The organism is Streptomyces sp. NPDC018031 (assembly GCF_044327625.1).
In the GTDB taxonomy this organism is placed as follows: Bacteria; Actinomycetota; Actinomycetes; order Streptomycetales; family Streptomycetaceae; genus Streptomyces.
In genome coordinates, this window is the sequence record NZ_JBIRFT010000004.1 from 57672 (window position 1) to 171844 (window position 114173).

The 114173-nt window shown below is 72.6% G+C and carries 95 protein-coding genes and 8 tRNA genes (2 of these 103 cut by a window edge); 45 read left to right on the forward strand and 58 right to left on the reverse strand.

Translation table 11 applies throughout. The features are described from left to right. On the reverse strand, window positions 1-1752 hold the 5' portion of the coding sequence (locus ACH4B3_RS12570; RefSeq protein ID WP_398462799.1) for a KedN5 family methylcobalamin-dependent radical SAM C-methyltransferase. It extends 150 nt beyond the left edge of the window; only the first 1752 of its 1902 coding nucleotides appear in the window; its start codon is at window positions 1750-1752; the stop codon falls past the left edge of the window. Window positions 1753-2319: 567 nt separating this feature from the next. Between ACH4B3_RS12570 and ACH4B3_RS12575 the strand changes: the two genes are divergently transcribed. The 3 genes from ACH4B3_RS12575 to ACH4B3_RS12585 are packed head-to-tail and all read left to right on the forward strand — an operon-like array spanning window position 2320 to window position 4474. After that, entirely contained in the window at window positions 2320-3252 is a 933-nt protein-coding gene (locus tag ACH4B3_RS12575) for a PIG-L deacetylase family protein (protein ID WP_398462800.1), read from the forward strand. Window positions 3253-3311: 59 nt separating this feature from the next. Continuing rightward, window positions 3312-3947, forward strand: coding sequence for a transcriptional regulator (locus ACH4B3_RS12580; protein ID WP_398462801.1), 636 nt, complete (start codon window positions 3312-3314; stop codon window positions 3945-3947). Further along, on the forward strand, window positions 3947-4474 hold the full coding sequence (locus ACH4B3_RS12585; protein ID WP_398462802.1) for a hypothetical protein: 528 nt from the start codon (window positions 3947-3949) through the stop codon (window positions 4472-4474). Before ACH4B3_RS12580 ends, ACH4B3_RS12585 begins: the two co-directional genes overlap by 1 nt. Here ACH4B3_RS12585 and ACH4B3_RS12590 read toward each other — a convergent pair whose 3' ends face one another. Both ACH4B3_RS12590 and ACH4B3_RS12595 read right to left on the reverse strand, forming a co-directional pair. Then, window positions 4475-5551 (reverse strand): methyltransferase, encoded by a 1077-nt coding sequence (locus ACH4B3_RS12590; protein ID WP_398462803.1) that lies wholly within the window; start codon window positions 5549-5551, stop codon window positions 4475-4477. It lies immediately after the preceding gene. A 70-nt stretch (window positions 5552-5621) separates the two neighbouring features. Next, complete coding sequence (locus ACH4B3_RS12595; RefSeq protein ID WP_398462804.1) at window positions 5622-6647, reverse strand: radical SAM protein; 1026 nt, start codon at window positions 6645-6647, stop codon at window positions 5622-5624. A gap of 351 nt (window positions 6648-6998) precedes the next feature. Between ACH4B3_RS12595 and ACH4B3_RS12600 the strand changes: the two genes are divergently transcribed. The 7 genes from ACH4B3_RS12600 to ACH4B3_RS12630 all read left to right on the forward strand — a co-directional run bounded on the left by ACH4B3_RS12600 (window position 6999) and on the right by ACH4B3_RS12630 (window position 14178). Further along, window positions 6999-8708, forward strand: coding sequence for a carbamoyltransferase (locus ACH4B3_RS12600; protein ID WP_398462805.1), 1710 nt, complete (start codon window positions 6999-7001; stop codon window positions 8706-8708). Further along, entirely contained in the window at window positions 8705-9907 is a 1203-nt protein-coding gene (locus ACH4B3_RS12605) for a DegT/DnrJ/EryC1/StrS family aminotransferase (RefSeq protein WP_398462806.1), read from the forward strand. Before ACH4B3_RS12600 ends, ACH4B3_RS12605 begins: the two co-directional genes overlap by 4 nt. A gap of 52 nt (window positions 9908-9959) precedes the next feature. Further along, window positions 9960-10448, forward strand: coding sequence for a glutathione peroxidase (locus ACH4B3_RS12610; protein WP_398462807.1), 489 nt, complete (start codon window positions 9960-9962; stop codon window positions 10446-10448). A gap of 212 nt (window positions 10449-10660) precedes the next feature. Next, window positions 10661-11860: a cytochrome P450 gene (locus ACH4B3_RS12615; RefSeq protein WP_398462808.1), complete on the forward strand. Its 1200-nt coding sequence runs from the start codon at window positions 10661-10663 to the stop codon at window positions 11858-11860. Between the two features lie 171 nt (window positions 11861-12031). Then, window positions 12032-13237, forward strand: a complete 1206-nt coding sequence (locus ACH4B3_RS12620; protein WP_398462809.1) for a helix-turn-helix domain-containing protein — start codon at window positions 12032-12034, stop codon at window positions 13235-13237. A 102-nt stretch (window positions 13238-13339) separates the two neighbouring features. Further along, complete coding sequence (locus ACH4B3_RS12625; protein WP_398462810.1) at window positions 13340-13717, forward strand: hypothetical protein; 378 nt, start codon at window positions 13340-13342, stop codon at window positions 13715-13717. Then, the gene (locus ACH4B3_RS12630) at window positions 13714-14178 is read left to right on the forward strand and encodes a hypothetical protein (RefSeq protein ID WP_398462811.1); all 465 of its coding nucleotides are present in this window, start codon (window positions 13714-13716) and stop codon (window positions 14176-14178) included. The genes ACH4B3_RS12625 and ACH4B3_RS12630 overlap by 4 nt, the downstream gene beginning before the upstream one ends. A gap of 95 nt (window positions 14179-14273) precedes the next feature. Here ACH4B3_RS12630 and ACH4B3_RS12635 read toward each other — a convergent pair. From ACH4B3_RS12635 to ACH4B3_RS12650, 4 genes are all read right to left on the reverse strand, one after another. Beyond that, window positions 14274-14346 (reverse strand) — tRNA-Lys (locus ACH4B3_RS12635). Window positions 14347-14549: 203 nt separating this feature from the next. Continuing rightward, a complete protein-coding gene (locus ACH4B3_RS12640; RefSeq protein WP_398462812.1) occupies window positions 14550-16808 on the reverse strand; it encodes a DEAD/DEAH box helicase in 2259 nt (752 codons plus the stop codon). Between the two features lie 457 nt (window positions 16809-17265). Further along, window positions 17266-17853 (reverse strand): hypothetical protein, encoded by a 588-nt coding sequence (locus ACH4B3_RS12645; protein WP_398462813.1) that lies wholly within the window; start codon window positions 17851-17853, stop codon window positions 17266-17268. A 258-nt stretch (window positions 17854-18111) separates the two neighbouring features. Continuing rightward, a complete protein-coding gene (locus tag ACH4B3_RS12650; protein ID WP_398462814.1) occupies window positions 18112-18462 on the reverse strand; it encodes a metallopeptidase family protein in 351 nt (116 codons plus the stop codon). Between the two features lie 172 nt (window positions 18463-18634). On the opposite strand from ACH4B3_RS12650, the gene ACH4B3_RS12655 reads away from it, so the two are divergent. The 3 genes from ACH4B3_RS12655 to ACH4B3_RS12665 all read left to right on the forward strand — a co-directional run bounded on the left by ACH4B3_RS12655 (window position 18635) and on the right by ACH4B3_RS12665 (window position 18946). Next, window positions 18635-18707, forward strand: a tRNA-Glu gene (locus tag ACH4B3_RS12655). A 38-nt stretch (window positions 18708-18745) separates the two neighbouring features. Further along, window positions 18746-18820 (forward strand) — tRNA-Asp (locus ACH4B3_RS12660). 52 nt (window positions 18821-18872) lie between these two features. After that, window positions 18873-18946, forward strand: a tRNA-Phe gene (locus ACH4B3_RS12665). Window positions 18947-19157: 211 nt separating this feature from the next. On the opposite strand, the gene ACH4B3_RS12670 is transcribed toward ACH4B3_RS12665, so the two are convergent. From ACH4B3_RS12670 to ACH4B3_RS12680, 3 genes are all read right to left on the reverse strand, one after another. Continuing rightward, window positions 19158-19541 carry a hypothetical protein gene (locus ACH4B3_RS12670; protein WP_398462815.1) on the reverse strand — a complete coding sequence of 128 codons (384 nt, stop codon included), beginning with the start codon at window positions 19539-19541 and terminating at the stop codon, window positions 19158-19160. A gap of 380 nt (window positions 19542-19921) precedes the next feature. After that, on the reverse strand, window positions 19922-21277 hold the full coding sequence (locus ACH4B3_RS12675; RefSeq protein ID WP_398462816.1) for a sigma factor-like helix-turn-helix DNA-binding protein: 1356 nt from the start codon (window positions 21275-21277) through the stop codon (window positions 19922-19924). A gap of 265 nt (window positions 21278-21542) precedes the next feature. Continuing rightward, window positions 21543-22529: an ABC transporter permease gene (locus ACH4B3_RS12680; protein WP_398462817.1), complete on the reverse strand. Its 987-nt coding sequence runs from the start codon at window positions 22527-22529 to the stop codon at window positions 21543-21545. A 320-nt stretch (window positions 22530-22849) separates the two neighbouring features. Between ACH4B3_RS12680 and hrpA the strand changes: the two genes are divergently transcribed. The 3 genes from hrpA (at window position 22850) to ACH4B3_RS12695 (ending at window position 27657) form a co-directional block, all read left to right on the forward strand. Beyond that, window positions 22850-26863 carry an ATP-dependent RNA helicase HrpA gene (hrpA, locus tag ACH4B3_RS12685; protein WP_398462818.1) on the forward strand — a complete coding sequence of 1338 codons (4014 nt, stop codon included), beginning with the start codon at window positions 22850-22852 and terminating at the stop codon, window positions 26861-26863. 217 nt (window positions 26864-27080) lie between these two features. After that, window positions 27081-27155: transfer RNA gene (locus ACH4B3_RS12690), tRNA-Asp, on the forward strand. 115 nt (window positions 27156-27270) lie between these two features. Further along, a complete protein-coding gene (locus tag ACH4B3_RS12695) occupies window positions 27271-27657 on the forward strand; it encodes a DUF6274 family protein (protein ID WP_398462819.1) in 387 nt (128 codons plus the stop codon). A gap of 433 nt (window positions 27658-28090) precedes the next feature. Here the strand turns inward: ACH4B3_RS12695 and bldC are convergent, their stop codons facing one another. Both bldC and ACH4B3_RS12705 read right to left on the reverse strand, forming a co-directional pair. Then, a complete protein-coding gene (gene bldC, locus ACH4B3_RS12700; RefSeq protein WP_003949541.1) occupies window positions 28091-28297 on the reverse strand; it encodes a developmental transcriptional regulator BldC in 207 nt (68 codons plus the stop codon). A gap of 514 nt (window positions 28298-28811) precedes the next feature. Next, window positions 28812-29642, reverse strand: a complete 831-nt coding sequence (locus ACH4B3_RS12705; protein ID WP_398462820.1) for a hypothetical protein — start codon at window positions 29640-29642, stop codon at window positions 28812-28814. Window positions 29643-29932: 290 nt separating this feature from the next. On the opposite strand from ACH4B3_RS12705, the gene ACH4B3_RS12710 reads away from it, so the two are divergent. After that, window positions 29933-31042 (forward strand): Leu/Phe/Val dehydrogenase, encoded by a 1110-nt coding sequence (locus tag ACH4B3_RS12710; protein WP_398462821.1) that lies wholly within the window; start codon window positions 29933-29935, stop codon window positions 31040-31042. Window positions 31043-31369: 327 nt separating this feature from the next. After that, complete coding sequence (locus ACH4B3_RS12715) at window positions 31370-31633, forward strand: DUF3073 domain-containing protein (RefSeq protein WP_398462822.1); 264 nt, start codon at window positions 31370-31372, stop codon at window positions 31631-31633. A gap of 294 nt (window positions 31634-31927) precedes the next feature. Here ACH4B3_RS12715 and purM read toward each other — a convergent pair whose 3' ends face one another. Both purM and purF read right to left on the reverse strand, forming a co-directional pair. Next, a complete protein-coding gene (purM, locus tag ACH4B3_RS12720) occupies window positions 31928-33025 on the reverse strand; it encodes a phosphoribosylformylglycinamidine cyclo-ligase (protein WP_398462823.1) in 1098 nt (365 codons plus the stop codon). A 34-nt stretch (window positions 33026-33059) separates the two neighbouring features. Beyond that, entirely contained in the window at window positions 33060-34577 is a 1518-nt protein-coding gene (gene purF, locus ACH4B3_RS12725) for an amidophosphoribosyltransferase (protein WP_398462824.1), read from the reverse strand. 663 nt (window positions 34578-35240) lie between these two features. Between purF and ACH4B3_RS12730 the strand changes: the two genes are divergently transcribed. Continuing rightward, window positions 35241-36737 (forward strand): sulfatase, encoded by a 1497-nt coding sequence (locus tag ACH4B3_RS12730; RefSeq protein WP_398462825.1) that lies wholly within the window; start codon window positions 35241-35243, stop codon window positions 36735-36737. Here ACH4B3_RS12730 and ACH4B3_RS12735 read toward each other — a convergent pair whose 3' ends face one another. After that, a complete protein-coding gene (locus ACH4B3_RS12735) occupies window positions 36738-37538 on the reverse strand; it encodes a sterol carrier family protein (RefSeq protein ID WP_398462826.1) in 801 nt (266 codons plus the stop codon). It abuts the gene before it with no gap. 453 nt (window positions 37539-37991) lie between these two features. Here ACH4B3_RS12735 and ACH4B3_RS12740 point away from each other — a divergent pair, with 453 nt between their 5' ends. After that, window positions 37992-38390, forward strand: a complete 399-nt coding sequence (locus tag ACH4B3_RS12740) for a nuclear transport factor 2 family protein (protein WP_398462827.1) — start codon at window positions 37992-37994, stop codon at window positions 38388-38390. Window positions 38391-38513: 123 nt separating this feature from the next. Here ACH4B3_RS12740 and purL read toward each other — a convergent pair whose 3' ends face one another. From purL to purS, 3 genes are read right to left on the reverse strand one after another with little or no spacing between them, the layout of a single operon-like run. Then, window positions 38514-40763, reverse strand: coding sequence for a phosphoribosylformylglycinamidine synthase subunit PurL (gene purL / locus ACH4B3_RS12745; RefSeq protein ID WP_398462828.1), 2250 nt, complete (start codon window positions 40761-40763; stop codon window positions 38514-38516). Continuing rightward, window positions 40760-41440: a phosphoribosylformylglycinamidine synthase subunit PurQ gene (purQ, locus tag ACH4B3_RS12750; protein WP_398462829.1), complete on the reverse strand. Its 681-nt coding sequence runs from the start codon at window positions 41438-41440 to the stop codon at window positions 40760-40762. The genes purL and purQ overlap by 4 nt, the downstream gene beginning before the upstream one ends. After that, window positions 41437-41703: a phosphoribosylformylglycinamidine synthase subunit PurS gene (gene purS, locus ACH4B3_RS12755; RefSeq protein ID WP_398462830.1), complete on the reverse strand. Its 267-nt coding sequence runs from the start codon at window positions 41701-41703 to the stop codon at window positions 41437-41439. The genes purQ and purS overlap by 4 nt, the downstream gene beginning before the upstream one ends. A gap of 302 nt (window positions 41704-42005) precedes the next feature. Here purS and ACH4B3_RS12760 point away from each other — a divergent pair, with 302 nt between their 5' ends. The 8 genes from ACH4B3_RS12760 to ACH4B3_RS12795 all read left to right on the forward strand — a co-directional run bounded on the left by ACH4B3_RS12760 (window position 42006) and on the right by ACH4B3_RS12795 (window position 47590). Next, window positions 42006-42323, forward strand: coding sequence for an Lsr2 family protein (locus tag ACH4B3_RS12760; RefSeq protein ID WP_197989645.1), 318 nt, complete (start codon window positions 42006-42008; stop codon window positions 42321-42323). 1010 nt (window positions 42324-43333) lie between these two features. Next, window positions 43334-43405, forward strand: a tRNA-Gly gene (locus tag ACH4B3_RS12765). Window positions 43406-43482: 77 nt separating this feature from the next. Then, window positions 43483-43555: transfer RNA gene (locus tag ACH4B3_RS12770), tRNA-Gly, on the forward strand. A 126-nt stretch (window positions 43556-43681) separates the two neighbouring features. Beyond that, a complete protein-coding gene (locus tag ACH4B3_RS12775; RefSeq protein WP_398462831.1) occupies window positions 43682-44683 on the forward strand; it encodes an ABC transporter ATP-binding protein in 1002 nt (333 codons plus the stop codon). Next, window positions 44680-45492, forward strand: coding sequence for an ABC transporter permease (locus tag ACH4B3_RS12780; RefSeq protein ID WP_398462832.1), 813 nt, complete (start codon window positions 44680-44682; stop codon window positions 45490-45492). The genes ACH4B3_RS12775 and ACH4B3_RS12780 overlap by 4 nt, the downstream gene beginning before the upstream one ends. Window positions 45493-45510: 18 nt before the next feature. Further along, the gene (locus tag ACH4B3_RS12785) at window positions 45511-46845 is read left to right on the forward strand and encodes a sensor histidine kinase (RefSeq protein WP_398462833.1); all 1335 of its coding nucleotides are present in this window, start codon (window positions 45511-45513) and stop codon (window positions 46843-46845) included. After that, entirely contained in the window at window positions 46842-47483 is a 642-nt protein-coding gene (locus ACH4B3_RS12790; RefSeq protein WP_398462834.1) for a response regulator, read from the forward strand. Before ACH4B3_RS12785 ends, ACH4B3_RS12790 begins: the two co-directional genes overlap by 4 nt. A gap of 34 nt (window positions 47484-47517) precedes the next feature. Next, window positions 47518-47590: transfer RNA gene (locus tag ACH4B3_RS12795), tRNA-Gly, on the forward strand. A 214-nt stretch (window positions 47591-47804) separates the two neighbouring features. Here the strand turns inward: ACH4B3_RS12795 and ACH4B3_RS12800 are convergent. From ACH4B3_RS12800 to purD, 4 genes are all read right to left on the reverse strand, one after another. Continuing rightward, window positions 47805-48704 (reverse strand): phosphoribosylaminoimidazolesuccinocarboxamide synthase, encoded by a 900-nt coding sequence (locus tag ACH4B3_RS12800; RefSeq protein ID WP_398462835.1) that lies wholly within the window; start codon window positions 48702-48704, stop codon window positions 47805-47807. Window positions 48705-48795: 91 nt separating this feature from the next. Continuing rightward, complete coding sequence (locus ACH4B3_RS12805; RefSeq protein ID WP_398462836.1) at window positions 48796-50271, reverse strand: N,N-dimethylformamidase beta subunit family domain-containing protein; 1476 nt, start codon at window positions 50269-50271, stop codon at window positions 48796-48798. Window positions 50272-50721: 450 nt separating this feature from the next. Then, window positions 50722-52656, reverse strand: coding sequence for a hypothetical protein (locus tag ACH4B3_RS12810; protein WP_398462837.1), 1935 nt, complete (start codon window positions 52654-52656; stop codon window positions 50722-50724). Between the two features lie 419 nt (window positions 52657-53075). Then, window positions 53076-54332 (reverse strand): phosphoribosylamine--glycine ligase, encoded by a 1257-nt coding sequence (gene purD, locus ACH4B3_RS12815; RefSeq protein ID WP_398462838.1) that lies wholly within the window; start codon window positions 54330-54332, stop codon window positions 53076-53078. A 275-nt stretch (window positions 54333-54607) separates the two neighbouring features. On the opposite strand from purD, the gene ACH4B3_RS12820 reads away from it, so the two are divergent. After that, entirely contained in the window at window positions 54608-55330 is a 723-nt protein-coding gene (locus ACH4B3_RS12820) for an SLATT domain-containing protein (protein ID WP_398463161.1), read from the forward strand. A gap of 135 nt (window positions 55331-55465) precedes the next feature. Here the strand turns inward: ACH4B3_RS12820 and ACH4B3_RS12825 are convergent, their stop codons facing one another. From ACH4B3_RS12825 to ACH4B3_RS12835, 3 genes are all read right to left on the reverse strand, one after another. Then, on the reverse strand, window positions 55466-56116 hold the full coding sequence (locus tag ACH4B3_RS12825; RefSeq protein ID WP_398462839.1) for a hypothetical protein: 651 nt from the start codon (window positions 56114-56116) through the stop codon (window positions 55466-55468). Window positions 56117-56556: 440 nt separating this feature from the next. Then, window positions 56557-57285: a GntR family transcriptional regulator gene (locus tag ACH4B3_RS12830; RefSeq protein ID WP_398462840.1), complete on the reverse strand. Its 729-nt coding sequence runs from the start codon at window positions 57283-57285 to the stop codon at window positions 56557-56559. 224 nt (window positions 57286-57509) lie between these two features. After that, on the reverse strand, window positions 57510-58874 hold the full coding sequence (locus tag ACH4B3_RS12835; protein WP_398462841.1) for an aspartate aminotransferase family protein: 1365 nt from the start codon (window positions 58872-58874) through the stop codon (window positions 57510-57512). A 209-nt stretch (window positions 58875-59083) separates the two neighbouring features. On the opposite strand from ACH4B3_RS12835, the gene ACH4B3_RS12840 reads away from it, so the two are divergent. The 3 genes from ACH4B3_RS12840 (at window position 59084) to ACH4B3_RS12850 (ending at window position 63296) form a co-directional block, all read left to right on the forward strand. After that, on the forward strand, window positions 59084-59719 hold the full coding sequence (locus ACH4B3_RS12840; RefSeq protein WP_398463162.1) for a DJ-1/PfpI family protein: 636 nt from the start codon (window positions 59084-59086) through the stop codon (window positions 59717-59719). Next, window positions 59716-60201 carry a MarR family winged helix-turn-helix transcriptional regulator gene (locus tag ACH4B3_RS12845; RefSeq protein ID WP_398462842.1) on the forward strand — a complete coding sequence of 162 codons (486 nt, stop codon included), beginning with the start codon at window positions 59716-59718 and terminating at the stop codon, window positions 60199-60201. The genes ACH4B3_RS12840 and ACH4B3_RS12845 overlap by 4 nt, the downstream gene beginning before the upstream one ends. Before the next feature lie 332 nt (window positions 60202-60533). Beyond that, window positions 60534-63296 (forward strand): serine/threonine-protein kinase, encoded by a 2763-nt coding sequence (locus ACH4B3_RS12850; RefSeq protein ID WP_398462843.1) that lies wholly within the window; start codon window positions 60534-60536, stop codon window positions 63294-63296. Between the two features lie 79 nt (window positions 63297-63375). Here the strand turns inward: ACH4B3_RS12850 and ACH4B3_RS12855 are convergent, their stop codons facing one another. The 4 genes from ACH4B3_RS12855 to ACH4B3_RS12870 form a co-directional block, all read right to left on the reverse strand. Beyond that, window positions 63376-64311, reverse strand: a complete 936-nt coding sequence (locus ACH4B3_RS12855; protein WP_398462844.1) for an AraC family transcriptional regulator — start codon at window positions 64309-64311, stop codon at window positions 63376-63378. 212 nt (window positions 64312-64523) lie between these two features. Beyond that, a complete protein-coding gene (locus tag ACH4B3_RS12860; protein WP_398462845.1) occupies window positions 64524-65450 on the reverse strand; it encodes an NADP-dependent oxidoreductase in 927 nt (308 codons plus the stop codon). A gap of 157 nt (window positions 65451-65607) precedes the next feature. After that, window positions 65608-66450 carry a helix-turn-helix domain-containing protein gene (locus ACH4B3_RS12865; RefSeq protein WP_398462846.1) on the reverse strand — a complete coding sequence of 281 codons (843 nt, stop codon included), beginning with the start codon at window positions 66448-66450 and terminating at the stop codon, window positions 65608-65610. Window positions 66451-66468: 18 nt separating this feature from the next. Further along, a complete protein-coding gene (locus ACH4B3_RS12870; protein ID WP_398462847.1) occupies window positions 66469-67221 on the reverse strand; it encodes a DUF6879 family protein in 753 nt (250 codons plus the stop codon). A gap of 142 nt (window positions 67222-67363) precedes the next feature. On the opposite strand from ACH4B3_RS12870, the gene ACH4B3_RS12875 reads away from it, so the two are divergent. After that, a complete protein-coding gene (locus ACH4B3_RS12875) occupies window positions 67364-67576 on the forward strand; it encodes a hypothetical protein (RefSeq protein WP_398462848.1) in 213 nt (70 codons plus the stop codon). Window positions 67577-67798: 222 nt separating this feature from the next. Here the strand turns inward: ACH4B3_RS12875 and ACH4B3_RS12880 are convergent, their stop codons facing one another. Then, the gene (locus tag ACH4B3_RS12880) at window positions 67799-69082 is read right to left on the reverse strand and encodes an adenylosuccinate synthase (RefSeq protein ID WP_398462849.1); all 1284 of its coding nucleotides are present in this window, start codon (window positions 69080-69082) and stop codon (window positions 67799-67801) included. Between the two features lie 154 nt (window positions 69083-69236). Here ACH4B3_RS12880 and ACH4B3_RS12885 point away from each other — a divergent pair, with 154 nt between their 5' ends. Beyond that, window positions 69237-70604 carry a diacylglycerol kinase family protein gene (locus ACH4B3_RS12885; RefSeq protein ID WP_398462850.1) on the forward strand — a complete coding sequence of 456 codons (1368 nt, stop codon included), beginning with the start codon at window positions 69237-69239 and terminating at the stop codon, window positions 70602-70604. 212 nt (window positions 70605-70816) lie between these two features. Here the strand turns inward: ACH4B3_RS12885 and ACH4B3_RS12890 are convergent, their stop codons facing one another. Continuing rightward, entirely contained in the window at window positions 70817-71365 is a 549-nt protein-coding gene (locus ACH4B3_RS12890) for a GbsR/MarR family transcriptional regulator (RefSeq protein ID WP_398462851.1), read from the reverse strand. Window positions 71366-71454: 89 nt separating this feature from the next. Between ACH4B3_RS12890 and ACH4B3_RS12895 the strand changes: the two genes are divergently transcribed. Together ACH4B3_RS12895 and ACH4B3_RS12900 are read left to right on the forward strand one after the other, a co-directional pair. Next, entirely contained in the window at window positions 71455-72471 is a 1017-nt protein-coding gene (locus tag ACH4B3_RS12895; protein ID WP_398462852.1) for an ATP-binding cassette domain-containing protein, read from the forward strand. Further along, on the forward strand, window positions 72468-74123 hold the full coding sequence (locus ACH4B3_RS12900; RefSeq protein WP_398462853.1) for an ABC transporter permease: 1656 nt from the start codon (window positions 72468-72470) through the stop codon (window positions 74121-74123). Before ACH4B3_RS12895 ends, ACH4B3_RS12900 begins: the two co-directional genes overlap by 4 nt. Before the next feature lie 192 nt (window positions 74124-74315). On the opposite strand, the gene ACH4B3_RS12905 is transcribed toward ACH4B3_RS12900, so the two are convergent. Continuing rightward, window positions 74316-74783, reverse strand: a complete 468-nt coding sequence (locus tag ACH4B3_RS12905) for a winged helix-turn-helix transcriptional regulator (protein WP_398462854.1) — start codon at window positions 74781-74783, stop codon at window positions 74316-74318. 97 nt (window positions 74784-74880) lie between these two features. Between ACH4B3_RS12905 and ACH4B3_RS12910 the strand changes: the two genes are divergently transcribed. Beyond that, the gene (locus ACH4B3_RS12910; protein WP_398462855.1) at window positions 74881-75540 is read left to right on the forward strand and encodes an NADPH-dependent F420 reductase; all 660 of its coding nucleotides are present in this window, start codon (window positions 74881-74883) and stop codon (window positions 75538-75540) included. Between the two features lie 402 nt (window positions 75541-75942). Here the strand turns inward: ACH4B3_RS12910 and ACH4B3_RS12915 are convergent, their stop codons facing one another. Next, a complete protein-coding gene (locus tag ACH4B3_RS12915) occupies window positions 75943-76809 on the reverse strand; it encodes a LysR family transcriptional regulator (protein WP_398462856.1) in 867 nt (288 codons plus the stop codon). Window positions 76810-76931: 122 nt separating this feature from the next. Here ACH4B3_RS12915 and ACH4B3_RS12920 point away from each other — a divergent pair, with 122 nt between their 5' ends. Continuing rightward, entirely contained in the window at window positions 76932-77531 is a 600-nt protein-coding gene (locus ACH4B3_RS12920; protein ID WP_398462857.1) for a short chain dehydrogenase, read from the forward strand. A gap of 601 nt (window positions 77532-78132) precedes the next feature. Here ACH4B3_RS12920 and ACH4B3_RS12925 read toward each other — a convergent pair. The 12 genes from ACH4B3_RS12925 to ACH4B3_RS12980 form a co-directional block, all read right to left on the reverse strand. Then, entirely contained in the window at window positions 78133-79347 is a 1215-nt protein-coding gene (locus ACH4B3_RS12925; protein ID WP_398462858.1) for a cytochrome P450, read from the reverse strand. Further along, the gene (locus tag ACH4B3_RS12930; protein WP_398463163.1) at window positions 79344-80279 is read right to left on the reverse strand and encodes an alpha/beta hydrolase family protein; all 936 of its coding nucleotides are present in this window, start codon (window positions 80277-80279) and stop codon (window positions 79344-79346) included. Before ACH4B3_RS12930 ends, ACH4B3_RS12925 begins: the two co-directional genes overlap by 4 nt. Before the next feature lie 119 nt (window positions 80280-80398). Next, window positions 80399-81799: a kynureninase gene (kynU, locus tag ACH4B3_RS12935; RefSeq protein WP_398462859.1), complete on the reverse strand. Its 1401-nt coding sequence runs from the start codon at window positions 81797-81799 to the stop codon at window positions 80399-80401. Continuing rightward, complete coding sequence (locus ACH4B3_RS12940) at window positions 81792-82652, reverse strand: tryptophan 2,3-dioxygenase family protein (protein WP_398462860.1); 861 nt, start codon at window positions 82650-82652, stop codon at window positions 81792-81794. Before ACH4B3_RS12940 ends, kynU begins: the two co-directional genes overlap by 8 nt. Before the next feature lie 205 nt (window positions 82653-82857). Next, window positions 82858-83271: a DUF3151 domain-containing protein gene (locus ACH4B3_RS12945; protein ID WP_398462861.1), complete on the reverse strand. Its 414-nt coding sequence runs from the start codon at window positions 83269-83271 to the stop codon at window positions 82858-82860. Window positions 83272-83417: 146 nt separating this feature from the next. Continuing rightward, window positions 83418-85034 carry a DHA2 family efflux MFS transporter permease subunit gene (locus ACH4B3_RS12950; protein WP_398462862.1) on the reverse strand — a complete coding sequence of 539 codons (1617 nt, stop codon included), beginning with the start codon at window positions 85032-85034 and terminating at the stop codon, window positions 83418-83420. A gap of 273 nt (window positions 85035-85307) precedes the next feature. Further along, the gene (gene fbaA, locus ACH4B3_RS12955; protein ID WP_398462863.1) at window positions 85308-86330 is read right to left on the reverse strand and encodes a class II fructose-bisphosphate aldolase; all 1023 of its coding nucleotides are present in this window, start codon (window positions 86328-86330) and stop codon (window positions 85308-85310) included. A 218-nt stretch (window positions 86331-86548) separates the two neighbouring features. After that, window positions 86549-87088: an orotate phosphoribosyltransferase gene (gene pyrE, locus ACH4B3_RS12960; RefSeq protein WP_398462864.1), complete on the reverse strand. Its 540-nt coding sequence runs from the start codon at window positions 87086-87088 to the stop codon at window positions 86549-86551. Window positions 87089-87098: 10 nt separating this feature from the next. After that, window positions 87099-87935 (reverse strand): aldose 1-epimerase, encoded by an 837-nt coding sequence (locus ACH4B3_RS12965; RefSeq protein ID WP_398462865.1) that lies wholly within the window; start codon window positions 87933-87935, stop codon window positions 87099-87101. A 275-nt stretch (window positions 87936-88210) separates the two neighbouring features. Then, a complete protein-coding gene (locus ACH4B3_RS12970; RefSeq protein WP_398462866.1) occupies window positions 88211-89428 on the reverse strand; it encodes an SRPBCC family protein in 1218 nt (405 codons plus the stop codon). Window positions 89429-89816: 388 nt separating this feature from the next. Further along, the gene (locus ACH4B3_RS12975; RefSeq protein WP_398462867.1) at window positions 89817-90338 is read right to left on the reverse strand and encodes a DUF2617 family protein; all 522 of its coding nucleotides are present in this window, start codon (window positions 90336-90338) and stop codon (window positions 89817-89819) included. A 285-nt stretch (window positions 90339-90623) separates the two neighbouring features. Further along, the gene (locus ACH4B3_RS12980) at window positions 90624-90848 is read right to left on the reverse strand and encodes a hypothetical protein (RefSeq protein ID WP_398462868.1); all 225 of its coding nucleotides are present in this window, start codon (window positions 90846-90848) and stop codon (window positions 90624-90626) included. Window positions 90849-91043: 195 nt separating this feature from the next. Here ACH4B3_RS12980 and ACH4B3_RS12985 point away from each other — a divergent pair, with 195 nt between their 5' ends. Further along, a complete protein-coding gene (locus ACH4B3_RS12985) occupies window positions 91044-92240 on the forward strand; it encodes a pyridoxal phosphate-dependent aminotransferase (protein WP_398462869.1) in 1197 nt (398 codons plus the stop codon). Between the two features lie 1176 nt (window positions 92241-93416). Here ACH4B3_RS12985 and ACH4B3_RS12990 read toward each other — a convergent pair. The 4 genes from ACH4B3_RS12990 to ACH4B3_RS13005 are packed head-to-tail and all read right to left on the reverse strand — an operon-like array spanning window position 93417 to window position 99469. Then, window positions 93417-94751 carry an RNA polymerase subunit sigma-70 gene (locus tag ACH4B3_RS12990; protein ID WP_398462870.1) on the reverse strand — a complete coding sequence of 445 codons (1335 nt, stop codon included), beginning with the start codon at window positions 94749-94751 and terminating at the stop codon, window positions 93417-93419. Between the two features lie 5 nt (window positions 94752-94756). Beyond that, window positions 94757-95341, reverse strand: a complete 585-nt coding sequence (locus ACH4B3_RS12995) for a hypothetical protein (RefSeq protein ID WP_398462871.1) — start codon at window positions 95339-95341, stop codon at window positions 94757-94759. Between the two features lies 1 nt (window position 95342). Continuing rightward, entirely contained in the window at window positions 95343-97016 is a 1674-nt protein-coding gene (locus ACH4B3_RS13000; protein WP_398462872.1) for a DEAD/DEAH box helicase family protein, read from the reverse strand. Further along, window positions 97013-99469 (reverse strand): ATP-binding protein, encoded by a 2457-nt coding sequence (locus ACH4B3_RS13005; RefSeq protein WP_398462873.1) that lies wholly within the window; start codon window positions 99467-99469, stop codon window positions 97013-97015. The genes ACH4B3_RS13000 and ACH4B3_RS13005 overlap by 4 nt, the downstream gene beginning before the upstream one ends. A 91-nt stretch (window positions 99470-99560) precedes the next feature. On the opposite strand from ACH4B3_RS13005, the gene ACH4B3_RS13010 reads away from it, so the two are divergent. Beyond that, window positions 99561-99749, forward strand: a complete 189-nt coding sequence (locus ACH4B3_RS13010) for a hypothetical protein (RefSeq protein WP_398462874.1) — start codon at window positions 99561-99563, stop codon at window positions 99747-99749. A gap of 6 nt (window positions 99750-99755) precedes the next feature. On the opposite strand, the gene ACH4B3_RS13015 is transcribed toward ACH4B3_RS13010, so the two are convergent. Both ACH4B3_RS13015 and ACH4B3_RS13020 read right to left on the reverse strand, forming a co-directional pair. After that, a complete protein-coding gene (locus tag ACH4B3_RS13015) occupies window positions 99756-100529 on the reverse strand; it encodes a very short patch repair endonuclease (RefSeq protein ID WP_398462875.1) in 774 nt (257 codons plus the stop codon). Beyond that, window positions 100526-101818: a DNA cytosine methyltransferase gene (locus ACH4B3_RS13020; RefSeq protein WP_398462876.1), complete on the reverse strand. Its 1293-nt coding sequence runs from the start codon at window positions 101816-101818 to the stop codon at window positions 100526-100528. The genes ACH4B3_RS13015 and ACH4B3_RS13020 overlap by 4 nt, the downstream gene beginning before the upstream one ends. Before the next feature lie 180 nt (window positions 101819-101998). On the opposite strand from ACH4B3_RS13020, the gene ACH4B3_RS13025 reads away from it, so the two are divergent. Beyond that, entirely contained in the window at window positions 101999-102709 is a 711-nt protein-coding gene (locus ACH4B3_RS13025; protein WP_398462877.1) for an Eco29kI family restriction endonuclease, read from the forward strand. Between the two features lie 47 nt (window positions 102710-102756). Here the strand turns inward: ACH4B3_RS13025 and ACH4B3_RS13030 are convergent, their stop codons facing one another. The 4 genes from ACH4B3_RS13030 to speD form a co-directional block, all read right to left on the reverse strand. Beyond that, window positions 102757-103371 (reverse strand): hypothetical protein, encoded by a 615-nt coding sequence (locus ACH4B3_RS13030; protein WP_398462878.1) that lies wholly within the window; start codon window positions 103369-103371, stop codon window positions 102757-102759. A gap of 202 nt (window positions 103372-103573) precedes the next feature. Continuing rightward, window positions 103574-104431, reverse strand: a complete 858-nt coding sequence (locus tag ACH4B3_RS13035) for a 4'-phosphopantetheinyl transferase family protein (RefSeq protein ID WP_398462879.1) — start codon at window positions 104429-104431, stop codon at window positions 103574-103576. Between the two features lie 100 nt (window positions 104432-104531). Then, window positions 104532-104768 carry a DUF3073 family protein gene (locus ACH4B3_RS13040; protein ID WP_398462880.1) on the reverse strand — a complete coding sequence of 79 codons (237 nt, stop codon included), beginning with the start codon at window positions 104766-104768 and terminating at the stop codon, window positions 104532-104534. Window positions 104769-104968: 200 nt separating this feature from the next. Continuing rightward, window positions 104969-105349 (reverse strand): adenosylmethionine decarboxylase, encoded by a 381-nt coding sequence (speD, locus tag ACH4B3_RS13045; RefSeq protein WP_398462881.1) that lies wholly within the window; start codon window positions 105347-105349, stop codon window positions 104969-104971. 753 nt (window positions 105350-106102) lie between these two features. Between speD and ACH4B3_RS13050 the strand changes: the two genes are divergently transcribed. Genes ACH4B3_RS13050 through ACH4B3_RS13060 form a run of 3 tightly spaced genes read left to right on the forward strand, consistent with a single transcriptional unit; the run spans window position 106103 to window position 109453 of the window. Then, window positions 106103-107977, forward strand: coding sequence for a GNAT family N-acetyltransferase (locus ACH4B3_RS13050; protein WP_398462882.1), 1875 nt, complete (start codon window positions 106103-106105; stop codon window positions 107975-107977). After that, window positions 107974-109122 carry an HAD-IIIC family phosphatase gene (locus tag ACH4B3_RS13055; RefSeq protein WP_398462883.1) on the forward strand — a complete coding sequence of 383 codons (1149 nt, stop codon included), beginning with the start codon at window positions 107974-107976 and terminating at the stop codon, window positions 109120-109122. The genes ACH4B3_RS13050 and ACH4B3_RS13055 overlap by 4 nt, the downstream gene beginning before the upstream one ends. Window positions 109123-109180: 58 nt before the next feature. Beyond that, entirely contained in the window at window positions 109181-109453 is a 273-nt protein-coding gene (locus tag ACH4B3_RS13060; RefSeq protein WP_398462884.1) for an acyl carrier protein, read from the forward strand. 35 nt (window positions 109454-109488) lie between these two features. Here the strand turns inward: ACH4B3_RS13060 and rsgA are convergent, their stop codons facing one another. Then, window positions 109489-110697, reverse strand: a complete 1209-nt coding sequence (gene rsgA, locus ACH4B3_RS13065) for a ribosome small subunit-dependent GTPase A (RefSeq protein ID WP_398462885.1) — start codon at window positions 110695-110697, stop codon at window positions 109489-109491. A 371-nt stretch (window positions 110698-111068) separates the two neighbouring features. On the opposite strand from rsgA, the gene ACH4B3_RS13070 reads away from it, so the two are divergent. Then, a complete protein-coding gene (locus tag ACH4B3_RS13070) occupies window positions 111069-112457 on the forward strand; it encodes a hypothetical protein (RefSeq protein WP_398462886.1) in 1389 nt (462 codons plus the stop codon). 58 nt (window positions 112458-112515) lie between these two features. On the opposite strand, the gene ACH4B3_RS13075 is transcribed toward ACH4B3_RS13070, so the two are convergent. Together ACH4B3_RS13075 and clpB are read right to left on the reverse strand one after the other, a co-directional pair. Next, window positions 112516-113049 carry a YbjN domain-containing protein gene (locus ACH4B3_RS13075; RefSeq protein ID WP_398462887.1) on the reverse strand — a complete coding sequence of 178 codons (534 nt, stop codon included), beginning with the start codon at window positions 113047-113049 and terminating at the stop codon, window positions 112516-112518. A 303-nt stretch (window positions 113050-113352) separates the two neighbouring features. Then, window positions 113353-114173: the final stretch of an ATP-dependent chaperone ClpB gene (clpB, locus tag ACH4B3_RS13080; protein WP_398462888.1), read on the reverse strand. It continues 1783 nt past the right edge of the window; 821 of the gene's 2604 nt are visible here — the last part of the coding sequence; the start codon falls outside the window, past its right edge; its stop codon occupies window positions 113353-113355.

Below are 114173 nucleotides of genomic sequence, written 5' to 3' on the forward strand. Positions count from 1 at the left end.
GCGCCGCAGCGCCGCGATCAGCTCGGGGACGGGATGGGTGAAGGTCACCCCGTCGCGCATGTGCCACTGTTCGCCGTACTTCTCGACCACCGGCAGGTCCTCCTCGGGGCCCGAACCGTCGGGCAGCGGGCGGACCGGCTGGCACATCAGGTCGTAGCGGAACACCTCGTCCAGCAACTGCACCAGGTGCTCGGGCAGGCCGGGGCGCATGGCCTCCTCCCACCACTTCTTCAGCAGGCGCTTGGTGAGTAGCCGCCAGACGTTCGCGTCGACCTGTTCGCTGGCGGAACTGGTCGGCTTGGCGACCGCGTGCAGCTCCATCGCCTCGGAGTCGTCGCTGCTCTCCACCCAGTCCGAGAAGCTGAGGATGACGCGGGACTGGGGGACGTCGGCCAGTTCGCGCAGCGCGACCCAGATGTTGTGCAGCCACAGGCTCCGGGCGAGCACCCGGTTCCAGCAGATGAAGCGGAGCATCCGCTCGTTGTCGGCGAGCGTCATGGTCCGGTGCGACAGCACGTAGTCGAAGTCGTCGTTCTCGCCGCGCACGGTCACCAGACCGTGCACGTCCCGCTTGTCGTGGTATTCGGTGTTCGGCAGCAGCATCAGCGGATGGACGGCGATGAACGGCGTGTGCCGCGCCGCCCGGTCGTAACCGTCCAGGAAGGACGCCACGGTCTCGCCCGGGGCTCCCCAGATCAGCTCCAGGTACGGGGTGATGCCGTGGTCCGTCAGCCATCCCACCAGGCTTTCCCAGTCGTTCAGCTTCATATTCCGCCGGCGCATGAGGTCCAGGACGTTCTCGTCCATGGTCTGCAGCGCGAGGATGAAAGCGCTGTGCATCCCGGACTGCTTCATCTTTTCCATGATGCGGTAGAAGCCGGCCGACTTGTTCTTGGCCCAGGATGTTTCGAGCCGCCGCGGGAACCCGTACTTACTGCGGACCCGGAGCATGTCGTCGAGGAACTCCTCGTCCTCGCGCAGCAGCCCGAAGTTGGAATCGGCGAGCATGAGGATGTCCGCGCCGTTCCGGCCCAGGACTTCGAGTTCCTCGCGCAGCCGCTCCCGCGAGAATGCCCGCATCTTCTGCCCGGTCGCGCCTCCCCAGTAGCAGAAGGCGCACTTGTAAGGACATCCGCGGTTGGTCTCCATCAGGGCGTAGTCGTAGAGAAAACGCCCCTGTTTGTCCACCAGCGGTATCGCTCCGCTGAGAATGGGGGACGGCAGGATCTCGAGATCCTGAATGCGTTCCCGCTCCGGCGTGGTGACGAGGTTGCCGTCCGCCTCACGGAAGGAGACGCCGGCGATCCCGTGCAGTTCGGTGGGGCGGGCGCCGTCCAGGTAGCCGTTCATGAGGTCCCGGAAGACCAGCTCCCCCTCGCCGTTCACTACCACGTCGACCTGCGGGAACATACGGAAGACGCGCTCCGCCTGGTGGGCGACGTGGTTGCCGCCGAAGATCACCCAGCCGTCCGGGTTCAGCTGCTTGAACGTCTCCGCCAGGGTTCCGAACGAGCGGTAGTTCCAGCCCAGGACGGAGAAACACAGGATGTCCGGACAACCGTCCCGCACCAGGTCCCGGGCCATCGCGTTCAGACCGGCGTCGCCGGGATAGTTCCTGATGGAGATGTCCATGCGTCGCCGAATGCGCTCATCAGCGTCGGCATAGGACTTCAGGTAACCGATCGCCAGCGGCATGGAAGCTGCGGAATTGCCCCAGACTCCTTGCTGTACAAGTAGTACCCGAGTCTCCATTCCCTGCTTCGCCCCCTAATCGCGCTCCGCCAGGCCATGTCGCTCTTTGAGGCTACAGGAGAAGATCTCCCACGCAATGGGGCCACCACAAGGGTGCCTACCGCGTGGCCGATTCCCGGCGTCCGCACATGTTCGGCCATGGAGTGCGCGGCCGGCGGAACCGGCCGGAGCCACGCCTTGACGATCTTCCGCGGGTTCCCGCACAAGCGGGCTGAGGTGCCGGTTCACTTACGATCTTCACCCGTAACGCACCCGTCGCGCCCGGGGTGGCGGCGGCCTGCGGAACGGGCGTCCGCACCGGATGATTGGCCGGAATCGCCTCCGTTGGCCGTCTCGGCAGGGGGCTGACCCGACACTCTCCGGAGGCAGCTTTTCGGCCACCCGTCCCCGTGTTTCTGCCTTTCTGGTTCGGCCTCTGTGGGAACCTGTCGGCGATCGGTACAGTGCCGCCCGTATTGCGTCTGTTATTCGTCACTTCGGGCTCGGAGTTACATGACGGAGATTCCTGACACATGGTGCCCGATCGCGCTGCCACATGTGGAAACGGCAGACGGACTGATCCAATTCATGGGGCGCGAGGTGTCCGGCGGGGACCGGCCCCCGGACGGTGACGCGGACCTGCTGGCACGCTGCGACGGCAGCCGCCCGCTGGGCGGGTTCCCCGCTGCGGAGCGGGAGACCGTCGAGCGGTGGCGGCGGGAGGGCCTGGTGGTGCTGGCGCCCGCGGCCGGGGCCGGCCCCGCCGCCCCGGACGCCCCGGACGCCCCGGTCATCGTGTCTCCGCACCCGGACGACGCGGCGCTCGCCCTCGGCGGGACGGTGGCGCGCCAAGGGGCCCGGTTCCTCGACGTCTTCAGCGTCGAGACCTGGACCAAGGAGCCGTACTACGCCGACCGGCCGGAGCTGACCCGGCGTCTGCTGCTGGACGAGGAGGCGGTCGCCGCCCGCGTGCTGGGCGCCCGGGTGGAACTGCTGGGCTTCGTCGACGCCGCCGACCGGGATCTCCGACGGGACGCGTTCTTCGCGGCCACGGCCTGGTCGGGCGGGTTCGCGCAGGAGGAGCCGGAGCTCTTCGGTGCCGTCACCGACCGGCTCGCCGCCCTGCTGGACGGCGCCGCCGAGGTGTACGCGCCGCTGGGCGTCGGCGGGCACGTCGACCACCTCGCCTGCCGGGAGGCGGTGCTGGCGCTGGCGCGGGACGGCCGGCTCGACGGCGCCCGGGTGGCCTTCTACGAGGACCAGCCGTACTCCCTGTTCTCCTCCGCCGAGGAGACCGCGCGGCGGCTCGCCCCCCGCCTCGCCGCGGCCGGACTCGGCGAACCGTCCCCGGAACTGCGGCCGGTGGACGACCTGGCGGCCCTCACCAAGCGCGAGGCGCTGCGGGCCTACCGCATCCAGGTGCGCCAGGGCATCATCCGCCGCATCGGACGGCACGGCACCCACCTGGCAGAGAAGTCGGACCACCCGGCGGCCGAGCGGATCTGGCGGATCCCCGGCTGACCACCTCTCCCACCCACGACCAGCGACCGCGGCCCCGCCGCCCCTGTGGAGGGTTACCTATGTACGTTCTGGCCCAGTCCCTTGCCCCGGCGGACCTCGAGGTCCTGGCCGAGGCGTGCGCCGAAGTCGGGCTCACCCTGCACGACGCCGACCCGGAGGCCGGCCACGAGACTCCCCCGGACGCCCTGCTGGTGTCCTTCCACCGCAGCGCGGCCCCCGCGCCGGAGGACCTGACCGTCGCGGACGTCAAGGGCCGGGGCGGCTACCCGGTCGCCGTGCTGGACGGCATATCCGCGACCGACGTGCTCGCCGCGGTCTCCGGCGGCTACAGCTTCACCCTGGCCAGTCCGCTGCGGCGGCCCCGGCTGGTGGAGACCCTCAACTACCTCAGGAACGTCACCCCGCCGGAGAACACCCAGGTGCTCACGCTCGACGGCAAGGGGTCGCTGTGCTCCCCGTCGAAGTCGGTGCCGGTCACCGACGCCGAGGCCGGGCTGCTGCGGCTGCTCGCCGGCCGGTCGGGCCAGATCGTCTCCCGCGAGGACCTCACCGCGGCCACCGGGGGCGAGGACGTGAACCGGGTGACCTCGGTACTGAAGCAGAAGTTCCTCGACATCGACTCGGGCGCCAAGCTCCTGAAGATCCCGCACCTGGGCTTCCGGCTGGTCGGCACCGTGCGCGAGGGCGCCGTCTGATGCGGATCGTGGTGATCACCGGAGCCCCCGGAGTGGGGAAGACCCGGCTGGGCCACCAGTTGGTGGCCCGGTACGGCGTGCCGTCCGCGGCGATGGACTGCGACCCCGTGGTCTACCCGTGGGACGGCGACCAGCCGCTGTACGACCTGATGGCGTCGACCGTGCGGGCCACCCTGCCCGTCTACCGCGACTGGGGAGCCCGGGTCGTGGTCATCAGCGGGGTGGTCCTCGCCAACCGGGCCTACGAGCGCTTCCAGAAGGTGTTCCAGGACCTCGGCGCGGAGGCGGTCTACTACGGGCTGCGCGCCGACCCCGACGCCCTCGCCGCCCGGATCGGCAACGATCCGGGCGGCGAGCACTTCATCGAGGGCCGGCTGGCCGAACGGCACCTGGACGCGGAGGTGCCCGACGTACCCGGCATCCGGCTGGTCGACACCTCGCGCCTGAGCCTGCGGGAGGCGACCGACGCGGTCGCCTCCCGGGAGCTGGCCGAGCTGGGGCCGGAGTGGATCGGGCCGGCCGCCTGATCACTGGAAGCGGCCGACCTCCAGACCGTCACCGGACCGCACGGAGAGGACGAACCCGTAGTAGTGCGTGGCACCGATGCTCGTGACGTACTCCCGGACCTCGTCGCCGAGCACCCCGGTCAGCTGCTGGTTCTCGTCGCGCGGCGCGAAGGCCGGCCAGCGCGGCGGCGTCGAGGGCCGCAGCAGCAGCCGTCCGGAGACCTTCAGGCGGCGCAGTTCGGCCTCCAGCTCCGGCACGAAGAACGGTCCCCGCTCGTCGCCGTACGCGGCGGCCTGGAGCAGCGCCTCCCCGTCCTCGGTGAGCAGGTCGGGCACCCGGCGCAGCAGTTCCCAGAAGAACTCCAGGCCGTCCAGGCCCGCCTCGCCGGCCAGCCAGCCCAGCGATCCGCGGCGCAGCGGCAGGCAGGGCGGGTTGGACACCACGAGGTCGAACCGGGAGTCCAGCGCCAGGGACATGATGTCCCCCTCGACCGCCGTCAGCCGGTCGCCCAGCCCGTTGAGGTGGGCGTTGAACGTGGCGGCCGCCAGGCACTCGGGGTTGACGTCGACCGAGACCACGTCGGCGCCGTTCCTGGCCGCCGAGAGCCCCAGGATGCCGGTGCCGCAGCCCAGGTCCAGCGCCGTCCGGGCCCGGCGGCGCGCCGCCACCAGCCGGGACAGGGTCATCGAGTCGGTGCCGACCCACGGCGCGTAGGACCCGGTGTCGCGGCCCGCCGCCCGCCACGCGGCGAGCAGCGACATGCCGTCCCCGCGGACCAGGCAGTAGTCGGCGGACAGCTTCCCGGACTCCTCGGAGAGCACCCGGGCGCGCAGCAGCAGGTCCAGCAGCGGGCCCGGGACCCCGGCGCGGGCGTCGGCCTCCGCCACCGGCTCGCCGAAGACGAACAGCGAGGCCAGGACGGACTCGGCGGACAGCGAGGTGGAGATCGCCGCCAGGCTCCCGGTGTTCCGCCACGGCGCCAGCTCGCCGAGCCAGTCCCCGGCCAGAGTGAGCAGGTCGTGCTGCGGCAGCGTGCCGAGCCTGCGCAGTCCGGCCCCCGCGAAATCGTCGCCGGAAATCCCGTCCACGGATATCATTACGTCTCCTCGACGCCTTGGGTGCTCTGGTTCTGACATTCCACCGTCCACGGGATCGGATGGGGGGCGTTCACTCGGCCGGCGTGAAAATCGGCTCGAATGCCGCCTTCAGCTCCCGCAGCCGTTCGAGAGCCCGGGGCCCGGCGTACGGTGCACAGCGCGCGATTTCCTCCTCGGAGATCCCGCCGAAGAGGTAGAGATTGACCACGTCGATCGGCCCGGTGCAGCTCTTGCAGTACGAGAAACGCGGCCGGGGCTGCATGAACATATCGTAGTGCTGGTGCTTCCCGAACTGCTCGGAAATCAGCTCCGGCTGCTCGGTGATATTACCCATCGGCTTGAGCCAGGCATACGGGCAGCAGGAGACGTCACCCTGACCGAAAAGCTGCACCATGGTGGACGTCGCATAGCACCGCAGGGTACGCACACCGGTGCTCAGCTGGTTCCCTATGTGCTCGACGAAGGCGCGCGGCGGCAGAACGGGCTGCAACTCGTCGTAGCGCTCCAGCAGGGTCGCGAAATGATCTCCGAGCGGCGGCGCGTGCGAGGTCCGGGTTTCTCCGCGCACCGGGAAGAAGTACAACATCACGCCCTGCCCGTACCGCTGGAGCAGGAACTCGGCGAAGTCCGCCTGGGAGGCGACGTTCAGGTCGGTGAGCACCGCCTGGATCTCGATGGGAATCCCCAGCTCGACCGCGTGGTCCAGGTGCTTCATGATCACGTCGAAGAGCCGGTGCTGCTTCGGCGGCAGCCGGTGGCCGTTCATCTCCAGCGTGTGGCCGTCGAGGGAGAGGCACAACTGGACGTTGCCCAGCGCGGCGAGGGCCTCCAGCCGCGGTGGCGTGAGGAACACACCGTTGGTGATGACCTGGACGACCTCGTACTTCTCGCTGCATTCCTCGACGAACTCGGTGGAGCCCTTCAGCCAGAAGAACTCACCGCCGCTGAGGCGCATGATCGGGCTGTCCACGTGACGGTGATAGGCGTCGAGAATCTCGTGCCAGTCCGCTCGCCGGTCGGTGGTCAGGCGCAGTCTGGCGTCCGGGACGTTCATGAGGAGGTTGAAGTCCTCGGTGAGGCAGTAGGAACACCGCATCTGACATAGCTGTTCCTCGATGACCATGTCGTTCATGAGGAGCTTGAGGCGGTTCTGTCCATCGCGATGCGCGAACATCGCATCGCGGAAATGAGTCTTCAGCGCCACGCCTTCATCACCGCATTCAGGTTGTTTTTGCGCATGACTCTGCCGTTGACCGGGGAGTCTAGGTTTTCCCTGGATACAAGGTCAATGCCTCATGCAGCAGGTCTTTCCGGCCGGCCGCAACGCGACTCGATCCGAGTGGAGGATGGCTCATATTCGCCTGTAGGCCAACACGGCGTGACGTTGTAGCGTTGCGTCCCGTACTCACCAAATCGGTACGCCTGAACTGGGAGTAAGGACGGCTGTATGCTCGCTCTGGGTCTCGGCGGTTCAAATCATGACTTCTCGGCTGCTCTCGTCGAAAACGGCGAGATCGCCGTCGGCATCGAAGAAGAGCGCCTGGCTCGACGCAAGTACGCCGTCAATGTGAACTCGCTGGCGAACCAGTGCTGGCGGTACTGCCTGGAAACGCACGGGGTCCGGCTCGCCGACGTGGAGGCGATCGTCGCGGACGACACGCTCCTGCCGAGCTGCTACTTCCCGTTCCGCAGCCGCACGACGCTGATCAGGCACCACATGGCGCACGCCGCGAGCGCCTTCTACCCCTCGCCCTTCCCCGAGGCCGCGATCCTCGTCGTCGACGGCGCCGGCAGCCTCTACGACGAGGAACAGGGCATCGAGACGATGACCCTGTCGGTCGGCAGCGGCACCGAGATCACCGAGATATCCAAGGTGTACGGGAAGAACTGGAGCACCGACGGGCTCCGCTCGGACCGGGTCTACCAGGCCGGCGACAGCGACCACTCGCTGGGATTCATGTACAAGGCGGTCAGCAAGGCCATCGGCTTCACCCTCTACGAGGCGGGCGACTGGTACCTGACCGAGGACGGCAAGACCATGGGCCTCGCGCCCTACGGCACCGACCGCTACCGGGCCGAGTTCCGCCGCCACCTGGACCTGCTGCCGGAGGGCAGGTTCGAGCTGCACCTGCGGAGCGGCGGACTGCTGAACTTCGTCGAGCACGCGCTGGACGGGCTGGAGGGCGAGGAGCGGTTCACCCGCGGCGCCGACCTCGCCTGGGCCGCCCAGGACCTGCTGGAGACCGCGGTCCTGCACGCCGCCCACTGGCTGCACCGGGAGACCGGGCTGACCCGCCTCTGCCTGGCCGGCGGGGTGGTGCTCAACTCGGTCGCCAACGGCAAGATCCTGCGGGACACCCCGTTCACCGACGTCTTCGCCCAGCCCGCCGCCGGTGACAACGGCTGCGCCGTCGGCTGCGCCTACTACGGCTACCACGTGCTCGGGGAGCAGCCGCGGCCGCGCGGCCCGAAAGCCCCCGCCGGCTCCCCGCGGCCCCAGCGCCACACCTACCTCGGCCGCCGGTACACCACCGAGGAGATCCAGGCCGCGCTGGACGCCTCCGGGCTGCCCTACCGGCGGGTGGCCGAGCCGGCCCGGCTGGCCGCCGAACTCCTCCCGCAGGGCTCGCTCATCGGCTGGTTCACCGGCGGCTCCGAGTTCGGGCCCCGGGCCCTCGGGCACCGCAGCATCCTGGCGGACCCGCGGCGCGCGGAGATGAAGGACATCCTCAACAGCAAGGTCAAGCACCGCGAGTGGTTCCGGCCGTTCGCCCCCGCGGTCCTGGCGGAACGGGCGTCGGAGTACTTCGACCTCGACATCGAGTCCCCGTACATGCTGATCGTCGCGCCGGTGCGGGAGGACAAGCGCCAGGAGGTCCCGGCCATCACCCACGTCGACGGGACGGCGCGGGTGCAGACCCTGACCGCCGAGGCGAACGGCCCCTTCCACGCACTGGTGGAACGGTTCGGCGAGATCACCTCCGTGCCGGTGGTCCTCAACACCTCCTTCAACGACCGCGGCGAACCGATCGTGGAGACCCCCGAGCAGGCACTGGCCTTCTTCGGGCCGAGCCAGCTCGACTACCTCTTCCTGGAGGACTTCCTGGTGGGCCACAGCACGACGGACCTCGACACGGCGACGGGAGCGGCCGAGTGACCGGCGAACCCGGGATGCGCTACGAGACCTGGCGGGCCCTCGCGCTGTGGGGCGAGGAAGAGGCCGCCGCCGCCATGGAGGTCATCCGGTCCCGGTCGCTGTTCCGCTACTACGGGCCGGACCTGGGCCACCGCACCGACACCTTCGAGCGCGAGTTCTCCGAGCTGGCGGGGGTCCCGCACACGGTCGCCGTGTCGTCCGGGACCGCCGCCCTCACCGCCGCGATGGTCGGCCTCGGCATCCCGGCGGGCGCCGAGGTCATCGTGCCCGCCGTGACCTTCGTCGGCAGCGTCAGCGCGGTCGTCGCCGCCCGCGGCATACCGGTGTTCGCGGAGGTCGACGACACCCTCACCCTGGACCCCGGGCAGCTGGCGGGGCTGGTCACCGAACGCACCTGGGGCGTGATGCCGGTCCACCTCGGCAACGTGGCCGCCGACATGGACCCGATCCTGGAGGTGGCGCGCCGGCACGGGCTGCGGGTGGTGGAGGACGCCGCCCAGGCCGCCGGGGTCGGCTACCGCGGCCGGCCGGTCGGCGGCCTCGGTGACGCCGGCGCCTTCAGCTTCCAGCTGGACAAGAACATCACCGCCGGCGAGGGCGGCGCGGTGACCGTGACCGACCCCGACGTGTACGACCGGGTGGCCAGGTACCAGGACCAGGGCGGCCAGTTCACCACCTCCAAGGGCGCGACCCGGGGCAGTGGCGACCAGCCGCCGTTCATCGGCACCAACACCCGGATGACCGAGCTGACCGCGGCCGTGCTGTCCGCGCAGCTCCCCCGGCTGGCGCCGATGTGCCGGCGGCTGCGGGACGTCGCCCGCCAGGTCCGCGCCGAGACCGCGGACCTGTCCGTCCAGTGGCGGAGGCTGCCCGACGAGGAGGGCTCGGGCGGCGACCTCACGCTGTTCCTCGAATCCCGGCTGGCCGCCCGCAGGTTCGTCGCCGGACTGCACGAGGCGGGCATCCCGGCGCACACGATGTACCAGGGGCAGACCGTGACGTCCAACCGCGCGGTACGCGAGGGGCGCACGCCGTGGGGCGTGGAGTGGGACCGGCCCCCGCGGTTCCGGACCAGCGAGGGGCTCCTCGGCCGCTCGGTCACGATCGGGCTGGGTGCCGCGATGACCGACGACGACGTCACCGCCCTCGTCGCCGCCTTCCGGAAGAACTGGGAAGGCGCCACCGGACAGGCCGGCTGACCGCCCCGGAACCAGACCGCCGAAGTACCACCGACAGGAGCGACACACCGGCATGACCCTGTACGACATTCCCGTCCGCACCCTCGCCGGCGAGCCCGGGGACCTCAGCCCCTACCGGGGCAAGGCCCTGCTCGTGGTCAACGTCGCCTCGCAGTGCGGCCGTACCCCCCAGTACGCCGCGCTGGAGGAACTCCACCGGCGCTACGGGCCACGAGGATTCGCCGTGCTGGGCTTCCCCTGCAACCAGTTCGGGGAGCAGGAGCCCGGCACCCCCGCGGAGATCCGGGAGTTCTGCTCCACCACCTACGGCGTCACCTTCCCGCTGTTCGAGAAGGTCGAGGTCAACGGCGCCGCACGGCACGCCGTCTACGAACTGCTCACCGCCACCCCCGACGAGCACGGGGTGGCCGGGGACGTCGAGTGGAACTTCGAGAAGTTCCTCGTCTCCCCCGACGGCCGGGTGGCCCACCGCATCCGCTCACGCGTCAAGCCCGACGCCCCGGACGTCGTCGCCCGGATCGAGGCGCTGCTGCCGGCCTGACCGGCGCCGCCCGCTGACGCGCCACCATCGCGCGCTCCCCCCACTCACCACCGGGTACCCACCCACCCGGGTACACCCCCCACCCCTCTCCTCGACGACGACGTTTCCGGCCCCCTTCCGCGCCCGCGCCGCCACCCGGCCGCGCCACCGCGCCCGTGCGCCGGCCCTCGCGGCCGCGCCCCCGGCCGGCCGCACCACCAGGGAGCACACCCATGCACACCCCCACGCTCGAAGACCTGACACGCCCCGGGACACCGCTCGCCGACGACCCCTACCCGGTCCTCGCCCAGCTCCGCGCACGAGGCCCGGTCCACCGCCTCCGCACCGCCGACGCCGGCGACGTCTGGGTGATCGTCGGCCACGAGGAGGCCAAGGCCGCCCTCTCCGACCCCCGGCTGCGCAACGACGTCCGGCACTCGGGCGGCTGGGAGGACGACGGCGGGCACGCCATCGGGCGGAACATGCTCCAGGTCGACCCGCCGCACCACACCCGGCTGCGCCGCCTGGTCGCCGGCCAGTTCACCGCCCGGCGCATCGAGGCGCTGCGCCCCCGCGTCCAGGGCATCACCGACGAACTGCTGGACGCCATGCTGCCGCAGGGCCGGGCCGACCTCGTGGAGTGCTTCGCGCTGCCCCTGCCGATGGCCGTCATCTGCGAACTGCTCGGCGTCCCGGCCCCCGACCGCAAGGCCTTCAGCGAGTGGTCCGCCGACATCGTCACCCCCGGCAACCCCGACGCGGCCGCCTCCGCCGAGGCCATGACCGGCTACCTCACCGAACTCATCGGCGCCAAACGCCGCACCGGCGGGGACGACCTGCTCAGCGCCCTGGTCCGGGCCACGGACGAGGACGGCGACCGGCTCTCCCTCGACGAGACCATCGGCATGGCCTTCCTGCTGCTCGTCGCCGGGCACGAGACCACCGTCAACCTCATCTCCAGCGGCGCCTTCGCGCTGCTGCTCCAGCCCGGGCAGCTCGCCGCGCTGCGCGCCGACTGGACCCTGCTGGACGGCGCGATCGAGGAGATGCTGCGCCACGAGAGCCCCCTGGGCACCTCCGCCTTCCGCTACACCGCCGAGGCCGTGGAGATCGCCGGCACCGGCATCCCCGCCGGCAAACCGGTACTCGTCGCCCTGGTCGCCGCCAACCGCGACCCGCGGCGCTTCCCCGACCCCGACCGCTTCGACATCGGGCGCGACGCCCGCGGGCACCTGGCGTTCAGCCACGGCGTCCACCACTGCCTGGGCGCCCCGCTCGCCCGGCTGGAGGCCGCGGTTGCGCTGCGCAGCCTGCTGGAGCGCTGCCCCGGTCTCCGCCTCGCCGCCGACCCCGCCACCCTCACCTGGCGCTCCGGCCTGATGCGCGGGCTGCACCGGCTCCCGGTCGCGTTCGGCCCCACCGGCCGTCCGTAACCCCGGGCCCCACCGGCCCCCCACCGGCCCGGCCCCCGGCACCGGGCCCCGGACCCGACGGACGCCTGCCGCGCCGCCTGCCCCCACCGGGTGGTGAGGACCGTTCGTTTCTTACCCCTGAAGCCGGCCGGGAGTAGCGTTCTGAGTGTCGAGGCCAGAACGGAGCCCAGCATGCCACTGAGCATCGGAGAGCACATCGGCGCACGTATCGCCGACTATCGGAAGCTTCGCCAGTTGACCCAATCGGCGCTCGCACAGCGAGCGTTCCTCTCCCGCGGATGCATCGCGAAGGTCGAGCGTGGGCTGGCGCCGGCCACCCCCAGTGTGGTCGCCGCGGTGGCGAGAGTCCTCCAAGTCGACGTAGCCGCACTGACCGGCCAGCCGTACGTCTCCGAGCTGCAGCAGGATCGGCTCGACCGACTCGTCTCCCCGCTTTCGGACGCCCTGGACATGTACGACCTCGGCCCCGACCCGAACGTCACTCCCCGTCCGCTCGAACAGGTTGAGCGAGACGTGCGGGACCTGTGCGCCGGCGCCTGCGCCACCGAGTACAAGGACATCGGAACCGCGCTGCCCGGCCTGCTCGGCGAACTCACCACCGCGATGGGCGAGCTTTCGCCGGGGCCGGACTACCGGCGCGCCGCTACCTCGCTGAGCTGGTGCTACTGGACCGCGTACGAGTTCGCCTACCGTCTCGGCTACCACCACCTGGCCACCATCGCCCTGGAACGCATGGGTTGGATGGCCGAGCAGGCCCAGGACCCGCTGCTGCTCGCCATCCGGCTGAACAAGCGCAGCAGCATGCTGTTGCGCCGAGGCGACAACCAGATGGCCCTGCGCGTGATCGAGCGCGGTCACCGCCTGGTCGAGCAGTACGACGACCCCGGGTCCACCGAGGCCCTGGCCGTGGCGGGCAGCCTCCACCTGGCGGCGGCCATCTCCGCGGCCCAGGCGAAGGACACGGACACCGTGACGGGACGCATCGAACTGGCGCGTAAGGCCGCGACGGAGATCGGCCGGGATGTGCCCGACGTCTACTGGTCCTCGTTCGGCATGACCAACGTCGCCCACTTCGACGTCGCGACGCTGGTCGAGCTGGGAGAGCTGGGCCAGGCGGTGCAGCAGTCCCGCCGGCTGCACTTCCCGGAGTCGCACCCGAAGATGCGGGTGGGCCGGTACTACATCGAGATGGCCCGCGCCTACGCGCAGATGGGCAAGCACGAACCAGCGGAGCGGTACCTGCTGCGCGCCCGGAAGGTGGCGCCGCAGCAGGCCCGGTATCACCCGTTGATGCGGGAGACCATCGGCACACTGGTACGTCGCCAGCGCCGGGCCCCTGAGTCGCTGTCCTCCTTGGCCGCCTGGGTCGGCATGTAAGGAGCGACGGCCATGTCCGTTGTTCCCGATCCGGGAACACCAGCGGATGGCCATCCCGGCACTCTGTGAGGGTAGCCACACAGTCCGTCACCGGAGCCGACCATGACGACCCACGCACCCCATCGCCGCCCGCCCGCCCAGCGGGCAAGCCCGTTACCGATCGGCGGCGGGCCGGTCATCCTCTACGCCAGGACGGCCCGCCCCGGCCGTCCGGACGTCCTGCTCGGCCGCTTGCGCCGGTACGCCGCCCGGCAGCGCTGCGAGGTCACCGCCGAGATCATCGACCACGCGCCGCCCGCCATCCCCATGGCCCACCGCCGGCAGTGGCCCCGCATCGACCGACTGATCACCCACGGATCCGCCCGCGGCATCGTCACCCCCGCGTGGACCGACGTGCGGTACGTCGACCGGTTCCTGACCCTCGACGCGTGGCTGGACGACCGCCGGGCGTTCCTCGCCGTCACGGAGCCCGAGCGGTGACCGGCCGCTGGGTGCCGCCGGAGGAGAGCACGGCGCAGCGCGCCGGCCGCTGGTGGGACGCCGTCCGAGCCCCCACCGACATCGGTGCCCCCGCCCTGGACCAGCTGGGGGAGAAGTCCGGACCGGTCATCATCGACGGATCGGGCAGCCTCATGTACTGGCTGGTGGAACCCGGGACCGCCACCGGGTGGCGCATCCCGGACGTGCAGGTCCTCGGTGCCACCGACCGGGAGGTGGCGTTCGTCGGCGTCCCGTCCCGGCACGCGACCCGCGGCCGCGATCTCCACTGGCACCGCCCCGTACCCCCGGACGGCCGGTACCTCACCGACACCCGGCTGCTCCACGATGCCCTGGCCGAGACCGCGGCCGAGCTGACCGCCGCCGGGACGGAGAGCACGGAGGACGCCCCGCCCGGGCGGCACCTCGTCACGCCGCCGCCGGCCGGCAAGCATGACCGCTGACCTCTCGGGCCCGCAGCGGACCAGCAGGGCGGGGGTCGAGGCACCGGAGTGACATCCGAGGCGCTTCGGCCGCGCACTGACCTTGCCGTTCTGGGTGGGTCATCAGGGGCTCGAACCCTGAACCAATGGATTAAAAGTCCACTGCTCTGCCAATTGAGCTAATGACCCGTACACCGCAGCATAGCCCGGACGGGGACCAAGCCCCGAGCCAATACCCCCAGCGAGCCGTGGAAGCCTTTCGGGGAACCCAACGCGGCGCCGTGGAGCCGGACTTACCTCCGACGCGCGAAGGCCCGTACGACACCCGGGGTCCGGGTCCTGTCGTACGGGCCTTCGTGTCGTGCGGCGGCCGCGGTCAGCCGCCGCCCGGATCAGCCGTTCCGCTTCCAGCGGGGCTTGTCGGCACGGCGGTCGAAGGACCGGCCGCCGGCGCCGCGGTGGTCGTCCCGGCGCGCCGGACGGTCGTCCCGGCGGTCCCGGCCGAACGGGCGGTCCCCGCCACGGTGGTTGTGGTCGCGGTGGTCACGGTGGCCGTGCTCGCGCCGCTCGAAGGGGCGACCCGGACGGTCGTCCCGGCGGTCCCGGTTGAAGCCGCCGCGCTCGCCGCCGTCCCGGTTGAAGCCGCCGCGCTCGCCGTCCCGGCGGTCGCGGTTGAAGCCGCCCCGGTCGTCCCGGCGGTCCCGGTCACGGTCCCGGTTGAAGCCGCCGCGGTCGTTGTCCCGGCGGTCCCGGTCACGGTCGCGGCCGAAGCCGCGGTCGTCCCGGTCCCGGCGCTCGTACGGACGGTTGCCGCCGAAGCCGCCGCGGTCGTTGTCCCGGCGGTCCCGGTTGAAGGACGGGCGCTCCCGGTCACGGTCCCGGTTGAAGCCGCCGCGCTCGCCGTCCCGGCGGTCGCGGTTGAAGCCGCCCCGGTCGTCCCGGCGGTCCCGGTCACGGTCGCGGTTGAAGCCGCCGCGGTCGTTGTCCCGGCGGTCCCGGTTGAAGCCCCGGTCGTCCCGGTCCCGGCGCTCGTAGGAGCCCCGCTCGTGGCCGGCGGCGCGACGCGGCGCCTCGTCCGCGGCGGCGGTGACCTCCGCGGCCGGGGCGGCGGCCTGCTCCGGCACCAGCGGCGTGCTCACCGCGGCGGCGGCGTCGCCCTGGCCGGCCTCGGCCTGCTCCACCGCGGCGGCGGGCGCCTGCGGCTCCTCGCCGCGCTCCCGTGCGACCCGGGCGGCCAGCCGGTCGGCTTCCTCCCGCAGCTCGTTCGCCCGGCGCTGCACCCGCTCCAGCTCACGGGTGAGCTGCTGCACCTCGCGCTCGGCCTGCTTGGCGGAGTTCGCCGCCGACTCGGCCTGCACCTCGGTGAGCGAGCGGGCACCGGTGATCCGGGCCACGTCCTCGTCGAACGCCCCGGCGCCGCCGACGATGTGCCGCGAGGCGTCCACGCCCGCGTCCTCCATCAGCCGGAAGATCTGCCGGCGCTGGTGCGGCAGCGCGAGGGACACCACGGTGCCGCTCTGCCCGGCACGGGCGGTGCGGCCACTGCGGTGCAGGTAGTCCTTGTGGTCGCCGGCCGGGTCCACGTTGAGCACCAGGTCGATGCCGTCGACGTGGATGCCGCGCGCGGCGACGTCGGTGGCGACCAGGACGTTGACGTAGCCGTCCTTGAAGTCGGCCAGGGTCCGGGTCCGGGCACCCTGCGTCATGCCGCCGTGCAGGGCGTCGGCCCGCACCCCCGCGTCACACAGCTGCTCGGCCACCCGGTCCGCGCCCAGCTGGGTGCGGACGAAGATGATGGTGCGGCCCTTGCGCGCCGCGATGGCGGCGGTCACCGGGGCCTTGTCCTTGGGCTTCACCACCAGGACGTGGTGGGTCATGGTGGAGACCGCACCCGCGGACGGGTCGACCTCGTGCGTCACCGGGTCGACCAGGTAGCGCTTGACCAGGGTGTCGATCTCGTTCTCCAGCGTCGCGGAGAACAGCAGCCGCTGGCCGCCCTGCGGCACCAGGTCGAGGATCTCGGTGACCTCGGGCAGGAAGCCCATGTCGGCCATCTGGTCCGCCTCGTCCAGCACCGTCACCTGGATCTTGTCCAGGGACGCGGCACCGCGGTCGATGATGTCGCGCAGCCGGCCCGGAGTGGCGACGAGGATGTCGACACCGCGCTCCAGGGCGTAGATCTGGTTGCCCATCGAAGTACCGCCGCAGACGACCTTCAGCTTCAGGCCCAGCACGTCGCCGTACGGCTGCAGCGCGTCGCTCACCTGCATGGCGAGCTCGCGGGTCGGGGTGAGGATCAGACCGCGCGGGCGCTTCTTCTCGGTGTGCCCCCCGGCCAGGGTGGTGAGCAGCGGCAGGCCGAAGGAGAGGGTCTTGCCGGAGCCGGTACGGCCACGGCCCAGGATGTCCTTGCCGGCCAGCGCGTCCGGGATGGTCGCGGCCTGGATCGGGAAGGGCGTGGTCACCCCGTTCTGCGCCAGCTTGCGGACGATCTGCTCGGGAAGCCCCAGGTCGGCGAAGGTGATCTCGGGCGCCTGCTCGGCAGCCGTCTCCTCGGCCGCCTCGGCCGCCTCGGTCACCGGAGTCGGCTCGGTGGACTCCACGGCCTCGTCGGCGGCGGGCATGACGGAGTGATCAGTGGAAATGGACATGCGAAATGCGAAACCTTCCGGAGTCTCGGCACGCGCCCAAGCTCCGTGTTTCGCAAAAGACCGCCTCAATGCGGTCAGCCACGGCAAGGTAAGGAACGCGCCACGCGGCGCGCTTCGGTTGGGGCGCCGGGCAAATGGGATCAAACGATCTACCACCATACGCACTCCCACCCGTCGAAAGCAAATTCACCCGACCGGGGCCCCCGGACCGCGCCGGAATCCACCCGCCGCCGGCCCCAGGCGGGGCCGCCCCGGGGCGGACGCGTCGCGGTCCGCTCAGCCGGGCTCCACCCCTGCCGCCGGCCCTGTCCCCGTCTCGAACCGCGCCCCTGCCGCCGCCCTGGTCCGCGCCCTCATCCCCGCCCCGGCCCGCGCCGGTGCGGCCCACGACCGGGAGCCCCGGGGCCGCCGGGCCGCCCGGCCGTAGCGGGGCCGCCCCGGGGCCGTCGCGGTCCGGTCAGCCGGGATCCGCCGGACCGCCGCTGCCGCCACCCTCGCCGCCGCCCTGGTCCCCGCCGCCGGGGTCGCCGGACGGCGCGGGCGCGGTGGGCCCGGGGTCGGAGGTCCCGGGGTCCGAGGTCTGCGGCGGCGGGGAGGAGGGCTCCGGCGGCCGCGGCGCGGGCGGGGTGTCCGAGGGGGCCCCGCCGTGCTCGGAGGGCGCGGACGACGGCTCACCGGAGGCCCCGGAACCCGACGAGGACTCCCCCGCCCCCGATCGCGCGGACGGGGACGCGGACGCCGACGGGTCACCCTTCCCGTCCCGCTCGCCCTTCTTCCCCTTGCCGTCCTCGCCGTCCCCGCCGCCCTTGCCGTCCCGGTGCGCCGTGTCCCCACCGGTCCGCGCGGTCCGCCCGGGCGGACCCGCCCCGCCGCCCGGTTCCGCGGCCCGGCCCCGCTGCTCGGTCCGGCCCCGCTTGTCCGGCCGGTCGTCGTCGTCGGAGATGCTCATGCAGCCGCCCAGCGCCACGGCGGCGGCCACGACGGCGGCCACCCGCGTCGCGGCACGCGCGGACGGACGAGCGGGGCGGGCGGGAATTCCAGGCATGGGCGAGCCACCTCCAGGCCGCGGGGAACAGGCCCCCTGCCCAACTGGCACCGCACCGCCCAGGACACGCCGCCGGCGCGCCCGGACCGGCCGCGACCGGTGCGGTACCCGGGCGGCCCTCGTCCTCGGTCTCCGGCTCGCTCTCCGGCCGGTGCCACCGCGCCCGCGGCCGCGTGCCGGCGGCCGGGGCGCGGGTCCGCACGGGCCAGGCGGCGCACCGCGCCCCAGGGCCCGCGTCCGGCGGCCCGCCCGGCGGCCTCAGCCGTAGCCCAGCGCGTGCAGCCGCTCGTCGTCGATACCGAAGTGGTGGGCGATCTCGTGCACCACGGTGATCTCGGTCTCGGCGACCACGTCCTCCCGGGACTCGCACAGCCGCAGGGTGGGCCCCCGGTAGATCGTGATCCGGTCCGGCAGCACGCCCGCGTACCACTCGCCCCGGTCGGTGAGCGGCGTCCCCTCGTACAGCCCGAGCAGCTCGGGGTCCTCCGGGGGCGGCTCGTCCTCCACAAACACCGCCACGTTGTCCATCAGCCGCGTCAGTTCCGGGGGGATCCGGTCCAGCGCCTCGGCGACCAGCTCCTCGAACTCCTCGCGCGTCATCTCCAGCACGCCGCCATTGTCCGCCAGCGAGCCCCGGACGGGGCAGTGCCGCCCGCCGTCCGTCCCACCCGCGCGGCACCCCCGCCGACCTCTCCGTTAACCGTTTTGGCGAACCCAGCCGCCATCCCATATGCTTCTCACGTCCCCGACGGCGCCGGAAGGCGCAACAGGTGGGCCATCAGCCCTCATCGTCTAGTGGCCCAGGACGCCGCCCTTTCAAGGCGGTAGCACGGGTTCGAATCCCGTTGGGGGCACGCAACACCATGTGCGAGACTAGTGCTCGCACAAGCTTGGTCCTGTGGAGCAGTTTGGAGTGCTCGCCACCCTGTCAAGGTGGAGGCCGCGGGTTCAAATCCCGTCAGGACCGCTGCAACCGCGAGGTTGCTGCCCTGAGCTCGTCGAGAGCTGGGGGTGCCCATGGCTGGGTAGCTCAGTTGGTACGAGCGTCCGCCTGAAAAGCGGAAGGTCGCCGGTTCGACCCCGGCCCCAGCCACAGTCCCTGATCAGGGAAGATGCCCGCCCCGAGGGTTCTCGGAGCGGGCATTTCTGTTGTCTCCCGCCGGGTGCCCGCCGGCCCGGCACGACGTCCAGCCACGGGGCCCCTGCGCGGGATGCTGCCACGGGCCCCGGCCCGGGATGCTGCCGCGGACGCCCGGCGCGTGCTCCCTCGGAGCGGCGAGCGCCCGCGGCGGGGCGCCGGCCGGCTAGGCGCCGCCGGACTCGTCGAGCAGCCGCTTGCCGTGGATGGCCGCCGCCCGCGACCACAGGCAGGCGGTGCAGCGGGAGAGCGTCCAGTAGGGCGACGCGTTCCGGGCCGAGCGTTCGTTCATCCGGCGGAAGTTCCGGCGGTCGCGGACCCGTCCGCACGGCGCGTCGCGCGAGTGGTAGATGGTGAGGTCCGGGCCCGGCGTCCAGCGGACCAGGCAGGGGATGGTCTGGCCCTCCCGGGCGGCCCGCACCGCCTTCCGGGTGACCTCCTGGAGCCGGGCCGACGTCTCCTCCTGCAGCCGCCGCGTCTCGGCGTGGTGTTCGCCCAGGATCTTCAGCTTCTGCGCCCGTAACTGGTTGAAGAGTTCGTCTTGATCCATGTCGTCTCCGTAAGAACCTGCCCCGTCGGGAAGAGATTCTCAGCCGAAAAGCTGCCGGTAGGACCTGGTTGATCGGATGACGCCGAAGAGTGACGCGAGGTGATCGAACCCGGGGGTTTCCAGGTCGCGGCGGATCGTTTGTCGACGTACGTGTTCCTCCGCCGGGAGATGTCTTCGCACCCGCGGTTCACGAGCCGAGCGGGCGGGCGGCTCGCCGGGCGGGCCGCCGGGTGCGGCCGGTCCGGTGACCCGTCCGCGGGCTGTGCGACGCCCCGGCCCGGCGCGGCACCGCTCACCCCCGCCCGGGCGGGCTCCCGGATCCCGGCGTCGAGACCGGCGGTCGAAGGCGCGCCGCGCGTCCCCTCCCGCGGTCGCGGAGGTCAGCCGCGCTGCGCGGCCGCGAAGGCGAGCTTGTCGGGGTTCGCGATGGTGCGGACGCCGACGATCCGGCCGGGTACCAGTTCGGGGGCGATGACGCAGGTCAGCACCCCCGACTCGTGGACCAGCACGGCGGGCTCCCCGTTCACCGCGCTGATCTGCGTCGCGGCGCGCGCCACCCCGGACTCGGCCGCCCAGCCGATCAGGTGCCGGGCGACCTTGGCGCTGCCGATGGCCGGGCGCCGCGGCGTACCGACCTTCCCGCCGCCGTCGAACCAGGCCATCACATCGTCGGTGAGCAGCTGTTCCAGCCCCTCCGCGTCGCCGTCGACGACCGCGGCGAGGAACCGGCCGACGATCCGGGCGCCCTCTTCGGGCGGGTTGGCGGGGCGCCGGCGCGGGGCGCCCACCTCGGCCCGGGCCCGGTGGTGCAGGTGGCGGACGTCGGCCTCCTCGATCCGCAGCAGCCGGGCCGTCTCGGCGTCGCTGTGGCCGAACGCCTCCCGGAGCACGAAGGCCAGCCGTTCGGCGGGGGCGAGTCGCTCCAGCAGCACCAGCACCCCCAGGGAGAGGGACTCGCGCTGCCCGGCCGTCTCCAGCGGGCCCAGCCGGGTCTCGGCGTACCGCACGGGCTCGGGGAGCCAGGATCCGACATACTGCTCCCGGCGGGCCCGGGCCGCGGCGAAGCGGCTGACGGAGAGGTCGGCGACGAGCCGGATCAGCCAGGCCCGGGGGACGTCCACGGCCTCCGCCCGCTGCCAGCGGAGGTGGGCCTCGTGGACCACCCGCTCGGCCTCACCGGCCTCCCCCAGCATCCGGTAGGCCAGGCCGAGGAGGTGCGCGCGGAGGGCCTCGAAGTGCTCCGGCCGGTCCACGGGGCGGCCCGCGCGCGGGGTGTCGTCGGTCTCCCCGGACGTCGGCTGCCCGGGCGCCGGCTGCCCGGCCGTCGGCTGCCCGGGCAGCGTGCCGGCGGCGGTGACCGACGGTGCGGCGCCCGCGGGTGCGGCGCCGACCGGCGGAAGGTGCCCGAACGGCGGCAGGTCCCGGGCCGGCAGGTGCCCGGTCGGCGGCAGGTCCCGGGCCGGCAGGTCCTGGGCCGGTATTCCTTGGGCCGGCAGCTCCCGGGTGGTCATGCCCTGGGCCGGCAGCTCCGGCGGTGCGGTCCCGGGCACCGGGTCCGCACCGGTCGCGGCGCCGGGCGGGGCGCCCACCGCGGTCGCGGCGGTGGCCGGCGCCTGCCGCGGGTCCGGGTCGCCGGGCGGCGCGTCCTCCGCGAGCGGGTCCGCGGCGTTTCCGTACTGCACGGTCGTGTGTTCCGGCGTCACACCGGTCACACGGTCCAGGCTCTCAGCGGTCACGGCCTCCAGCCTGGCACGGGCCCGTGGCCTTAGGAACGGATCCGGCGGCAATCGGCGGGCGCGTGACGGAGCCGCCACCGTCCCGGGGCGCTCCCGGGACAACGCCGCGCCCCGGGCGCACGGTTCACCAGGTCCGGCGCGGCGGCTCGGCGCGGCAACCCGGGCGGGACGGAGCGGCAGCCCCGGCCCGGCGACCGGACGGAGGCCCCGGGAGCCCCGGCGGGCGCGGCTCGGCTCGCCGGGCGTCGCCGGTCCGGGGCGCGGCTCAGCTCGCCGGGGCGTCGCCGGTCCGGGGCGCGGCCGCCTCGCCCGGCCCTTCGCGGCCGCCGGGGTGGCGGTGCCGCCAGACCCAGAACACCGTGCCGGACAGGACGGCCCACCCGGTGAGCACCAGGAACGGGAAGAGGTGCTGGTGGTCGCGGAAGTAGACCGCGGTGTGCTGGGCGTTGACCGAGGCGCCCGGCGGCAGCCAGCGGCCGAGGACGACCAGCGGGGACGGGAGCAGCGGCCAGGACACCGCGCCGCCGGACGAGGGGTTGCCGACCAGCACCATCAGTCCCCAGGTGGGGAGCATCGCCCAGCGGCCGATCAGCGCGTTGAACATGGAGAAGACCATGCCGGAGGCGAACAGGGTGAGGGACAGGATCAGCCAGGACTCCGCGAACGGCAGGTCCACCGCGTCCAGCAGCCAGTCCACCACCGCGACGATGGCGAAGGCGCACAGCATCGCGTAGCCGGCGGTGAAGGCGATCCGCTCCCCGGGGTTGAGGGCGCGGGCGTGCACGCTGAGCTGGATGGCGCCGACGAAGCCGACGATCACCGCGGCGAGGGAGATGTAGAACAGGGCGAGTCCGCGCGGATCTCCTTCCTGGAGCGGGTTGACGTCGCGGACCGTCACCGGCACCCCCTGCTCCCGGCCCACCTCGGGGCCGGTCCGGGCGAGTACCTCGGCCACCGAGGAGCCGGACGCGCCGGAGACGTCGAGCCGGACGCGCTCGCCGCCCACCTCGAAGACGGCGAACACCTCCTGTTCCTCCACCGCTTCCCGGGCCTGGCTCCAGGTGTCGTAGGGGTGGAGCCGCAGCGAGGCGCCGAGCGCCCGTTCCATGCCGGTGACGAACGCCTGGCCGGTGGGGCCGCGGTGGTCTCCCACCACGGCGACCGGGAGGCGGTGCGGTGTCGGGTTCGCCATGGCGTAGGTGTAGGAACCGGCGAAGAATCCCGCGGAGGCCGCCAGAATGAGGCTCAGCACCACGGCCGGGAAGAAGGGGGAACGGGTGAACGCCGACCACCGGGTGGACCACCGGCCAGGGCGGTCCGGTCCGCGGACGGCCCGCCGGCCGGGGCGGTCCGGGCGGCGGACGGCTCCTCGGTCCGGCCCGTCCGCGGGTGCCCGCCGCGAGCCGCGCGTCGGCCGGCCCACCGGCCGCCGTCCGGAGCGTTCACCCATGGACCCCGCCATGTCCACCCATGGATTCACGCTAAAACACTCATCTCCGACATACTTCCCGAACTAGTCCGGACAGAAATGGTTCGCCAGCCGTTTCGGCGAAGTGAGATCCTGGATCGCGTATGTCCACCACGCCTGCCCCCACCCTCCCGGCCCTGCTGGAGCGGCTCCCCGAGCTGATGCTGCGCGATCAGCAGCGGCTGGGACGCCGACTCGACGGCGCCCGCCGGATCCGCAAGCCCGAGGCCCGAGCGGCCGTGATCGCCGAGATCGCCGCCGAGGTCGACCAGGCCGAGCTGCGGGTCACCGGCCGCCGGGCCGCCGTGCCCGAGGTCAGTTACCCCGAGTCACTGCCGGTCAGCCAGAAGAAGGACGACATCGCGGAGGCGATCCGCGATCACCAGGTGGTGATCGTCGCCGGTGAGACCGGGTCCGGCAAGACCACCCAGATCCCGAAGATCTGCCTGGAGCTGGGGCGGGGCGTGCGGGGCCTGATCGGGCACACCCAGCCGCGCCGGATCGCCGCCCGCACGGTCGCCGAGCGGGTCGCCGAGGAGCTGCGCACCCCGCTGGGCGAGTCGGTCGGCTGGAAGGTCCGCTTCACCGACCAGGTGAGCCAGGACACGCACGTCAAGCTGATGACGGACGGCATCCTGCTCGCCGAGATCCAGACCGACCGCGAGCTGCGCCAGTACGACACGCTGATCATCGACGAGGCGCACGAGCGCAGCCTCAACATCGACTTCATCCTCGGCTACCTGGCCCAGCTGCTGCCGCGCCGCCCCGACCTCAAGGTCGTCATCACCTCCGCGACCATCGACCCGGAGCGCTTCTCCCGGCACTTCGGCGACGCGCCGATCATCGAGGTGAGCGGGCGCACCTATCCGGTGGAGGTGCGGTACCGGCCGCTGCTGGAGGCGGCCGGCGAGGACGGCGACCGGGACCAGATCACCGCGATCTGCGAGGCGGTCGACGAGCTCCAGGCGGAGGGGCCGGGCGACGTCCTGGTCTTCCTCTCGGGGGAGCGGGAGATCCGCGACACCGCCGACGCGCTGAACAAACGGAACCTGCGGTTCACCGAAGTGCTGCCGCTCTACGCGCGGCTGTCGCACGCGGAGCAGCACCGGGTGTTCCAGCGGCACACCGGCCGGCGCATCGTGCTGGCCACCAACGTCGCCGAGACCTCGCTCACGGTGCCGGGCATCCGCTACGTCATCGACACCGGCATGGCCCGCATCTCCCGCTACAGCTACCGCACCAAGGTGCAGCGGCTGCCGATCGAGCCGATCAGCCAGGCCAGCGCCAACCAGCGCAAGGGCCGCTGCGGCCGGACCAGCGACGGCATCTGCATCCGGCTCTACTCGGAGGACGACTTCCTCTCCCGCCCGGAGTTCACCGACGCGGAGATCCTGCGGACCAACCTGGCCTCCGTCATCCTCCAGATGACCGCGGCCGGGCTCGGCGACATCGAGAAGTTCCCGTTCATCGACCCGCCGGACCGCCGCAACATCAAGGACGGCGTACAGCTCCTGGAGGAGCTGGGGGCCATCGACCCCCAGCAGAAGGACGTCCGCAAGCGCCTCACCCCGCTGGGCCGGAAGCTCTCCCAGCTGCCGGTCGACCCCCGGCTGGCCCGGATGGTGCTGGAGGCGGACCGCACCGGCTGTGCGCGCGAGGTGATGGTGATCGCGGCGGCACTGTCCATCCAGGACCCGCGCGAGCGGCCCTCCGACAAGCAGCAGCAGGCGGACCAGAACCACGCCCGGTTCCGGGACGAGACCTCCGACTTCCTCGCCTTCCTCAACCTGTGGCGGTACGTCCGCGAGCAGCAGAAGGCGCTGTCCTCCTCCGCCTTCCGCCGCATGTGCCGCCAGGAGTACCTCAACTACCTGCGGATACGCGAGTGGCAGGACATCTACAGCCAGCTCCGCACGGTCGCCAAGACGATGGGCATCCACCTCAGCGAGCAGGACGCGGCCCCCGAGCACGTGCACACGGCGCTGCTGGCCGGGCTGCTCTCCCACATCGGCCTCAAGAACGCCGGGGTGGAGGGCGGCAAGGAGACCACGAAGAACAACGAGTACCTGGGCGCGCGCAGCGCCAAGTTCGCGGTGTTCCCCGGTTCCGCGCTGTTCAAGAAGCCGCCGCGCTGGATCATGTCGGCCGAGCTGGTGGAGACCTCCCGGCTGTGGGCCCGGGTCAACGCGCGGATCGAGCCGGAGTGGATCGAGCCGCTGGCCCAGCACCTGGTGAAGCGGACGTACAGCGAGCCGCACTGGGAGCAGAAGCAGGCGGCGGTGATGGCGTACGAGCGGGTCACGCTCTACGGCGTGCCGATCGTGGCCCAGCGGAAGGTGAACTACGGGCGGATCGACCCGGAGACCAGCCGGGAGCTGTTCATCCGCAACGCGCTGGTGGAGGGCGACTGGCGCACCCACCACCAGTTCTTCCACGACAACCGCAGACTCCTCGGCGAGGTCGAGGAGCTGGAGCACCGGGCCCGCCGCCGGGACATCCTGGTGGACGACGAGACCCTGTTCGACTTCTACGAGCAGCGGATCCCCGAACACGTGGTGTCCGGAGCCCACTTCGACTCCTGGTGGAAGCACAAGCGCCGGGAGGAGCCGGAGCTCCTCAACTTCGAGAAGTCCATGCTCATCAACGAGCAGGCGCAGGACGTCACCAAGGAGGACTACCCGGACTCCTGGCGGCAGGGGAAGCTGAAGTTCCGGGTGACCTACCAGTTCGAGCCGGGTGCGGGCGCGGAGAACGTGCAGCGCAGCGAGGGCCAGGACGGGGTCACCGTGCACATCCCGCTGCAGGTGCTCAACCAGGTCTCCGCGGAGGGCTTCGACTGGCAGATCCCCGGCCTGCGGGAGGATCTGGTGACCGAGCTGATCCGCTCCCTGCCCAAGCCGGTGCGGCGCAACTACGTCCCCGCGCCCAACTACGCCAAGCGCTTTCTGGACGGCGTGGGGCCTCCCTCCTCGCCCGCCACCGGGCAGGAGGGGCCCGGCCGCGAGCCGCTGACCGTCGCGCTCGGCCGGGAGCTGCAGCGGATGGTGGGGGTCCGGATCGATCCGGAGGACTGGGACACCACCAAGATCCCCGACCACCTGAAGATCACCTTCCGGGTGGTCGACGAGCGGCGGCGCACCCTCGCCGAGGACAAGGACCTGGAGGCGCTGCGCCTGCGGCTGAAGCCGAAGACCCGGGCGGCGATCTCCAAGGCGTTCGAGACGTCCAAGGCGGGCGGCGGCATCGAGCAGCGGTCCGGACTCACCTCCTGGACCATCGGCGCGCTGCCCCGGACCTTCGAGACCCGGCGGGCCGGCCAGCCGGTCAAGGCGTACCCGGCGCTGGTGGACGAGGGCGCGTCGGTCGCGGTGCGCCTCTTCGACACCGAGGCCGAGCAGCGGCAGGCGATGTGGCGCGGCACCCGGCGGCTGATCCTGCTCAACCTGCCGTCCAACCCCGCCAAGTTCGCCCAGGGGCAGCTGGGCAACAGCGCGAAGCTGGCCCTGGCGCGCAGTCCGCACGGCAGCGTCCAGGCGCTCTTCGAGGACTGCGTGTCGGCGGCCGCCGACCGGCTGATCGCCGCGCGGGGCGGTCCGGCCTGGGACGAGGAGGCGTTCCGCAAGCTGTTCGACGCGGTGCGCGCGGACATCATGGACGCGACGCTGGACACCGTCCGCAAGGTCCAGGAGGTGCTGGCCGCCTGGCAGGCCTGTGAGCGCCGCCTGAAGGCCACCACGAGCCCGGTGCTGCTCGCCTCCCTGACGGACGTCAAGGAGCAGCTGGCGGAGCTGATGAAGCCGGGCTTCGTCACCGCGCACGGCGTCCGGCGGCTGCCCGATGTGATGCGCTATCTGGTGGCCGTGGACCGGCGGCTGCAGCAGCTGCCGACCAACGCCGAGCGGGACCGGGCACGGATGGCGAAGGTCAAGGAGATGCAGGACGAGTACGCGTGGCTGCTGGAGCAGTTCCCCCAGGGGCGCCCGGTGCCGGCCGAGGCCCTGGAGATCCGCTGGATGATCGAGGAACTGCGGGTCAGCTACTTCGCGCACGCGCTGGGCACGGCCTACCCGGTGTCCGACAAGCGCATCGTGAAGGCCGTCGACGCGGCGGCGCCCTAGCGGCGGCTCCGGCCCCGGCTCCCGCTCCCGGCAGGCCCCGGGGCCGGTCCGCGGGCCACGCGGCGGCCGGGGTGAGGCGCCGCCGCCGCGGTGCGGACGGTCGCCGGCGCAGGCCCCGCGGGGGTGCCGCGGACGGCCGCCGGGCGCGAGTTCGACCGCACCCCCTGACCTGCTGTAGAGTCTGCTTCGCCAGCGCACGCAGCGCGAAGCGAAGCAAGGTCCTGTGGAGCAGTTTGGAGTGCTCGCCACCCTGTCAAGGTGGAGGCCGCGGGTTCAAATCCCGTCAGGACCGCAGCGACGAAGGCCCGGATCCACGGAGTGGATCCGGGCCTTCGTGCATCTTGACTCCGGCACGTACCAGCGGTACCCAAGCAGTGACTGGTGCGCGGGCGCGGGAGGTGCGGCGCATGACGACGACCGCGAGGCGTGAGATCCGGGCGCTGCTGCGCGCCCATCTGTCGGCGGCGGCGGGCCGGCGGCACTCCACCCGGCACTGTCCGGTCTGCCACCGGCTGCTGCGGCTGGCGATGCAGCCGGCGCCGCCCGAGCGGCCCTCCGGGCGCGCTGAGCCCTCCGGGCCGTCCGGTGGCCCCACGAGCCCCGCGGGCCCCGACGAGCCCTCCCGGCCCGATTGCGCCCGGACCAGTGGCGCCAGGTCCGCCGGCCCGGCCCGCACCCGCCCGGCCCGCACCGCCCCGGAGGCGTCGTCCGGGGGCGGGCTCGAACACCCCGGTCCACCACCCGATTCCCTTTACCGTAGGTATGCGCTTGATGACAAGCCGCATGCGATGTGACGGGAGTCACCGAACAGCTTTCCAAAGTGGGGTGACTTACACCTCTCCTACAACAGGTCAATTTAATATGTGCAATTGCACCACTCCCCCACGACCCTTTCGAGCCGGGCGCCGAGGGGGCGGGAGGTCCCGGGAAGCGCTTCCCACGGCGCACGGGACGATCCGGGAAGCGACCCCTAGCGGGCTGCCACGAGGCCACTCCGCAGGGTGGCGGAAGCACCCCCGGGCGGACCCGGGCGGACCCGCGCGGGGCCGCCGGCCGCGCCGGGGCAGAAAAAAATCGCGCTGGACCCGGCGGAGTCCAGCGCGATCGACGACTCACCCATGATGCGGCGGGCGGCGGGGCCTGTTGGGGCAGGCACCTGTCGTTTGGTGCTGAAAGCGGGCGTTCACCAGGCTGGGGGGCCCGGAAAATGCCCGGTCATGCGGTATTTCAGGCTTCGCTGCGCTGCTGCGGGATGCCCGCCAGCAGTGCACGGACCTCCGCTTCGCGGTAGCGCCGATGCCCTCCGAGCGTGCGGATGGACGTGAGCTTGCCTGCCTTGGCCCAGCGCGTGACCGTCTTCGGGTCCACGCGGAACATCGTGGCAACCTCAGCCGGGGTCAGCAGCGGCTCAGCATCAGGGGTGCGAGCGGTCATGAGCGGCCTCCTCGGGAGAACCGAACCATCACGGTTCTTTCCTCTAAATTCTGCACCTTGACCCGCGTTGCCCGATATGGCGGACGCGGGCCGAGTCGGTTATAGGACGAACGGCTTGTCCTCGGCACTACAACTACACCATCTGTCCAGCCCCATCGGCCAAACCGATGGAATTGCCCTCTCAGGTGTTCAACCTCGGCGGAAGCCGATGGACCATGCCATAGCGGACAGTCACGCAACCGTGACGATCAGTCACAACAGGACCAGGGGTCATCAGACCCGCCAAGGCGTGCAATACAGAGGAATCCGCCCTTACTTGGACGGAAGGAGGCCCCCTTGGACTCCTTGTCCTATTTTGACACGAGGACAGGGGATAGCCGCAAGACCCGAAGTAAGTGGGTTACGTCACGGTTGCCGTTAAAAGTCCGTATCGGGACCTACGTCCTTGCCCGGCGCCCCAGGCCGACCGCGCCCCCGGACACCGGGGGCACCCCCGGGCCACGAGCGCCGCCGGCTAGCTCGCGTGCTGCAGCCCCCGCACCGCGGTCCAGCGCTCCGTCAGCCTCTCGTACGCACCGCCGGCCCGCTCGCCGTCCCCGTCCCGCAGCGCCGCCAGCCCCTCGGCCACGTCACGGGCCGAGCGGTCGGCGTCGAGCTGCTCCCGGGGGACCACCTGCGCCAGCCCTCCGTAGTCCAGCTCGACCAGCGAACGCGGGTGGAACTCCTCCAGCCACCGACCAACATCTACCAGGCCGTCGATGAGCGGCCCCTCCCCCAGCGACTCGCGCAGCACCTTCAGCCCCCGCGCCACCCGCCGCCGGGCCTCCACCATCGGCGTCCGGTAGCGCAGCACCAGCCCGTCCTCGCCCTTGGTGAACTCCCGCTCCTCGTCCGCGAAGAGGACGAACCAGCGCACCGGCACGTGCCAGGTCGCCGAGCGGATCCACGGCCGGGCGTCCGGATTGCGCTCCAGCCACCGCTCGAAGTCGGCCACCGCCTGCCGCCGCACCACCGGTGGCAGCACCGCGTCCAGCAGCGACGCCGGGAAGTGCTCGGCCGCCTCCTCCAGCGCCAGCCAGCCGCGCAGCCGGGTGCGCCAGGGGCAGACGCAGACGATGCCGTCCACCACGGCCACGAAGGCGTCGCTGCTCTCGTGCACCGGCACCGGGACCGGCGGCACCGGCAGCAGGTCGGTCAGGGAACGCCGCAGCTCCTCCTGGGCCCCGGGGATCCGGTCCCGCCGCGCGTAGCGCGCCCAGTGGGTCCGCTCCGGTTCCGGGAACGCGGCCAGCGGCTCATAGACCCGGAGGTACGCCGCGTACGGGACGGTCACAGCCACGGTCACGCACGCTCCTCAAGCCCGATTCGAGTGCCGGTAGTTGCCTACCGCGGATGCTCGAATCGTCCCACGAAGGCGCTCCGGCACGACGCGGGCTCCCCGGTCCGGCCGGGTGCCGCGGTCCACCCGCGGCACGGCCGGTCCGCCGCGTCGGCCCCGGGCCCGGCCGGCTGTGCCCCACCCGCCGCCCCACCCGCGGAATCACCTGCGCGAAGGGCCCAAGGGAAGGTCACAAGGGCTTACGCTCTTGCCCACCGGCCCTCCCCACCCCCGGAGGGCGTCCAAAACCGCGACTTATGGGAGTCACCACCGTGACTGACGTACGTCCCACCGACGATGCTGACGGCGTGCTGAACACACTGTTCCGATCTGACCAGGGCGGCCACGAGCAGGTCGTCCTCTGCCAGGACCGCGCGACCGGCCTGAAGGCCGTCATCGCCCTCCACTCCACCGCGCTGGGCCCCGCCCTGGGCGGTACCCGATTCCACGCGTACGCGTCCGACGAGGAGGCCGTCCTGGACGCGCTCAACCTCTCGCGCGGCATGTCGTACAAGAACGCGCTCGCCGGGCTCGACCACGGCGGCGGCAAGGCCGTCATCATCGGTGACCCCGAGCAGATCAAGACCGAGCAGCTGCTGCTCGCCTACGGACGCTTCGTCGCCTCCCTCGGCGGCCGCTACGTCACCGCCTGTGACGTCGGCACCTACGTCGCCGACATGGACGTGGTGGCGCGCGAGTGCCGCTGGACCACCGGCCGCTCCCCGGAGAACGGCGGCGCCGGCGACTCCTCCGTGCTCACCGCCTTCGGGGTCTTCCAGGGCATGCGGGCCTCCGCCCAGGCCGCCTGGGGCGCGCCCACCCTGCGCGGCCGCCGGGTCGGCGTCGCCGGCGTGGGCAAGGTGGGCCACCACCTCGTCGAGCACCTGATCGAGGACGGCGCCGAGGTCGTGATCACCGATGTGCGGGCCGAGTCGGTGGACCGGATCCGGTCCAGGCACCCGCAGGTCACTGCGGTGGCGGACACCGAGACGCTGATCCGCGCCGAGCTGGACGTCTACGCCCCGTGCGCGCTCGGTGGCGCGCTGAACGACGAGACCGTGCCGGCGCTGACCGCCAAGGTGGTGTGCGGCGCGGCCAACAACCAGCTCGCCCACCCCGGCGTCGAGAAGGACCTCGCGGACCGCGGCGTCCTCTACGCCCCGGACTACGTGGTGAACGCGGGCGGGGTCATCCAGGTCGCGGACGAGCTGCACGGGTTCGACTTCGACCGGGCCAAGGCGAAGGCGACGAAGATCTTCGACACCACGCTGGCCATATTCGAACGCGCCACCAAGGACGGTGTCCCGCCGGCCGTCGCCGCCGACCGCCTCGCCGAGCAGCGGATGGCTGACGGTCACCAGGAGTAACCCCAGCGGTCATATTTCGGCCATTCCTTGGTGCACCGGCGCCGCTTTGTCGGCGCTCCGACAGGCCGTGAGGGAGAGATCCCTCACGGCCTGTCGGCGGGTCGGCGCCCGGGACGCGTTAAAATCGCAGCTGACCAGCGGGGACGGGGCTCCTCGCGGGTGCTGTGACGTGGCACGTCATGCGGGCGACGTACCGTATGGCCACAGAAGCAGGTACCGTTGAAGCCCTACGGACGGTCTCTCCTGGAGAGTCCGCTCCGAATCATGAACGTGAACGCGTGTCAAGACTCTGGGGCCGTCGAGCCCCGTCGTTGAGGGGGTCGAGCCATGGGGCGCGGCCGGGCCAAGGCCAAGCAGACGAAGGTCGCCCGCCAGCTGAAGTACCAGAGCGGCGGGACGGACCTCTCACGCCTGGCCGAGGAGCTGGGCGCATCGTCGACAACGAACCGGCCGCCGAACGGCGAGCCGTTCGAGGACGATGACGAGTTGGAAGACGACCCGTACGCACAGTACGCGGATCGGTACAACGACGACGAGGACGAGGACGAGGACCAGCAGTCCGACCAGTCCGCGTATCGCCGTCGGGCTTGACCGCGCTCGCGTACCGGGCGTCCGGCGACCAGCTGCACCCGAACCGGTTCGAGGCTCACACCTCGGACCGGTTTTCGTGCTGTCCGGACACGCTCCGAACGGGCCGGGCCGACGGTGCGGCCCCCTCGGTGTCCGGCTCCCCGCGCTTCCGGTGCGGCGGGGAACCTCCCGGTGACACCGGTCCACGCGGCCGGTCCGGCCGGCTCCGGCCGGGATCCCGCCCCGGTGGTCCGCCATGACGCGACCGGGCGCCCGCGATCACTCGCGGGGCGCCCGTCCGGCCCGTGATCCACGTCAGCTCGCGTAGTCACCGGTCAGGGTCACAGCCTCGGCGTGCTCGGCGTCGCGGTCGAGGATCTCTCCGCACACCCAGGAGTCGACCCCGCGGTCGGCCAGGGTGGTCAGCGCGACCTCCACGGACTCCTGCGGGACCACGGCGATCATGCCGACGCCCATGTTGAGGGTCTTCTCCAGCTCCAGCCGCTCCACCGACCCGGCCCGGCCGACCAGGTCGAAGATCGCGCCGGGCGTCCAGCTGGACCGGTCCACCGAGGCGTGCAGGTGGTCGGGGATGACCCGGGCCAGGTTGTTGGCCAGGCCACCGCCGGTGATGTGCGAGAAGCCGTGCACCTCGGCCGTCCGGATGAGGGCCAGGCAGTCCAGCGAGTAGATCTTGGTGGGCTCCAGCAGCTCCTCGCCGAGGGTGCGGCTCAGCTCCGGGACCTCGCGGTCCAGCGACCAGCCCGCCCGGTCGAACAGCACGTGGCGGACGAGCGAGTACCCGTTGGAGTGAAGGCCGGAGGAGGCCATCGCGATCACCGCGTCACCCGAACGGATACGATCCGCGCCCAGCACCCGGTCGGCCTCGACCACGCCGGTGCCCGCGCCGGCCACGTCGAACTCGTCCGCGCCGAGCAGCCCGGGGTGCTCCGCCGTCTCGCCGCCGACCAGCGCGCAGCCGGCCAGCACACAGCCCTCGGCGATGCCCTTGACGATCGCCGCGACCCGCTCCGGGTAGACCTTGCCGACGCAGATGTAGTCGGTCATGAACAGCGGCTCCGCACCGCACACCACCAGGTCGTCCACGACCATGCCGACCAGGTCGTGGCCGATGGTGTCGTAGACGCCCATGCGGCGGGCGATGTCGACCTTGGTGCCGACCCCGTCGGTGGCGGAGGCCAGCAGCGGCCGTTCGTACCGCTTCAGGGCGGAGGCGTCGAAGAGCCCGGCGAACCCGCCGAGGCCGCCCACGACCTCCGGGCGGGTGGCCTTCTTCACCCACTCCTTCATCAGCTCGACGGCGCGGTCGCCCGCCTCGATGTCGACGCCCGCGCTCGCGTAACTGGCACCGGTGCCCGCGTGCGGCGCACGCTCAGAGGACTCAGCAGACATGGCTGGGAACTTTCGTGTCGTGTGTTACGGGGCGTTACGGACGGCGGAGTGCGTCCGCGGCGTCGGTCCCGCCCGCCAGCTCGGTCTCCAGGAGGTGCTTGCCCAGCAGCTCCGGGTCCGGCAGCTCCATCGGGTACTCGCCGTCGAAGCAGGCGCGGCACAGGTTCGGCTTGGCGATGGTGGTCGCCTCGATCATGCCGTCGATGGAGATGTAGGCGAGGGAGTCGGCGCCCAGCGACTTGCCGATCTCCTCGACCGACAGGCCGTTGGCGATCAGCTCCGCGCGGGTGGCGAAGTCGATGCCGAAGAAGCACGGCCACTTGATCGGCGGCGAGGAGATGCGGATGTGCACCTCGGCGGCCCCGGCCTCGCGGAGCATCCGCACCAGGGCGCGCTGGGTGTTGCCGCGCACGATGGAGTCGTCGACCACCACCAGGCGCTTGCCCCGGATGACTTCCTTCAGCGGGTTCAGCTTCAGCCGGATGCCCAGCTGGCGGATGGTCTGCGAGGGCTGGATGAAGGTCCGGCCCACGTAGGCGTTCTTGACCAGCCCGGAGCCGTACGGGATCCCGCTGGCCTCGGCGTAACCCACCGCGGCCGGGGTGCCGGACTCCGGCGTGGCTATCACCAGGTCGGCGTCGGCCGGCGCCTCGGCGGCCAGCCGGCGGCCCATCTCGACCCGGGACAGGTAGATGTTCCGGCCGGCGATGTCGGTGTCCGGGCGCGCCAGGTACACGTACTCGAAGACACAGCCCTTCGGCCGGGCCTCGGCGAACCGGGAGGCCCGCATGCCGTTCTCGTCGATGGCGATCAGCTCGCCCGGCTCCACCTCGCGGACGAAGCTCGCGCCCACGATGTCCAGGGCGGCGGTCTCCGACGCCACCACCCAGCCGCGCTCCAGGCGGCCGAGGACCAGCGGGCGGATGCCCTGCGGGTCACGGGCGGCGTACAGGGTCTGCTCGTCCATGAAGACGAGGCTGAAAGCACCCTTGACCTTCGGCAGGATCTGGGCCGCCGAGTCTTCGATGGTGAGCGGCTTGCCGTCCGCGTCGACCTGGCCGGCCAGCAGCGCGGTGACCAGGTCGGTGTCGTTGGTGGCCGCCACCTGGGTGGCCCGCCCGTTCTCCCGGGGCAGGTCGGCGACCATCTCCGCCAGTTCGGCGGTGTTCACCAGGTTGCCGTTGTGGCCCAGCGCGATCGAGCCGTGCGCGGTGGCCCGGAAGGTGGGCTGCGCGTTCTCCCACACCGAGGCACCGGTGGTGGAGTAGCGGGCATGACCGACCGCGATGTGGCCCTGCAGGGAGCCGAGGGAGGTTTCGTCGAAGACCTGGGACACCAGTCCCATGTCCTTGAAGACGAGGATCTGTGAGCCGTTGCTCACTGCGATGCCCGCGGACTCCTGTCCACGGTGCTGCAGTGCGTACAGCCCGAAATAGGTGAGTTTGGCGACCTCTTCACCCGGAGCCCAGACACCGAAGACGCCGCAAGCGTCCTGGGGGCCCTTCTCACCGGGGAGCAGGTCGTGGCTGAGTCGTCCGTCACCACGTGGCACGCCATCGAGTCTAGGCCAGTTCCGGAGCACCGCCGAACGAGGGACGGCATCCCGGGCACAGATCACACCCTGCTACCGCTTCCCGCCAGGGCCGAGGCGTTGACGTGAGCCCCCGGCTGCGGCGAGGATCACATTCATGCAGCAGCCTTACGGTGTGCACGGGACTCTCGTCGAGCGCCGCCACGTCGACTTCGGTCGCACGGCCAGCGCCATCTGTCGCTGAGCGTAATCGCCCCGGCGGTCCGGACCGGTCCGGCCACCCGGGCCCCCGCGCCGTCGCGGCCATCCGTTCCGGGGAACCCTCCGGTCTCCCGGCCGCCCGCCGTCAGCGACGTCGCCGTCGTCCCCGCCGTCCCTTCCCGGACCTGACGCCCGGCGCCCCGCACCGCCCCCGGCCCCGGCTCGCGCCTCCGCGCCCGCCCGGCTCCCGGATTTCCCCCTTCCGCGCTGCTTCCCCCGCTCCCGCTCCGGTTCTCCCCTGCCCGTTTCCTGCCCTCGCCTTCCCCCGTCCGCCGTTCCGCCTGGCGCCGTGCGACCGGTGACCCCCGGCCGCCCACAGCGCCCGCCCACCGCCGACGCCCCGCGACGGCCGGCCCGGCGGCGCCGCCCGGCGCCCGCGCGACCGCACCCAGGCGGCGGCACGCACCTGCCCTGGAGTCCTCGATGTCCTCGACCGACCGCCCGTCCTCGTCACCCGACCACGAGCCCGCGGCCCACCAGCCGCCCCCGGCGGCGCCCGACCGGCCGCTGTCCCGCCGCACCCTCGGCAGGCTCGCCGCCGTCTCCGCCGGCGTCGGTCTGACCGCCGCCACCGCGCCGGCCTCCGCAGACACCGCGGCGACCGGCGGCCGGACCGTCCGGGAGCGGCCGTTCCGGGCCGCCGTCCACCGCCGGGCACCCCGCCCCAACATCCTCTTCATCCTCGCCGACGACCTGGGCTGGGCCGACCTCTCCTGCTACGGCTCGCCCCACATCCGCACCCCGCACCTGGACCGGCTCGCCCGCCAGGGAGTACGGTTCACCGACGCCTACGCCGGCTCCTCCACCTGCTCACCCACCCGGTTCAGCCTCTACACCGGGCGCTTCCCCGGCCGCACCCCCGGCGGCCTGCACGAGCCGATCCCCGGCGGCTCCACCGCGGGACTGCCGGCGGACCACCCCACCCTCGCCTCGCTGCTGCGCGACGCCGGCTACGCCACCGCGCTGATCGGCAAGTGGCACTGCGGCTACCTGCCCGACCACAGCCCCACCAAATCGGGCTGGGACACCTTCTTCGGCAACCTGGGCGGCGCCCTGGAGTACTACTCCAAACTGGGCCTGACCGGGGAGTACGACCTGTACGAGGGCGAGGTCGGCCACCAGGACCTGCGCTACTACACCCGGATCATCACCGAGCGCGCAGCCGAGTACGTCGGCCGCGACCACGACCGCCCCTGGCTGCTCAACCTGAACTTCACCACTCCGCACTGGCCGTGGATCGCCGAGGGCGACACGGCCGAGAGCGCCCGGCTGACCAGGCTCATCAAGGAGGGCGGACGCGGCGTCCTCAACCACCGCGACGGCGGCTCGCTGGCCAAGTACCGGGAACTCGTCGAGGACCTCGACCGGTCCGTCGGCGAAGTGCTGACGGCGCTCCGCCGGTCCGGCCAGGAGGAGAACACCCTGGTCGTCTTCGCCAGCGACAACGGCGGCGAGCGCTTCTCGCACCAGTGGCCGCTGTCCGGCGAGAAGTTCACGCTGCTGGAGGGCGGTATCCGGGTGCCGACCATCGTGCGCTGGCCGGCCCGCATCGACGGCGGCGCGCAGGTGTCCCACGAGCCGGTCTACACCCCGGACTGGACCGCGACCCTGCTGGAGACGGCCGGCGCCCGGCCGGACCGGGCGTACCCGCTGGACGGCACCAGCCTGGCCGGATACCTCCTGCGCGGCGAGGCGCTGCCCGACCGGAACCTGTTCTGGCGGGTCCGCGGTGAACGGGCGCTGCGCCGCGGCGACTGGAAGTACCACCGGGACCAGCAGGGCCGGGACCATCTGTTCGACATCGCCGACGACCCGCGGGAACAGGCCGACAAGGCGGCCCGGGAGCCGAAGGTGCTCAACGCGCTGCGGACCGCGTGGGAGGAGACGGACGCGACCCTGCTGCCGTATCCGAAGGGCTGATCAGCCGAGCAGCGGCAGCTGCCCGGAAAGGTCGGCGCGCTCGCCGCCGGCCGTGACCTCCGCGGCCTCGACCGCCTCGCCCCAGGTCGTACGGCCGGTGGCGAGGCGGATCCAGGTGAGCGGTTCGGTCTCGACGACGTTCGGAGGGGTGCCGCGGGTGTGCCGGGGACCCTCGACGCACTGCACTACGGCGAACGGCGGCACCCGCACCTCCACCGACCCGCCGGGCGCCTTCGCCGCGAGCGCGTCGGCGAGCACCCGGACCGCGGTGGCCAGCGCCTGCCGGTCGTACCCGGCCTCGGCTCCGGTGGCGGCGGCCAGATCGTCGGTGTGGACCACCAGTTCCACGCAGCGGGTGACCAGGAAGTCGTCCAGCCGCATGGCGCCCAGCCGGGTGGCGAGCACCCGGTCCCCGGGCGCCTGCGGCACCAGTTCCCGGTAGCGGGCCGCGGCCCGTTCCAGCAGTTCCGCGGGGGCGGCGGCACCGGCCGCGAGCGCCCGGGTGTCGGCGTCGATGTCTGCGGCGGCCGTCGCGGTCCCGGACACCCATCCGGCGAGGGTGACCTCCGCGGCCGGCGGCGCGGGCAGTTCCAGACACCGGTTCACGCTCTCCACCACCATGGCCAGGTGGGCGACGAGTTCCCGCACCGTCCAGTCCCCGAGCCGGGTCGGCGCGTCCAGCCGCCCCTCCGGGAGCCCGGCCACCGCTTCCCGTACCTGCCGGAACTGCGCGGCCACCGCCTCCCGGGTCCGGGCGGGATCGTAGGCACGGGCACGGGGCTTGCGGGGCGCGGCGGGCATGTGGGCGAGCTTACCCAGCGGCGCCGCGGCGGGACCGCCGTACCGCGACCCCGCCCGGGGGCCCGGGAGGACCGCCCCTGGACCGGACGACCGCCCCGGGGCCGGGCGCCCCGCCCGGAGGGGCGCGGACACCGGCGCCCACCTGCTCGGACACCTTCCCGGGCGGGCACGGAGACCGTGTCCGGCCCGGCGTGGGCACCGTCCCGGACCGACGTGAGCGCGTTCCCGGGCCCACCCGGAGACCGCGTCCCGGGGCCTGCGCGGACACCTGCTCAGACCTGCGTGGGCACCTTCCCGGGCGTGCATGGGCACCTTCCGGGCCTGTCCGGAAACCGCGTCCCCGGCCTGCGTGGACACCTTCCCGGACCCGGGCAGATGATGGAACAAACCGCACTTTCTCCGTCGGAAATCGCGCATCCGCCGGAGCCATCCGCCAGAAAGGGGTGCGCCGCCATGGCTCAGCACCCGGACTGCACACTGGTACGCAAGGGCTACGACGCGTTCTCCCGGGGTGACATGGACACCCTGGGCGGCCTGATGACCGCCGACGTCACCCATCACGTGCCCGGCGACAACCCGCTATCCGGCCACCACAAGGGCCGTGACGCCTGCCTGGACCTGTACCGGAAACTGCACGAGGAGACCGGGGGCACGCTCCGCGTCGACCTCGAGGCGCCGCTGCTCACGGACGGGCGCGGGCATGTGATGTCCGTCCACCAGCTGCGCGCCGACCGCAAGGACCGCGGCCTGGAGATCCGTGAGGGCCTGTTCTTCACCATCGTCGGCGGCAAGATCAGCGACATCGACGAGTGCACCGCGGACATCGACGAGTCCGACGCCTTCTGGAGCTGACCGCGGCCCCGGCGGCCGCCGGAGACACGGTGCCCAGCCGGGCGGCTGGTCCGGCCCGGAACACGCACGGTGCCCCGGCGGACGGGTGGTCCGCCGGGGCACCGTGCCGTGATGCGCCGCCCGTCAGGCCAGCAGGCCCGGGATGGTCGCCTCGTGCACCTGCTTGAGTTCGGCCAGCGGGATGCCGAACACGCCCTGGACCTCGACCGCTTCGCCGTCGACCACGCCGATGCGGGTGGCCGGCAGGCCCCGTGCACCGCACATGTCGTTGAAGCGGAGTTCCTCGCTGCGCGGCACCGCCACCACGGCGCGGCCGGCCGACTCGGAGAACAGCAGGGTGAACGCGTCCAGACCGTCCGGGACGATCAGTCGCGCGCCCTTCCCGCCGCGCAGGCAGGACTCCACCACGGCCTGGATCAGACCGCCGTCGGACAGGTCGTGCGCCGCGTCGATCATGCCGTCGCGGGAGGCCGCGATCAGGATCTCGGCGAGCAGCTTCTCCCGGTCCAGGTCCACGGCCGGCGGCAGTCCGCCCAGGTGGTCGTGGACGACCTGGGACCAGGCCGACCCGCCGAACTCCTCGCGGGTGTCGCCCAGCAGGTAGAGCAGCTGGCCCTCTTCGGCGAAGGCGATCGGGGTGCGGCGGGTGACGTCGTCGATCACACCGAGCACCGCGACCACCGGGGTCGGGTGGATGGCGGTCTCGCCGGTCTGGTTGTACAGCGAGACGTTGCCGCCGGTGACCGGGGTGCCCAGCTGCAGGCAGCCGTCCGCCAGGCCGCGGGTGGCCTCGGCGAACTGCCACATGACGGCCGGGTCCTCGGGCGAACCGAAGTTGAGGCAGTCGGAGATGGCCAGCGGCCGGGCACCGGCCGCCGCCACGTTCCGGTACGCCTCGGCGAGGGCGAGCTGCGCACCGGTGTACGGGTCCAGCTTCGCGTACCGGCCGTTGCCGTCGGTCGCCAGGGCGACCCCCAGGTTCGACTCCTCGTCGATCCGGATCATGCCCGCGTCCTCGGGCTGGGCGAGCACCGTGTTGCCCTGCACGAACCGGTCGTACTGGTCGGTGACCCAGGACTTGGACGCCTGGTTCGGCGAACCGACCAGCGCCAGCACCTGGGCGCGCAGCTCCTCGGCGGTCTGCGGGCGCGGCAGCTTGCCGGCGTCGTCGGCCTGGAGGGCGTCCTGCCAGTCGGGACGGGCGTACGGCCGGTGGTAGGTCGGCCCCTCGTGGGCCACGGAGCGCGGCGGCACGTCCACGATCTGCTCACCGTGCCAGAAGATCTCCAGCCGGTCGCCCTCGGTCACCTCACCGATCACGGTGGCGATGACGTCCCACTTCTCGCAGATCTCCAGGAAGCGGTCGACCTTGTCGGGTTCGACGATCGCGCACATGCGCTCCTGCGACTCGCTCATGAGGATCTCCTCCGGCGAGAGCGTCGCGTCGCGCAGCGGCACGGTGTCCAGCTCGACCCGCATACCGCCGGAGCCGGCGCTGGCCAGCTCGCTGGTGGCGCAGGACAGGCCGGCGCCGCCCAGGTCCTGGATACCGGCGACCAGGTCCTCGCGGAAGACCTCCAGGGTGCACTCGATGAGGAGCTTCTCCTGGAACGGGTCGCCGACCTGGACCGCCGGGCGCTTGGCGGGCTTGGTGTCGTCGAAGGTCTCCGACGCCAGGACGGACACGCCGCCGATGCCGTCACCGCCGGTGCGGGCACCGTAGAGGATCACCTTGTTGCCGGGGCCGGAGGCCTTGGCGAGGTGGATGTCCTCGTGCTTCATCACGCCGATGCAACCGGCGTTGACCAGCGGGTTGCCCTGGTAGCAGGAGTCGAAGACGACCTCGCCGCCGATGTTCGGCAGGCCCAGGCAGTTGCCGTAGCCGCCGATGCCGGCGACCACTCCGGGGAGCACCCGCTTGGTGTCCGGGTGGTCCGCGGCGCCGAAGCGCAGCGGGTCCACGACGGCGACCGGGCGGGCGCCCATCGCGAGGATGTCCCGGACGATGCCGCCGATACCGGTGGCCGCGCCCTGGTACGGCTCGATGTACGAGGGGTGGTTGTGCGACTCGACCTTGAAGGTCACCGCGTACCCCTGGCCCACGTCGACGACGCCCGCGTTCTCGCCGATGCCGACGAGCAGCGCGTCGTTCTCCGGGGCCTTCTCGCCGAACTGCTTGAGGTGGACCTTGCTGCTCTTGTACGAGCAGTGCTCGGACCACATCACCGAGTACATGGCGAGCTCGGCGCCGGTGGGACGGCGGCCCAGGATTTCCCGGATGCGCTCGTATTCGTCCTGCTTCAGGCCGAGTTCGGCCCAGGGCTGCGCGACGTCCGGGGTCCCGGCCGCGTGCTTGACCGTATCCAGACTCATGAGGTGACCAGCTTCTTGAGGATCGAGGTGAAGAATCCGAGGCCGTCGGTGCGGCCGGTGCCGACGAGCGGCTCCACGGCGTGCTCGGGGTGCGGCATCAGACCGACGACGTTGCCCGCCGCATTGGTGATCCCGGCGATGTCGCGCAGCGAGCCGTTGGGATTGAAGTCCAGGTACCGGAAGACCACCCGGCCCTCCGCCTCCAGCTCGTCCAGGACCCGCTCGTCGGCGACGTACCGGCCGTCGATGTTCTTCAGCGGAATGCTGATCTCCTGGCCGGACTCGTACGAACTCGTCCAGGAGGTCGCGGAGTTTTCCACCCGCAACTTCTGATCACGGCAGATGAAGTGCAGATGGTTGTTCCGCAGCATCGCGCCGGGCAGCAGGTGGGTCTCGGTGAGGACCTGGAAGCCATTGCAGATGCCAAGAACGGGCATGCCGGCCTTGGCCTGCTCAATGACCGACTCCATCACGGGGGAGAAGCGGGAGATCGCTCCGGCCCGCAGATAGTCCCCGTAGGAGAAGCCGCCGGGCAGCACGACCGCGTCGACCTGCTTGAGATCCTTGTCACGGTGCCAGAGCGGCACCGCTTCGAGCCCGGCGAGACGGACCGCGCGCTGGGTGTCGCGGTCGTCCAGGGTGCCGGGGAAAGTGACGACTCCGACGCGCGCGGTCACGATTCGGCCTTCGCGTCGGCGCCCTCGACCTTCACGACGAAGTCTTCGATGACGGTGTTGGCGAGGAAGGTTTCTGCCATCTCACGGATACGGGCGAGGGCGGCGTCGTCGACCGGGCCCTCCACTTCAAGTTCAAAGCGCTTGCCCTGACGAACGTCGGAGATGCCCTCGAATCCGAGGCGGGGCAGTGCACGGTGCACCGCCTGGCCCTGCGGGTCGAGGATCTCCGGCTTGAGCATGACGTCGACTACGACGCGTGCCACTGGCACTCCCGGTGGTGATGTGGTGCGTAAGGCGGTGCCCTAAGCGTACCCTCCACAAAAATCTACGCGGGTAGATATCCTGAGGGTCGGTCACGTTTAAGCATCAGCACCAGGAAGCACTAGGGAATGGACGCTGTAAAACGTATGGTCCCGATTGCGGCGTGACACGCGGGTGAAATTCCCGGGACTTCACAATGCATTGTCCGTCGCTGTACAAAAGAAAAAGCAATGCCCCCATACTCCTTCACACCCGGCATCTATGCACGTCAACGCATCGATGCACCCCGAAAGGACCGATATCCGTGGCGCAGCGCGTAGTGGTCACGCTCTCCGACGACATCGACGGCGGAGAAGCCGAGGAGACGGTCGTCTTCGGTCTCGACGGCAGGTCGTACGAGATCGACCTCAGCTCCGCCAATGCGAAGAAACTGCGGGGAGCTCTCGCACCCTTCGTGGAGGCCGGGCGCAAGCGGTCCCGCTCCGGCAAGGCGTACCGCCGCACGGCGGTGGCCCCGGACCCGGCCGCGGTCCGGGCCTGGGCACGTTCCAACGGCATGGAGGTGCCGCCGCGCGGCCGCATCCCGAAGAAGGTCTACGAGGCGTTCAACGAGGCGGGCTGACCGCGCCCGGCGGCCGGCCCCGGGCCGCCCCCGCGCCGGTCACCGAAAGCGCCCTGGCCACCGGCCGATCGGGACGGCCGGCGCAGCGGCCGTTGCCGGTGTCCGGCCCAGCGGACGTCGCCGGGTGCCTTGTCCAGCGGCCGGTGGCGGAGCGTTGTCTCTCTCGCCGGCCGATGCCGAGGTGCCCTGTCCAGCGGCCGGTGCGGGGTGCCCTGTCCAGCGGCCGGTGCGGGGTGTCCGGCCCCAGCGGCAGGCACCGGAGCGTGCCTCCCTCCCCGGCCGATGCCGAGGTGCCCTGTCCAGCGGCCGGTGCGAAGTGTCCGGCCCCAGCGGCAGGCACCGGAGCGTGCCTCCCTCCCCGGCCCATGTCGAGGTGCCCCTCTCACCGGTCGCCACCGGGACACCCCGCCCACCGGCCGCCACCACCCCTCGCCCTGGTGATCACCGGCCGACCGACCCAGCCTCCTACGGTCCCGGAACGGCCCCACCCAGGAGACTCGCCCGACGGCGGACCGGCACGGGCGGCAGGCCCGGCACGAGCGGCAGGCCGCACACGGGCCGCGGGCCCCACACCGACGGCAGACCCGGCGCAGACAGCGGACCCGGCACGGGCGGAGACCGAAACGGGCGGCAGAGCGGCAGACCGGCACGGGCCGCGGACCGGCACATGGGCGGCAGACCCCGCACGGGCCGCGGCGGGCTCCCGTGCCGTGTGGCCGCGCGCCGCACGCCCCGGGGGTGGCGCCGGCGCGCGTCCGGGAGCCGGCCGGGACCACCCCCGTGGCGAACGCGACACGGCCCGCCGGCCAACTCCGGGCGTCCCCGCGGCGAACCCCCGACCGGTCACGCCCCACCGCCGGCCCCGTCGCGGAGCGCCCCCGCGTCGAGCGGGGCGGCCCGGGGCCCGGATCGGTCGCCGCTCCGGCCGAGTTGCACAACACCCCTGGTGATCCGCTAGAGTCTGGAGCACGCCGAGGGGCGAGGCCGAAAGGCAAAGCCCCGAGGAACATGCGGGTGTAGCTCAGTAGTAGAGCGCCCCCTTTCCAAGGGGGAGGCGCAGTGTGCGATCCCTGTCACCCGCTCTCATCACTTACCGACCACTTCGGTGGATCAGGTACAGTGGTGTTCGCACCGCCCGGTGAAAGCCGGTCGGAGGCATGCGGACGTGGCTCAGTTGGTAGAGCATCACCTTGCCAAGGTGAGGGTCGCGAGTTCGAATCTCGTCGTCCGCTCAGAACAAAAGGCCCCGGTCTTCACGACCGGGGCCTTTTGCGTATATGCGCACACATGACATTCGTCATGAGAGGCGATGACAGGGCGCACTGCCCCGCGGCCTTGTCGGGCCGGACGCTGGAGCCATGGAAAACGGCGAGAGTGTGATCGAGGCCACCGAGGTCTGGCGCCGCTATGCCGGCGGTTTCGCGGCCGTGCGGGGTGTCTCGTTCTCGGTGGCGCGTGGTGAGTTGTTCGCCCTGCTCGGCACGAACGGCGCGGGCAAGACCTCCACCGTGGAACTGCTGGAGGGGCTGGCCCGGCCCGCCGAGGGGTCGGTCCGGGTGCTGGGCCGCGATCCGTTCCGCGAACGTTCCCTGGTCCGGCCGCGCACCGGGGTGATGCTGCAGGAAGGCGGATTTCCGTCCGAGCTGACGGTGACCGAGACGATACGGATGTGGGCGGGCTGCACCAGCGGTGCCCGCCCGGCCGCCGAGGCGCTGGAGATGGTGGGGCTCGGCCCCCGGCGGGACGTGCGGGTGAAACAGCTCTCCGGAGGTGAGCGGCGCCGGCTCGATCTGGCGCTGGCGGTCCTGGGGCGGCCCGAAGTGCTCTTCCTGGACGAGCCGACCACCGGGCTGGACGCGGAGGGACGCCGGGAGACCTGGGCGCTGGTGCGCTCATTGCGCGACAGCGGCACCACGGTGCTGCTGACCACCCACTACCTCGAGGAGGCCGAGGAGCTGGCCGACCGGCTGACCATCCTGCACGAGGGGCGCACGGCCGCCTCGGGCCGGGTGGCGGACGTGGTCGCCCGGTATCCCTCCCGGCTCTCCTTCCGGCTCCCGGAGGGCTTCTTCCTCGGCGACCTGCCGCCGCTCGCCCCGCTGGGTGTCCTCGGGCACGAGACCGCCGGCCGGCTGGTGCGGCTGCGGACGGACGATCTCCAGCGCACCGCCACCGGATTGCTGGTCTGGGCACGGGATACCGGGGTGGAGCTGGAGGGGCTGGACGCCCGTTCGGCGTCCCTGGAGGAAGCCTTCCTCGCCATCGCCGCCACCCGGACGCCCGCGGAGCCTCCCGCGGACCGCACGGCGGCTCCAGGCGAGATGGCGGCCCCGGGTGCCCCGGCGGGAGGTCGGGCATGAGCGGCCTGACCCTGGGGGAGCGGACGCGCGGAACCCGCGGCCCCGGCACGGGGAGCCGCCGCCGGGACCGTCTGGCCGCGCTGGCGCGGGCCGAGCTGACGCTGCTGGGCCGGAGCAAGGTGCCGCTGTTCACCGCCCTGGTGATGCCGGTGGCGTTCACGGTCACGGTGAAGTCCTGGCTCGGCGGCATGGACCTCGCGGACGCCGGGCTCTCCACCGGCGCGGTGCTCGTGCCGAGCGCACTCGGCTTCGTGCTGATCTTCGCGGTCTACGCCAACCTCGTGCCGGTCTACGTGGTGCGGCGTGAAGAACTGGTCCTCAAGCGACTGCGCTGCGGGGAGCTCGACGACCGGGAGATCCTCGCCGGTACGGCGCTGCCGTCGGTGGTGGTCGCCCTGGCCCAGTGCCTGCTGGTCGCGGCCGGCGGCGTCCTGCTGCTCGACGTCCCGGCGCCGGAGGCACCCCACCTGGCCTTGGCCGGTCTGGCGGGCGGCACGGTGATGCTGGTGGCGCTGGCGGCGGCCACGGCGGGGGTGACGCGGTCCGCGGAGAGCGCCCAGCTGAGCGTGGCGCCCCTGCTGATGGTGTCGATGCTCGGCTCGGGCCTGTTCGTCCCGCTGGAACTGCTGCCGGACCGGGTCGCCACGGCCTGCGAGGTACTACCGCTGAGCCCGGTGATCGCACTCATACGGGCGGGCTGGACGGGCCCCACCGGAGAGACTCCGACGGACTTGATCACGATGGTGGCCTGGACGGGTTTGGCAGTGTTTGCTGTACGACGGTGGTTCCGGTGGGAGCCGCGGCGTTGAGCAACGGAGGTCCGGGGCGTGGCCAGACGGAGATGGCGGAACAGGAGCAGGCTCGCGCAGGTCGACCTGTACACGCGCTGGACGCTGTACTCCTTCGCCTGGCTGGAACCGATCTCTGCCGTCCTCTCCCTCGTCACCAGGACGGTGCGGCGGTCGGATGCGCCGCTGCCGCTGCTGTGCCTGGTCGGTGCGCTCGCGCTGGCGCAGGGGCTGTCCAGTACCGCGCTCACGCGCAGTGCGCTCAACCAGTACCTGCGCACCGGGACGGTGAGCCGTCGGCAGACCGTCACCGGCATCGCCCTGATGATCGGCACGGTCGGCTGGGCGCTCGCCCTGGCCTGGGTGGCCGGCCTGCAGAACGAGGGGGTCATGGCCGCGCTGCTGACCGCCGCCACCGCGCCGTTCCTCGGCCCGCAGGTGCTGATGGTCCGGGTGCGTACCGCGATCGGCACCCAGGTGCTGGTGGCCGCGGGGGCATCGGCGGGGCTGGCGGCGATCGGCTCCGAGGTCCAGGTCGTCCTGGCGACCTTCCTGGCAATGCTCGTCGTCACCAGCTGGATCGCCTTCACCGTGCGGTGCTCGGCCTGGGTGCTCTCCGTGATGTGGGAGCTGGACGCGACCAGGAGCGTGCAGTCTCGGCTGGCCGTCGCGGAGGAGCGGCTGCGCTTCGGCCGGGACATGCACGATGTGCTCGGCCGCAATCTCGCGGTGATCGCGCTCAAGAGCGAGCTGGCGGTGCAGTTGGCCCGCCGGGGCTCGCCCTCCGCGGTGGACCAGATGACCGAGGTGCAGCGAATAGCCCAGGACTCCCAGCGGGAGGTCCGCGATGTGGTGCGCGGCTACCGGGAGGCCGATCTGCACACCGAGTTGGTGGGGGCGCGTTCGGTGCTCCGGGCGGCCGGTGTGGACTGCCGTATCGACGACGACCACGGCGGCCGGGGCGACCGGGGCGACCGGGGTGACCGGGGTGACCGGGGTGACCGGGGTGACCGGGGTGACCGGGTGGTGGAGCTGCCGTCCGATGTGCAGTCCTCGCTGGCCTGGGTCGTCCGGGAGGGCACGACCAATGTGCTGCGGCACGCGGAGGCGCGGCGGTGCACGGTCCGGCTGAGCGTCTCCGGCACCGCGGTGCTGGAGATGGAGAACGACGGGGTGGCCGCGACGGCCGATCCCGCGGCGGGCGGCGGCAGCGGCATCGCGGGGTTGCGTGAGCGGCTGGCCGCCCTGGGCGGCACGGTCACCGCGGAGGCCGGCTCCGGGCGCTTCCGGCTGACGGCGGAGGTGCCGCTGACGACCGGGCGGGCGGGCACCCCGGTGAAGGCAGCGGTCGGGACGACGGGAGCGGAGCGGTGACGGGACGGGTGGCGGAACAGCCGGCGGGCACCCCGGTGCGGGTGCTGCTGGCCGACGACGAGCATCTAATCCGGGGCGCGCTCGCGGCGCTGCTGGCCCTGGAGGACGATCTGCGGGTCGTCGCGGAGGCCGCGTCCGGGCCGGAGGCGCTGGCCATGGCCCGGATGCACCGGCCCGACGTGGCGGTGCTGGATCTGCAGATGCCGGGCGCGGACGGTGTGGCGGTGGCCACATCCCTCAGGGCGGAGCTGCCCGGCTGCCGGGCGTTGATCGTGACCAGTCACGGCCGCCCCGGGCACCTGAAGCGGGCGCTGGCCGCCGGGGTGCGCGGGTTCGTTCCGAAGACCGTCTCGGCCCAGCGGCTCGCGGAGATCATCCGGACCGTGCACGGCGGAAGCCGCTATGTGGACCCGGAGTTGGCGGCCGACGCGATAAGCGCCGGGGACTCGCCACTGAGCGGGCGGGAGGCGGAACTGCTGGAGCTGGCGGAAGGCGGCGCCCCGATCGCGGAGATCGCCGAGCGGGTCTCGCTCACCCAGGGCACGGTCCGCAACTACCTCTCCTCGGCCACCGCGAAGCTCGGAGCGGACAATCGGCATGCCGCCGCGCGCCTCGCCCGCGAGCGAGGTTGGCTATAGTGGACTTCGCACCGCGCGGAAACGTGCGGGGCATGCGGACGTAGCTCAGTTGGTAGAGCGCAACCTTGCCAAGGTTGAGGTCGCGAGTTCGAGCCTCGTCGTCCGCTCAGCGAAGGAAGGGCCCCGGTCGGTGACCGGGGCCCTTCGGCGTTTCCGGCGACACCCGGGGCACCCCGGATACGGGCGACACCCGGGATACGGGCGACGGATACGGGACCCCGGATACGGGCGACACCTCGGATATCCCGGAAGGACATCGCGTCGCGGGGCCGGCGCCATGGCGGCGGGGCGCCGGCCCCGCCGCCATGGCGCCGGTGTCGTTCAGGACCAGCGGACTCCGGTGAGCCGCTCGTACGCCTCGGTGTACTTGGCGCGGGTCTGCTCGACGATCTCGTCCGGGAGCGGCGGCGGCGGCAGTTCGCCGCGGCGGTCCCAGCCGGAGGCCGGGGAGTCCAGCCAGTTGCGGACGAACTGCTTGTCGAAGGACTGCTGGGGGCGGCCCGGCTCCCACTGGTCGGCGGGCCAGAAGCGGGAGGAGTCCGGCGTCAGTACCTCGTCGGCGAGGGTCAGCTGCTCCCCCGCGTAGCCGAACTCGAACTTGGTGTCGGCGAGGATGATGCCGCGGTCGCGGGCGATGTCGCGGGCCCGCGAGTAGACGGCGAGGGTGATCTGCCGGAGCACCGCCGCGGTCTCCGCGCCGACCTGGCGGGCCACCTCCTCGTAGGAGACGTTCTCGTCGTGCTCGCCGACCTCGGCCTTGGCCGCCGGGGTGAAGATCGGCGAGGGCAGCTCGGAGCCGTCGACCAGGCCCTCCGGCAGGGCGAGACCGCAGACCGTGCGGTCCTTGTCGTACTCGGCGAGCCCGGAGCCGGTGAGGTAGCCGCGGGCCACGCACTCGACCGGCAGCATCCGCAGCGGCTTGCAGATCATGGTGCGACCGGCCCAGTCGGCCGGGGCGCCCTCGGGCAGCTCGGTGGACAGCACATGGCCGGGCACCAGGTCGGCGAGCTGGTCGAACCACCACAGGGAGAGCTGGGTGAGCACCCGGCCCTTGTCGGGGATCTCGGTGGGCAGCACCCAGTCGTACGCGGACGTCCGGTCGCTGGCGACCATGACGAGATCGCCGTCCTGGTTGCGGTAGAGGTCGCGCACCTTACCGGTGTGCAGGTGCTCGAGTCCCGGAACCTCCACAGGTTCGGGCTTCTCTACGAATCCGGACACGGATCCTCCTGGGGGTTTCGGCCAAGTCCCCCGATTGTCCCTTACCGGGCGGAGGGTCCGTACGCAGGGTCGGCGCGCCGGGCCCGTCGGATCAGTCCCGTTTGCAGATCCGGTCCAGCAGGTTGGCGGTGGCCCGCTGGATGCGTTCGTCGACGTGTCCGGGCCGGTCGAGCGCCGGGGACCAGGCGAACGTGCCCGCGGCGAAGACCAGCGCGTCGCTGGGCGCCCGGTACAGCGAGGTCTCCTGGTGCCGGGTGGCACCGTCCCCGTCGGTGTACGGCGAGTGGGCGAGCAGGATCCGCCGGGTGTGCTCGGGCAGCGTGGTGCGCGGGAAGTAGCGGTCGGCCTCGCCGGCCACCATCCCGGGGAGTTCGTCGCCTTCCCGGGCCCCGGTGGCCTCCCACAGCCAGTGGTCGGCGTTGCGCACCACCATCGGGTGCGGTTCGGGGACCCGTCCGGCGTACTGGATGCCGATCAGCTCCTGCTCGGGTGCCGGGGTCTCGCGCCACAGCGCGGAGCGGCCCGGGCCCCGGCGTTTGCGGCAGGTGAGCAGCCGGTCGGCACCGGCCGGGGAGGGGGCGAGCTCCACCTGCCAGTACATGGTGTTCGCGGAGAGGAAGACCAGCGAGGTGCCGCTGTCCCGGGCGTGTTCGACGGTCCGGCGCATCGGCACCGACCAGTACTCGTCGTGGCCGGGGAAGACCAGGCCGCGGTAGCGGGTGGGGTCCACCCGTCCGGCGTGCAGGTCGCGGGTGTCGGCGTAGCCGAGGTCGTAGCCGTACCGTTCCGCCCAGCGGATGAAGTCGTAGGCGTGGCCGACGTGCAGCGGCAGTCCGGCGCCCGCGTACGGCCGCTCGAAGGAGACCGTGACCGCCGCGTCCTGCTCGCCGAGGAGGCGGCCCCGCTCGTCCCAGGCGTGGTAGAGGCTGGCGCCGGTACGGCCGTCCTCGGGGTACAGGTTGTACGCCTGCCAGGTGATGTCCGGGAGGACCAGCAGCAGGTCGGCGGGGTGGTCGTCGCGGACCGTGAAGGGGATGTGGCTGCGGTAGCCGTCGGCCGTGGTGAGCACCGCGACGTACGCGCCGATGTTCCAGTAGGTGGGGATCTGCAGCCGCCAGGACAGCCACCAGTGGTGGCAGGAGACGGTGCGGTCGGCGGTGAGCGGCGGTGGCTGCACGATGCCGGACAGCCGCGGGCTGTTGGTGATCTTCGCGGCTCCGTCGCCGCCGTAGTGGCCGATGCGGTAGATGTCCACGCCGAACTGCTGGGGCGGGTCGACGGTGATCCGGAAGTCGATCGCCTCGCCGGGGGCGGCGGCCGGGGTGGAGGTGAAGCCCTTGATCTGGCGGTGGACGTCGTCGGCGGTGCGTGGGCCGTGTCCGTGTCCGCGGGCGACGGCGGCCGCTCCGGGGCCGTCGAGGTCGACGTACCAGGGCACCACGTGGCCGGTGTCGTCGAAGTAGTTCTCGCTGCCCCGCAGCCACGGCAGCGGCCCCTGGCCGAACGGGTCGGTCACCCCGTGCGCGAGTGCACCCGACTCCCAGCGCCGGATCTGCTCGGTCACCACGTGCTCCCCTCCCTGACTCCCCCGACGGCCGGCTCTCGCTCCGCCTGCCGCGGTCACCCCCTGAGGCGTTCGCCGTTCTGTTCAGGCCGGTGACATTGGTGGACTACAGCACATCACATAACGCACGCACTCCGTCACTGTTCGTCGCGAATTGGCGGGACCGGACTTTCCCGGACGGGTTCCGTAACGCCTCCTGGGCCACTCGGGTCACGATGACCGAGTCGGATCACTTGCTTCTCTTTCGATCGCGACGCACCGCGACCGTTCGGGCCCCCGGCGCCGCCGCCCGGTAGCCGGTACGGGACAACCCCGGCGCCCGGGTCGATACGGGCCCGGCACTCGCCCGGGCGGGCCGGTTCGGGGCCCGGCACCCGCCTCGGTCCCCGCCCGGGCGCGGGGCGGCCGATCCGGCCCCGGCGTGGTTCGGCGGCCCGGTCCGGCCGCGGGTGGTCACACCAGCCGCACCGGCTTCTCGGAGCGGACCCCGGCCTCCCCCAGCCAGGCCCGCAGCGGTGCGGCGTCACCGTCCTCCACCAGGCTCAGGACCGGAACCGCCAGGTCCGCGGCGCGGCGGCCGCCCACCAGCAGCACCGGACCGTCCAGCCAGTCGAGGCCGGGGGTCGCTCCCGCGGTGTCCACGGCGGCGCAGCACACCATCGCCGCCACGTGGTCGGCCAGGAGCTCCCGACCGGTACGGGGCGGCTGGAGCGGTACGAGCGGGGCGAATCCGTCGGTCCATGTCTCGGCCGGGGCATCGCCGGCGGGGACGGGCCCGTCGCCCGGGCCGCCGTTCGCCCCGCCGGGGCCGGCGGCGCGGTCGTGCCCGCCGTCCTGCCCGGCCTCGGCAGGCGCGCCCCGGCCCGCGCCCTCGCGGGCCAGTTCCGCGGTGAGCAGCGCCGCCAGTTCCTCGCCGAGCGCCCCGCCGGGAGCGGAGCGGCTGAACCGGTCCATGACCCGGGAGAGCGTGGGTCCGGCGACGAGCCCGCCGGGCGGCCGGTCACCGTCCGGTTCCTCGCCGAGCAGGGCGCGGGCGGCGAGGTCACCGCGGCCCGGGTCACGTCCGGCGAAGTCGCGCGGCGCCGCGGCGGCGCCGGTCCGGTCGGCCGGGTGCGGGGCCGGCCGCCGTGCCGCGGCGCGGGGCAGCGCGTCGAGCACCCTGAGCAGCCGGGCGGCCTCCAGGCGCCACTTGCGGTCCACCACCTGCTCCGGGTAGTCGTCCCAGCCGACCGGGGCCCACGTCGGCCCGGGCTCCGGAGGACCGCCGTGGAACAGCCGGGCGGCCAGCAGCGAGGTGGCCTCGTCGATCAGACCCGGCTCGTCCAGCAGGTCGCAGGCGGGCCGCTCGCCGAGGCGGGAGGCGAAGCCCTCGGCGAGCCGGTCGCGGCGGGACAGCTCGGTGAGCGCGGCGACCACCCCGGCGTCCAGCCGGGACGGCCAGCGGCCCATCCGCCAGGCCGGCAGCGCGACCCGGGTCAGCAGCCGGTCCCAGCCCGCGTAGGCGAGGCCGACCTGCTCCTGGGCGACGATCCGCAGGCCGTAGTCGACGTTCTGGGCGCGTTCGGAGGCGGCGGCGGCCACCGCGCGCTCCATTTCCTCGGCGTGCCGGCGGCAGCGGCGCAGCAGCAGTCTGGCGGTCCAGCCGATGAAGGCGTCGGCGGGGCGGCGCAGCGCCCGGCCGAGCGAGCGACCGGTGCCCGGGGCGTCCCCGGACGTCACGGCGACCGCGGCGTCGAGTCCGCGGACGAAGCGGCGGGCGGCGGCTATGTCCGGATGGGCGGACGGGCCGGTGCCGGCCACCACCGGGGCGAGCAGCGCGCGCAGCTCGGGGACGCGCATCCACCACAGGAACGGCGACCCGATGACCAGGACCGGGGCCCGGGAGGCCCGTCGCCGCGCGGCCCGCCGGGTGGCCGGCCCGGAACCCGCCGCGCGCCTGGTGGCGGGCTCCGGGTCCGGCCGTGCCGCCCGGTGCGCGCGGTGCGTACGGTCCTCCAGCCAGCTGTCGCAGTCCGGGGTCAGCGCTATGGCGGACGGCGCGGGGACGTCCAGCCGGTCGGCCAGCTCCCGGACCAGCCGGTACAGGTCGGGGGCGGCCTCCTCGGGGATGGACACGGTGGGGCTGAGCGCGGGCCTGGCCCGTACGACGACCGCGGCGACGGTGGCGGCGAGCAGCAGGACCACCACGGCGGTGCCGGTCACCGCCCAGCGCACGGCCGCCCATCCCGCGCCGTCCCCGCCGCCGATCCGCCCGGTGGCGCTGCCGACGAGCAGCACGACCGCGATGGCCGCGGGGAGGAGAGCGACTGCCAGCGCGGTGCCGCGGATGCGCAGCACCGCGAGCGCGCGGGCGCGTGCCGCGTGTGCACCTGCTTCCTGACCTGCCACGAGTCTGACACCCCCTACTGCGCTGCCATGTGGGGACAGCGGACGCCGGCGGCGTTGCTTCGTACTCCCCCCACTGTCACACCGGTCACCGGCACCGCAATGCCGGTGGGCCAGTTGCCGCAGCGCATCTGGGCGGCACCTTAGTTGGGGGCGCGGCCCCCGTCAGCAGGATGGCGAAGGGCTCACTCGATGGAATGGCCTTGCCCGCGCCCGGGCAACCATCGGGGCCACTCGGGCGTGGCAGACGGCTGACGTCGAGCGGCGCGCGGGCGTCCGGACCGGCCCGGCGGGTCCGGCCGGGGCCCGGAGGGGGCGGGCCGAGGGCGGGCCCGGTACCGGTGCGGCCGGCCGGGGCACCGGCCGGCCACCGCCGCCGGTGCCGCCGGATGGGCGGCAGGCGGGCGGCGGCACCCCGCGGATCAGCCGGAGGCGGCCTTCGCCGCGATGTCCGTGCGGTGGTGGGAGCCGGGCAGCGAGATGCGGGAGACCGCGCGGTAGGCCCGGTCACGCGCGGTGGACAGGTCCGGTCCGGTGGCGGTGACCGACAGCACCCGGCCGCCCGCGCTGACCACCTGGCCGCTGTCCGGGTCCCGCCGGGTACCGGCGTGCAGCACGTACGCGGTGGGGGCGTCGGCCTCGGCGACCTCGTCCAGGCCGCTGATCGGGTCGCCGGTGCGGGGGGTGTCCGGGTAGTTGTGCGAGGCGACGACCACCGTCACCGCGGCGCCGTCGCTCCAGCGCAGCGGTGGCTGGGCGGCCAGGTCGCCGGTGGCGGCGGCGAGCAGCACCCCGGCCAGCGGCGTCTTGAGGCGGGCCAGCACCACCTGGGTCTCCGGGTCGCCGAAGCGCGCGTTGAACTCGATCACCCGCACGCCGCGCGAGGTGATCGCCAGGCCCGCGTACAGCAGGCCGGAGAACGGCGTGCCGCGGCGGCGCAGCTCGTCCACGGTGGGCTGCAGAACGGTCTCCAGCACCTCCTCGACCAGCCGCGGGTCGGCCCAGGGCAGCGGGGAGTAGGCGCCCATGCCGCCGGTGTTGGGGCCTTCGTCGGCGTCGTGCGCGCGCTTGAAGTCCTGCGCGGGCTGGAGCGGCACGACCGTCTCCCCGTCGGTGATCGCGAACAGCGACACCTCGGGGCCGTCCAGGAACTCCTCGATGACCACCTGGTCGCAGCCGAGCGCGTGCGCGCGGGCGGCGTCGACGTCACCGGTGACCACGACGCCCTTGCCCGCCGCCAGCCCGTCGTCCTTGACCACGTACGGGGCGCCGAAGGCGTCCAGGGCCTCGTCGATCTCCTCGGGGGTGGCGCAGACGTAGGACCGGGCGGTCGGGACCCCGGCGGCGGCCATCACGTCCTTGGCGAACGCCTTGGAGCCCTCCAGCACGGCCGCCTCGGCGGAGGGGCCGAAGACCGGGATGCCCCGGTCGCGGACCGCGTCGGCGACCCCGGCCACCAGCGGGGCCTCCGGGCCGACCACCACCAGGTCGGCCGCCAGCCCGGCGGCGAGGTCGGCGACGGCGGCGCCGTCGAGGATGTCCACCGGGTGCAGCCGCGCCACCTCCGCGATGCCGGCGTTGCCGGGGGCGCAGTGCAGCTCGGTGACGTCGGGATCGAGGGAGAGGGAGCGGCACAGGGCGTGTTCGCGGGCGCCGCCGCCGATGACGAGGACCTTCACGGTACGCACCCTATTGCCTTGCCGCCGCCGCTTCGCGGCCGGACCGGGAGGACGGTCCGGAGCCGGCGCCGGACGCTGTCCTCTTTCGGGTGAGATTCCGGGTGCGGCCAGAGGTGCTCCTATATACGATCTGCCACCACTTACAGGCGTATTTCCCCGGTTTCCGACGGCATGGCCCACCGTTCGGCGGTAGGAAGGTGGCTCGGGGCCGGCGCGTCGCACCGGTCGCAGCCATCGCAGCCGCAGCAGGGAGCGCACGGGTGAGTCAGCCGGAGATGCAACCCGAGGGACCCCCTCGGCCGGGCCGCGGCGGGAAGCAGGGTGACCTGCTCGGCCGCCCCTTTCCGCTCGGCGACTGGGGCGAACCGGACGAGCGCCTGGCCGAGCTGTACCAGTGGGTGGAGGCCGGGGCGCTGCGGGTGGCGGACTGGTACCTGGTGGACCGGGTGTGGAAGCGGCGCACCGCCTACGCGCTGCGGGTGGGCGCCGGCGCCGGGGCGCTGGTGGGCGCGGCGCTGCCGCTGCTGGACCTCAACCGGGTGCTGGACCGCGGCGCGGGCTGGACCTGCCTGGCCCTGCTGCTGGCGGTGGCGTGCGTGGCGGCCGACCGGTTCTTCGGCCTGACCTCGGGGTGGATGCGGGACGTGGCCACCGCGCAGGCGGTGCACCGGCGGCTGGAGGCGCTGCAGTTCGACTGGGCGGCGGAGAGCGTGCGCGAGGTGCTGGGGCCCGCCGAGGGCACCGCGGGCGAGGCCGCGGAGCGCTGCCTGACGCTGCTGCGGCGGTTCAGCGAGGACGTCGCGGAGCTGGTGCGGCACGAGACGGCGGGGTGGATGGTGGAGTTCCGGTCGGGGTCGGCGCCGCTGTACACCCAGTCGCTGGTGGCGGCCTGGGGGACGCGCCCGGAGATGGGGCTGCCCACCGGACGCTTCCCGCTGCCGCCGGTCACCCGGCCCAACATGCCCCGCCAGCGCCCGCCCGAGCCGCCCCGCTGGTGAGACGAGGGGGCGCTCGGGCGCGCCAGGGGCCGCGGGCGGGGCGGTCGGCGCGCCGACCGGGCGCGGCAGCCGGCGGCGCGGCGGCCGGTGTCCGGGGCGGTCGGCGTCCGGGGCGGTCGGCGTCCGGGGCGGCGGTCAGCTGAACATGATCATCGACCCCTGGCCGAGGCTGCGGGTGGCGGCCGCGTGCAGGCCGAGCCAGACATGGCGTTCCCGCGCGAACGGGGCCGCCTCGTCGGGCACCGGGGCGGCCGGCTCCTCCAGGCTGGTGGGCCGTGCCGGGGGCGCCGGGGCGGCCGGGGGGTTCCCCGGGTCGATGCCCAGCGCGGGTGCCACCGCCTGGAGTTCGCGCAGCAGGCCGTGGCTGGATCCCAGCGGGCCGCCGCCTTCGAGGAGTTCGTCGCTGGAGAGCGGGGCCGGGAAGTCCACCGGGACGTACGCCCCGGCGTGGTCGTAGTGCCAGACCAGGTGGGACTGCTGGGCGGTGCTCTCGAACATCTCCAGCAACTGCTCGTAGTCCCCGCCGAGTTCGTCGACCGGGGTGACCGCGAGCCCGCAGAGGTGGAGCAGGTAGGCGCGCCGCAGCAGGTGCAGCGCGTCGTAGTCGAAGCCCGCGACCGGGGCGACGTCCCCGGAGAGTCCCGGCATGTAGCCGAAGACCGGTACCGGGGGGAGTCCTGCGGCGCTGAGTGCCTTGTCGTAGGCCGAGATCTCCTCGGCGAAGGGGTTGTCGGGGCTGTGGCACAGCACGTCGACGAGCGGGACCAACCAGAGGTCACATGCCACGCGAGCTCACTCTCGTTCCGGAGCGGACGGTGTTCGGCGGGGAGGGACGACGGGCGGCGGGCGGACGGGCGCGCCGGACCGATCGGTCGGCGGGACGGTCGGCGGGCGGGCAGTCGGCGGGCGGCCGGCGCCGGTCGGCGACGGCAGCGTCGGCGAGACGACTCGGACCGCTGGTGGGCGGTGGTCGGGCCAGCGTAGTGCCCTCCGCACGCTCCGCGAAGTGCGCCGACCGGCCCGCTTCCGACTCGTCACCGGTCGCCGGGGATCATCACGGCTCGTGGGCGCTTGCCCCGGTTCGCCGGCCCGGCACATCCCGCGGTCCCGGCGCCCACCGGGGCGGGTCGGAGCAGCCGGGACGGGCCGGGGCCGGCGGGACGGGTCAGCGCCCGTCAGGGCGGGCCGGGTCGCCGGGGACGGGTCAGGCGGTCGCCGGGGACGGGTCAGCCGTCGGCGGGGCCGTCGGCCTCCGCCGGCTGCGCGTCGGTGGGCGCGCCGGCGCCCGCGAGCCGTTCCACCAGCGCGAGCGAGTGCGTGTTGTACTCCGCGATGATGCCCTCCGCCTCGTCCGCGGCGGCCCGGGCCACCGCGTCGGTGAGCCGGCCGTGGTCCGCCCAGAGCAGGCCGGCGAGGTCGGCCACCCGGCGCAGGTAGGGAACGGTGAAGACCCAGCTCTGCACCCGCACCCGTTGCAGGAAGTCGGAGATGTACGGGTTGCCGACCAGGCCGGTCAGTTCGCGCCAGAACCGCAGGTCGTAGCCGATGAGGATGTCCAGGTCGCCGAGCCGGGCGGCGCGCTCGGCCTCCTCGGCCCGGCGCCGCACGGACGCCAGGGCCGGTGCGGGGAAGCCGCTCACCCGCTCCGACGCGGAGCGCCGGAAGATGCCCTCGACGATCAGCGAGCGGGCCTCGACCATGGCGCGGAAGTCGTCGAGGGTGAACTCGTGGACCCGGAAGCCGCGGTGTTCCTCGACGTCCAGCAGCCCCTGCGAGCACAGGTCGATGAGCGCCTCGCGGACCGGGGTCGCCGAGACGCCGTACTGCTCGGCCATCTCCTTGACGGTGAACTGCCGGCCGGCCGGGAGTCTGCCCGAGAGCACCTCGTCGCACAGCGCGTCGGCGATCTGCTGCCGCAGGGTGCTGCGCTTGACCGGGCTGCCGGGCACGGGCATCGACGACCGTCTCCTTAACGCTTCCGCGTGCCGCATCTCACGCGTGGAATTGCCACGGCCGTCGCGGGGAAATGACGACGGCCCTCGCCTCACGATAAGCGAGGGCCGTCGCGGCGAATACGGTGTGGTCTACACCGCTTCGCCCGAGGTCAGCCGAAAACGGCGCCCAGGTCAGGTGGTCCGCGGGGCGGCGCCGGTGGTGCGGTGCCGGGCGCCCGCCCCGGTCAGACGGTGTGCGCGTCGGCGGCGGTGAGCGCCTCGTCCAGGATCGCCAGGCCCTCCTTGGCCTCGGCCTCGGTGACGGTGCACGGCGGGACCACGTGCGTACGGTTCATGTTCACGAACGGCCACAGACCGCGCTCCTTGCAGGCCGCCGCGAACTCGGCCATCGGCCGGTTGTCGGCGCCGGCCGCGTTGTACGGGACCAGGGGCTCCCGGGTGTCGCGGTTCTTCACCAGTTCCACCGCCCAGAAGACGCCGGTGCCGCGCACCTCGCCCACCGAGGGGTGCCGCTCGGCGATCTCCCGCAGCCCGGGGCCGATGACCTTCTCGCCGATCTCGGCGGCGTTCTCCACGATCCGCTCCTCGGCCATCGCGTTGATCGTCGCGACGGCGGAGGCGCAGGCCAGGGGGTGGCCGGAGTAGGTGAGGCCGCCGGGGTAGGGGCGCCGGTCGAAGGTGGCGGCGATCTCGGCGGAGATCGCGACGCCGCCGAGCGGGACGTAGCCGGAGTTGACGCCCTTGGCGAAGGTCAGCAGGTCGGGGGTGACGTCCCAGTGGTCCGCGGCGAACCAGCGGCCGGTGCGGCCGAAGCCCGCCATGACCTCGTCCAGGATGTACACGATGCCGTACCGGTCGCAGATCTCGCGGACCCCGGCCAGGTAGCCGGGCGGCGGCATCATGATCCCGGCGGTTCCGGGCACCGTCTCCAGGATGATCGCCGCGATGGTCTGCGGGCCCTCGAAGGCGATGGTGTCCTCGAGGTGGCGCAGGGCGCGCTCGCACTCCTGCTGTTCGGTCTCCGCGTGGAACGGCGAGCGGTACAGGAAGGGCGCCCAGAAGTGCACCACGCCGGCCGAGGCGGTGTCGGACGCCCAGCGGCGCGGGTCGCCGGTGAGGTTGATGGCGGCGGCGGTGGCCCCGTGGTACGAGCGGTACGCGGACAGCACCTTGGCGCGGCCGGTGTGCAGCCGGGCCATCCGCACCGCGTTCTCCACCGCCTCGGCGCCGCCGTTGGTGAAGAAGATCTTGTCGAGGTCGCCGGGGGTGCGTTCGGCGATCAGCCGGGCGGCCTCGGACCGCACGTCCACCGCGAAGCCGGGCGCCAGGGTGCACAGCTTCGCCGCCTGCTCCTGGATCGCGGCGACGACCTTCGGGTGCTGGTGGCCGATGTTGGTGTTCACCAACTGGCACGAGAAGTCGAGGTAGCGGTTCCCGTCGTAGTCCCAGAAGTAGGAGCCTTCGGCGCCCGCGACGGCGAGCGGGTCGATCAGCCCCTGGGCGGACCAGGAGTGGAAGACGTGCGCGCGGTCGGCGGCCTTGACGGCGGCGCCTGCGGCCGGGTCAGGGGACTGGGGCGTAACGGTCACGGGGTCGCACCTCGATCGCTTGTGGACGGTCCGATCAGCGTACGGAGTCGGTGTGAGCCGCGGGCACCGCCAACCTGTATGGCTTCGCACACGTCGCTGGGCACGGTGTCGGGTCCCGGAGGACGGATATTGACAGCACACTGTCGATACGACAGAATACTGTCATGTGGACGACAGGGTCCACCGAGACAGGCTCCACCGGAGGAACCATGGGACAGCAGCAGCCGACCGTGCACGTGGCCGTCTACGACACGCTCGCCGACTGGGAGATCGGCTACCTCACCGCGTACCTGCGGGACACCGCCGCGCAGCGCCCGCCCCGCACCGGCTTCGCCGTCCGGACGGTCGGCGCCACCACCGACCCGGTGCTCACCATGGGCGGGCTGCGCATCACCCCGGACCTCACGCTCGACGAGCTGACCCCGGAGCGGAGCGCGATGCTGGTCCTGCCCGGCGCCGCCACCTGGGACAGCGGCGACGACAACGCCCCCTTCGCCCGCGCCGCCCGCTCCTTCCTCGACGCGGGCGTCCCGGTCGCGGCCATCTGCGGCGCCACCGCCGGACTCGCCGCCGAGGGACTGCTCGACGACCGGGACCACACCAGCGCGGCGGCCGGCTACCTGGCGGCCACCGGGTACCAGGGCGGCGCGCGGTACCGCGAGGCGGCGGCGGTCACCGACCGCGGCCTGATCACCGCCGGACCGACCGAGCCGATCGCCTTCGCCCGCGAGGTGTTCGCCCAGCTCGACGCGTACGAGCCGGAGGTGCTGGACGCCTGGCACCGGCTGTTCGCCCACTCCGACGCGAGCGCCTTCGAGGTGCTGGCCGCGGCGGCCGGGCGGTGAGCGGCGAGCCGGCCGCGGCGCCCGCGCTGCTCAGCCGCACCGCGCTCGGGGTCTTCCGGCTGAACGGCCAGTTCCTCTCGGTGTCCGAGGAACTGGCCCGCCCGGCCGGGCTCACCGCCGCCCGGTGGCAGGTGCTCGGCGCCGTACTGGTCGAGCCGCTGCCGGTCGCCGGCATCGCCCGGGCCATGGGCATCACCCGGCAGAGCGTCCAGCGGATCGCGGATCTGCTGGTCGCCGACGGACTCGCGGAGTACCGGCCGAACCCCGCGCACCGCCGCGCGAAGCTGCTCGCCCCGACCGGACCGGGGCGGGCGGCGGTGGACCGGATCCGGCCCGGCCACCGGGACTTCGCCGAGCGGCTCTGCCACGCGCTGGGCGGTGAGGCCGAGTTCGAGCGGGTGATGACCGACCTGGAGCGGCTCTCCCGGGCCCTGGACGCGCTGGCCGCCGACCGGCCGGAGCCGGACGGGACCGCCGGGTGACCGCGGGCCGGAACCGGCCCCGGGACGACCGCGGGCCGGAACCGTCCCTGGGATGTCCGCGGGCGGGGCCCGGATGTCCGCGAGCCGGAAAGGGGCCCGGAGTGACCGCGCGGGTGGCCCGGGGGCACCGGCCGGTTCCCCCGCCGGGGCGGCCGGACACCGCCCGAACACCCCGCCGGGTGCCGGAAGCTGAGCCTCCGTTACCAGTTCGCGTCCCGCCGGAACGATCACCGTGGATACGGAACCGATAACGGATCGTTCGCGTCGTCCCCTTCGCTCCCCGCCGCCTCTATTCTCAGGCGAGGGTTGATCAGGGGAAGGGACGTCGACGCATGGAAGACCTGGGGGCCGAGGACCCTCGCTGGATCGGTCAGTACCGGCTGCTCCGACGACTGGGCGCGGGCGGTATGGGCCGGGTGTTCCTGGCTCATTCGGCACGCGGACGTACGGTCGCGGTCAAGCTCGTACAGTCCGAACTGGCGCAACAAGCGGAGTTCCGCCGACGGTTCAAACAGGAGGTCAAGGCAGCACAGCGGGTCGGCGGCGAGTGGACCGCACCGGTGCTGGACGCCGACACCGAGGCCGCCACGCCGTGGGTGGCGACCGGCTACATCGCCGGACCCTCGCTGCACGAGGTGATCGCCCAGGGCGGCCGGCCGCTCCCCGAACGGTCCGTCCGGATCCTCGGCAACGGGCTGACCCGGGCGCTGGAGGACATCCACCGCGCCGGCCTGGTCCACCGCGACCTCAAGCCCTCCAACGTCCTGATCACCATCGACGGCCCGCGCGTCATCGACTTCGGCATCGCTCGCGCGCTGGAGACGGTCACCGACGGCATCCTCACGCGCAGCGGCGCGGTCGTCGGCTCGCCCGGCTTCATGTCGCCCGAGCAGGTGCGCGGCGAGCGGGTCACCCCGGCCAGCGACGTCTTCTGCCTCGGCTCGGTACTCGCCTTCGCGGGGACCGGACGGCAGCCGTTCGGCACCTCGGACAGCGGTGTGCACGCGGTGATGTACCGCATCGCGCAGGAGGAGCCCGACCTGAGGGGGCTGCCCGAAGGGCTGCTCGGACTGGTCCAGGACTGCCTCCGCAAGGCCCCGGAGGAGCGGCCCACGCTGGAGCAGCTGCTGGAGCGCACCGCCGGTGCGGAGGACGAGGAGCCGGGCGAACCGTGGCTCCCCGGCAGCCTGGTCGCCCAGCTGGGCCGGCACGCGGTGGAGCTGCTGGAGGCGGAGTCGCCCGCGGGCCCGGTCGGTGGCCCCGGGGTGCCCGCCCCGCCGTCGGTACGTCCGATGGCCGGGGGCACGGTCCCGCTGCCGCCGACCGTGCCGCCCACCGCCAGCACCCCGCCGGCAGGCCCGGCCACACCACCGCCGCCCAGCACCGGCCCGGCGACACCACCGCCCGGCACCGGCCCGGCGACACCACCGCCGCCGGTGGCACCGCCGGTGCCGACCTCCTTCCCGCTCGCCGGGCCGCAGACGCCTCCGGCCCCGGCCGCCCCCGCGCCGCTTCCCGCCGCTCCCCCGGCCCCAGCCGCGGCTCCGGCCGCCGCCCCGCCGTCGGCACCGGCCACGCCGCCCGCGGCGGCGGCCGCCCCGGCCGTGCCGGGGCCCGGCGCCGGGAACGCACCGGGGACGCCCGGCACCCCGCCGCGCACCCCCGTGACCGAGCCCGCCGCCGCGCGGCAGAGCGCGCCCCCGGAGAAGCCCGCCCCGCCCGGCCGGTCGGACCCCCGGGCGGCGGCCGCGGCACCCGCCCCTGAGCGGGCGGCCGGGCCCGCCGCACCGCCCGCCCGCACACCGGCCGGGGACCCGCGGGGACACGCCGCCGAGCCGCCCGGGACGCCACCCGGTTCCGGCCCGCCGGCGCAGGCCGCCCCGGCGGCACCCGCCGCCACACCGACTGCCCCCACTCCCGCGTCCGCCCCGGCGCCCACTCCGCCGTCCGCACCCGCGCCCGCCGCGCGCCAGGCGCCCGCCGGGGAGACCGCGCCGGTCCCGGCGGTGGGCCCGGCCGCCTTCGGGCCACCGCGGATCACCTCGTTCGACGCCCCGGACCCCACCCCGCCCGGCGGAGCCCCGCTGCCCCGCGGCGGGCACACCCCGCCCGGCGGGTCACCGCCGCCGGACGGCGGCGGGCCGGGCACCCCCGGCGGCCGGAAGCCCCGGCGCGGCCGGCGGATGCTGGTGGTCGCGGCGGCGGCCGTCGCCACCCTGCTCGTCGCGGGGGCGGCCACCTTCGTACTGACCCGCGGCGACGGCGACAAGAAGGACGACACCGCCAAGGGCCCGGACAGCAAGACCTCCAGCCGGCCCGCCGACCGGTCCGCGGACCCCACCCCGAGCCGGTCCGGCTCGTCGTCGCCCTCGCAGAACGCGACCGCTCCGGTCACCACCGGGGATGTCCCGGACGGGTACCTGGGCGCCTGGCAGGGCGAGATCGTGCAGGACGGCTACGACTCCGGCAAGATCATGCGGATCGTGCTCACCCAGGGCACCATCGGCTCCCCGGTCGCCGAGTCGCTGACCTCTTCCGGCGACGCCTTCTGCCAGACGCAGTCCACGCTCAAGACGGTGGACGGGCTGCTGGTGGTCGACGACGGGAGCGAGGTGTCCACCAGCGTTCCCGCGGACGCCTGCAGCTCCGTCGGGGAGCAGACCCTGAACCTGCGTGACGGCAGCATCATCTGGACCGACTCCGACGGCTCGATGGAGGCGACGCTGCGCAAGGCCGAGTCCGGGAACGAGGCCATTCCCGCCGCGTACCTGGGCACCTGGCAGGCCACCGACGCGTTCGGGGTGGACAACGCCACCTACCAGGTGACCATCGAGCAGGGCGCGTTCGGCACCCCGGTGGCCACCACCCTCTGGAAGAGCGACCGCACCAAGTGCGAGGGCACGATGCGGCTGGTCTCGGTCGACGGCGGACTGGTACTGAGCACCGAGGAGATCACCAGGTCGGTACCGGCGGACAAGTGCTCGGCCGTCGGTTCGTACACCTTCACCGCCGACGGTGAGAACAAGCTCCGTATCGAGTACGACGCGGAGGACAGCGACGAACCGCAGCCGATGACCTTCACCCGGCTCCGCTGACCGGACGGACCGCACGACCGGGGCCGCGCCCACCCTCGACAGGGGGGCGCGGCCCCGGCGCGTTCCGCTCCCGCCCTCCTCAGGCCGCCTGGACGAGGCGGCGGTAGCGGCCGGGTGCCTGCCCGTACTCGCGTTTGAACGCCTTGGCGAAGGCGTATTCGGACCCGTACCCGGTCCGGGCGGCGACGGTGGTCAGCGGGGCCTCGGACTCGCGCAGCAGCCTGGCGGCGGTCGTCATGCGCCAGCGGGTCAGATACGCCATGGGCGGTTCGCCGACGAGTGCGGTGAAGCGGCGGGCGAAGGCGGCGCGGGACAGCCCGGCCCGTTCGGCGAGCGACTCGACGGTCCACTGGGCGGCCGGGTCCCGGTGGATGGCGGTCAGGGCGGGGGCGACCGCGGAGTCGCCGAGGGCGGCGGCCCAGCCCCGCGCCGCGGCGGGCGGCTGGTCCTCCAGCCAGGCGCGCAGGATGTACAGGAGCAGCGAGTCGATCAGCGTGGGCACGATGCCGGCCGAGCCGATGCGCGGGTTCTCCAGTTCCGCGCCGAGCAGCTGGACGGCGGCGCTGAGTTCGGGGTGCCGGCCGTGCCGGGTGGCGAGGTGGATGACCTCGGGGAGCTGGCGCACCAGGGGGTGCGGGCGCCCCTGGTCCAGGTGGTAGTTGCCGCACAGCAGGCTGGTGGCGGGGCCGTCGCCGCCGATGGTGACGGTGCCGAGCGGCGAACCGGGGTGGAACTGGTCGGGCCGCTCCACCTCGGCCGGGGTGGCGGGGTGGTCGGCGAGGATGTGACCGCGGCCGTTGCGGAGGAAGACCACGTCACCGGGGCTGAGGGCGATCGGCGTGAGGTCCGGCGAGTCCTCCAGCGGGACCAGCCAGCAGGTGCCGTACAGCACCACGTGGAAGCCGGCTCCGGCGACCGGGGGCAGGCGCAGGCCCCAGGGGGCGCGGCCGTTGGTCCGCACCGACGTGGGGCGTCCGGTCCGCATCGAGCTCAGTGCCTCGGTCAGGATGTCCAACGCCGTCCCCCTTCCCGCGGCTCCCGCCGCGTCCGCACCACTCCGGGCGCCCACCCTACGGAACGCCCCCGTCGGGCGTCCCGTGCCGCAGTCGGCCACCGCACCCCGCGCCGGTGCCGGTGCCGGGTGCGGGCCCGCGCGGCGGCCGGGCGCTCCCCCGTGGCGCCCCGGCCGGGCCCGTCCCACCGTCGCCGTCCGGTCCGCGCCGGGGTTCAGTCGACGGTGAGCACGACCTTGCCCTGCACCTTCCCGGACCCGACCAGTTCGTGCGCCTTGCCCGCTTCGGCCAGCGGGAAGGTCTCGGCGACGTGCGGGCGGAAGCGGCCGGCGTCGACCAGCGCGGCGATCGCCTCCAGCGAGGCGTAGTCCGGCTCCACGGAGATCCCGGCGAAGTGCCGGCCGGCGGCCTCGACCTCGGCGGCCAGCTCCTGGTTCCAGTGCTCCATGATGCTGATGAGGGTGCCGCCGGGGCGCAGCACGGAGAGCGCGCGGGTGCCGTCGGAGTTGGAGTCGAGGACGATGTCGACGTCCCGGACCGTCTCGGTGTAGTCGGTGGTGCGGTAGTCGATGACCTCGTCGGCGCCCAGGCTCCGGACGAAGTCGTGCTTGGCGGCGCTGGCCAGGCCGATCACATGGGCGCCCCGGGCCTTGGCGATCTGCACCGCGAAGTGGCCGACACCGCCGGCCGCGCGGTGGATCAGCACCCGCTGCCCCTCGCCCACCCGGGCGGCGTCGACCAGACCCTGCCACGCGGTGAGGGCGGCGAGCGGGATGGCGGCGGCCTGCACGTGGTCCAGGGCGGCGGGCTTGCGGGCCACCTGGCGGGACGGGACGGCGACGTACTCGGCGTACCCGGTGGCGGCGCGCGGGAAGAACGGCATCCCGAACACCTCGTCCCCCGGCTTGAAGCGGGCGCCGGGACCGGCCTCCTCGACCACCCCGGAGATGTCCCAGCCGACCCCGAACGGCGGCTCGCCGAGCAGCGGGTAGGCGCCGGACCGGACGGCCACGTCCACCGGGTTCACCCCCGCGGCGTGGACCCGTACCAGGACCTCGCCGCCGAGCGGGGCGGGACGGTCGGTCTCGACGACCTCCAGGACCTCGGGGCCGCCGAAGGACTTCTGGGTGACAGCGCGCATGGGGATCTCCCTCGTGGGTGCCGGGTCGACGGTCCGGCCCGGCCGGACCGCCCGTCCCGGGCGGGTGGTTGATGTGCTCAACCCTAGGAAGATCAAACGAGCCGCTGAATATCCTCCAGTCTCCGAAAGATGTCCATCCGTCTCACCCGATCACCGGTTACAGGCTCTGGCGAACGCGGTGGATCACCCGCTGGGCCTCGGGCCCGAACACCGCCGACCGCTCCAGCGTCTCCCAGATCCGCAGGTACGTGGCGACGGTGTCCGCGTCATCGAGCCACAGCTCGGCGTGCCAGTCCTCGGTGATGGCGAGGCGGTTGTCGAGGACGGTGAAGCCGTTGGCCGGCGGGATGCTCAGGGAGGCGGACAGGGGAACGACGCCGAGCGAGACGGTGTCCATCCCGATGACCCCGGAGAGGCGGTCGAGTTGGGCTCGCAGCACCGCCGGTGGACAGATGCGGGCGTGGAGGGCCGCCTCCCACACCAGCAGGTGGAACTTCTTGCCAGGCACGTAGAGCTGCTCCTGGCGCTTCATACGCGCGCGCACCGCGTCCTCGGTATCGCGAGGGGAACTCCGGAGTTCGGCCTGGGCAAGGAAGACGTGACGTGCGTAGTCCGCCGTCTGCACCATGCCGGGAATGACGGCGTTTACCCAGCTCCGAACGACAGTGGCGTCCGTCATGAGCGCATTCCACGTCTCCTGCACGGGGCGATGTCCGGACGCGAGCTGACGTCGCCACGATCGGATGTGGGACTCGAGGCCGTTGAGTCGCGAGAGGAGTTCCCGGGCAGCACCGGGGCAGCCCACCGCTTCCGCCCACAGGCGCAGATCCTCGGCGGTAGCGGTCTGCCGCCCGTTCTCCAGCTTGCTGACCTTTGACTGCGGCCAGCCGAGACGTTCGGCCAGCGCTGAACCGGTGAGCCGACCTTCAGGGCTGGCTTCGCGCAGCTCACGTAGGCGGATGCCCAGCTCCGCGCGCGCCTTCTGAAAATCGGTGCTCACCGGTCCAACGGTAGACGGCTACTTGACCGGAGGCAGCTCTGCCTCGAACGTCTCTCCGGGAACCGCGTGATGCCATGCAGCGTCGCGGACCTGGCAGTACCGCACCACCTCGGCGGGCTCCGTGATCAATTCGACGTCGATCAGGTTGTCGTCGTCATCGAAGTTGAGCAGCGCGACCAGCCGGGAGTCGAAGATCCAGAAGTCCTCGGCGGGCAGGCGGAGTCGGTCGGCGTCGGACCGCCACAGGTTGCGGATGTCCTCGCCCATCGCCCTGTTCCTTTTGGCGGAGAACATCAGGTAGCGTTGTCCGATCGTGGGCGGGTTGTCGACGATACGAACCCGCTCGCACCGCTTTCCCTGCGACACCTGGGAGCTGACCACCTCGAAGAAGGGGTGGTAGTTGGGAAGGGGCGCGGACCCCTTCTCCACGAACTCCCGGTAGTCCGGCGACTCTTCGTCACTTGCGAAGCGACGCCTGGTTTCCAGCCGCCATGCGGTGTGCTCGAACTTCCCGAAAAGGCTTCCGAACTCTTCGAGGTCAGCGGTCCTGGCGGCCCGGGTGGCGCTCTTGGGGGTCCAGTCCACAAGTACCTCGCGAGGTACGACCACGGCCACTTCACCTTCGTTCAGGTGCTGAAGTCGAGCGATGTCGTCAGGGTCGGTGAGCGGCGGGCCGTGCACGATGACCTCGCCCGTGTCCAGGTCTTCATGAACGGACGGGCAACCGTTGATCTCTGACCCCGTCCCGTTGAACCGCAGCCTGCGCGCCATGCGTCCATTCCTCTCACCAGAGAACCGTCCGCTACAGGATCTCCACTCTCCGTAAGAATGTCGACGCATAGCCACCCCTCTCGCGAGAATAGTCGCGAATAGTCTCGGCAGCGCCCAACTCCGCATCCTTAACGTCCCGTTCATGCAGCAGACGGCAGGGAGCGATGAGCCGCGAGCCATACGGCCTCGTCCGCTCAAGACGAACACGATCAGCGCCGAACGCACGGCGCGGGCCTGGCGGGCGATCCTCGACCACTTCGACGCGTGCCTGATGTGCCGGACCACGGCCCGGGGGTGCGAGGTGGCGCGCGCCCTGTTGCAGGTCCATCGCGACGCGCGGGCCCGACAGCGCTGAAGCGCCGTGCACCCGCCCCGGAACCCCCGTCCCGGCCGGACCGGAGCCCTGGCAGGTCGAGCCCTGCCGGAACGGGTGCACGTACACCACCGCACGGGGAAGGCCCCCGCGCGGATCCACCGGCGGGTGCGGCGCACCGGACGGCACGGGCCTCGGCCGCGCGATCGCACGGCCGAGGCCCGGTTACCGCCACCGGTGCGGACGCCGCACGGCGTCACCGGCTCACAGGAACGAGTTGATCTCGATCGTCTCGGTCCGGCCCGGGCCGACGCCGATCGCCGAGATCGGCGCCCCGGACATCTCCTCCAGCGCCTTCACATAGCCCTGCGCGTTCTTCGGCAGGTCGGCGAAGGTCTTCGCCTTGCTGATGTCCTCGGACCAGCCCGGCAGCATCTCGTAGACCGGCTTCGCGTGGTGGAAGTCGGTCTGGCTGTAGGGCAGCTCCTCGACCCGCTTGCCGTCGATCTCGTAGGCGACGCACACCGGGATCTGCTCCCAGCCGGTGAGCACGTCCAGCTTGGTGAGGAAGAAGTCGGTGAGGCCGTTGACCCGGGTCGCGTAGCGGGCGATGACCGCGTCGAACCAGCCGCAGCGCCGGTCCCGGCCGGTGGTGACCCCGCGCTCGTGGCCGATGGTGCGGAGCTTCTCGCCGTCGTCGTCGAACAGCTCGGTCGGGAACGGGCCCGCGCCGACCCGCGTGGTGTACGCCTTGAGGATGCCGATGACGCGGCTGATCTTCGTCGGCCCCACGCCGGCCCCGGTGCAGGCGCCGCCCGCGGTCGGGTTGGAGGAGGTGACGAAGGGGTACGTGCCGTGGTCCACGTCGAGCAGGGTCCCCTGGCCGCCCTCGAAGAGGACGACCTTGCCCTCGTCGATGGCGTTGTTCAGCACCAGGGTGGTGTCGCAGACGAACGGGCGGAGCTTGTCCGCGTAGCCCAGCAGTTCCTCGACGACCTGCTCGGCGGCGATGGCGCGCCGGTTGTAGAGCTTGGCGAGAATCTGGTTCTTGAAATCGAGGGCCGCCTCCACCTTCTGCTGGAGGATCGACTCGTCGAAGATGTCCTGGACGCGGATGCCGACCCGGTTGATCTTGTCGGCGTACGTCGGGCCGATGCCGCGCCCGGTGGTGCCGATCTTCCGCTTGCCGAGGAAGCGTTCCGTCACCTTGTCGAGGGTGGTGTGATACGGCGTGATCAGATGCGCGTTACCGCTGAGCAGCAGTTTGGAGGTGTCGACGCCGCGCTCGTTGAGTCCGCTCAGCTCGGAGAGCAGGACCGCCGGGTCGACGACGACGCCGTTTCCGATGACCGGAGTGCACTCCGGGCTGAGGATTCCGGAAGGGAGGAGGTGGAGCGCGTACTTCTGGTCACCGACGACCACCGTGTGGCCGGCGTTGTTGCCGCCCTGGTAGCGCACCACGTAGTCCACGGAGCCACCGAGCAGGTCGGTGGCCTTTCCCTTGCCCTCATCACCCCACTGAGCACCGAGCAGCACAAGTGCGGGCACAGGCGTACACCCCTTCCGGGCGGGGCATGTCCAACGTGCGTGGTGGCGTGTTCCACCACAAGAGCCGTCGAACCGGTGCCCCGGATAGACGAAGCCCCTGGCGCAACAGCGACAGGGGCTCTTGCACCGAGAGATTACCTGAGGAAGGACCGAGGTGTCGGCTCCAGACCCCGCCGGAGATTCTCCCCTGGACGCCCGGGGGCGCCCGCTGCTCGTGATCATCGACCCGGCCGCGCGCCGTACGGACGGCGAATCCGTACGCATCGCCAGGGACGTCCTCTGCGCGGGTGCGCAGGCCAAGATCTGCCTCCCGGAGGGCCCCGAGGAGGTCGCCCGGGCGCTCGCCCGACGGGGCTCCCGCCGTCCGGTGGTGGTCGGTGACGACCAGGCCCTGCTGCACGTCGTGCGGCTCCTCCAGCAGCGCCGGGAGCTGGCCGAGGCGGCCCTTTCGGTGGTGCCGGTGGGGAGCGCGGCGGCCGTCGCGCTGGCCCGCTCGCTGGGTGTGCCGACCGGCGCGGTGGCCGCCGCCCGCACCGCGCTGGACGGGCGCGCGCAACGGCTCGACCTGCTGCTGGACGACAGCGGCGGGGTGGTCCTGGGCGGGCTGCGCATCCCCTCGACCAGCGTCGGCGGAGCGTACGGCGGATACGAGGAGTACCAGCCGTTCGGTCGTCCGCCGGGCACTCCGGACGGCCTGGCGCCGTCCGGGGCAGGCCGGGACGCTGCCGCCGCCGCGGCCGGGTGCGGCCCGTCCGGCACCGCGGTCCCGGACGGGCCGGACGGGCCGGAAGCCGGGGCCGGCCCGCCCGGGACGGGCGGACCGGCCGGTCCGGCGACGCCCGCCGGAGCGGCGGAGGGCCGGCACGGTGCCGGGGCCGCCCGGGGACCCTCCGGCACCTCCGGCGGCGGAAGCGGTGAACTCACCGGCGACCGGACCGGCGCCGCGGCGGGCGCGCCCGTGGCCGGCCCGGCCGTGGACCCCGGCGGCCCCGCCCCGGACGGCGGCGAGCGCCACCGGCCGGGGCAACGGCCGGGCGAACGGCCGCCGGGGGACCCGCCCGCGGGCGGCGCACCGCACCAGGACACCGCGGCGCTGCGCCCGGCCCGGGTACCGCACCAGGCGAAGCACCAGTCCTGGTGGACCCCGGCGGCGCGCACCGCCCGGTCCGCGCTCGCGCTGCTCACCGGCCCGGTGCCGGGCCTCGGCGGCACCACCCGCCGCCGGGCCCCGCTGCCCGCGCAGCGGCTGCGGGTGGAGGCGGACGGGGTGCTCCTCGCCGACCTGGACCAGCCGGTGGAACGGGTGTCGGTGTCGGCCCCCGGCGCCGGGCTGGCGGAGGTCGAGGTGCTCGCGCTGGGCGCGTCCGCCCCGGTGCGCGCCCGCGCCCGTGCGGTGACGGTCTCCGGCCCGGACTTCCGCTACCACGCGGACACGCTCGTCGGCGGCCCGGTGCGCACCCGCACCTGGACCGTGCTGGCCGACGCGTGGAGCCTGCTGCTGCCGCACGGCGAGCCCGGCTGACGGGCCTCCCGGACGGCGCGCCCGGGGCGCCCGGGGGGGGCCGGGCGTCCGGGACAACGGGGCACCCCGCGCGCCGGAGCACCCGGGCCGCCCGGATCAGCCACGCGCCGGGGAAGCTGTGCACGGGGGTCAGCCGCGCGGACCGCGCCGGCTGCGCACGGCCCGGGGAGGCCGTGCGGGCGCGGCGTGCCGCATCGTTTCTCCGCGGTCGGTCAACGGGCTCGGCCGGCGTCCTCCGCCTCACGCCGGGCGGCCTGGAGCACGCGCCAGCGGTCCAGCATGTCCTGCACCTCGCCCTGGACGAACTCGAAGAACTCGGCCGTCTCGGCCACCCGCCGGCCCGCCGGGGTGCGCGGGCCGAGGATCTTGGCACCCTCCCGCAGGGTGTTCTCCCAGCGGGTCAGCAGCTGGTCCCGGCGGGTGAAGGTCTCGTACCAGAGCTCGTTGTGCAGCCGGTAGCGGTCCCGGCGGGAGCCCGGCTCGCGCTCCCGGCCGACCATGTCGACCTGGGAGAGGTACCGGACCGCCCCGGAGACCGCCGCGGGGCTGATCTGGAGCTGCAGCGCGAGTTCGGCGGAGGTCAGACTGGCCGAGTCGGAGACGAGCAGCGCGGCGAAGACCCGCGCCGCCATCCGTTGCATCCCCGCGTCCGTGAGTTCTCCCGCGAAGCGTTCGACGAAGCGCGCCACCGCGGCGTCGTCCCGCTCCGGCTCCGCGGTCGTCAGTCCCTCGGCCTCGGCCGCCCTGATCGCATCCGTCACCTGCTACGTCCTCTCCGGTGCTCCCGACCTCCGATTTTAAATGCTTCCCTAACTTCACAAAGTTGCGAAACAAGCGTAGCTTCTGAATCATGACGACGGCAATCACCGTGTCCGGCCTCCACAAGTCCTTCGGCCGGACCCATGCGCTGGACGGTCTCGACCTGAGCGTGGAACACGGGGAGGTGCACGGCTTCCTCGGCCCGAACGGGGCGGGCAAATCCACGACCATCCGGGTTCTGCTGGGCCTGATCCGGGCCGACGGTGGTACCGCCAGAGTCCTGGACGCGGACCCGTGGCACGACGCGGTCGCCCTGCACCAGCGCCTCGCCTACGTCCCCGGCGACGTCACCCTGTGGCGCAACCTCAGCGGGGGCGAGGTCATCGACCTCTACGGGCGGCTGCGCGGCGGGCTGAACCGGGACCGGCGCGCGGAGCTGCTGGAGCGGTTCGAGCTGGACCCGACGAAGAAGGGCCGCGCGTACTCCAAGGGCAACCGGCAGAAGGTCGCCCTGGTGGCCGCCTTCGCCTCCGAGGTCGATCTGCTGATCCTGGACGAGCCGACCTCCGGTCTGGACCCGCTCATGGAGGAGGTGTTCCAGGGCTGCGTCGCCGAGGCGCGCGAACAGGGCCGCACGGTGCTGCTCTCCAGCCATGTGCTCAGCGAGGTCGAGGCGCTCTGCGACCGGGTCAGCATCATTCGCCGGGGCCGGACGGTGGAGACCGGTTCGCTCGCCGACCTGCGTCATCTGACCCGCACCTCGGTGACGGCCGAGCTGGCCGGCCCGCCGGACGGCCTGTCCACCCTTCCCGGGGTCCACGACTTCGACGTCGAGGAATCCCAGAGCTCGCAGAGCGGCGCCTGGGGGCGCGTCCGGCTCCAGGTGGAGACCGACAAGCTGGACCCGGTGCTGCGGCGGCTCGCCGAGACCGGCGTGCGCGGCCTGACCAGCCGGCCGCCCACCCTGGAGGAGCTGTTCCTCCGGCACTACCAAGACAACACCGACGACACCGACGACACCGACCACGCCGCCGACGCCGACCACGCCGCCGGCGGCAAGACCGCCGGCAAGGGCACCCGCGCCGGGGAAGAGGCGGGCGCGCGATGACCGCGATCGCGGACGCACCGGTCGGCACCGCCCCGGCCGCCGGTTCGCCCCGCCACTTCGCGGGCACCGGCACGCTGCTCCGGCTCGCGCTCCGCCGCGACCGGGTGATGCTGCCGGTCTGGGTGCTGATGCTGGGCCTCTCCACCGCCAGCACCACGAGCCGGATCGACGCGCTCTACAGCACCGCGGCCAAGCGGGCCGACCTGGTCAGGGACACCAACGGCGCGGGCTCCACCCGGGCGCTGTTCGGGCCGGCCTTCGACAGTTCGCTGGGCGCGCTCACCGTGTGGCGCACCGCCGGTTTCCTCACCGTGGCCGCCGCCATCCTCAGTGTGCTGCTGGTGGTCCGGCACACCCGTGAGGAGGAGGAGACCGGCCGTCAGGAGGCGCTGGCCTCGGGGATGGTGGGCCGCCGCGCGGGTCTCACCTCGGCCCTGATCACCATCGCCATCGCCAACGCCGGTCTCACCGTGCTGACCACGGGCAGTCTCGCGGGCGAGGGCGGCGCGGGCGCGCTGGCGTTCGGGCTGGCCGTGGGGCTCATCGGCATGGTCTTCGGCGGGATCGCCGCCATCGCCGCCCAGCTGACCGAGAACGCGCGGCTGGCCAGGGGAATGGCCTTCGGCGCGCTCGGTGCCGCCTTCGTCCTGCGGATGGCGGGCGACGCGGCCGAGGACGCCACCGAGGGATCGGGCCACTTCCTGGTGTGGCTGTCGCCGCTGGGCTGGGCGGAGGCGGTGCGGCCGTTCGCCGACGAGCGGTGGTGGGCGCTGGGTCTGCTCGCGGTGGCCGCCGCCGCGCTGGTCACGGTGGCCTACACCCTGGTGGCCCGCCGCGACATCGGCACCGGATTCTGGCCGTCCCGGCCCGGTCCGGCCGCCGCCGGGCCCGCGCTCAGCGGGGTGTACGGGCTGGCCTGGCGGCTGCAGCGGGGCTCGCTGATCGGCTGGGCGGTCGGGTTCGCCTTCTCCGGCGTGATCCTGGGCAGCATCACGGACGGCGCCGACGACATCATCGGGGACAGCGAGCGGGCCCGGGAGATCTTCGAGCGGATGGGCGGTCAGGAAGGGCTCGCCGACGCCTTCCTCGCCGCCATGGTCAGCAGTCTCGGCCTGGCCGCGGCGGTGTACACGGCGAGTTCGGTGCTGCGGCTGCGCGGCGAGGAGACCGACCAGCGGGCCGAGCCGCTGCTGGCCAACGCGGTCGGCCGGCTGCGCTGGGCGGGCAGCCACCTGGTGATCGCCTACCTCGGCCCGGCCGTGGTGCTGGCCGTGGGGGGCCTGGCGCTGGGCATCGGCTACGGTGCCGCCGCCGGGGACGTCGCCGGCGAGCTGCCGCCCGCGGTCGGCGCCGCGCTGGCGCAGCTGCCCGCGGTCTGGGTGCTCACCGGGGTGGCGGTCTTCATCTACGGTCTGCTGCCCCAGCTGACGTCGCTCACCTGGGGGATCGTCGGCGCGGTCGTCGCGCTGGGCTGGATCGGCCCGTCGGTGGACGTCCCGCAGCCGGTGATGAACTGCTCGCCGTTCGGGCATCTGCCGAAGCTGCCGGGCGGGGACGTCTCGCCGACCCCGCTGCTGTGGCTGACGGCCCTGTCGGCGGTGCTGCTGGTGGCGGGGCTGATGGGGCTGCGGCGCCGTGACATGACGTCCTGACCTCGCGTCGGCCGGCCCCCGGAGCGCCCGGGGGCCCGGCCGACGCGCTCGCGACTCCCCCGCGCCACCGCTGCCCGGCCCCGGCCTCCCGTCCATGCCTCCGGGGAAGCCGGGGCCCGGTCGTGCGGGTCCGGTGCGCGGAGCCCGGGCCGGGCCGCCCGGGTGGTGTTCGGGCCCGCCCCGCGCGGCCGGCTACCGGAGCGGGTCCGAGCCGGGCGGGGCGAACCGCTCCTGCGCCGCCAGCACGGCGTCGGCGTGGTCCGCGGCCCAGGCCCCGAGCGCGCGGATCGGGGCGAGCAGGGCGGTACCGGCGGCGGTGAGGGTGTAGTCGACACGCGGGGGCGCCTCCGCGTAACGGCGGCGTTCCACCAGGCCGTTGTACTCCAGCCGCCGCAGGGTCTCGTTGAGCACCTTGGGGCTGATCTGGCCGATGCGGGCCAGCAGGGCGCGCGGCCGCGCCGGGCCCTCCTCGCCGAGGACGAAGACGACCACGCTGTCCCAGCGGTTGGCCAGCACCTCGAAGGCGATCCGGGCCCGGCAGTCCGCCGCGAACGGATCGCCGCCCATGTCGGCGGGCCGGGCCCCGCCCGGCCCGGTGCCGTCCGCCGCTGCCTCGTCCGGCCATGTCTCGTCCGGCCCGGTCTCGTCCGCTGCTGCCACCCCTCGATCATGCACCGGCCGATGGACACCCGGTGGTGTGCATCGGTTCGCCTAGCGTGCCGCCGACGGCATCCGACGACACGGCAGGAGCAGGACGATGCGCATAGGCATTCTCGGTACGGGCGCCATGGCGGCGGCGCTGGGCGGGGCCTGGGTACGGGCCGGACACCAGGTCGTGGTCGGCGGCCGGGACACCGCCGCGGCCGCCGCGACGGCCGCGCGGACCGGCGCCGCCGGCCACGGCGACCTGGCCGAAGCGGCCCGGCACGGCGAGGCCGTGCTGGTCGCCGTACCCGCTGACACCGCGCCCCGGCTGGCCGGCGAACTGGCCCCGGAGCTCGCCGGGCGGGTCCTGCTCGACTGCACGGTCCCGATGGTGCCCGGCGCGGACGGCCCGGCGCTCGGCACGACCGGCGGTACGGACTCGGTCGCCGCCCGCATCGCGGCCGCCGTGCCGGACGCGGGCGTCGCCAAGGTGTTCGGCATCTGCCACGAGAGCATCTGGACCCTCCCCCGCCCGGCCTTCGAGGGTGCCCGGCTGGCGGTGCCGTTCTGCGCCGACTCCGCACGGACCGCGGCCCTGGTGACCGAGCTCGTCACCTCGATGGGCTGCGACCCGATGCCCTGCGGCGGGACGGACCGTGCGGCGCTGCTGGAGGCGACCGCGGTCTTCGCCGTCGGCGTGTGGTGGTCCGGCGGCGAGGCCCGCCACGCCTTCCCGGCACCGGCCCTGGCTCCCGGCGCCGTGGACGACTAGGCCCGGCCGGTGCGAACGGGCCGGCCGGTGCGAATCAGCCCGGCCGGTGAACCGGAGGCCCGGAGGCCGGGGCCCGGAAGCCGGGCGCGGGCCGGGGCCCGTGTGCGGGCCGGGGACACCCGGTACGGCCGCGGCCCGAGGGCCCGGAGACGGGTGCGGCCGGAGGCCGAGGGCCCGGAGGCCGGGGGCCCGGAGGCCGGGGGCCCGGAAGCCGGGCGCGGGCCGGGGCCCTTGTGCGGGCCGGGGACAACCGGTGCGGCCGGAAGCCGAGGGCCCGGAGACGGGTGCGTCTCCGACAGCCGCTGGGACCCGGCGGCCCGGAGTCCGGGTGCCGCGGTCCCGGCACGGGACCGCCGGGCACCGGCCGGTGTCCGGGCCGGGCCACCTCACCGGGCCTGCCGGTCAGGCGCTCACCACCTCGCGGACCGCCGCGCTGAACTCCTCGGTCCGCGGATGCGTGGGATGGACGGGGCGGGCCAGGTAGACGGTGGTCGCGGGGGCGTCGGCAACGGGGACGAAGCGGACACCCGGGTGGCCGTGGCTCTCCGCCGTACCCGCCGCCCCGAGGCCGAACGCGCCGCCGGTGGCGATGAGGTTCAGCCACTCGTCCACGTTCCGCACCTCGACCGTCCGGGCCGGGCGCCGCTCCGGGGGCCACAGGTCCGGGGAGGCGGTGCCGGTGTCCGGCCACAGCGCCAGCGGCAGGCCCGGGTCGGCGGTGAGCTCGGCCAGCAGCACACTGGCCCGGCCGGCGAGCGGGTGGTCGTCGGGCAGCGCGGCGACCCGGTCCTCCGTGTAGAGGGCCTCGGTGCGGATGCGCGGATCGGCGGGCACGGTGCGGAGCACCGCGACATCAGTGTCGCCGGTGGCCAGGCCCGCCGTGCTGTTGTCCGACCGCACCACTTCGAGCGGGGTGTGCGGGTGGGTACGGCGCCAGGAGCGCAGCAGCGGGACGGTCTGCTGCCCGAGCACCGCGCAGGTGTAGCCGAGCCGCAGCGGGCGGGAGACCGCCCGGGTGTCGGCCAGCGCGGCGTCCAGGTGGGAGAGGATCGCCCGCCCGTGCCCGAGCAGGGTCGTTCCGGCGGGCGTGAGGGCGAGACGGCGGGAGGAGCGGTCCACCAGCCGGACCCCGACGCGCGCCTCCAGCTGGGCGAGCGTGCGGGACAGGGCGGGCTGCGTCATGTGCAGCCGGGCCGCCGCGGCGGTGACGGTGCCCGCCTCGGCCACCGCGTCGAGGGCCCGGAGGTGGCGCAGTTCCACATCATCCATGCCCACTGAGCATAGTCCCTGCCCAGACGGCATTTCCGGACCCTCCCGCCGGCTTCGTAGCGTCGGAGGCGCCCGGGGACCTCCCCGGGATTCGGTCCCGGCAGGTGATGGACGGTGGGGTTGTGAGGATTCTTCTGATCGGCGCGGGCGGCACCCTGGGCGGCGCGGTGCGTCAGGCGCTGGCGGCGCGCGGGCACGAGGTGATCGGAGTGGGCCGCTCCGGCGGCGACCTGGTGGCGGACGTCAGCGACCCGGCGGCGGTGGCCCGGCTGTACGCGGCGGCCGGCCCGCTGGACGCGGTGGCGGTCGCGGCGGGCGACGCGGTGTTCCGGCCGCTGGGCGAACTGACCGCCGACGACATCGCGGCGACCTTCCGCGGCAAGGCGCTGAGCCAGCTGGAGCTGGTCCGCCAGGGCTCCCGGCACATCTCCCCGACCGGCTCGTTCACGCTGGTCAGCGGCGTCCTCACGGAGGAGCCGATCGTGGCCGGGGCGGCCGCGTCGGCGGCGAACGGCGCGGTCGAGGCCTTCGTGCGTGCCGCGGCGATCGAACTGCCTCCGCAGCGGATCAACGCGGTGAGCCCGGCGGTGGCCGAGGAGTCCCTGCCCGCGTACGGGCCGTTCTTCGCCGGCATGGAGGCGGTCCCGGCGGCGCGGGTGGCGACCGCGTACGTCCGCTCGGTCGAGGGCGCGCAGACGGGGCAGGTCTACCGGGTCCGCTGACCCCGCGGGCGGCGGCCGGGCCGCTGGGTGGTCCGCGCCGACCCGTGGCCGGGCGCAGGCCGTTCCGTCATCCACAGCCTGTGGATGACGGAACGGCGGCTCCGGACGCGCCCCACCGGAGCGGCCCGGCGGCACACCCCCGGACGACGTCGCACCCGGTGCCGCCGACCCGGCGCGTCCCCGGACGACGCAGGCCACCCCGTCCACCTGGCCCCGGCCCGGCGTGCCCGCCGCACGTCACCGCCCCGGTGACCCTCGCCCCGGCAGGGCACACACCCGGGCGGCGCGGGCCCGCGCCGCGCACGACACCTCGCCCGGCAGACCGGCCCGCGACGGCAGCACGCGCCGCGGGTCGAGGACCGGTGCGAAGCCGGGCAGGCGGGGCGGGCCCGGTGCCCCCGCCCGCCACGGCACACGCCCCGGACGACGCATCTCACCCTCGCCCGGCCGCCCGGCCCCGGCACGGCACGCCCGGACGAACCTCTCCCGCGGCCACCCGGCCCCGGCGACGGCACGCACACACGCGCGCGGGCCGCCGGCCGGTACTCCGGGACCCGCGCGAAGCGGCCGGGCGTGGCGGGGGCGGTCCCGGGCCGGTGGGTCAGACCTCGACCAGCAGCTCGCGCAGGCCGCGGATCACATAGCCGGGGCGCCACTCCGGCTCCCGGACCAGGCGCAGACCGGGCGCGCGCCGCAGCAGCGCGCCGAAGGACGCGGCGAGTTCGATACGGGCGAGCGGCGCGCCCAGGCAGTAGTGGATGCCCGCGCCGAACGACAGGTGCGGGTTGTCCGCGCGGGACAGGTCCAGGACGTCCGGCCGGTCGAAGCGGGCCGGATCGCGGTTCGCCGAGCCGAACAGCAGCGCCACCTCGCTGCCCCGCGGGATGACCGTCCCGCCGACCTCGATGTCGTCCAGCACCCAGCGCTCGAACAGTTGCAGCGGCGTGTCGAAGCGGAGCAGTTCCTCGATGGCGGACGGCAGCAGCTCCCGCGGCCGGTCCCGCAGCGCGGCCAGCTGCCCGGGGTGGCGGAAGAGGGTCCACCAGCCGTTGCCGGTGGTGTTGACCGTCGCCTCGTGCCCGGCGTTGAGCAGCAGTACGCAGGTGGAGACCATCTCCTGCTCGGAGAGCCGGTCCTCCTCGTCGTGCGCCTCGATCAGCGCGCTGATCAGGTCGTCGCCCGGGTTCCCGCGACGGGCGGCGATCAGCTCGCGCAGATACGCGGAGAACTCGACCGAGGCGGTGACCGCCCGGCGCGCCGCCTCATCGCCCGGGTTCAGTTCGTACATCCCGCAGATGTCCGCGGACCAGGGGCGCAACAGGGGCCGGTCGGCCTCCGGAATGCCGAGCATCTCCGCGATGACGGCGACCGGCAGCGGTTCCGCCACGGTCGCGATCAGATCGCCGCCGCCGTCCGCGATCAGCTCCTCCACCAGTTCGTCCGCCATCCGCTGGACGGTCGGGGTGAGGTCCTCCACGGTGCGCGGGGTGAACGCCTTGGAGACCAGGCGGCGGATGCGGGTGTGGTCGGGCGCTTCCAGATCGAGCAGCCCGCTGTCGTTGAGGACGTGGAACGGCGCGTGTTCCGCGGGCGGCGGGGTGCGGCCGAACTCCTCGTGGGTGAACCGGTGCAGATAGGTGCGGCCCAGCCGGCGGTCGCGGAGCAGGGCGCTCACATCGGCGTGACGCGGGATCAGCCACTGGTCGGTGTCGGCGAAATGGTGGGCCCGCCCCGCTTCGCGCAGCTCCGCGTACACCGGGTACGGGTCGGCGACGAAGGACGGGTTCCACGGGTCGAACGCGGCCACGGTGCTCATGCCTCCGGAGCGTAATCGGCCCCGGCCGCCGCGGACCGGCCCGGCGGCGCGTGCCGGAGCGCGTCGAGCAGTTCGCGGAACGGACCGGTGCCGGGGGTCAGCGGCGCGAAGTGGCCGACGCCGTCGAGTTCCCGGAGCACCGGCAGCGGCCCGGGGGCACCGGCGCCGGGTGCCGCGCCGGGGCGGCCGGTTCCCGGGCGCGGCGCGGCCGCCAGGGCCCGCGCGGCCGCCACGTAGCGGCGGGACAGCTCGACCGGGACGTCCGGGTCGGCGGTGCCGTGCAGGATGGTGACCGGGGTGGGGGCGGGCAGCAGCCGCACCGGGTCGGTCCGCGGCAGCAGCTCCGCCACCCGGTCCGGTCCGCCGAGCAGTTCGGCGACGGCGCCGCCGCTCAGCCCCAGCTCATGGGCGCGGGCCAGGTCGGCGACCGGGGCGACGGCCACCACCCGGTCGGCGGCGGCGGCCGTCCACAGGGCCAGGTGTCCGCCCGCCGAGTGGCCGGCCACCACCAGGGGACGGCCGGCCGCGGCCGGGTGCCGCCGGACGGCGGACCGTACCGCGGCGATGTCCTCGAAGGTCTCCGGCCAGCCCCCGGCGCCGCCGGCCCGCCGGTACTCGGCGAGCGCCACCGGGAGGCCGGCCGCGGCCAGCGCGGCCGCGCACGGCGTGAGGTAGGAGCGGTCGTACGCCTGCCGCCAGAACCCTCCGTGCAGCAGCAGCACCATCGGCGCGGGGCCCGCGCCGCCGGCCGGGCCGGCGCCACGCGCCGGGTCCGCGCCGTCCACCGGGTCCGGCCGGCCGCCGCCCGCCCCCGGGGCGGGCAGGTACAGGTCGACGATCTGGTCCGGGTGGCCGCCGTAGGCGACGGTCGCGTCGGGCGGTGCCGACGCGAGCCCGAAGACGGCCTCCTCCTCGGCCGCCGCGGCGGCCACCGCTGCGGCGGCCGGGGCGGTGGCCGGGGCCGGACCGCCGGGCGATCCGCCCGGTACCGGTACCGGTGCCGGTGCGGATCCCGGCACCCGGGCGGCGTCCTCGGGCTCGCGTCGAGCGGTCACCGCGGACCGGCCTCCGTACCGGCGGGGCCGCCGTCGCCGGCCGGAGCGCCGTCACCGGCCGGGCCGACCGCGGAGACCGGGCCGCCGGAGCCCGCCGCGGCGTCGCCGGGCCCGTCCGGGCCGAGGTCCCGGAGCACCTCGGCCAGCACCCGCGCCGCCCGCTCCACGTCGGCGAAGCCGGTGTAGAGCGGGGTGAAGCCGAACCGCAGCACGTCCGGGCGGCGGAAGTCGCCGACCACGCCGCGCCGGATCAGCTCGGCCATCACCGGTCCGGCCGGCTCCGACGCGCAGCGCAGGGACACCTGGCTGCCGCGTTCGGCGTGCGCCCGCGGCGTCACCGTCTCCACCCGCCCCGGCGGCACGTACGCGGCGACGCAGCGCAGGAAGAAGTCGGTCAGCGCCAGGCTCTTGGCGCGTACCGTCCCGATCCCGATGCCGTCCCACGCGTCGAGCGCCGCCTCCAGGGCGAGCAGCGAGAGGATGTCCGGCGTGCCGACCCGGCCCCGGACCGCCCCGGCGGCGGGGGCGTAGGCCGACGCCATGCCGAACGGGTCGGCGTGGGAGTTCCAGCCGGGCAGCGGGGAGTCGAACCGCGGCTGGAGGGCACCGGCCACGTACAGGTACGCGGGCGAGCCGGGCCCGCCGTTGAGGTACTTGTACGTGCAGCCGACCGCGAAGTCCACGCCGTGCTCGTCCAGCCCCACCGGGAGCGCGCCCGCGCTGTGGCACAGGTCCCACACCACGCGCGCGCCCGCCGCGTGCACGGCGGCGGTGACCCCGGGGAGGTCGTGCAGCCGGCCGGTCCGGTAGTCGACGTGGTTGACCAGCGCCACGGCGGTGCGCGGGCCGACCGCCGTGGCGATCTCGCCGGGGGCGACCGGCCGCAGCACACAGCCGGTCATCCGGGCCGCCGACTCGGCGATGTAGCCGTCGGTGGGGAAGGTGGTGGCGTCGACCAGGATCTCGTCCCGCGCCGGGGCCCCGCCGTCCGCCGCGTCGGCCTGCGCGATGCGGACCGCGGCCACCACCGCCTTGAAGACGTTGACGCTGGTGGAGTCGGAGACGACCACCTGGCCCGGGGCCGCGCCGATCAGCGCGCCGATCCGGTCGCCGACCCGCTCCGGCGCCGTCCACCAGCCGCTCTCGTCCCAGGACCGGATGCGCATCCGGCCCCACTCGTGGCTGATGACCTCGGCCAGCCGGGGCGGGACGGAGTGCGGCAGCGCGCCCAGCGAGTTGCCGTCGAGGTAGACGGTGTCCTCGTCGAGGACGAACCGCTCCCGCACCGCGCGGAGCCCGTCCGCGGCGTCGAGTGCCGCCGCCTCGGCGGCCGGCCCGGCCGGTCGCGGTGCGGTGGCGAGGGTGGGCTGCTCGGGGATGACCTGCTTCTCAGACATGGCTGCGCGCCGTCCACAGCTCGGGGAACACGTTCTTGGTGGCGCGCTTCTCCAACCACGCGACACCCGCGGAACCACCGGTTCCGGACTTGGCGCCCATGGCCCGGCGCGTGGCGACCAGATGGTCGTTGCGCCAGCGCCAGACCAGCTCGGCGACCTCGGTCAGCGCCTCACCCAGGCGGATCAGGTCGCTCTCGTCGGCCCGTGCCTCGGTGTAGACCTCCTGCCAGACCCGCTCCACCGCCGGGTCGGGCTCGTACCGCAGACTCCGGTCACGCTCCAAGACGGTGTCCGGGACGGCGCGGCCCCGCCGGGCGAGGAAGGCGAGCACCTCGTCGTACAGGCTGGGTTCGGTGAGGGCCTTCTCCAGCTCGGCGTGGACCCGCGGCGTGCCCCGGTGCGGGACGAGCATGGACGCGGACTTCTCGCCGAGCAGGAACTCCATCCGGCGGTACATCGCGGACTGGAACCCGGAGCCCTCGCCGAGCGCCGAGCGGTAGGCGTTGAACTGGCCGGGGGTGAGATGGGCCAGCGGCTTCCACGAGGCGTTGAGCGACTCCAGCTCGTAGGTGGAGCGCTTGAGCGCCGCCATCGCGGTCGGCAGGTCGTCCTGGCGCAGCGCCTGCGCGGCGGTCCGCCATTCGTGGACGATGACGGTGAACCACAGCTCCATCACCTGCGTGGTGACGAGGAAGACCATCTCACCAGGGTCTTCCGACAGCGGGTGCTGGAGGTGAGTGAGGACGTCCGCCTGGACGTAGTCCTCGTAGGGGGTCGAGCCCTGGAAATCGAGATTCGGGGTCTCCGGCTCGTTTCCGTGCTGGGCGTCGGGCGCATCGTGATGCAGCGACATCACTGTCTCCTCGTACTGCGTGCTCCCGGGTAGCGGTCCGCCCCTTCCTCTCGGCATCGGAGCCCCGGTCCCCTCAGAGCCCCGAGGTCACTCGGGGCTCTGAGCGCATCATCCGTGTCGCCACGGGGGTACGGCAAGGGCCCGCCCGGGCGACCTGCGCGACGGACGGGCCCGCCCGGCTCCCACGACCGCCGGGAGGCCGCCGTCAGGAGAGGGTGTCCGCCGCGGTGGGCGAGCTGTCCCGCAGGAACGTGGAGCAGCGCTCGTACTCCTCCTGCTCGCCGATCGCCTGGGCGGCCCGGGCCAGCGCGTGCAGCGCCCGCAGGAAGCCGCGGTTCGGCTCGTGCTCGAACGGCACCGGCCCGTGGCCCTTCCAGCCGTTCCGGCGCAGCGCGTCCAGCCCCCGGTGGTAGCCGGTACGGGCGTACGCGTAGGACTCGACCACCCGCCCGGCCTCGAACGCCTCGTCGGCGAGCTGGGCCCAGGCCAGCGAGGAGGCCGGGTACTTCGCGGCGACCTCGGTGGGGGCCGCGCCGGATGCGAGCAGCTCCCGCGGCTCCGGGTCGTCGGGCAGGTGGGTCGGGGGCGGGCCCCCGAGCAGGTTCTCGTGAATGGACATGGGTCCAGTCTGCCGGACGGCGCGGGCGCGTGACCGGGGCGCGATCACCGGCCGGCGGTGCCCGGTCGCCGGTCACCGGGCCCGGGACGCCTGGCCCCGCCGGGCCGGTGGGCCGGCCGGCCGCCACCCGGCGCCGGGACGCCGGCTCACCGGCCCCCATCGCCTCCCCGGCCCTCTTCGTCTCCCCGGCCCCCTTCGCCCCGGCCCGGCCCGCCGCCCCCACCGTCCCGGCCGGACGCGCCGATGACCGCCGCCTCGTCCCCCGGGTCCAGCGGCGGGGCGGAAACCGCGCAGTGCGTACGGCACTCCGCGTGGCAGCGCGGCGGCTCACCCGGCGCGGCGGGCTCCAGCGCATCCGCCCGTACCGTCCACCAGGCGACCAGCGCGCCGAGCACCAGCAGCGCGGCGCACATCGCCATGGCCGCCCGGAACGCGTCGGTGAACCGGTCCGCCGAGCGGTAGTCGTTCGGGTCCATCCCCGCCAGCAGTGGCAGCGCGGCAACCGCGACCAGCCCGGCGGCACGGGCCGCGGCGTTGTTGATGCCGCTGGCCAGCCCGGCCCGGGCGACGTCCACCGAGGCGAGCACGGTGGCGGTGAGCGGGGCGACCAGCACCACCATGCCCAGGCCCAGCACGAGCAGCGCGGGCAGGACGTCGCGCCAGTACTCCGCGCCCTCCCCGACCCGCACCATCAGCAGCATCCCGGCCGCGCAGAGCAGCGGCCCGACGGTGAGCGGGACCCGCGGACCGATCCGGGCGCCCAGCTCGCCCGAGCGGGACGACAGCAGCAGCATCAGCACGGTGGTGGGCAGCAGCGCGGTCCCGGCGGCCAGTGCCGAGTACCCGAGCGAGATCTGGAACTGGAGCACGGAGAGGAAGAAGAAGCCGCCGAACGCCGCGTACACGCACAACGTCACCGCGTTGACGGCGGTGAACTGCCGGGAGGCGAAGATGGACAGCGGCAGCATCGGGGCGGGGGTGCTCCGCTCCCGGCGCAGGAACGCCACCCCGAGCAGCACCCCGCCCACCGCCGACCCCAGGACGGCCGGTGACGCGCCCCGGCCCGGCGCCTCGATCAGGGCGTAGGTCACCGCGCCGAGGGAGAGCGCGGCCAGCACGGCCCCGGTCACGTCGAACCGGCCGTGCGCCCGGGGATCCCGGGACTCCGGCACGTACCGCAGGGCGACGGGCACGCAGAGCGCGGCCAGCGGCACGTTGATCCAGAACACCCACCGCCAGCCCGGACCGTCCACCAGCCAGCCGCCGAGAAACGGCCCGACCGCGGCCCCGACGCCGCCGAAGCCGGACCACGCCCCGACCGCGCGGGCCCGGTCGTCCGGCTGGAAGGTCGACTGGATCAGCGCGAGGGAACCGGGGGTGAGCAGCGCGCCACCGACGCCCTGCAGGGCGCGGGCGGCGATCAGCACCCCGGCGTTCGGCGCCAGCCCGCACAGCAGCGAGGCGAGGGCGAACCACACCACCCCGACCACGAAGACCCGGCGCCGTCCGTACCGGTCGCCGAGCGCGCCACCCAGCAGGATCAGCCCGGCCAGGGTGAGCATGTAGGCGTTCACGGTCCACTGGAGCACCGCCAGGTCGGCGCCGAGGTCGGCACCGATGCGGGGCAGCGCCACATTGACGACCGTGCTGTCCAGCAGCGCCATGCTGGAGCCGAGCACCGTGGTGAACAGCACCCAGCGGCCGGTGTGGGTGGCGAGCCGGACGGCACCGGGCGCGGCGGCCGCCGGCACGGACTCGGTCATACCCCCGATCGTCCCCGCCCTCCGACCGTCCGGCCACCGCGGGACCGACGCACCGGGCGCCGCCACCGGCCCGGCCGCACCGACGCCACCACGGGTCCCACCGCACCCGGGCGGGCATGGCGAAGACCCGGGCGGGCATGGCGCCGTGCCGGGCACGGAACGGCGAGGACCCGGGGGCATGGCGAAGGCCCGGCACCCCGTCCCGCCCAGGGACGTGCTGCCGGGCCCGTCGCGACCACCGGTGGGCCCGGGCGGATCGGCCCGGGCAGCCGGCTACTTCAGCTTGGTGCCGGTGGAGCGCAGATCGGCGCAGGCCTTGGTGACCCGCTCGGCCATGCTCTTCTCGGCCGCCTTGCCCCAGGTGCGCGGGTCGTAGGTCTTCTTGTTGCCGACCTCGCCGTCGACCTTGAGCACCCCGTCGTAGTTGCGGAACATGTGGTCCGCCACCGGGCGGGTGAAGGCGTACTGGGTGTCGGTGTCCAGGTTCATCTTCACCACGCCGTTCTCCAGCGCGGTGCGGATCTCCTCCTCGGTGGAGCCGGAGCCGCCGTGGAAGACGAAGTCGAACGGGTCGGCCTTGCCGTGCTTGGCCGCGACGCCGTCCTGGAGCTCCCGGAGCAGTTCGGGGCGGAGCACGACGTTGCCCGGCTTGTAGACGCCGTGGACATTGCCGAAGGAGGCGGCCAGCAGGTAGCGGCCCTTCTCGCCCAGCCCCAGGGCCTCGGCGGTGCGCTCGGCGTCGGCGACGGTGGTGTACAGCTCGTCGTTGATCTCGTGCGAGACGCCGTCCTCCTCACCACCGGTCGGGGTGATCTCGACCTCCAGGATGATCCTGGCCTTGACGGCCTCGGCGAGCAGCTCCCGCGCGATGGCCAGGTTGTCGTCGAGCGTCTCGGCCGAACCGTCCCACATGTGCGACTGGAAGAGCGGCTGCCGCCCGGCCGCGACACGCTCCTGGGAGATCGCGAGCAGCGGACGCACATAGCCGTCCAGCTTGTCCTTGGGGCAGTGGTCGGTGTGGAGCGCGATGCTGACCGGGTACTTCTCGGCGACGACGTGCGCGAACTCGGCCAGCGCGACCGCACCCGAGACCATGTCCTTGCTGTACTGGCCGCCCAGGAACTCCGCGCCACCGGTGGAGATCTGGATGATGCCGTCGCTCTCGGCCTCGGCGAAGCCACGCAGGGCCGCGTGCAGGGTCTGGGTCGACGTCACGTTGATCGCCGGGTAGGCGAACTTGCCTGCCTTCGCCCGGTCAAGCATCTCGTTGTAGATCTCGGGGGATGCGATGGGCATCTGACCGCTCCTTGTGAAGTACGGGGTTCGTTCGGTGTCCCTGACCTAGGGGGGCGACGTCCTCGTCGGGGCCATCCTCCCAGACTCCTTCGCACACTCCCCACAGTGCCTCGACCACCCCACGAAAGAGGGGCGGGGCGTTTCACGTGAAACATCCCGCCCCTCGGTGAAGCACCAGCTCAGAGGACGGGCCGTGGATCCGCCGTCCCCCGTTCGGCTCAGTCCAGGCCCAGGTCGGCCAGCGAGTACCCGGTGACGTAGGCCAGCCCGGCGTCCGCGATCGCCGCCGCCGCGCCGCGGTCCACGATGGTGGCCACCGCCACCACCTCGGCGCCCGCCTCGCGGGCCGCCTCGACCGCGGTCAGCGGCGAACCGCCGGTGGTGGAGGTGTCCTCGACCACCAGCACCCGGCGGCCCTTGATGTCCGGGCCCTCGATCCGGCGCTGCATCCCGTGCGTCTTCTGCGCCTTGCGGACCACGTACGCGTCCAGCTTCCGGCCGCGCGCGGCGGCGGCGTGCAGCATCGCGGTGGCGACCGGGTCGGCGCCCAGGGTCAGCCCGCCCACCGCGTCGTAGTCGAGGTCCGCGGTCGCGTCGAGCATGACCTGCCCGACCAGCGGCGCCGCCTCGGCGTCCAGGGTGACCCGGCGCAGGTCGATGTAGTAGTCGGCCTCCCGCCCGGAGGAGAGGGTCACCTTGCCGTGGACCACGGCCTTGTCCTTGATCTGCCGCAGCAGGGCGTCACGCGCATCGCTCATGCCGACGAGCCTAGTCGTTGCGCGGTGCCGGGCCGGGGGACGGCCGCCAGCGCCAGGTGGTGGCCACCTCCAGCGGCTCGATCGGGGTGACCAGCCGGGGCAGGGTGTTCAACCCGTTGGGCGGGCCGGACTGCGGCTCCACGCAGACCGCCTCCGGCTGCTCGTCGTAGACCACCACCCACTCGGCGGGGCTGGTGACCTTCAGCTCCAGTTCGCCCGGCCAGGTGAGGGTGACGTCCACCCCGTCCGGCATCCCGAAGCAGTCGTCCCAGGGGCCGGGCAGCGGCGCGATCCGGCGGCCGGTGGGCAGGTGGTCCCCGCCGCGCTCCTCCTGCCACTCGGGGGCGAAGTCGACCGTGACGTCCGAGCCGCCCCGGCCGAGGTTGCGCAGGAACCAGGGGTGCCAGCCGACCTGGGCGGGGAAGGAGTCACCGAAGGTCTCCACCCCCATGGTGACGGTGAGCGCGTCCGGGGCCAGCTCGAACACCTGGGTGACCCGGCCGGGATACGGCCACGGGTCGGTGAGGTCGTGGATGAAGGTGGCGGAGGTGCCGTCGGTCAGCGCGGTACGCCAGGCGGAGTGCCGGCCGGTGCCGTGGATGGCGTGCGGCGGGGCGTCGACCGGCAGCTGGTGGACGACGGCGCCGTTGCGGAACCGGCCCCCGTCGACCCGCCCGCACCAGGGCACCATCGGGAACGACCCGAACCCGGCGCCCTGCCGCAGCAGTTCCGTACCGCCGATGCGGAGCGAGCCGACACGGCAGCCGTCGTCCGGGAGAACGATCAGCTCGGCGTCCCCGGCGGTCAGCCGTACGTCCTTGGTCTCCGTTGCGTCATGGGTGGTCACGCTCCGACCCTATGCGCCCGGGACCGCTGCGGGGCAGCAGCCCCCGCAGGCGTGGTGCGGGCGACCAGGACTCCGCGCCGTCCCGGTTCGAGTACGCCATCCCGGCCCGGGCGGGGTATCCCGGCCCCGGCGCCGTCCCGGTCCGAGCACGCCATCCCGGCCCGGGCGTGGCATCCCAGCCCGGGCGTGGCACCCCGGCCCGGGCGTGGCACCCCGGCCCGGGCGCTGCCCCGGTCCGGGCGCGCCGCCTCGGTCCGGGTGCCGCCCGGGGCCGGTCAGCGGCGGCGGCGCAGCACCCGGCGGCCCACCACGACGGCGGAGGCGAGCACGAACGCGGCCGCCGGGGCGGCCCAGCGCAGGGTGGCGGTGCCCGGAGCGGCATCCGCCGCGGGAACCGGTGCGTACCGGCCGCGCGGCGGGGCGTGGTCGACCTCTTCGGTGCTGCGGCCGATCATGGTGCGGCGGGCGTGCGCGGCCTCGGCGGGGGGCTCGTCCCCGCCGTCGAGCGGGGCGAGGGGGTCGACCCCGTCGACGCCCCCGGCCGCGGCGACACCGTCCGGCCCGTCGACGCCGCCGATGACCTCGAAGCCCTCGTCGTCCGCGTCGGCCACGTCGTCCATGTCAGCCACGTCGTCCGCGTCGGCCACGTCGTCGTCCGGCCCGATGCCGGCCCGGGCGCCCGGGTCCTTGGCGTCATCGGCGTCGTCAGCGTCGTCAGCGGCATCCGCGTCGCTGAGCGGGTCCAGGGACGGCGGGGGGACCTCAGCGTCGAAGACCGACGACGGGCGCGCCGGCACCGCGCCGGGACCGGCGTCCGCCGGCGGCTCCGGCTCCGCCTCGTCCTCCGTCCCGGCCGCCGCACCGCCGCCACCGGCCCGGGGAGATGTGCCCTCGGCGGACCCGGCGGGCTCCGGCGCACCGGCCGCCGCGTCGTCGCCCGTGCCGCCCGCACCGGCCGCCGTGCCGTCCTCCGTCCCGGCCGCACCGGCCGCCGCGTCGTCGGTCCTGGCCGGGCCGGTCGGCGCCGCGGAGTCCTCCGGGCCGCCTTCGCGGTCCTCCGCACGGCCCTTGATGCCCTCGCCGAGGCCGGCGCCGAACCGGTCGAGCAGCCGGCGGGCGACCGGTTCGGTGGTCGCGTCGTCGAACTCGGCCAGCCGTCCCCGGCAGCTCAGCGTGCCGGAGCAGACCAGCCGGGTGCCGCCGTCCGCCGCGGTCGGGGTCACGGTCAGCGCGAATTTCACCGAACCGTCCCCGCGGACCTCGCTGCCCTCACCCTCGACCTCGAAGGAGTCGTCGCGCGGGGTGATGCCGAGGGAACCGCGGTAGGTGATCGTATGGCCGCCGACACGGACCCGCAGCCGCCCGGCGACCGGGCCCGAGCTCCGTTCGGCGTCCTGCTGGAGGCCCGGGACGCTGCGGGCGACACGGGCCGGGTCGGACAGGGCCCGCCGGACGGTGTCGACGGGATACGGAACGAACACCTCATGCTCCATGTCGACCGAGCCTACCCACGCGGACCCCGCGCAGCCCTCCTCGCGCGGAACTTTCGCGCGCCGCCACCCCTCCGGGCCCGGCCCACGCCCCGCCCGGCCCACCGGACGGCAGTACCGGGCCCCCGCGGGACCGCCCTGCGGCGCGGACCACGGACCGTCCCGTGGCGCGGACCACGAACGGAACGGCGGCACGGGACGGCGGCGCGGATCGCGGCAGCGGGTCGGGGCCGGCCGGCCGCGGGCGTTCATCGAGGGCCGCCGCCCGTCGCCGGCGCTCGGCGCCCGGCCCCGGAGCCACACGCCCGGACGCCCCCGGAGCCAGGCGCCCAGACCCAGGCGCCCAGACCCAGGCGCTCGGAGCCACCCGCCCGGAGCCAGGCGCCCGGCGTCAGAGCGACGACGAGGCGACCCGGCTGCTCACCCGGGTGCGGGTGGCGACCAGCTGCCCTTCCTGCGGATAGGCGTGCCAGGTCCGCCACGCCACCTGCCCGTCGTGCTGCTGGGCGAGCATCGCGGTGAAGGCATGCGGATCGCCCGGGAAGGTCCCGGCGAGTCCGTGCGGATGGTCGGCGACGAGCGCGAGCAGTTCCTGTGCCCGGCCCGCGAAAGAGCCGCGCGAGAGCGTCTCGACGCGCGCGGCGAACTCGTACTCCCGGTCGCCGACGAGGGTCGAGACGCCCAGCGGCAGCGGGGTGCTGCTGCCGGGTATGCACGCCACCGTCTCCGAGCAGGTGCCGTCCGCGCCGTCCAGGATGACTTGGTGTGAGGCACCGAGCAGTCTCAACTGGACTGCTGTGCCGCCGAATTGGAGTTGTCTGACGGCGAGGGCGGGAAGCGGCTCCCGTCCCAGACACCAGGCGAGATCGGCCGCGCGGGTGTCGATGTAGGCCGTCTTCAGGGTCGTGAGCATGAATCGGCTCCGCAAGCACGCAGTAGAAAAGGTGAGGGCCGGACCGCCCTGGAATCGACCAGAGGCAACGGGGGGTATGCCGGCTCGTGCCTACGTGGGGTCCGTAGGGTCCAGGAATACAGAATCATGAAATGCGCGGCGCCACAGCGCTTTTACCCATGTTCGCCGGGTTTCCATCCCCTCGGGCGCACAGGCGTTCACCTGTTCAACAGAAATGAGCCCGGCGCGCGCTGGCGCGCCGGGCAAAGGTTCGGACAACCGAACAGTGGTTCCTTGGGCGGTGGGTCAGCTGCCGCCGCCACCGCCGCCACCACAGCCGCCGCCACCGCCGCCGCCGCAGGACGAGCTGCTGCCGCACGACGCGCCGCCGCCACCGCAGGACGAGCCGGTGCCGCCGCCGCTCGACCAGCCGCCGCCCCGCCGACCGCCGCCCCCGCCACCCTTGGACGCGGCCATGGCCACCACGGCGATCACCATGGCGATGCCCACCGGGATCCAGAAGAACTCCATGGACCTCTCACTCTCCTTACCTCTCCCCCGAAGCGAGGTCCCGCTCCGTACGTGGAAACCACGTTGCCGGTCTTCTGCCCGCCCCCTTTCCGGGTCAAAGCAGAGTTGAGGAAGTCCAGAGGTTCGGCATCCGCTGTGCTCCGCCGCCGCATCGGCGAGGATGGACCCGGCACGGTCGGCGTCGAGCATCGAGGAGTGACCGCAGTGGTGGTAAGTGACCGGGAGACGAGCGGCAGGTCCCTGCTCAACCGCAGGCTGGACGGCCTCGGTACGACGATCTTCGCGGAGATGTCGGCGCTCGCCACCGCGACCGGCGCCATCAACCTGGGCCAGGGCTTCCCGGACACCGACGGCCCCGAGGAGATCCGCGAGGCGGCCGTGCGCGCGCTGCGCGACGGCCGGGGCAACCAGTACCCGCCCGGCCCGGGCGTCCCCGAACTGCGCACCGCCGTCGCCGGACACCAGTCGCGCCGCTACGGTCTCTCCTTCGACCCGGACACCGAGGTGCTGATCACCGCGGGGGCCACCGAGGCGATCGCGGCCACCCTGCTCGCGCTGCTGGAGCCCGGCGACGAGGTCATCGCGTTCGAGCCGTACTACGACTCCTACGCGGCCTGCATCGCCATGGCGGGCGCCACCCGGGTGCCGCTCACCCTGCGCGCCCCCGACTTCCGCCCGGACCTCGACGCCCTGCGGGACGCCGTCACCCCCCGCACCCGGCTGCTGCTGCTCAACTCCCCGCACAACCCGACCGGCATGGTGCTAACTCCGGCGGAACTGGCCGCCATCGCGGAGCTGGCGGTCGAACGCGACCTGCTCGTCGTCACCGACGAGGTGTACGAGCACCTGGTCTTCGACGGCGTACACACCCCGCTGATCTCACTGCCCGGCATGCGGGAGCGCACCGTCTCCATCTCTTCCGCCGGCAAGACGTTCTCCTTCACCGGCTGGAAGGTGGGCTGGGTCATGGCGGACGGCCCGCTCATCTCCGCGGTCCGGACCGCCAAGCAGTACCTGACGTACGTCAGCGCGGGCCCGTTCCAGTACGCGATCGCCGAGGCACTCCGGCTGCCGGACACGTACTTCGACGGCTTCCGCGTCGACCTGCGACGCAAGCGCGACCTCCTCGGCGACGGCCTTCTGGCGGCCGGCTTCGAGGTCTACCAGCCGGAGGGCACGTACTTCATTACCACCGACATCACGCCCTTCGGTGAGAAGGACGCCTACGCCTTCTGCCGCACCCTCCCCGAACGCTGCGGCGTCGTCGCCATCCCCAACTCCGTCTTCTACGACGACCCCGACGCCGGCCGCAGCCAGGTCCGCTTCACCTTCTGCAAACGGGACGACGTCCTCACCGAGGCCACCACCCGCCTGCAACTGTTGGCTTCCTGACTCGGCCCTTCTCCCACCCCGGTGAAATTCGGTGCACACGCCACCTGAACTGATCGCGTCTGCACCCCGCCGGAGGAGCTTGGGCCGCTCCGACGAGTCGGAGGGAAGTGCCGGGAGGAGATCACCCAGCGCTCCCCCCACAGCTCCAACAACGTGATCCCGCCATTCTTGGACCCACCTTGCAGATGGCCGCTTTTTCGCGTAGTAGCGACAGGTCGTCTTGACCTGCAGATATCTCGCGACCCTCACTCCGCAAGGAAAGCCCTACACCTCCACCGAGAGGCGAGAAAATAGATTCAAATCGGGATCCTTGCACACAAAAAGGCAAGGTGCGGAGTAGGTGGTCACCCTTGCCGCAAGGTGGCCAATTCCCGCTCGTCGCCATCGCGAGAATCACGGAGTTGGAGTCCGCGACCATCAAACCCTGATAGACATGACTCGCCGATTAGCGAAGCGATAAATGCGTGATGCCACGCGAAACGCACCCTATGAAAGGGGGATACAACTCAGAATCAACTTGGGCTGCCGCGCCACCGCACGACAGGTGGCGTCCTGTGCGACACAAGGGATTCTTGCGCTCGCGTGAGAAGAGGCCGATAGGCACCTTTCACGCTTCTCCTGCAAAATGCATCTACTCCTATTTCTGTGGGTAGTTACGTCGGCATACATATTCGGGGACATCACCCACGCTTAATGATAGTGAGGGAAGGAGCCCCATGGGCGACGGCCGGCACGGTACGAGTAATCAGAGCGATGCGGTTGAGAGTCTCGCGCGGGACATCGGATGGTTCCGACGGAAGACCGGCGCTGTGGCGACTGCGGGAGCGGGATTCATGCTGGGGGTGGGAGTGATGCTGGTTGCTCCTGGAGGGGACGGCGCAGAGGCGATCACAGCCGAGCGCGCCGGAGCCTCCTCCACCTGCCAGACCGCAGGAAACTAGCTCTGGCAGGTACACCGACGTGGGCCCTACCGAGGGAGACGCGAGCTCTCGGTCGGGCCTTCGTGTCCGGCGCGCTGCGTCTCGGCGAGAGGGGCACCTGAGCAGGCGGCGCGCCGCCATACGAAACATCATTCGAGAGCTGGCGCGTCGCGACTCGGCAGCGGAAACAGATCAGAAAATAGTCGGAACGTGTACTCGCTATATGCGCTCACTCCAGGCGAGCAGGACCGGGTTTTCAGTCCAGTTGACGCGCCGGGCATGCAGCTGGGTCGCACGCATGCCGAATCGATGCGGTGGAGTGATCGAGGCGCAGCACCACTCCCATCTCGCAACCTTGCGTCATACCTGCGGACATGACTTGCGTACGGACGCTGGAGAGCTGGGCGGCACTCGTATTGCGCCGTATGGTCAGGACGCCTGAGCCGTCGTCCATCGTGAAGTTCCTGGACATGGGCGCCAGGCGGAGGCCGAGGTACCAGGTAAGCCACGAGTGCACGATAACCCCGCTACCGCGGAGGATTTCCCGGTCCACCCTCAGCCGTACACCGACGATCTGGCCAGTGTCATCGGTCACCAGATGGGAGGGCCTCTGCGGTTCCTTCTCCTCCATGGGCATCGCGCCCCTCTCGACGAGATCGATCCGGCCGTCCGAGGTTATGCCGATCCTGTCGCTGATAAGGCACTGCTGCAGCCGTGCGGCACTCACTGGATACGACCGCGCGGTCAGCGCGAACAATTCCGACCGGTTCAGCGGGCCATGTTCGCCGAGCACTTCGAGCATCGCTTCCAAAGCATTGCTGTGACTGCCGGCCTGCGGAAGCGACCACTCGCTAAGCGCCCAGGTCCCCTCGGGCCGGATAAGACGAAAGCGATCATCTCTCCTTAGCGCCTCCGCGACGACCCGTTCCCCCTTGCCGCCGATCGCCACACTGATCGTGTCGGCTCGGCGCGGCTCTCCTTCGTCGGCCAACCAGAGGTAGGCAGCATCGCGGCCCTTGGCTCGGCGGCGCACCCAGGCTCCTGCCGGCCCTCGGGTCAGAGGGCTGCGCGGATGCGTGAGAATGCTTTCCAAGGGCACAGAATCTGGGATGTCCTGTGCGGCTGCCAGCTCCCTGAGCTCCTCTTCTCGGAATGGCGCCCGTGCGATCAGCTCTCTCACGTACGGCTCCAGCGCCGCCTCGTTCGAAGCCCACAGGCCGGCCACCGTACCGGCCCAGGTTCGGCACTCATGGAGCCCGATTCCCCGTAGGAGGATGGACCGCATGACCCCACTGGGGTCGCCCTTCAAGTCGTTGGCCAACGAACCCTCCGAGACGAACCCGCGGGTGGAACGACGGGCAGCGATTTCCTCGCGCCAATCGCCCCCGAGTAGATCAGCCATGGACAGCACCCGTTCCTCCGCGACCGCCATCACCTGACGGGCACGTTCTCGGGATACTCCGTAAGAGCGCCCGATCGGCTCCAGTGGCTCCCCGGCATGACGCCTCGTGAGCATGTCCCGTTCACGGCCATCCAAGCCGCTGTTCCAGATGCTCAGGAGCCATGATTCGCGGGTTGGCGTGACGGACACAGCCTTCACTCCCCTGTCGCGTGTGTGATCCGTAGGCCGCAGCGCTCCGCGAGGCGCAGGTTCGCTGTTTTCACCTCCTGTGGGATCGGGGCCACAAACGCGCTGACCACGCAGAGGGTCCAGGGGGTGGCATCTCCGTCAGCTTCCGCACGCAAGGCGGCCCACACCAAGTGCTTCAGATCTCGCTGCGGCCCCCAGGTGAAGTACATCTCCTCTGTCTCACCTTTGCGGAGTGTTACTCGGAGGGGCTTGATGCGGCGTGTCTCCAGATCCGGTGTCCATTCCGCTCCGAGTGCCTGCTTCACGAGCGTACTCACCCCAGCCGCTGGGTTCGGGACCACCTGGGCGTACTTCCCGACTCCGTAGACCGCCCGGGCGTACTCCTTCATGGGCCGGTCCTTGATCCAGTGGCGAACTCCCTCGGGGTCCTTGAGGTAGAGGGCCAGCCGTTCGCCGATCTCCGGCGACCTCGCCCACCGGTTGTATATCGGGGTCCGCTCACTGTCCGTGAGGAACGTCCAGTCTTTCTCGGCCGCCTCTGCGTACAGTAAGCGGACGATCTCCATCTCGACGTCGCGCGGGATGGACATATCAGTAGATCCCCCCTTGGGATGGGAACTGCAACTTCACTTCGTCCGCAGCTGTCTCGAGGTCCGCCGCGTCTTGGATCCAGTGGTCTAGCAGGCTGCCTGCGGTGGTGTCGTTGAACTCGATACTCGACGCCGACGCCGGCAGCCGCTCCATCACCTCGGTCTCCGCCGCTTCCAACGCTCGTCGCAGGTCCAGGGTCGCGGCGACGCGCCTGATGTCCGTCACGAAATCGAGCACTCTCAGGGCACGCTTCCCTGGACTCAGCCTGAGTCCGCGACCGAGCTGCTGTACGAAGATGCGGCGACTGTGCGTGACGCGCAAGAACCCGATCAGGTTCACGTCCGGGACGTCGACTCCTTCGTTGAACACGTCGACGCAGGTGATGATGGGTACGCGCCCGAGTCTGAACTCGTTCAGCAGTATCTGACGGCGCTGACGCGGCAGACCGCTGTGCAGGAAGGACGCGTTACCCCAAGCCTGGTCCGAGGCTGCTAGCAGGGATGCCATGCGCTCGGCGTGCTCAATTGTTTGGCAGAACAGAATCGCCCGCGGGTCGGCGGTCTCCCGCCATGCCCTCCGGAAATGCTCGACGATCTCCTCGTCGCGCTGCGGCAGGAAAAGTGCGCGGTTCAACTCCTTGATGGAATAACCGTGTTCGCTCGCCTCCCGAACCGCATCCCAGTTGATGTTGTCGACGAAGAGTCGGTAGTCGACGGCGGAGAGGTACCCCTCCGCCATTCCGCTCGCGATGCTCATGGTGAAGCTCGGGGGGCCGAATCGCGCGGTGATGTCGAACTTGTCACCGCGCCAGGGCGTCGCGGTGACACCGAACTTCGCCGCATCTCCGCACAGATCCAGCAACTCTGCAAATCGCCCGTTCTCCCCGACGTGGTGCGTCTCATCGATCATCACAAGATCCGGGCGCCACCCTGCACGCGTCAGACCGAGGACCGACTCGACGGTACCCACGAGGACGCCGTCGAGTGCGGTGGGCTTCGTGTCACCTGTGACGAGCCGCGTCGGTGTCGACTTGTCCAGGTGTCGCCATAGGGCCCGCTCCAGCTGTTCGACCAGGTCCTTCATGTGGGCGGCGACAAGGACGGGGGCGCCGGGATTCCTCGCTAGGTGCCGGTGGATGGTCTCCCCGCCCACCACCGTCTTGCCAAGCCCTGTCGCGAGGATGAGCAGCGCCGTGCCATGGCGGGTCAGGTCCCTCTCGATCGCGTCCGCCGCCTCCCGCTGGTACGGCCTCAGTTCGTACGTGGCCGGCACTCTTGGGGGCATGCGCTCCCAGATCTCCGCGAGAGTAGGACCGTCCCACACGCCCACCTCGATACCCACAGAGGCCAATGCATCACGCCGGGAATCCGCAGTACGGTTCAGACCGGTGTTCGTGACGAGTACGGACCTATCCGCTCGGTAGCGCGTCCTGGCGCGTTCGATGTCGTCGATCCCCTCCCTGCCGACCGGCCCACGCGAGGACCACTTGCATTGGAATACCCATTGCTCTCGGTCCCTCACCGCGAGCAGGTCCGCCCCACCGTCGCCCGCCCCGTCGACCACCCTGACGTCGGAGAACCCGAGGTGCCACAGGGCCCTCTCGACAGCGTGGGTCAGCCCGTTCGGGCCTCCCGCGAGGAGTTCCTCGGCAGAGAGGAAGCCACCCTTGCTCATCCCTCGCCCGCCAGCTCGTCGGCCAACAGTCTGACACTCAGGCGGGTGCGCTGGAGCTGGACCGGGTCCGTGACTCCGCCGCTGAAGCCCGTCACTGTGGCCACGTCGGTCAGATATCCAGCTGTCCGAGCGAGGCTCAACCTGCGGGCCGACGGTGACGAGACTGAGAGGTACGGTCCGGAGAAGACATTCCCGTCCATAAACGCCTCCGGCCAGGATTCGAGCAGCTTGACGATGAACAATGCCGGGGCGTGGATGATGAACTCGGTGTTCTCGCCGAGCAACTGGGTGCTGGCCACGCGCCCACTGGCGATCAGCTCATTCTCCGTCGCGGTGAGTTCGTCCGGGGAGAGCAGTTCGAAGGCGCGCGCGGGGTCTTGCTCGGCCTTCGCGGCCATCCGCTCCCGGATGTCGGACAGGAGTTCCCGCGCCTCCGCCCCGACCGTCTCGACACGGTTCACGCTGTCTGGGAGACACTCGGCGCGCAACCCGGCGACAAGACTGGAGAGGGTGAGGCGACTGTCCGTCTTCACTTTGAGGACCGAGGCGATTTCCACGAGCAGCAGGTCCGATTCGTCGATTCCGTGACGCGCGAGACTCTCGTGCTCGGGGTCGATGAACGCGGTGGCCCGTCGCCCGTCCCGCTGAACCAGCAGGATCGGTGTCTCCTGACCGTGGTCGTCTTGGAGGCGTGTGCCGTTCAGACGACGCGTGTCAATACTCAAGAAGGCGCCAAGGCTTCGGATCCCGAAGTCTTTCGAGAGGCGGGGTACCGACACCGAGTTGGCCGAGTAGCGGTCTATCCGCTCCTGACTGGTCTCCCTGGTCGGCCTCTTCGGCTCGGGGGTGGGTGGGGCGATGCCCGGCTGCCGATCCTCCGAGGACTTCGCGCCTAGGCCCAACGCCTCCAAAACCGCCTGCTCGTCTGGCTGGGCAGGTGTGTGCTGTTTCGCTCGGTCGGCCTTAGCCTTCCTAACCAGGCTTTCGTGGCGGACGACCGCGTCCCACCAGATGGCATCCGTCTGGTATTCCTCATCCCCTCTGTGGAATCGGTCCGCCCACCGCCTGGTCTCCTCATGGATGGGGCGCGACCCGTCTCCAGGCGTCAGGTAGCGGAGCCCCGCGTCGTTTCGACGGAATCCCTTCACGAGCTTCGCGAGGTGACTGTTGTTCTCCGGGTAGCCCGCGTCCCTCGCTTTGTTGGGCAGGAGGGGGCCCACCCCCCTCAGCAGCTGCACGGCTCCACGCCAGCTTCGGTCGCTGTACTCAAATGCGTCCTTCTGGTACGTGACTGGCACGTGGTCCAAGTGGATCTCCCCGATCAACCGTCCACCTTGGTTGGCAAGTTCGATCGGGTACTCGATGTCGAGAGCAGCGAGCGGGTTATTCGGATTCTTCCACTGGAAGAGACTCTGATCCCACTGAAGGATCTTGCGGCCGTTCCTGAGGAAGTCGATTCCAAACTCCCTCTTGTGCAGGTGCCGCTGGACTCCCAACCATCCATGAATACGACGCTCTCTGGGCACCAGCCTGCTGCCCTCACACTGACCACAGACCTCGTCGCCAGGGTGCTGCCAGTTGCCACAGTCCAGGCACGCCGCAGCGTCTTCGAGTCTCTCATCGATGGCGATATAGGCCGGGATCTTCTCCGCCTTGGCGCCTGTTCCGAACGTCACGTACCGATCGTCACCCCACCGGCAATGACGGCGCGGCTTGACCTTCTTGCCCTGCACCCACAGTTCGAACGGCCTGTTGTCGAGGATCCAGGAATAGACCCGTCCGAGGGTCTGTCGCAGGTTCGCTTCGTTCCGGCGCAACCAATCCGCGCGAGCCGGGTGCAGACGGCTGATCTCGATCCTCGTGCCGTGCTCGTTCGGGTCGACCTTCGGCTCGGTGATGTCATCCGCCTCGAAGTCGTCGCCGATCCTGTCCAGATCGATTTCGACGCCCATCCACTCGGGATCACCCGCACGCGTGGTGAGAACCCTGGTACGTCGCCCCAACCGGGCAGTCGAGACGTTGAACCCCATCCCGAACAGCCCGAGCTTGTCGAAGCGGTCGTTACTCGACCAACCCGCACGTACCGCGTGCTCGAGCGTCTCGTAGCTCATCCCCCGGCCGGTGTCCGTGATCACGACCTGCGCCTCGCTGGACCTGATCGAGGAGCTGGGCAGGCTGACACTCACCCTGAAACCGCCAGCCCAAGGGATTCCCAGCCTCGTGATCTCCGTGAAGTCGTCGAAGGCGTTGTCGAGCAGCTCCGCTACGCACTGCCACTCGTCGAACTCGATCTCGCCCAACATCCGAAGGATGCGTGCTGACGGGGTGATCTTCATTCCTGCTCCTCCCATGGTCACGCCCTCGGCGTGCCCCCCTCGAGCCATTGCATTGAGGCCGACGGCCGCAGCGGCGACCCCGATGATCGTGACCGCTTCGATGGTAGAGGCGGTCACTGACAACCGTCTCGGGTTCGAGGACTCGTTCGCGCCACCCCCAGGACCATGGTGGCGGTCCCGGTTCCGCTCCCCGCTGCATCCTGGGAGCATGATTCGAGAATCCGCTGAGGTGACCGTGGCGGAAGACGGAACCGTCGAAATCCCGATGGGTGTCCTGGTCGAGGCCGGCCTGCACATCGGCGAACGGTTGCTCGCATACAGCGACGGTGACGGCCGGATCACCCTGCGGCGCGCTACGGACGCGGTCGAGGACCTGCTCCGCAGCGGGACCCTGTAGCCCTCGTCACTGACCGCGCACCACCGCGACGACGCGCTGAGCGGCGTCGACGGGGTCCTCGTGCTCCCAGATACGGATAACCGTCCACCCGGCTTCGGAGAGGCGACGGTTCGTCTCCTCGTCCCGCGAGCGGTTGACCTCGATCTTGTCGTGCCAGAACTCACGATTTCGAGTCGTCGCCGGCCTGTGATGTTCCGGGCACCCGTGCCAAAAGCAGCCATCTACGAACACCGCCACACGGGCCTTCGTGAACACAAGGTCCGCAGTACGGCGCAAGTCGGGCAGTGGCCGCGCCGATACGCGGTACCGCAGCCCCTCGCGATGGATGAGGGAGCGGAGCCTGAGCTCGGGACCGGTGTCTTTGCCCCGGTTCCCACGCATCGACGCGCGAACCGCGTCCGACGAGGCCCACGAGTCCCGCGGCACAGGTCGGGCGCCCACGAGCCCCTTCTCCACCGCCGCTTCCCACCCGGCGACGAGGTTCGCCGCTCGGGTGTCGTTGTCGACTTGCCCGAGGTACTTGGCGGGCGAACGGCCCTTGTCGGACCACCGCAGGTAGGCACGAATGCGTCGGGTGTGGGGCAGCACCTTGAGTTCGACGGAGGCGAGAGCGTAGCGATCGTCATCCAGACGGACGTAGCGCCCTTGGCGACCGCCGGCCGCGCGGTCCTGCTCGGCGGCCAGGGCTTCTCGGCTTCGGCCGGCGCGACCTTTCCAGGCTCGCGCCGGCGGCGGCTGATCGTTCCAGCCGCTCTGTCCGCCGCGCCGTCCATCGGTCACGATCGCGATTCCACGTCGTCCAGTGCCGCGTAAATGGCCTTCGCGAAGACCTCTCCCAGGCGTACCGGCACGGCGTTGCCCAGCTGGCGCATCCGCTCACCGCGCGGTCCCATCAGGTTCCACTCGTCACCGAACGTCATGACGCGGGCGGTCTCTCGGACGGTCATGTACCGGTGGATATAGTCCAGGCGCCCGGTCTCCCGGTTTCGCTCACGCTTGTCCAGGAGCATCACGGACTCGCCGCCTGGGACACCGTGCACGCCAGCCTTCACGGTCTTCGCTGGATAGTCCAGCATGTTCGGCGTGTGGCCCTGGTAGATCCTCGCGCCTGGCCACCCGATGTGGTCAGGGAAGCCCTGTGGCGTCTTCTTGTCCAGCTTCTGCAAGTTGATCTCAGGTAGCCCGACCAAGGCGTCCCTCAGCGTCAGCCACGGGGCCAGGCACTCCCCTTCGTCGAGCTGAAGCTCTTCCTGCCGGTACAGGCGCTCGACACCATCACGGACATGCTTCTCGACGGTTCGGTGCCGGTCCCAGTAGGTGTGATCGAGGAAGGATCGGATCAAAGATCGCTTGGAGTGTGTCTCCTTGACCGCGTCTCGGAACTTCTCTCGATCCACACCGAGGTCAGCCCGGAAGGCTACGAGGATGACGCGGTTCCGAATCTGCGGAACCCCGTAATCGGCGGCGTTCACGGGGAATTCGAGAACCTCGTATCGTTGCGTCGGGTCCGTGTCCTTCGCCTTCAGTCGATCCTGCAGTCGCCGATCGTGCTCCTGCCAAGTCGTGCCTGCGCGCTTTACGAAGGGCAGCTCCAGCTCGCGCTTGATGTACTGGAAATACGGGGAGAAGGACTGACGCAGCAAGCCGCGGACGTTCTCGCAGAGGACCGCCTTCGGTCTGATCTCCCTCACGGCCCGGAACATCTCGGGGAACATGTTCCGCTCATCCTCGTCCCCCTTGGCGACGCCGCCGAGGCTGAACGGCTGGCACGGGGGGCCGCCAGCCAGGAGATCGACCTCATGCTCCCCCAGGTAGGTCATGCTCAGCTTGCGGACATCGCCCATGACCAGTGGCGTCTTGTGCTTGTCGGTCCTCTCCTCCCCGTCCTTCAGCTCCGCGGGGACGGGTGGACACGACCCTTCCGGGTAAGCCGCGAAGTCGTTCGCCTTCAACGTCTCGCACGCCCACTTCGCGTACTCATTCACCAGGAGATGGCGGAAGCCGGCGTTCGTGCCAGCCTGCACCAGCCCACCGCCTCCGGCGAACAGTTCGACCGACGTCCGTGCCATGTTTCACGCTCCTAGCAGATCAGTGCAGGTGAAACCATACCGCGGAGTAGGCGATCATGCTGCTATTCTGGCCAAAATCTTCACGCTGTGACGACTACAGTTCCTTCGATGACCCGCGTCTCCCCGATCGTCATGGGGGCGAGATACGGGGAAACCGAGCCCAGCGAAGGAGCCCGTCCCGTGACCGAGTCCAGCGAGCGCGGTCGTCGGATTCGATCCGCGGAGTCCGGGCGTGACCACATCTACGACCCGCTCCGACGTGAGAACCTCGGGCGGAGCGTGCTCTGGGCCCTGGTGTCGTCGAAGCCGGTGCCCCTCGGGGACATCCCCGACTTCCGCGGCTGCGGCATCTACGCCATCTACTACGCGGGGCCCAACGAGCTGTACGCGCGCATCTCCTCCACGAAGTGCGACATACCTATCTACGTAGGCAAGGCCGACCCGGAGGGGAGCCGCAAGGGCCAGAACGTGGGCGCGGCCTGGGAAGGCACCAAACTGCGGGACCGGCTCAGGCAGCACGCCCGCAAGATCGACAAAGCTCTTGACCTCGACCTCAGCGACTTCTCAGCGCGATACCTCCCCGCCGACGATCTCTTCACCCCCATAGCTGAGCGGCTGATGATCAGTGACCTGCTACCCGTATGGAACGTGGTGCTGGAAGGATTCGGAGTCAACCGACAAGGGTCCGGGCGCGAGGGCAAGCAGCTTCGGCCGAAGTGGCATGAGGTGCATCGGGGTATCGATTGGGCGGATGGCATGCCCGCACAGCCTGGGGGACCGGAGCCCTTGCAGGAGGCGATAGCCGCTCACCTGGAGCTCCATGGAACGGCTCCTTCCGCCTCCGACGGCGAGCCGGGTCAGCCCGGCCTGACGGATCTCAGCCCGATCTGACCGCGCGGTACTCGCTCCGCGCGTGCGGCCAGAGCCAGGTCCACCCGTCAGGACGTATCGAGATTCACGCTGAGGCAGTCGTTCGAGTCCACCGCAATGCCGGTGGGAGTCGTGATGATGATGCCGTACTCGGTCCCGGCCAGGGCCCTAGCCGCGGTGCAGTGTTGGCCGGCGTCGCCGCCGGTGAACTCGATTTGAACTGAGTCCCGACGGTCGGCTGAGTCTGCTTCCTCGGGGTTGCCAGGCTGGATGTACGCCGCCTTCACGCCCTGGAGGCGCTTGACCCATGTGGGCACTCCAGTTCCATAGCTGGGAGCCACGGACGGAGTGGCGGCACCGGCGCCACGGGCTGCCGCTGTTGTTGGCACCGCCTCCGAAGAAAGAGCGGGTGCTTCCACCGACGGTGATGTCCGCAGTACCGCCGCTTCGGGGTCGCTGGCGTCGGTATCGACGAGCCAGTAGATCATCGCCAGAGCGAGTGTCCCCGCTACTCCGATACCGAGGACCAGTCCGCTTCGGGAAGACCTCGGCGAGGTGGAGGGCATCAGGGGCGACAGCCTGTCTGGAGGGACGGAGAGCTCGCTTCCCGTGTTGAGCATGCGTATCTGGACGTCGCCGTTGTCCGTGTGGCCGATGACGTTGGCCCGGTTTCCCCTGTACAAGACGACCGAGCCGATCGGGAAGCTCTGCGTCGTGGGCTCAAAAGCGGAATCCTCCGGTTAACGAGGTAACTACTTGAGGGAGACGCCCGGCGTGCACGGCGCACGATGCGGCAGCCGGGGCGATCTTCCTGACCGGGCCATTTTCAATGGCTGAACGACAGTGTGAACCGACCTGGCTGAATAGACACAGGCGGCGTTCGGTTCAGGACCCGGCCCAGTGCCGCAGCAGCGCTCCGGCCCGGTACTGCTCGATCGCCGGGGCGGTCGCAGCCAGCACCGCCAGACACGCCTGGTGGGCGTCGCCCACCTCCAGGTCGGCCAGCCTGACGGTACCCATCGCGTCCGGCCGGTCCGGCCAGGCGGTGACGGCCGCGGGCAGCCCGGGCGGGGTCACCTCCAGGTCGCGGAAGCGGGTGCGCAGTCCGGCGCCCACCGCCTTGGCGGCGGCTTCCTTGCGGCACCAGTACCGCAGGAACGCCCGGAGTCGCCCGCCGGGCGCCACTTGGTCGAGTTGGGCCAGCTCCCGCGGGGCGAGCATGCCGGGGGCCACCTGCGCCACCCGCAGCGCCGGGTCGACCGGCTCGACGTCGAGTCCGGTGTCGCCGCCCCGGTGGAACGCGACGCCCACCAGGCCGCCGCCGTGCGTCACCGAGAAGCGGATGTCCGCGAGGTCGCCGTCCCGGGGACCAACGGGAACGGAGCCGTCGCCGGAATGGGCGGATCCGGAGCCGTCGCCGGGACCATCGGACCGGGGGCCGTTCCGGCGCAGTCGGACCTTGCCGTGCGGACCGCCGCAGACCGGGCAGCGCCGTACCAGCGGCACCCGCGCCGGCTCCATCCCGAGCAGCGCGCCGAGCACCACCCGGCTGATCGCGCAACCCAGCAGGAACTCACGGCGGTTGGCGGGCGCGGCGGTGGCCGCGTGCCGGGCCCGCTCGACGGGGTCGAGCAGCCGGAGCAGTCCGTCGTGCGCATCGTCCGGACCGGCCCACCACACCCGCGCGACATGCTCCGGGAGCGGACGGACCACCGACGGCTCGTCCGCGTCAGGAATCGGCACGGCCGAGGGGCCGGATTCCGGCTGCCGGGAGAATGTGGAGCGGTGTGGAACGGGCCGGCCGGCGGGTGATCCGCGCGTTACCGTCGGTCCGGAGGCGAATTCAGCCGCGACGCCGGGACGGAACCGTCCACCGCTCGGCGAACTCATGCTCGTCATCGTGGTCGCGGTCGAGACCGGCGTCGTAGGCGAACGCGTCCGTGTCGTCGAGCGGAACGTCGACCCTGTCGTCGTTGTCGGAGAGTTCTCGCTGCAAAGCCGCGAAGTCCGTGGCCGGAGCGTGGTACTTAAGCTCCCGAGCTACCTTCGCTTGCTTGGCGCGCGAACGACCACGTCCCATAGCGGCGTCTCCTGGGAATAGGAGCGGTGCGGCCGGTCAGCGACGGAACCGCTCTCTGCTTACGTCACCCCGCCTACGTTACCATGCGCGCCCCCACCCCCTACGTCCCGCGGACGCAGGGGGGCGACGCCGTGAAGCCCTTCCGGTGGACTCCCGGAATCCGCGGCGGAATCCGCGCCGCAGCGCCGTGGAAACAGCGCTCAGTGAACGGCGCGCAGCAGCCGGGAGACGTTGATGCGGGTGGGGGCCAGCTCGACCTCGATGCTTTCCATCATGCGCTCGCCATTCAGGCGGCCGTAAGCCAGCAAATCCACGTTTGCCAGGTTGAATTCCGGCCAGGTGTGAATGCTGAGATGCGAGGCGGACAGCAGGAGAATCGCGGTCACCGCACCGTTGGGGAACACGTGCGAGGACTCGCCGAGAACCTTCGCGTTCCCCTTCGCGGCGGCGGTCCGGAGAACCTCCATAAGGCGGGCCTCGTCGGTCAGGATGCTCGGGTCGCTGACCCACAGGTCGACCGCGTAGGAGCAGAGGTCGTCGACGTTTATGTCTTTGGGGGCGCTGGTGAGGTCGTTCGTCATGGCGATGGGGATACGACCCGGAGGGGGTGTCCCCGTCTCCTTTCCGTCATGCAGGGAAATCCGCGGTCCGATACGCGATCTTCGGCGGCCCCGCTGGCGGCACCCCAAGTGTTCGCGAACAAGCAATTTTAGCATCCGCCGCCGTGACAGCGCCCACCTCGCGCGGCCGCCCACGGCGCAACGGGCGGACGCGGGGCCGCTGTTGTTTTATGCCCGGCCCCCGGGCGACCCCCCGGCAGCCGCCCGCCGGACGGGCCGCGGCGGGCCCGTCACACGCCTCCCACCTGCCACGTCCGGGACATGAAGCCGGTTCGCGGCCCGGCGCGGGGCAGGACCGGAATATCTGCGCTCGGTGACGGTGGTTTCGACGGAGAGTGGCCCGCGTGAAACCGACACAGCATTGCGCGCATTCCCCGGGTTCCCGCTTTCATGCCGGTGGATCGACGCGGCCGGTCGCGGAACGGGCGATCTTCCACTGAATTGATCAGACGCTTTACCGGCGCTCCGCGGGAATTGATCGCCGACGAAAACCGGGTCCGGCCCGTTGGCCGCCCGGCGTGCGGTGACCGTGCCCGGCCCGCTCCCCCGGTGCTCGCGGACGGCCGGCCCGGGCGCTCCGGCGGGGCTGCCCCGGGCGCTCCGGTGGGGCCGGCGGCGGGCCGCGGGCCCGGGCCCGGGCGGCCGGTCGGCGACCGTGGTCCGCCCGCGCGCCCGTCTATACTCCGAAATCATGCGTACACGTGGAACTCTCTTGTGACGGGCGCCCGAGTCGCCGACGCCGATCGGCTCCTGCACGAGGTCGCCGACGCTGTCCGGCTGCAAGAGGGCGTGCCCGGGGTGCGCTCCGTTCTGCGGGCGATCCGCCGGCTCTCCCCGGCGTCCACCAAGGAGATCAGCCGGGCCACCAGCCTGCCGGTGCCCATCGTCGCGGCGGTCGGCAACGAGCTGCGGCGCCGCGGACTGCTGACCGAGAAGCGGCCCTCCCGTCTCACCCCCGCCGGGGTGTCGCTGGTCGCCGGGCTCGGCATGGACCTGTCCCTCGACGCGACCTGCACCGAGTGCGACGGCCGCGAGCTGGTCATCCCGCCGGTGCTGGACGAGGCCGTCCGGCGGCTGTCCGCGCTCATGGAGACCGGACCCGGGGCCGACATGGCCCTGGACCAGTCGCGATGCACCCCGGAGACCAAGGTCCGCCGGGTCCTGGCGCTGCTCCGGGCCGGTGTGCTGCCGGGCGGATCGCTGCTGCTGGTCGGCGACGACGACATGATCTCGCTGGCCCTCGCGGTCGTCGGCGACGTGCTCGGTTCACCGCTGGTGGAGCGGTTGACCGTGGTCGACATCTCGCCCGACATCCTCGGCCACATCGCCGAGGTCTCGTCCCGGATGGGCTTCCCCGTGGAGACGGTCCGGCACGATCTGCGCAACCCGCTGCCGGAAGCGCTGCACGGGCGGTTCGACGCGGCGATGACCGACCCCCCGTACACCCCGGAAGGCGCCCAGCTCTTCCTGTCGCGGGCCGTCGAGGGGCTGCGCCCCGGTCCGGCGCACAGCATCTTCTTCTCGTTCGGCGCCAAGAGCCCCAACGAGATGTTCGAGGTCCAGCAGGAGATCGTGAATCTCGGGCTGGTGGTCAACGGCTTCATCCACAACTTCAACGAGTACGAGGGCAGCGGCATCCTCGGGGGCTCCGGCTTCTTCCAGCACCTGCTCACCACCAACGCGACCCAGTCGTCGGTGGGCGGCAGCTACCAGGGGCCGCTGTACACCCGCGACAAGCGCTCCCGGCAGCGCGAGTACGAGTGCGTCTCCTGCCACGCCCGGGTGCCGGTCGGGCCGGGCGCCCGGTGGACCTCGGTGGGTGCGCTGCGGGCCGACGGGTGCCCGGCGTGCGGCGGCGGACCGTTCAAGCCGCGGCAGCTGGTGAGCCTGTCGGAGGACCTGCCGCAGGCCCGTCAGGCCGTGGAGGCGCCCCGGGACGGGTCGCCGGAGAGCACAGCCGGCACCGCCGCCCCGGCGGGCGCCGCGGCACCGGCCCCGGCCACCGCTGCCGCCCCGGAGCCGGCCGCGCCCGGGCCGGCCGCCCGGCGGGACGAAGCGGTGATCGCCTGGCCGCCGGCGGGGGAGCGGCCGCCGTACGAGCGGCAGGCCGCGCCGTTCCGGGTCCGGCCCGCCGACGAGCGCGACATCGACGCCATCGCGGACTTCGAGGTGGACATCGCCCGGGTCTCCTTCGGGGACGCCGCGGTGGACGACCCGGCCCGGCACCGGGCACGGCTGGCCAAGGCGATGGAGCGGTCCCGCAAGGGCATGTTCGTCGCCACCCACCCCGACGACGACACCGCCGTCGGCTGGCTGTGGATGAGCGACAACCAGAACACGATGACCGGCGACCGGTACGCCAACTTCCGGTCCCTGGCGGTGGCCGAGGTCGAGCAGCGCTCGGAGATCGCCGAGCTGCTGATCGCCACCGGTCTGGACTTCGCGGTCGAGCACGGGCTGGTCGAGGTGGTCGGCAAGGTGTACTCGGGGAACGTGCCGATGCGCACCATGTACCGCAAGTTCGGCTTCGAGTCGACGCACATGTCGATGAAGCTCCGGCTGGTACCGGCCGACCGGACGGGACGATGAGCCTGACCCCGGCCGGCCGGGACACCGGCGACCGGACCGCCGCCGACGGCCGCCCCGCCGACGGTCACGACGGCGGCCCGCGCACCCTCGACCGGGTGAAGTGCGTGGTCTGGGACCTGGACAACACCGTGTGGGACGGGGTGGCCGTGGAGTCCACGGCCCCGGGCCTGCCCGAGCCGCGCCGCTGGGTGCTGGACGCGATCACCGCGCTCGCCGACCGCGGGGTGCTCAGCAGTGTCGCCAGCCGCACCGACCCCGCGGTGCTCGACCTGCTGCGGGCCGACGCCCGGCTCGCCGAGCGGTTCATCGCCCCGCAGGTCGGCTGGCAGGACAAGAGCGAGTCGCTGCGGCGGATCGCCGAGGACCTGGGCATCGCGGTGGACGCGCTGCTGCTCGTCGACGACAGCCCGTACGAGCGGGCCGAGGTCGGCGCGATGCTGCCGGAGGTCGGCACCCTCGCGCCCGAGCAGGTGCCCGAGCTGCTGGAGCGGCTGGCGTCCGGCGCGGTGACCGAGGACGCCCGCCGGCGGGTGAGCCGCTACCGTGCCGAGGCGGTGCGCAAGGAGGAGGGCCGCCGGTTCTCCGGATCGCGCGAGGAGTTCCTCCGCTCCTGCGACATGCGGCTCTCGCTCGGCGCCGCCCGGGAGGCGGACCTGCCCCGGGTGGCCGAGCTGGCCGCCCGTACCCACCGGCTGAACTCGTCCGGGCTGGCGCTGGACGCCGACGGACTGCGGGCCGCCGTCCCGGACCCGGCCGGGCCGGAGACCGGGAGCGCGCTGCTCGTCGCCGAGCTGGAGGACCGGTTCGGCGGATACGGGATGATCGGCACCGCGCTGGTGGACCGCACCCCGCGGGTGTGGACCGTCCAGCTGCTGGCGCTGTCCTGCCGGATCGCCGGACGCGGGGTGTCGCTCGGCTTCCTGCGCTGGCTGATGGACCGGGCGCGGGCCGCCGGCGCCGGGGAGTTCCGGGTGGTGCTCCGCCCCACCTCGGCCAATGTCGAGCTGCGGCTGCTGTTCCGGCAGGCCGGGCTGCGGGTGGCCGGCGAGCCGGGCGCGGACCGGTCGGAGCCGGTCACCCTGGCCAGGCCGCTGGACGGGGCGCTGCCGGACCACCCGTCCTGGCTCGCCGTGTCCGCGCGGTGAACCGGTCGACGAGTCGATGGGACCGGCCGGTGACCGGTCGATGAGGAGTGTGCGAACCATGGCGGAGCACGGCACCAGCCGTACCGAGGTGGAGCAGGTCATCCGGGGGCTGCTGGCCGACGCGCTGCGAGTCGATCGCGGCGTGATCGACGCGCTGCCCGACCAGACGGAGCTGTTCGGCCCGCGGATCGCGCTGTCCTCGCTGGCGGGGGCGGCGCTGCTCGGCGCCGTGCACCGGCGGTTCGGGGTGGACGTCGCCGACGAGGACCTGAACCTGGACTCGCTGCAGTCGATCGCGACACTGCGCGACTTCGTGGCCGCCCGCGTCTGACCGCCGCCGGCACCCGGGCACCGGCCCGGCCCGGCTCACTGCGGCCCGCGCTTGCGTTCCCGCATGTACCGGCCGAGTTCCTGCTTCCGCTTCCAGTCCCGGAGGATGTCCGCCCGCAGCAGGGCGTCGCTCCGGGCCGCGGTGCGTTCGTTCTCCCGCCGCAGCTTGCGGTAGCTCTCCAGCCGCCGCTCGGGCAGTTCGCCGTCCTCGATCGCCGCCAGCACCGCGCAGCCGGGCTCCACCGTGTGCGCGCAGTCCTGGAAGCGGCACTCCCGGGCCACCGCCTCGATCTCGGCGAAGGTCTGCGCCACACCGGCGTCCGCGTCCCACAGCCCGACGCCGCGCAGCCCCGGGGTGTCGATCAGCACCCCGCCGCCGGGCAGCGGCAGCAGATCGCGGGTGGTGGTGGTGTGCCGGCCCTTGCCGTCGGCGTCCCGGGTGGCCCGGACGGCCTGGACCGGTGCGCCGTGCAGCGCGTTGGCGAGGGTGGACTTGCCGGCGCCGGACTGACCGATGAGCACCGCCGTGCCGGTCCCGTCACCGGCGAGGACGGCGGCCAGCTCGTCGATCCCCTCACCGGTGGCGGCGCTGACGGCCAGCACCCGCGCCCCGGGAGCGGCCTCCTCGGTGTCGGCGACCAGATACGACCGGGTGACCGGGTCGGGCACCAGGTCCGCCTTGGTGAGGACCAGCACCGGCTGCGCGCCGCTCTCCCAGGCCAGCGCGAGGAAGCGTTCGATCCGGCCCAGGTCCAGCTCGGTGGCGAGCGAGACGGCGATCAGCACCTGGTCCATGTTCGCGGCGAGGATCTGGCCCTCGGTCCGCTGCGACGACGTGGACCGGATGAACGCGGTGCGGCGCGGCAGCAGCGCCCGCACCGCGGGCTGCCGCGGGTCGAGCGCCACCCAGTCGCCGGTGCAGGGGACGCGCAGCGGATCGGGCGAGGAGACCGGACCGGTGTCAGCCCGCACCACCCGCACGCCCGCGCCGTCCCCGCCGTGCGGCCTCGGGTCCGCGCCGTCCCCGCCGTGCGGCCCGGGGCGGGCGCCGTCCGCGCCGTCCCCGCCGTCCGCACCGGTCCCGCCGCTCCCGTCGTCGGGGATGACCGCCTCGCAGCGGCCGCGGTCGACCCGCACGATACGGCCGGGTACCAGGCCCTCGGCGGCGTGCGGGGCGAACTCCGCGTCGAGCCCGGCGTGCCAGCCGTAGCGGGTGAGCGGATGAGGTGCGAGGGGCCTGTTCAACGCGGTGACCTTCCGGCGGCGATGCGGGCCGGGCCCCACGGACGGGGCCGCGCGCGCCGAGCAGTGTAGAGGATGCCGACGGCACCCCTGGTGACCTGCGCCGACCCCGCCCGGCAGCACGGCGGAGCCCGGTGCCTGACGTGCGCCCCGGCGGGGCCCGGTGGTCCAAACGGGGCCCGGTGGTCCGAACGGGGCCCGGTGGTCCGGGCGGGTGGTCACGGGCCGCGGGATACCGCGAACGGACCACTCCGGTCGCGCGCGGCGCCCGGATGACGGATGTTCGATGGTGCCGAGCCCCCGCCGCATTCCCGGGGGCTCGGTGCCTGACCGCCCCTACGTGGCCGTACCGCACGACCGCCTCGGAGGTGCCCGTGTCCGCAGCCGACACCACCGTGCCCCGGCCGACCCCGGAACCGCGTCCGGTCCGTTCCCCGCTCGCCGCCGTCCAGGAGTCGCTGCGCAGCGCCGCCCCGGCGCTGGCGGTGTACGCGGCCGTCCGGCTCACCTCGATGCTGTGTCTGGCGGTATGGGCCTGGCACGTGGGCAAGCACCCGCGCACGCTGCTCGGCCGCTCCTGGGACAGCGTCTGGTACGTGGGCATCGCCCAGGACGGCTACGGCACCGCCCTGCCCTCCCGGATCTGGCCCGGCATCAGCTTCAGCGACCTGGCGTTCTTCCCGCTCTTCCCTGGGCTCGTCCGAGCCGTCGCCGCGGTCACCCCGCTGGGCACGGTGTCCGCCGGGCTGCTGGTGGCCTGGGCGTCCGCGGGCGCCGCGGCGTGGGGCGTCCACGCGGTCGCCCGGCTGCTGTACGGGAGGCGGGTGGCGCTGTGCGCGGTGGTGCTGTGGGGGCTGCTGCCGCACGCGATCGTGCAGTCCATGGCGTACACCGAGCCGCTGCTGACCGCGCTCGCCGCCTGGTCGCTGTACGCGCTGCTGACCGGCCGCTGGCTGTGGGCGGGGTCGCTGGCGCTGCTCGCGGGGCTGAGCCGGCCCAACGGGCTGGCGGTCGCCGCCGCGGTGTGCGCGTGCGCCGCGGCCACCGGCCTCCGCCGGATCACCGGCGGTGCCCGGGCGGCACCGGGCCGCGGACGCGCGGCGCCGGGCGACGAACCGGTGGCGCTGAGCGACGGACGGGCGGCGCCGGGCCACGGACGGGCGGTACCGGGCCATGGACAGGCGACGCCGGGCGACGAACGGGCGGCGCCGGGCCACGGACAGGCGGCGCCATGCGACGAACGGGCGGTACCGGGCCGCAGACCGGCCGGCTGGCGGATACCGGCCGCCGCCGCGCTCGCCCCGCTCGGCTGGCTGGGCTACCTGGGGTGGGTGGGCGTCCGGCGGGACGATCCGCTGGGCTACTTCCGGATCCAGGAGGACTGGGGCTCCCGTTTCGACTTCGGCCGGGACACCCTGGAGGCGGTGCGCCGGCTGGTCCTCGACAAGGGCGTGCTGGCGTACCACATGACGCTCGCCCTGCTGGTGGCGGCGCTGCTGCTGCTGGTGCTGCTGGTGCTGGACCGGCCGCCGCTCGCGCTGCTGGTGTACACCCTGGTGCTGATGGCCATCGCGTTCGGCGGCGCCGGCTACTTCGCGTCCAAGCCGCGGTTCCTGCTCCCGGCCTTCCCGCTGCTGCTGCCCCTGGCCCTGGCGATGGCGAGAGCCCGGCCGCGCACCGCCGTGGTGACGGCGGTCGCGCTGGCCGGGCTCTCCTGGCTCTACGGCACATACCTCCTCACCGTGGCACCGGTCCCGATCTGACCGGGGGCCGCGGGTGGCGGGGGGCGTGCTCAGCCCTGTGTTCAGCCCTGCGGGTTGTTCAGCCCTCGTCGTCCGGCTTGTCCTCGCCGCCGGACTCGATGTCGGTCTCCAGACCGAGCTGCTCGACGAGCCACCGGTCGAACTCGACCGAGGCGCGCACCCAGCTGACGGTGGAGGAGACGAAGTGCTCCAGGCTGACGCCGGTGCCGATCAGCATCTGCACCTCACCGATGAGACGGACGGTGCCGTCGTCGTTGGTGTGGCTGTAGACCTTCGGCCACAGCGTGCGGCGGTTCCAGTCGTCGATGACCTCCAGAAGCTGCGGCTTCTGCTCGATCTCGTGCGGCCGGTCGTAGAACGTACGGACCGAGAAGACCTGCTGGTCCTGCTCGCCCCGGAACATGAAGTACGTACGGAACAGCTCCCACGGCGCGGCGAGGTCACCCTCGTCGTCCACGACGTACTTCAGCTCCATCTGTTCGAGCAGCTGCTTGACCAGGTCCTGGTCCGGAATGATCGGGCCCGCGGGGCCGGTCGGCTCCGGTTCTGGCTGGCCCCCGAAGTTCGGAATCGAGGACGGGTCGATGCTCACCGTGGATTTCCCTTCGTACGGATACGGCCATCCTCCCCCACACCCCGCCCGTCACCGCAACCCCTGGCGCCTCCGATCCGCCGAGGGCTGACAGGATCCGCCGCGGCGGAGGCCCGGCCCGCCGGTGGGACCGGACGGCCGCCGCCCGGCCGCCGAGCGGCCCCGGGGGCGGGGGCACCGCCCCCGGAACCCCGCCGCCCCTTGCCGGACGGCCCCCGCCGGCCCGCACCGCACCGCCTCCACCGGCCCGCACCGGACGGGTACGGCCCCCGCCGGCCCGCACCGCATCACCGGCGGCGGTCCTCACCCGTCCGCCGGCACCGGCCCGACCAGCAGGTCGTCGCCGGCCCGGTCGACCCGGACCGTGTCGCCGTCGCGCACCTCGCCGGCGAGGATCTCCTTCGCCAGCCGGTCGCCGATCGCGGACTGCACCAGGCGGCGCAGCGGGCGCGCCCCGTAGGCCGGGTCGTTGCCCTCGTCGGCCAGCCAGTCCAGGGCCTCCTGGGTGACCTCCAGGGCCAGCCGGCGCTCGGCGAGCCGCCGGGCGAGCCGGTCGATCTGGAGCCGGGCGATCCGCCCCAGCTCCTCCTTGGACAGCGCGGAGAACACCACCAGGTCGTCCAGCCGGTTGAGGAACTCCGGCTTGAAGGAGGCCCGCACCACCTCCAGCACCTGCTGCTTCTTCTCCTCCTCGCTGGTCAGCGGTTCGACCAGGTACTGGCTGCCCAGGTTGGAGGTGAGGATCAGGATGGTGTTGCGGAAGTCGACGGTGCGGCCCTGGCCGTCGGTGAGCCGGCCGTCGTCGAGCACCTGGAGCAGGATGTCGAAGACCTCCGGGTGGGCCTTCTCCACCTCGTCCAGCAGCACCACGCTGTACGGGCGGCGGCGCACCGCCTCGGTCAGCTGGCCGCCCTCCTCGTAGCCGACGTAGCCGGGCGGGGCGCCGACCAGCCGGGCGACGCTGTGCTTCTCGCCGTACTCGCTCATGTCGATGCGGACCATGGCGCGCTCGTCGTCGAAGAGGAAGTCCGCGAGCGCCTTGGCCAGCTCGGTCTTGCCGACGCCGGTCGGGCCGAGGAAGAGGAACGACCCGGTGGGGCGGTCGGGGTCGGCGATGCCGGCGC

Bases quoted from the DNA above. Each gene is read 5' to 3' on its own strand.
- ACH4B3_RS12575 (WP_398462800.1), top strand. From the start codon at position 2,320: ATGGGGCGCGAGGTGTCCGGCGGGGACCGGCCCCCGGACGGTGACGCG.
- ACH4B3_RS12580 (WP_398462801.1), top strand. From the start codon at position 3,312: ATGTACGTTCTGGCCCAGTCCCTTGCCCCGGCGGACCTCGAGGTCCTG.
- ACH4B3_RS12585 (WP_398462802.1), top strand. From the start codon at position 3,947: ATGCGGATCGTGGTGATCACCGGAGCCCCCGGAGTGGGGAAGACCCGG.
- ACH4B3_RS12590 (WP_398462803.1), bottom strand. From the start codon at position 5,551: ATGATATCCGTGGACGGGATTTCCGGCGACGATTTCGCGGGGGCCGGA.
- ACH4B3_RS12595 (WP_398462804.1), bottom strand. From the start codon at position 6,647: ATGCGGTGTTCCTACTGCCTCACCGAGGACTTCAACCTCCTCATGAAC.
- ACH4B3_RS12600 (WP_398462805.1), top strand. From the start codon at position 6,999: ATGCTCGCTCTGGGTCTCGGCGGTTCAAATCATGACTTCTCGGCTGCT.
- ACH4B3_RS12610 (WP_398462807.1), top strand. From the start codon at position 9,960: ATGACCCTGTACGACATTCCCGTCCGCACCCTCGCCGGCGAGCCCGGG.
- ACH4B3_RS12615 (WP_398462808.1), top strand. From the start codon at position 10,661: ATGCACACCCCCACGCTCGAAGACCTGACACGCCCCGGGACACCGCTC.
- ACH4B3_RS12620 (WP_398462809.1), top strand. From the start codon at position 12,032: ATGCCACTGAGCATCGGAGAGCACATCGGCGCACGTATCGCCGACTAT.
- ACH4B3_RS12625 (WP_398462810.1), top strand. From the start codon at position 13,340: ATGACGACCCACGCACCCCATCGCCGCCCGCCCGCCCAGCGGGCAAGC.
- ACH4B3_RS12640 (WP_398462812.1), bottom strand. From the start codon at position 16,808: ATGTCCATTTCCACTGATCACTCCGTCATGCCCGCCGCCGACGAGGCC.
- ACH4B3_RS12645 (WP_398462813.1), bottom strand. From the start codon at position 17,853: ATGCCTGGAATTCCCGCCCGCCCCGCTCGTCCGTCCGCGCGTGCCGCG.
- ACH4B3_RS12670 (WP_398462815.1), bottom strand. From the start codon at position 19,541: ATGGATCAAGACGAACTCTTCAACCAGTTACGGGCGCAGAAGCTGAAG.
- hrpA (WP_398462818.1), top strand. From the start codon at position 22,850: ATGTCCACCACGCCTGCCCCCACCCTCCCGGCCCTGCTGGAGCGGCTC.
- ACH4B3_RS12695 (WP_398462819.1), top strand. From the start codon at position 27,271: ATGACGACGACCGCGAGGCGTGAGATCCGGGCGCTGCTGCGCGCCCAT.
- bldC (WP_003949541.1), bottom strand. From the start codon at position 28,297: ATGACCGCTCGCACCCCTGATGCTGAGCCGCTGCTGACCCCGGCTGAG.
- ACH4B3_RS12710 (WP_398462821.1), top strand. From the start codon at position 29,933: ATGGGAGTCACCACCGTGACTGACGTACGTCCCACCGACGATGCTGAC.
- ACH4B3_RS12715 (WP_398462822.1), top strand. From the start codon at position 31,370: ATGGGGCGCGGCCGGGCCAAGGCCAAGCAGACGAAGGTCGCCCGCCAG.
- purM (WP_398462823.1), bottom strand. From the start codon at position 33,025: ATGTCTGCTGAGTCCTCTGAGCGTGCGCCGCACGCGGGCACCGGTGCC.
- ACH4B3_RS12730 (WP_398462825.1), top strand. From the start codon at position 35,241: ATGTCCTCGACCGACCGCCCGTCCTCGTCACCCGACCACGAGCCCGCG.
- ACH4B3_RS12735 (WP_398462826.1), bottom strand. From the start codon at position 37,538: ATGCCCGCCGCGCCCCGCAAGCCCCGTGCCCGTGCCTACGATCCCGCC.
- ACH4B3_RS12740 (WP_398462827.1), top strand. From the start codon at position 37,992: ATGGCTCAGCACCCGGACTGCACACTGGTACGCAAGGGCTACGACGCG.
- purL (WP_398462828.1), bottom strand. From the start codon at position 40,763: ATGAGTCTGGATACGGTCAAGCACGCGGCCGGGACCCCGGACGTCGCG.
- ACH4B3_RS12775 (WP_398462831.1), top strand. From the start codon at position 43,682: ATGGAAAACGGCGAGAGTGTGATCGAGGCCACCGAGGTCTGGCGCCGC.
- ACH4B3_RS12780 (WP_398462832.1), top strand. From the start codon at position 44,680: ATGAGCGGCCTGACCCTGGGGGAGCGGACGCGCGGAACCCGCGGCCCC.
- ACH4B3_RS12820 (WP_398463161.1), top strand. From the start codon at position 54,608: ATGCAACCCGAGGGACCCCCTCGGCCGGGCCGCGGCGGGAAGCAGGGT.
- ACH4B3_RS12830 (WP_398462840.1), bottom strand. From the start codon at position 57,285: ATGCCCGTGCCCGGCAGCCCGGTCAAGCGCAGCACCCTGCGGCAGCAG.
- ACH4B3_RS12840 (WP_398463162.1), top strand. From the start codon at position 59,084: ATGGGACAGCAGCAGCCGACCGTGCACGTGGCCGTCTACGACACGCTC.
- ACH4B3_RS12850 (WP_398462843.1), top strand. From the start codon at position 60,534: ATGGAAGACCTGGGGGCCGAGGACCCTCGCTGGATCGGTCAGTACCGG.
- ACH4B3_RS12860 (WP_398462845.1), bottom strand. From the start codon at position 65,450: ATGCGCGCTGTCACCCAGAAGTCCTTCGGCGGCCCCGAGGTCCTGGAG.
- ACH4B3_RS12870 (WP_398462847.1), bottom strand. From the start codon at position 67,221: ATGGCGCGCAGGCTGCGGTTCAACGGGACGGGGTCAGAGATCAACGGT.
- ACH4B3_RS12875 (WP_398462848.1), top strand. From the start codon at position 67,364: ATGCAGCAGACGGCAGGGAGCGATGAGCCGCGAGCCATACGGCCTCGT.
- ACH4B3_RS12895 (WP_398462852.1), top strand. From the start codon at position 71,455: ATGACGACGGCAATCACCGTGTCCGGCCTCCACAAGTCCTTCGGCCGG.
- ACH4B3_RS12900 (WP_398462853.1), top strand. From the start codon at position 72,468: ATGACCGCGATCGCGGACGCACCGGTCGGCACCGCCCCGGCCGCCGGT.
- ACH4B3_RS12910 (WP_398462855.1), top strand. From the start codon at position 74,881: ATGCGCATAGGCATTCTCGGTACGGGCGCCATGGCGGCGGCGCTGGGC.
- ACH4B3_RS12915 (WP_398462856.1), bottom strand. From the start codon at position 76,809: ATGGATGATGTGGAACTGCGCCACCTCCGGGCCCTCGACGCGGTGGCC.
- ACH4B3_RS12925 (WP_398462858.1), bottom strand. From the start codon at position 79,347: ATGAGCACCGTGGCCGCGTTCGACCCGTGGAACCCGTCCTTCGTCGCC.
- kynU (WP_398462859.1), bottom strand. From the start codon at position 81,799: ATGTCTGAGAAGCAGGTCATCCCCGAGCAGCCCACCCTCGCCACCGCA.
- ACH4B3_RS12940 (WP_398462860.1), bottom strand. From the start codon at position 82,652: ATGTCGCTGCATCACGATGCGCCCGACGCCCAGCACGGAAACGAGCCG.
- ACH4B3_RS12945 (WP_398462861.1), bottom strand. From the start codon at position 83,271: ATGTCCATTCACGAGAACCTGCTCGGGGGCCCGCCCCCGACCCACCTG.
- ACH4B3_RS12950 (WP_398462862.1), bottom strand. From the start codon at position 85,034: ATGACCGAGTCCGTGCCGGCGGCCGCCGCGCCCGGTGCCGTCCGGCTC.
- fbaA (WP_398462863.1), bottom strand. From the start codon at position 86,330: ATGCCCATCGCATCCCCCGAGATCTACAACGAGATGCTTGACCGGGCG.
- pyrE (WP_398462864.1), bottom strand. From the start codon at position 87,088: ATGAGCGATGCGCGTGACGCCCTGCTGCGGCAGATCAAGGACAAGGCC.
- ACH4B3_RS12970 (WP_398462866.1), bottom strand. From the start codon at position 89,428: ATGGAGCATGAGGTGTTCGTTCCGTATCCCGTCGACACCGTCCGGCGG.
- ACH4B3_RS12975 (WP_398462867.1), bottom strand. From the start codon at position 90,338: ATGCTCACGACCCTGAAGACGGCCTACATCGACACCCGCGCGGCCGAT.
- ACH4B3_RS12980 (WP_398462868.1), bottom strand. From the start codon at position 90,848: ATGGAGTTCTTCTGGATCCCGGTGGGCATCGCCATGGTGATCGCCGTG.
- ACH4B3_RS12995 (WP_398462871.1), bottom strand. From the start codon at position 95,341: ATGTCCATCCCGCGCGACGTCGAGATGGAGATCGTCCGCTTACTGTAC.
- ACH4B3_RS13000 (WP_398462872.1), bottom strand. From the start codon at position 97,016: ATGAGCAAGGGTGGCTTCCTCTCTGCCGAGGAACTCCTCGCGGGAGGC.
- ACH4B3_RS13010 (WP_398462874.1), top strand. From the start codon at position 99,561: ATGATTCGAGAATCCGCTGAGGTGACCGTGGCGGAAGACGGAACCGTC.
- ACH4B3_RS13020 (WP_398462876.1), bottom strand. From the start codon at position 101,818: ATGGCACGGACGTCGGTCGAACTGTTCGCCGGAGGCGGTGGGCTGGTG.
- ACH4B3_RS13040 (WP_398462880.1), bottom strand. From the start codon at position 104,768: ATGGGACGTGGTCGTTCGCGCGCCAAGCAAGCGAAGGTAGCTCGGGAG.
- speD (WP_398462881.1), bottom strand. From the start codon at position 105,349: ATGACGAACGACCTCACCAGCGCCCCCAAAGACATAAACGTCGACGAC.
- ACH4B3_RS13055 (WP_398462883.1), top strand. From the start codon at position 107,974: ATGAGCCTGACCCCGGCCGGCCGGGACACCGGCGACCGGACCGCCGCC.
- ACH4B3_RS13060 (WP_398462884.1), top strand. From the start codon at position 109,181: ATGGCGGAGCACGGCACCAGCCGTACCGAGGTGGAGCAGGTCATCCGG.